Below are 112,155 nucleotides of genomic sequence, written 5' to 3' on the forward strand. Positions count from 1 at the left end.
CACGGGCGCATGGCCGCGCTTTTTCTCTTCGGGCAGCAGGGCGATGAAGGCCTCTTCCAGCGAGCGGCTGTCCGTGCGCTGCAGCAGCTCGGCCGGCGTGCCCGTGGCCAGCACGCGGCCCTCGTCCATGGCCACCAGCCAGTCGAAGCGCTGGGCCTCGTCCATGTAGGCCGTGGCCACCAGCACGCTCATGCCGGGGCGCTGGCGGCGGATGCGCGCGATCAGGTCCCAGAACTGGGCGCGCGCCAGCGGGTCCACGCCCGTGGTGGGCTCGTCAAGAATGAGCAGGTCGGGGTCGTGGATCAGCGCGCAGCACAGGCCCAGCTTCTGCTTCATGCCGCCCGACAGCTTGCCGGCCGGCCGCTCCAGGAATTTGCGCAGGCCCGTGGCCTGGGTGAGGTCGTCGATGCGCCGGCGCCGCTCGGCCGCGTCATGGCCGAACAGGCGCGCGAAGAACTGCAGGTTCTCCTCCACCGACAGCGTGGGATAGAGGTTGCGCCCCAGGCCCTGCGGCATGTAGGCCACGCGCGGGCAGACGGCCTCGCGGTGCCGGCGCTGGGCCATGTCGCCGCCCAGCACCTCGACGCTGCCTTCCTGGATCTTGCGCGCCCCGGAGATCAGCGCCATGAGGCTGGACTTGCCCACGCCGTCCGGCCCGATCAGGCCGACCATGCGGCCTTCGGGAATGTCCAGGTCGATGCCCGCCAGCGCCTCGACCTGGCCATAGCGCTGGTGCACGCCCTTCAGGCGCACGACCCAGCCGCTGGCGTGGGGCGTCGTGCTCTGGCTCATTGCGCGGGCTGGGCTGGCAGCTTGATGGCCAGGTTGGCGGGCCACTCATGGCTGGCATCGGTGCGCAGCCAGGCCATGCCGGGCACGCCGGTCTTGACCTGTTCCAGATGGCGGCGCAGCAGCTCCGGCGGGATCTGGGCGCGCACGCGGAACATCAGCTTCTGGCGCTCGCTGGCGGTCTCCACGGTCTTGGGCGTGAACTGGGCCTGGCTGGCGACGAAGGAGACACGGGCCGGGATCACGTACTCGGGCGCGGCGTCCAGCACCAGGCGCACCTCGCTGCCCAGGGCGATGCGGCCGGCGGCGGTCTCGGGCACGAAGAAGGTCATGTAGACATCGGACAGGTCCAGCAGGTTGAGCACGCGCCCGCCTGCGCCCAGCACCTCGCCGGGCTGGGCCACGCGCAGCTGCACGCGGCCATCGCGCGGGGCCTTGAGCACGCCGTCGTCGATGTCGGCCTGCACGCGCGCCACCGTGGCCGTGGCGGCCTGCACCTGGGAGCGCACGCCGACCACCTGGGCCTCGGCCGCCTTCACGGCGGCCTGGGCGGCGGCGGCCTGGGCGCGCGTGGCGGCCAGCGCCGCCTCGCTGCCGCGCACGCGGGCGCGGTCGTCATCGAGCTCCTGCACCGAAGAGGCGCCCTCGCGCGCCAGCGTTTCCGAGCGCTTGAAGCGGCGCTGCGCGGCGTCCACCTCGGTCTCGCGCTGCACGATCAGGGCCTGGGCGGCGGCCAGGTCGCTGCGGCGCAGGGTGACCTGGGCCTCGGCCGCGGCCACGCTGTGCTCGGCCTGCTGGCGCATGGCGTCGGCTTCCTGGCGCTGGGCGCGCAGGGTGTCGATCTGCATGCGCGCCACGGGCTGGCCGGCCTGCACGAAGTCGCCCTCGCGCACCAGGATTTCCTCCACGCGGCCGGGCAGCTTGGTGGAGATGTCGATCTCGGTGGCCTCGACCCGGCCATTGCTGCCGACGAAGCCCTCGCCCGGGCCCTTGGGCGTGAAGGTCTTCCAGGCCCACCAGGCCACGAGGGCCAGGACCGCCACGGCGGCGATCGGCACGATCTTGTTCTTCAGAGAGGTGTTCTTGTCCATGGGCGGGTCCGGATGCTTCAGGAATTCGGGGGATCGGCAGGCGTGGCCGGCACGGTGGCGGGCAGCGCGGCAGGTTCCGCGCCGCTGCCGCCGCCCAGGGCGGCATACAGGCCCACCTGGCTGGACAGCAGGGCGCGCCGCGCCTGCACCAGTTGCTGGCGTGCGGCCAGCAGGTCGCGCTGGGCGTCCAGCACCTCCAGGTAGGCGGCCGAGCCGTTGTCGTAGCGCAGCTGCGCCAGCCGCGCGCGCTCGGCCTGGGCCTGCACGGCGGTGCGCTGCACGGTGATCTGTTCGGACAGCCAGCGGCGCGCGGCCAGGCCGTCGGCCACCTCGCGGAAGGCGGTCTGTATGGCTTTCTCGTACTGGGCCACGGCCATGTCGCTGCGGATCTCGCCCAGCTCCAGGTTGGCGCGGCGCCGGCCGCCGTCGAAGATGGGCAGGGACACCGTGGGCACGAAGGCCCAGGCGCGGCTGCCGCCGTCGAACAGGCCGTCGAGTTCGGCGCTGGCCGTGCCCCAGCGGGCGGTGAGCGCAATGCGCGGGAAGAAGGCGGCGCGCGCCGCGCCGATCTGGGCCCGGGCCGCGCGCAACTGGTGCTCGGCCGCGGCAATGTCGGGCCGCGCCGTGAGCAGTTCCGAGGGCAGGCCCGGCCGCAGCTCGGCCAGCACCAGGGCGTCGTCAAAGGGTGCGGCGGCGGGCAGCGGGCCCGGGTGGGCGCCGACCAGCTGGGCCAGGGCATGCAGCTGCTGCGCGCGTGCCAGCTCCAGCTGGGCCAGCAGGGCCTGCGCCTGGGTCAGCAGGGTCTGGACCTGGGCCAGCTGCAGGCGCGAGCTGGCGCCCACGGCCTCGCGGCGCGTGAAGATGCGAAAGGATTCCTGGCGCGTGGCCAGCGTCTCGCGCGCAATGGCCACGCGCTCGTCCAGCTCGCGCAGGCCCAGGTAGCCGTCGGCCACCTGGGCGATCAGCGCGGTCTGCACGGCGTGGCGGCCCGCATCGCTGGCCAGCCAGGTCTGCAGGGCCGCGTCCTTGAGGCTGCGCACGCGGCCCCACAGGTCCAGCTCCCAGCTGCTGAAGCCGACCTCGGCGCGGTACTCGCCGCTGACCACGGAGCGGCCCGAGAGGTTGAGGTCGCCCGGCACGCGCGCCCGTGCGGCCTGGCCGCCCACGCCAATGGCCGGGAACAGCTCGGAGCGCTGGATCTGGAAGGCCGCGCGCGCCTCTTCGGCGCGCAGCGCGGCCACGCGCAGGTCGCGGTTGTGCTCCAGCGCGGTGGCGATCAGCTGGCGCAGCACGGGGTCGGTGAAGTACTCGCGCCAGGGCAGGCCGGCGGCGGCGACACCCTGGGCGCCCGCCTGCAGATGGGCAGGCCAGGCCTCGGGCGTGGGCAGGGGCGGCGGCTCGTGCGGCGGCGCCAGGGAGGCACATCCCGCCAGGGCGGCGGCCAGTGCGGCTGCCAGCGCGGCGGCGGCGGTTCGGGGGAATGGGAGGGTCATCTGCAGTGCTGCGGGGTGCCGGTGCGGCAGCCGCTAGTTGAGGATGTGGTGGCCGCCATCGACATACAGCGTGCAGCCCGTGATGGCGCGCGCCCCGTCCGAGGCCAGGAAGGCGCACAGCGGCCCCACGTCGTCGGGCTGCAATTCGCCGGCAATGGGCGAGCGGCGCACGCTGTCGGCCACGAGTTCATCGAACGCGGCAATGCCCGAGGCCGCGCGCGTGGCGATGGGCCCGGGCGAGACGGCATTGACGCGGATGCGCGAGGGGCCGAGCTCGGCCGCCAGGTAGCGCGTGGTGGACTCCAGCGCGGCCTTGACCGGGCCCATGATTCCGTAGTGCGGCATGACCTCGCTGGCGCCCAGGTAGCTCAGCGTCATGAGGCTGCCGCCGCTGGCCGCCATCAGCGGCTCGGCCAGGTGGGCCATGCGGATGAAGGAGTGGCAGGAGATGTCCATGGCCAGCGCAAAGCCCTCGCGGGAGCTGTCTACCACGCGGCCCTGCAGGTCCTTGCGCGGGGCGTAGGCCACGGCGTGCAGCACGAAGTCCAGCCGGCCCCAGCGCACGGCGGCGGCATCGAACAGCGCGCGCATCTGCTCGTCGTCGCCCACGTCCAGCGGCATGCGCAGCTCGGCACCGATCTCGTCGAGCAGGGGCTCCACATGCGCCCGGGCCTTGTCGTTCTGCCAGGTCGCGCCGATCTCGGCGCCCGCCGCATGCATGGCCCGGGCACAGGCCCAGGCAATGCTGTCGCGGTTGGCGATGCCGACGATCAGGCCTTTTTTGCCAGCCAATAGCGTCATCTCGAATGCTCCAGATCAGAAGGTCTGCCGGGAAACAGGCCGCCTTGGGGCGGCTTCGTCAGGAATCACGGGGCATGGCGCGGCATTGCCGACATATGCGCCACGGCGAATGTTTGTATTTCCTGTGACTACGAAGCTTTTGATAGCTTGTTTTGATGCATGCAAATCAAAGGTTTGCATGCCAATATCGTCTCCTGGTCTTTTTCATTCTATCTATGTTGCACTGCAGCGACCGATTTTGGCGATGCCGTTTCGTTATATCGATGCAGTTCACTCCATAGTCTTGACTCAGGTCAAAGAGGGCTGCCTCACGGGGAGAATGCCGCTTGCCGCCGGTTGCTGTGCCCAGTAGAGCAATGGTGTCTTTTTGCGCCAACAGCCGAGCATTCTCTGTATTGGCCGGATTTCAATGAATACAAGGTATTCACACCATATTGGTGCATGGGAGGTAAAGAAAACCGGAAATCTGCCGATGGTCCGTGGACAGAGAAAATCCCCGGCCTGCAAAGGCCTGGGCCGCCATTCAGTCGGGACAAGACCGAAGGAAGACGATCAATCCATGACCAGCATTTCATCCACCGGCGCCAGCTTTGCCGCCAGCGCAGCGGGCATGCGGCCCACGGTGTCCGTGAGGTCGTCAGCGACCACGGCAGCTGCTGCACCCGCCGACCCGGGCACGCAGGTCACGCTGGGCCAGTCCGCAGGGTCCAGCGTCATCTATGCCAAACCGCAGCCCGTGGAACTGGGCCAGTTCAGGCTGACCCGGGCCTGGGCCTCGCAAGACAGGGACGACATCAGCACCCTGATGGCGCGCAACCTGGGCCTGGGCCCGTCGGCCAGCCTGGCCGACCGCTGGCGCGGCCTGGGCGGCGCCCTGCTGTCGCGCTTTGCGGCCACGCCGTCGGACTACCAGCAGACGGTGGCGGAGTACCAGGCGCCCACGGCGGCCGACTCCGTCGCAGGCAGCGCGGATGCGCAGGCCCTGGACAAGTCCGCACTGAGCGATGTGTCCGTGGGCGCTGCCACCGTGAGCCTGAAGATCCGCACGCAATCGGGCCAGACCGTGGAGCTGCGGATTGCCACGAACGACGGCAGCGAAGCGGGCAGCAGCAGCGGGCTGCGGGTCGAGGTCAAGAGTTCCGGCACCTTGAGCCAGGCCGAGAGCGCGGCCATCGCCCAGCTGGCCGACGGGCTGGACGAAGCGCTGGAAGGCCTGGGAAAGCCGGGCAAGCCCCAGCTGGAACTGGGCAAGCTGATGGACTTCGATCGCAGCGTGCTGTCCGGCCTGGACCTGGACATCAAGAACCCCAAGCCTTCGCAGCCCCTGTCCTCGTTCAGCCTGCATGTGGGCGCCGATGGCCGATCGGTGGCCATGAAGGGCGCGGCGGGCGAGCTGGCCGTCAACCTGGAGTCCGACGCGCCCGCAGGCGCCAGCGCGTCGCAGCGCCAGTCCGCGCTGGACCAGCATCTGAAGCGCTTTGATGCCGCCGCGCAGCGCGGCCGTGCGGATGCGGCGCTGGTGGACATGTTCAAGAGTGCCTTCAGTCAGCTGCACAACGCGCAGGCGCCGGCCGCGCCGGGCGCCATCGTCGCGCTCTCCGGGCTGGAGCGTTCCGTGCAGTCCCTGCAAAGCGGCCTGGCCGATTTCCAGGCCAGCTTCAGCGGTGACTTCGAGAACACCAACGAATTCGGCGCCGTGACCGAAATCGGCCGCGCCGAGTACCAGGTGGGCCAGAAGACCACCCGGCAGTCCCGCGGCAGGGAGGGCGAGTCGATCGCCCAGGTGGTGACCGAGTCCCTGAACGCCGAGTCCAAAAAGGCGCGCAACCGCAGCATGCTGGATTTGCAGTCGGGCAACTATGACCTGACCAAGGTGCAGGACAGCCGCACCATCACCACGCTGATCGAGACAGCCGGCAAGCAGGTCACCGGCGCGCTGCGCAAGACGCAGGAGCGCCAGATGCAGACGTGGGACCAGCTGGTGGAGCACCGCACCCAGCAGCACCGCGAAACGCCCGGTGGGCGCAGCTTCACTGAGCAACTCGCGTTGAGGTAGTCGCGCTGAGATAGTCGCGTTGAGGTAGTCGTGGCGCGGGCCGGGCCGCGTGTCGTCGTTGTGTCACAAAACTTCCGTATAAGAAGTTTTTTTGAACAAGACATGACAACGGCCCGCGCGTTCATGACCGAATTTCATCTTGCCGTCATCCAGGGCGGAGCCTCTCAATGAACGCCCGCCGTGCTTTGGCGGCGGGGCTGGCGGCGCTGCTGCTGGCGGCCGTGGGCGGCGGCGTCTGGTACTCGCGCACGGCCCTGGTGCAGGACCGCCAGGCGCAGCGGGCGCAGCAGCAGTCCGTGACGGCACGCGGCCTGATCGGCTCCGAGAAGGAAGCCTTCTTCCAGGACGAGCGCGTGCGCGACGTGCTGGCGCGCCACGGCGTGACGGTGACGGTGCAAAAGGCCGGCTCGCGCAGCATTGCCAACAGCTACGACCCCAAGCAGTACGACTTCGGCTTTCCCTCGGGGGCGCCGGCTGCGGCCCAGCTCAAGGCGGCGGCCAGGGCCGGCACGGTCTACACGCCGTTCTACACGCCCATCGTGTTCGCCAGCTGGCGGCCCATTGCCGAGATCCTGATCGCCAACGGCGTTGCGCAAAAGCAGGGCGACTTCTTTTACGTGACCGATCTTCCCGCCCTGCTGGCCATGGCCGGCAAGGGCACGCGCTGGCGTGACCTGAAGGCCTCCGGCGCCTTTGCCACCGGCAAGGCCGTGCTGCCCGCCAGCACCGATGTGCGCAGCTCCAACAGCGCGGCCATGTACCTGGCGCTGGCCAGCTATGTGCTCAACGGCCAGCAGGTGGTGCAAAGCCCGGCCGACCTGGAGCGCGTGATGCCGCAGGTGGCGCCGCTGTTCCTGCGCCAGGGCTTCCAGGAAAGCTCGTCGGCCGGGCCGTTCGAGGACTACCTGGCCCTGGGCATGGGCAAGGCGCCGCTGCTGGTGGCCTATGAGTCGCAGCTGGTGGAGTTCCTGCTGCGTCACCCGCAGCGCAGGAGCGGCGAGATGGTGATGCTCTACCCGCAGCCCACGCTGTATTCCAAGCATGTGCTCGTGCCCTACACGCCGGCAGGCGAGCGCGTGGGCCAGTTGCTCGAATCCGACCCGCAGCTGCGCGCATTGGCGCAGGAATACGGCTTTCGCACCGGCGGCGACACGCACGGCCCCGAGCGCTGGGCCGGGCAGGGCGTGCAGGCGCCCGCGCAGCTGGTGGAGGTGATCGATCCGCCCAGCCAGGAATGGCTGGAGCGAATGATCGTGGACATGGAGCAGCGCTTCAAATGACCGAACGTTCCAGGAGCAACCGATGAGCAACACCCCCCAGACCACCACGGCCAGCGCCGCCGTGGCCGTGCCTGCACAGGAGCAGGATTTCGTGCTGGAGCCGCCTGCGCCCGCCCTGCCCGTGCCCATCGAGTCGGCCAGCGGCAAGGTCCGCCTCAAGGCCGAGGAAGTGCAGCAGCTGGACGCGCAGGTGGCGCAGTTCATCGACGACATCACCGCCAACGACAGCCAGTCGCCCGCCTTCAAGGGCGCGGTCGAGCGCATCCACGGCATGGGCAACAAGGAGGTGCAGGCCGCTGCGGCCGTCTCCAACCGCATGCTGGAGCGCCCCGTCAAGACGCTGAACAACGGCCTGTTCGACCAGGGCAGCCAGATCGGCCAGGGCCTGATCGACCTGCGCCGCCAGGTGGAGGCGCTGGACCCCTCGCGCCAGGATGACCTGTTCAAGCCGCGCAAGCTGCTGGGCCTGATCCCCATGGGCAACAGGCTGGTGGACTACTTCGACAAGTTCCAGTCCAGCCAGAGCCACCTGAACGCCATCATCGACAGCCTCAAGCGCGGCAAGGACGAGCTGCTGCGCGACAACGCCGCCATCGAGCAGGAAAAGGCCAACCTGTGGGGCCTGATGGAGCGGCTGGAAAAATACATCCACATCGGCAAGAAGCTGGACGCGGCGCTGGAGGCCAAGGCGGCGCAGCTGGACGCCAGCGACCCTGAAAAGGCGCGCGTGGTGCGCGAGGACATGCTGTTCTACGCACGCCAGAAGGTCACCGACCTGCTCACCCAGATGGCGGTGAACGTGCAGGGCTACCTGGCGCTGGACCTGGTGCGCAAGAACAACCTCGAACTGGCCAAGGGCGTGGACCGCGCGACCACCACCACGGTCTCTGCCCTGCGCACGGCCGTCATCGTGGCGCAGGCGCTGGCCAACCAGAAGCTGGTGCTGGACCAGATCACGGCGCTGAACACCACCACGGGCAACCTGATCGCCGGCACCAGCGAGCTGCTGCGCGAGCAAAGCGGGAAGATCCACGAGCAGGCGGCCGGCAGCACCATCGACATCGCCAGGCTGCAGCAGGCCTTCGGCAACATCTACCAGACCATGGACGCCATGGCCGACTTCAAGGTCAAGGCCCTGGCCTCCATGCAGACCACGGTGGACACGCTGTCGCAGGAGGTGGACAAGTCCCGCGCCTATCTGGAAAAGAGCCGCCGCGAGGACGTGCGCGAGGCGCTGCAGGCGCCCGCCGGCGAGGTGGTGCTGTGAGCATGTTCCAGCGCCTGGCGGCCTGGTGGCTGCTGGGCCTTGCGCTGGCCCTGGCCGGCTGCGGCAAGTCGCCCGAAACCGCGCCGCAGGCCGCCGCCAGGTCCGATCCGTCCGCCGGTCCCCAGGGTGCATTCACCGTGCTGGCCGGCTCCGAGCTCAAGGACGTGGTGCCCGCGCTGGAGCAGGCCGCCACGGCGGCGGGCGTGCCGCTCAAGCTCAGCTATGCGGGCACGCTGGAGATGGTCGAGCGCATCAATGCGGGCGAGCAGTACGACGCCATCCTGCCGCCCAATGGCGCCTATCCCGCGCTGGCGCTGGCGAACAAGCCGCTGGCGCGTGAAAAGCTTTTCTACTCGCGCGTGGCCCTGGGCGTGAAGGCTCCCGTGCTGCAAAAGCTGGGCTGGGACAAGGCCCCGCCCACCTGGGCCGACATCGCACGCGCTGCCGCCCAGGGCCGGCTGCGCTACGGCATGACCAATCCGGCCAGTTCCAACACCGGCATGAGCGCGCTGTTCGCCGTGGCCTCGGCCGTGGCCGGCAAGACCGAGGACCTGGACGCCAGGGAGGTCAACGCCAAGGTGCTCAAGGACTTCCTGTCGGGCCACAAGCTCACGGCAGGCAGCTCCGGCTGGCTGGCCGAGGCCTTCGAGCGCGAGCCCGGCGCCGTCGATGCGCTGGTCAACTACGAGGCCGTGATCCTGCGCCTGAACGAGAAGCTGCCCGCCGCCGACCGCCTGACCCTGGTCTACCCGCGCGACGGCGTGATCTCGGCCGACTATCCGCTGATGCTGCTCAACGCTGCGCGGCGCGCAGACTATGACCGGCTGGTCGCCCAGTTCAAGGCCCCCGCCTTCCAGGGCCAGCCGCTGCGCCAGGCCCAGCTGCGCCCCGCCAGCCCCGAGGCGCAGGCCAGCCCGGCCCTACCCACGGCGCCCGTGGTGGAGCTGAGCTTTCCGAACCGGCTGGAGGTGATCGATGCCGTGCTCTCGGCCTACCAGAGCGATCTGCGCCGTCCGGCCACCAGCATCTTCGTGCTGGACGTGAGCGGCTCCATGAAGGGTGCGCGGCTGGCGCAGATGAAGGAGGCGCTCAAGCTGCTGTCCGGCGCCGAGGCCTCGGCCGCCAGCCAGCGCTATGCCGCCTTCCAGGCGCGCGAACGCGTGCTGCTGATTCCGTTCTCGGGCCTGGTCGGCCAGCCCGCGCGCGTGCAGTTCGCGGCGGGCGACCTGCAGGCCGCAAGCGCCCAGGTGCTGGCCTATGCCGACAGCCTGGTGGCCGACGGCGGCACGGCCATCTACGACGCGCTCACGCTGGCCCAGCAGCAGGCACGCCAGGAACTGCGGGCCGATCCCGAGCGCTTCGTCAGCATCGTGCTGCTGACCGATGGCGCCAACACGGCCGGCCGCGACTGGGCCGCGTTCGAGCGCGAGCAGCGCATGGCGCGCGACGGCGGCGCGCCGCTGGTGCGCGTCTTTCCCATCATCTTTGGCGAGGCGCAGTCCGGCGAAATGCAGGCCCTGGCCGCGCTGACGGGCGGGCGCGCCTTCGATGCGCGCAACACCGGCAAGAGCGGGCTGCCGCTGGTGTTCAAGGAAATCCGGGGCTACCAGTGACAACTCCGCCAGCGATCGGACCTGCCTGATGCGCCGCCTGAAGCTTTTCTTCTACGGCAACGGCAACCTCGCCGGCCTGGCGCTGGCCCTGCTGGGGCCGGTGCTGCTGTTTGCCGGCGTGATCGGCGCCGGCTGGGGCTGGATCACGCTGGGGCTGTACGTCGCGGGCCTGCTGCTGGGCTGGGCCCTGCAGCCCGTGGGTGCCAGCTTCGAGCGGGCGCTGCAGCAGCACTGGAGCGCCGAGGACATCCGCGAACGCATCGACGAGCTGGTGCAAAAGGCCCGTCCGATGCTCACGCCCGAGATGCAAAAGCATCTGGACAGCGTGCGCGGCTCGGTGCACGAGGTGCTGCCCTCGCTGGCCGAGGCCGGCCCGGTCTTCAACGACGGCCTGTTCACCGTGCGCGAGACGGTGCTGCAGTACCTGCCCGCCACGCTGTCGCACTATGCGGCGCTGCCGCCGCTGTTCCGTGTCACCCAGCCCGTGCAGGACGGCAAGACGGCCAGGCAGCTGCTGACCGAGCAGCTGGCGCTGCTGGCCGGGCAGATGCAGCAGGTGGTGGCCCATGTGGCGGCCAGCGACGCGCAGGCGCTGCTGGCCAATGGCCGCTTCTTGAAGCAGAAGTTCGACCAGCCGGATTTCCTGAAGTGAGGCGCCTGCAGGGTCGTCCCGCCACGCTGCGCGGACCCTGTGTTAGCATGCTCCGCCATGCAGCCTGCTGCATTCCCGTCTTCCAGACACCTGAACTCTCGATCCAAGACAGCCATGAACGGTACGCCCGTTTCGATCATCGTTGCACAGTGGTGGCGCTTCCAATAAGGAAGCGGCACGTCGTCGCGGTTGCGTACCGCACCTTGCCGCCGTGACGGCAGCAAGGCTCACTCAGCAGATGGCTCCCCGGCACGGCGGCTCCCAGAACCCAGGAGATTGCCCAGATGCCCTCAGATTCCCCCTTCCAGACCCAGGCAGCATTGCGCGCATTCCCGCGCCAGCCTTCGCTGCGGCATGCCCGCGCCACCCGTTTTTCCCTTTGAGACCCAGGAGCCGGTATGACCAGACTGCTGATGATCGACAACTACGACAGCTTCACCTACAACATCGTCCAGTACTTCGGCGAGCTGGGTGCCGATGTCACCGTGGTGCGCAATGACGAGGCCACGCTGGACGAGGTGATCGCCCTGGTCGAGCGCGAGAAGATCGACCGCCTGGTGATCTCGCCCGGCCCCTGCTCGCCGGCCGAGGCCGGCATTTCCGTGGCGGCCATCCAGCACTTTGCAGGCCGCCTGCCCATCCTGGGCGTGTGTCTGGGCCACCAGAGCATTGGCGCGGCCTTCGGCGGCGACATCGTGCGCGCGGGCCAGCAGATGCATGGCAAGACCAGCGTCATCACCACCGACCGCAAGGGCGTGTTCGCCGACCTGCCCGAGCAGTTCACGGTCAACCGCTACCACTCGCTGGCCATTGCGCGCTCCAGCCTGCCCGAATGCCTGGAGATCACGGCCACCAGCGAGGACGGCGAGATCCAGGGCGTGCGCCACACCAGCCTGGCCATCGAGGGCGTGCAATTCCACCCCGAGAGCATCCTCACCGAGCATGGCCACGCCATGCTCAAGAATTTCCTGGAACAGAAGGCCTGAGCAGGCCGGCACCCAACCGAGACACCGCAATGACCCAGATCACCCCCCAGGAAGCGCTGCAGCGCACCATCGAGCACCGCGAAATCTTCCACGACGAGATGCTGCACCTGATGCGCCTGATCATGCGCGGCGAGCTGTCGCCCGTGATGACGGCCGCCATCGTCACCGGCCTGCGCGTGAAGAAGGAGACCATCGGCGAGATCACGGCCGCGGCCGAGGTCATGCGCGAGTTCTCCAACAAGGTCCATGTGGAGGACAAGCGCCACCTGGTGGACATCGTGGGCACGGGCGGCGACGGCGCCAACACCTTCAACATCTCCACCTGCTCCATCTTCGTGATCGCGGCGGCGGGCGGCAAGGTCAGCAAGCACGGCGGGCGCAGCGTCAGCAGCAAGAGCGGCAGCGCCGACGCCATGGAGGCGCTGGGCGTCAACATCCAGCTCAGCCCCGAGCAGATCGCGCGCAGCATCGCCGACGTGGGCATCGGCTTCATGTTCGCGCCCAACCACCACCCGGCCATGAAGAACGTGGCGCCCGTGCGCAAGGAGCTGGGCGTGCGCACCATCTTCAACATCCTGGGCCCGCTGACCAATCCGGCCAGCGCGCCCAACATCCTCATGGGCGTGTTCCACGAGGACCTGGTCGGCATCCAGGTGCGCGCGCTGCAGCGCCTGGGCGCCGAGCACGCCATCGTGGTCTATGGCCGCGACGGCCTGGACGAGATCAGCCTGGGCGCGGGCACCCTGGTGGGCGAGCTCAAGGACGGCGTGGTGCGCGAGTACGAGATCCATCCCGAGGACTTCGGCCTGCGCATGGTGGGCACGCGCGCCTTCAAGGTGGACAATCCCGAGGAATCCAAGGCCATGCTGCTGGGCGTGCTCCATGGCGAAAAGAGTGCCGCGCGCGACATCGTCTGCCTGAACGCGGGTGCTGCCCTGTATGCGGCCAACGTGGCCTCCAGCATCGAGGACGGCATGGCCCGCGCCCAGGCGGCGCTGGACAGCGGCGCGGCCCTGGCCAAGCTCAACGAACTCGTGGCCTACACGGCCCGGCTGACGGCCTGAGCCGCGCAGCCCCCATCGACCACCGAATACAAGAAACCAAGGAAAGCAACGTGTCCGACATCCTCAAGCAAATCTGCGACGTGAAAGTGCAGGAAGTGGCCGCCGCCCAGAAGCGCATGCCCTTCGCGGACATGCGCCGCGACGCCGAAAGCCGCGTGCTCACGCGCGACTTCGTGGGCGCGCTGCGCGCCAAGATCGCCGCCGGCCAGGCCGGCGTGATCGCCGAGATCAAGAAGGCCAGCCCCAGCAAGGGCGTGATCCGCGAGGACTTCATCCCCGCCGACATCGCGCAAAGCTATGCCGATGGCGACGGCAAGGGCGTCAGCGCCGCCTGCCTCTCGGTGCTGACCGACAAGCAGTTCTTCCAGGGCAGCGTGGACTATCTCAAGCAGGCGCGCGCCAGCTGCCACCTGCCCGTGCTGCGCAAGGACTTCATGGTCGATCCCTACCAGATCTACGAATCGCGCGCCATGGGCGCCGACTGCGTGCTGCTGATCGCCGCCTGTCTGGACGACGCGCAGATGGCCGAGATGGAACAGATCGCCCACAGCCTGGACATGGCCGTGCTGGTCGAGGTGCACGACGGCGCCGAGCTGGACCGCGCCCTGCGCCTCAAGACCCCGCTGGTGGGCATCAACAACCGCAACCTGCGCAGCTTCGAGGTCAGCATCCAGACCACGCTGGACCTGCAAAAGAACGTGCCCGCCGACCGCCTGCTGGTCACCGAGTCGGGCATCGGCAGCCGCGAGGACGTCAAGGCCATGCGCGATGCCGGTATCCACGGCTTCCTGGTGGGCGAGGCCTTCATGCGCGCCAAGGAGCCGGGGGAGGCGCTGGCCAAGCTGTTTGCCTAAGACGCGTCGTTGTGCGGGCCGGCCGGTGAATCCGGGGTCCGCACGATGCGCACCACCCCGAGCTTGAGCCCCAGCATGGCCAAGATGCGGTTCATGGTCTGCACGCTGCCTTCGCTGCGCTCCTGCTCGATGTCCTGCAGCGTTCTATAGGAAACGCCGCAAAGCTTGGCCATCTCGGCCGTGGTCAGCCGCATGGTCTTCTTCAGATGCCGCACGGCCTGCGGCAAAGACCATTCGGGGTGGGCCAGCACATCGTCAATGGCCTGCCTGCGCAGCTCCAGCTGCTGGGCAATGGGAATGGGGGTGAAACGCTTGTCCATGGTCTTCAGCGCAGCGCAGCGAGCTCCTGCGCACGTGCCAGGAGGGCGGGACGCAGGTGGCCGAGAACCTCGGGCTCCAGCCCTAGCGCCAGACCGTCTGCGGCGATGCGCTCCAGCGAGGGAATCATGGCCTTGAGGCCTTTCACCAGTGGATCGCGCTGCAACGGATCCGACTGCGTGCCCCGGCGTTTTCGAGGGAGCTGCGCGGCCAGCGCACAGACGCTATCCAGCACACGGCCCCAATCGGGCCGGCCGCCCTGTTCATCCCGCCAGCGGATGCGTCGGGCAATGCCGTCCGGGTGGAGATACATGGGCGCAAAGTCGTACAGGGGCGTGAGCGCGATGCGGCCATCGAAACCGCGCTGCACGGCGGTGTTGCGCGCGTGGTTGTCCTTGTTGCCCAGGGCCAGGTTGGCAATGTCGCGTTTGATGTATTCGAGCACTTCCTGCTGCGGGTGGCTGCAGTGCCGCATCAGCTCCAGGCAGACCGTGTCATGGTCGGGCACGGCTTCGAAGCCTGGCATGCCGGTCAGCGTGGCAATGCTTTCCTGCGCCAGTCGCGTGACCGCGCCCCGGTGCACCTGCCGGTCAAACCGTCGTATGAACAGCGCACGCTGGTGCAACTCCAGCGGTGCATGCACCCGCAGTCCCAGATCGGCGGCCAGACGCATATAGGTGGCCTCATGCCTGAGGATGCAGGCCAGCTGCGGGTCGGTGCCGCGTCCGAACTTGACGATGTAGTGCTGCACCGCCTGCTCGTCCGCAAGGGTGTGGTCCAGGTACAGCAGACCATCCTGGGCGCGTGTCAGCAGCACCTTGGGCCACTCGCCTTGTATCCCGGAGGACCCGGCAACAAACAGGCCATGCGAGGCAAGGTACTCGGAGAACTCGTCGCCGCGTTGCGCAACCTCCTCGTCGGTGAACCCGCGCATGCCTCCCCCATGGTTGCCCAGCCATTGCGCCGCTTCCTTGACGCGCAGGTTTCCTATGGGGTTACCTGCCCCGGCCAGCAGCAACTGCCAGTCGGCAACCGCACCTGCCAGGGGAGATTGGCCCAGGCGTTGCAGCAGCTCGCGCCGACCAAAGCCTTGAGGCAGCATGTCGATCAGAAAGACTGGCCAATGCACCTGCTGCAGGGGCTCCAGCCCCACAGGCCAACGGGCACAAAGGGCGCGGGCATCGGTGGCGCCCGCATGCTGGACCGCCCAGTCCACGGTATAGCCCGAGTAGGTGCTGGCCTTCCAGCCTTCTCCTTGCTGCCCGCGCAGGTCCACGCTCGCGACGTCGTGCCAGGCGCTGCAGTGGTGCAGTTGTAGAGTGCAGTTTGCGGTCATTTACACGAAATTCTAGGTAAAGCATTGGGCTGACTCAAGGTTTTTCGTATGTTTTTCCGTGTAACCATTGTCTGTCTTTAGGACGCCGTTGGAGGCGGACGTACCTCCCCGCCGCAGGGAAAGGTATGCTTGCCGTGATCCAACAGGCATGGCGCTTGCGCCCATGCATTTCAGCTGTACTTTTTTGAGGGAGGCTGCTGCCTCGGCATGTGGCGGCGGTGCCCCCATCCGCCATGGCCCTTCAAGACGACGCAATCGCCCCGGCGCAAGCCGACCAACTCCAATCCGCCGATCCCGCCGACTGGCCCGTTGCGCCCGACTGGCAGCCCCTGGTCGAGGACTTCTTCGCGGGTGCCACGGGCCAGCAGCTGCTGACCTTTCTGCACCAGCGCCTGGAAGCCGGCGCCGTGATCTTTCCGCCCCAGCCGCTGCGCGCGCTGGAGCTGACACCGCCCGATGAGGTGCGCGTGGTCATCCTGGGGCAGGACCCCTACCACGGCCGGGGGCAGGCCGAAGGCCTGTCGTTCTCGGTGGCGCCGGGCGTGCGCATGCCGCCCTCGCTGCAGAACATCTTCAAGGAGATGCAGCGTGACCTGGGCGTGCCCTTCCCGCCGTTCCCCAACCCGGGCGGCAGCCTGGTCAAGTGGGCCAGGAACGGCGTGCTGCTGCTCAACACCTGTCTCACGGTGGAGGAAGGCCAGGCGGCCAGCCACTCGGGCAAGGGCTGGGAGCTGCTGACCGATGCGGTGATCCGACACATCGCCCAGGGCACGCGCCCCGTGGTCTTCATGCTCTGGGGCAGCCATGCGCAGTCCAAGCGCGCCTTCATTCCGGCCGACCGGGGCCATCTGGTGCTGACCAGCAACCATCCCTCGCCTCTGTCGGCGCTGCGCCCGCCCGTGCCCTTCATCGGCAACGGGCACTTCGGCAAGGCGCGCGACTTCCGCGCCCAGCACGGCTACTGAGCGGCCCGCTCGGGGCGTGGCTCCACGATGGGGAACACGCTGTCGAAGCGGTCCAGCATGGACATGAGCGCCATCACCTTGGAGGCGTCGCCCTCGATGCGCAGCTGGCCGCTCTTGATGGCCTCGGCCATCGTGGTCTCCTGGCCTGCAATGGCGTCCAGCGTGGCGCGCGTCAGGCGCAGGCTGGCATGGGCGGCGGGCGCAAGGCCCGGGCTCTGGGTGAGGGCGCTGTTCTCCAGGTTCAGGCTGCGCTGCTCGCCGGTGTCGGTGAAGGTCCAGTTGAGCACGATGCGCTGGCCTGCGGCCTTGCCGGCGTCCAGCCGCACGCCCAGGTAGTCGAAGAACATCTCCAGCGGCAGGCTGCGCACCAGGTCGCGCGCGGCGCTGCCGGGCCTGGGTAGCTGGGGCACGCCCTGGCGCAGCTCCGCCGCGCCCTGCAGGAAGGCATTGCGGGCCGTGGCCGATTCCATCTGGTAGCCCAGCTGCTCATAGGCATTGGCGGCCAGGCGGCGCGCGGCCTGGTTGGCCGGGTCGGCAAAGACCAGCTGCGAGGCGATCTGCGCCACCCAGCGGTATTCGCCGCGCTCGTAGTCGGCCTGCGCACGGCGCAGCACGGCGTCGGCGCCACCCATGTATTCCACGGTCTTGCGTGCCGCGGGCACGGGCGGCAGCGCCTCCAGCTGGGCCGGGTTGCCTTCGTAGTAGCCCAGGTAGTGCTGGTAGATGGCGCGTATGTTGTGGCGCAGGTGGCCGTAGAAGGCATGTGTGGCGCCGTCGCGGGCCAGGGATTCGGGCATCTTCAGCATCTCGGCGATCTCCGAGCCCACGTAGCCGTGGTTCATGAGGCGCACGGTCTGGTCGTGCAGGTATTTGTAGGTGTCGCGCTGGCTGGCCAGCATGCGCTGCAGCCGGGGCTGGCCCCAGACCGGCCAGTGGTGCTGGGCGATCAGGATCTGTGCCTGGCCGCCATAGGCGTGCAGGGCGTCGTTCAGGTGGCGGGACCAGCCCAGCGCGTCGCGCACCTGGGCGCCGCGCAGCGGCAGCAGGTTGTGCTGGGTGTGCACGGCGATCTCGGCCATGTTCAGCACCTTGAGCTGGGGGTAGTACATGATCATCTCGGCCGGCGCCTCGGCCCCGGGCGTGAGCGTGAATTCGATGTCCACGCCGTCGATGCGCAGGGTCTCGCGCGGCTTGTCGATCACGCGCGTGGGCGCGATCAGCCCCATGGTGCCGGGCGCACCCGCCTTGCCCAGCCCTGCGTCCACCTGTCCCCTGGCATCGCGCGGCAGCAGCATGCCGAACTGGTAGAGCGCGCGCCGGCCCATGGCATGGCCGGCGATCACGTTCTCGCCCACGGCCTCGGCCATGAAGCCCGCCGGGGCGATGACCTGCACGCGGCCAGCATCCACCTCTTCCTGGCGCACCACGCCGCGCACGCCGCCGAAATGGTCCACATGGCTGTGCGAGTAGATGACGGCCACCACGGGCTTGCGCGGTCGGTGCTGGTAGTACAGGTCCATGGCGGCCTGGGCGGTCTCGGTGTACATCAGCGGATCGACCACGATCAGGCCGGTCTCGCCCTCGATGATGCTCATGTTCGACAGGTCCAGGCCGCGCACCTGGTAGAGCCTGTCCGTCACATGGAACAGGCCGCTGACGCGGTTGCGCTGGGCCTGGCGCCACAGCGCGGGGTGCACGGTGTCGGGCGCCTGGTCCTGCTGCAGGAATGCATAGGCCTGCATGCCCCAGATGGGCCGGCCCTGGGCATTGCGCACCACCAGCGCATCCGCCGAGGCGATCAGGCCGCGTTGCGCGTCCTCCATGGCCTGGGCGTCATCCTGAGGCTGCTGCGCCAGCGCAGCCTGCTGGGCCGCGCGCGTGGCCGCGCTGGCTGCCTGTGGCCGGGCCATGTCGGAGACCGGCAGGCTGCTGCCTGCGCAGGCGCTCAGCAGGGCGGCGGCGGCCAGGCAGGCCAGCAGGCGGCAAGGGCGCGCCAGCGCGCGGGGCAGGGGGTGTGAGGCTTGCATGGGAAGGTCTCCTGGCATGTGTTCGATGTCAGCGGCGAAAATACGCAGGCCCGCCGGCTGTGTCTGTCAGCCACCCGACATCCCTTTCCATGCAAGCTTCCCTCGCCTCTTCCTACCTGCCCACGCTGCGCGCCGGCCGCTGGTTCAGCGCACTGGCGCCGCAGTTTGCCGATTTGCTGCTGGCCCTGGCACAGCCGCGCCGCCTGGAGGCGGGCGAAGCCCTGTTCCTGCGCGGCGATGCGCTGGAGGGCGGTTTGTTCGCCGTGGTCCGCGGCAGCATCGGTTTCTCCGGTGTGGGCGGCCAGAGCGAGCAGGCGCGCGAGGCCCTGCTCACGCGCATGGGCCCGGCCACCTGGTTTGGCGAGATCGCGCTGTTCGACGGTTCGCCGCGCACCCATGATGCCCACGCCATGGAGCCCAGCGAGGTGCTGCAGGTGCCGCGCCAGCCGCTGCTGGACTGGCTGCAGCAGCATCCCGCGCACTGGCATGACCTGGGCGTGCTGATGTCGGGGCGCATGCGCGCGGCCTTCGCGGCGCTGGAGGACCTGGCCCTGATGCCCGCACCACAGCGCCTGGCGCGCCGCCTGGTGGCCATGGCGCGTGGCTACGGCGAGCGGCTGGACGATGTGCCGGCCCGGCCGCGCCTGGATATCACGCAGGAGCAGCTGGCGCGCATGCTGTCGATCTCGCGCCAGACCACCAACGTGCTGCTGCAGGGCCTGCAGGCGCGGGGCCTCATCCGGGTGCAGCGCGGCGAGATCGAGATCCTGCAATGGCAGGCGCTGTGCGCCGAGCGGTTCTGAGCGGCGCAGCCAGTCAAGGGCTGTTGTTCAGACCACCAGCGCATTCTCCACGTCCTGCACCTTGCGGCGCGCCAGCGCGAGATTGGCCTTGGCCTTGTCGAGCACCAGGTACAGGAACAGGCCCTCGTGGTGGGTGCGCGCCTTCAGGGCGGGGTCATTCTGCATGGGGGCTGTCCTGCGACAGGGCTTCGATCTGCAGCAGCAGCAACTCGATCAGTGCCGCCACCTGCGCGCGCTCGCGCACATCGGCCGGCACCACCGGGCACAGCAGGCCACGCGACTGCAGGTGCAGGGCAAATCCTTCGAGGTCGGGCCGGCCATGCCGGTCCATGCGGCACACGGCCACCACGCAGGCCGTGGTGCGCAGCGTGGCGGACAGGGCATTGATGTAGGTATCCAGGTCGCCCAGTGGGTCGGGCCGACTGTTGTCGATCAGCAGGATCACCTCCAGCGCGCCGTGCGAGAGGATGTTCCACATGAAGTCGAAGCGCTCCTGGCCCGGCGTGCCGTACAGGTGCAGTTTTTCGCCGTTGTCCAGGGTGAGTTCTCCGTAGTCCATGCCGGCGGTGGTCAGGGCCTTGTCCACTGCCGCATCGGTGTTGCGCACGTCGGTGCTTACCGGAGCGATCTCGCTGATGGCGCGTATGGCGGTGGTCTTGCCCGCGCCCGCGGTTCCGCAAATCAGGATCTTCAGCTCACTCATGCACGGAGGCTCTCGTCAATTGGGCCAGCCGCTGGCGGATGCGGTCGAGAATGCCCTGGGCAGGACCCGGGGCAGCGCTGCTGCGGGGTGCCGCTGCGGTCCAGCGCAGCAGGCCGATGGCATCGAGGCGGTTCAGGAAGGCCGCGCAGATCTCTGGCGCAAGGCCCGAGCGCCGGCACAGCGCCTGCAAGGTGGTCGGCCGGCCCGTCATCAACGTGGCCAGGCGCATGTGGTGCGCGCTTGTCAGCAGCCGCTGGGGGGGCCAGCGCAGCAGCTGCACCAGCATGTCGGTCGCCGCTGCGGGGTGGGGTGCCGCCACCATGCGTTGCCCGGATGCCGTCTGGCGCACGGCCAGGGCGCGCAGGCCCATGGCATTGAGGCAGTCCTCCACCACGTCGGCGCGCAGGGGCAGGGTCAGGTAGTCCCCCGTGGGGCGGGTGCTCTGGGGCTGGCGGCCCACGCGCAGCGTCACCCGGCTGGACGGCTGCTCGTGCACGCCGTCATGTAGTACCACCAGGTCGGCCGAGGATTCCGTCCATTCCCAGCGGTGCTGCGTGCGGTGGTCCACCAGCCGCACGAAGGAGCGGAACAGCCTGGCGTCGCGGTCATCGAGGCCGCGCAGCGTGAAGGTGAGAGTGGCACGCTCATCCATGCCGCATTGCCTTCAGCAATTGCAGCCGCAACCGCAACCGCAACCGCAATTGCAGTTGCCTTGCCCGCAGGCTCCGGCCTGCCTGTTTCCTTGTGCCCATCACGTTGCCGTTTCCTGTCCTGAATGCGCCGCACGGCAAAGCAAGCCGCGCATGCCAATGATTTCAAAGGAGATGCGGGCGCATCATAGGAAGCGCTTGGAGCGGGAGCGGGCAGTTCGCCAGCGTGATTCGGAATCGTCCGATATGTATCCGGATCAGTCCTAGCGCATTGCGTTCCTGCAGCGAGACTTCAGACGCTTTGAGCGTTTTTTTTGTCGCTTCCGGATTTTCGGAGCCATGGCGGCGCTGAAAAACAGGAGTTATCTGGTTGTTGTAACCAAGACCTTGGAATGCATTGCAAATTCAGCAGGCTTGCCGTGTTTTGTGTCTGGGCGTTCCATGCCAGGGCGCCAGGCGGATTACCAGGAGGTTGGCAGCCTGAGCTGCAGCATCTCCAGGAAGGACTGCGCCGCATGCGGCAGCGTGCGGCCGGCCAGGGTCTGCACCTCGATGTCGCGCAGGTCCATGCCCCGGTCGCTGAGCGCCACGGCCACCAGCGCGCCCGTGGCCACCATGTGGCGCGCGGCGATCTCGCTGGCCACGGCCACGGCGGCGCCCTGGGCTGCAAAGTTCAGCAGGGTCTTGCCGTGGTTGCTCTCCATCACCGGCATCAGCATCAGGCCCTGGCGGCTGCAGGCGGCGTCCAGCAGCTGGCGCACGGCCGTGTCGGCCGGCGTGAGCGCCAGCGGATGGCGCACCAATTGGGCCAGCGACAGGCGCCGCGCCTGCGCCAGCGCATGGCCGGGGGCGACCAGGGCCACCAGCGGCGCGGCCACGCGGCAGGCCACGGCAATGCCTTTTTCAGGCGCGCGGCTGAAGCACAGGCCGATGTCTGCCGTGCCGCTGCGCACGGCCTCGGGCACGGCGGGCGTGGGCAGCACCATGACCTCGAAGACGATACCGGCGTGCTCGCGCTGGAAGGCCGCGCACAGGCGCGGCAGGAACTCGTTGGCAAAGGCGTCGGAGCTTGCGATGCGCACGCGGCCGCTGCGCAGCCCCTGCAGGGCCTCGATCTCGCTCAGCGCGCGCTCGGCATCCAGGCCGGCGCGGCGCACATGGTCGGCCAGGATCTCGCCGGCCGCATTGAGCACCATGCCGCGCGGGTGGCGTTCGAACAGCGGCGTGCCCAGCAGCCCCTCCAGCGCCGCGATCTGGCGGCTGATGGCCGAGGCCGCCACATGCAGCCGCGCCGATGCCTCGGTCAGCGATCCGCATTGCGCCACTTCATGGAAGTAGCGCAGCGCGGTGTCCTGCAGGAGAAGGTGGCGGGCGTCGGGCATGTCGCCCCGATTGTCATCAATTTGCCGCAGAGGCAACGCAGGTTTGCAAATTTGCTGATGGCGGCAAAGGGGCGAGGGTTCTACGATGGCCTGTTGCGGCGTTGCAGGGAGCAGCGGCTGCAGCTGTCCAACCCTCTGACCAGGAGTGTGCCCATGAAGGCATTGCCCAGCGTTTTACTTCCACGCCGCACCCTCGTGGCTGCGGCCTGTGCCCTGGCTGGCGCCATGGCCCTGCCCGCCGTGGCCCAGGGCCAGGCGTCCTGGCCCTCGCACCCGGTGCGGCTGGTCGTGCCCTTTCCGGCCAGCGGCGCCACCGACCTCGTGGCGCGCGTGGTGGCGCAGCGCATGTCGCAGGACCTGGGCCAGCAGCTGGTCATCGACAACCGCCCCGGCGCGGGCGGCACCATCGGCACGGGCGAGGCGGCCAAGGCCTCGCCGGACGGCTACACGCTGCTGTTCACCACCAGCAGCACGCATGCCATCTCGCCACACCTGATGACCCGTCTGGCCTACAAGGCCGACAAGGATTTCACGCCGATTGCCGAGATCGGCGGGGCGGCCAGTATCCTGCTGGTCACGCCTTCTCTGCCCGCGCGCAGCGTCAAGGAACTGGTCGCCTACGCCAAGGCCCATCCGGGCGCCCTCAACTACGCCAGCAGCGGCAACGGGACCATCGTCCACCTGAACGCGGCGGCCTTCGCGGCGCGCGCGGGCCTGCAGCTGACCCATGTGCCCTACAAGGGCACGGCGCAGTCCATCACCGACCTGTCCGCAGGCCAGGTGCACCTGCTGTTCGACTCCATTCCCACCGGCATGCCCCATGTGGCCAGCGGCCGCCTGCGTGCCCTGGCCGTGACCGGCGACAAGCGCAGCGCGCTGGCGCCCGACCTGCCCACGGTGGCCGAGTCCGGCCTGCCCGGCTATTCTTCGGTCACCTGGTTCGGCGTCTATGGCCCGGCCGGCATGAAGCCCGAACTTGTCGCGCGGATCAATCAGGCCTTCAACAAGGCCATCCAGAGTCCCGAGGTGGTGGCCAGCCTGGCCAGGCAGGGCGTGGAAGCCGCATCGCCGCGCACGCCCGAGCAGTTCGCCGCCATGGTGCAGGCCGACAGCGCGCGCTGGGCGCAGGTCATCAAAGACAACAAAATCACATTGGATTGAGTGAAGCACCCCCTGAGCGGCTTTGCCGCTTCCCCCTCTCCTGCGGGAGGGGGACGACGCCCTTGCTGCGGGGTGGCGCGGCCGGCGTAGGCCCTTGCTTGGCGTCCCTGAGCTGGGCCGTGCCTGCGGTTCCTCAAGCTATCGGTGGCGCGTTGGCGCTATGGAAATTGATATGACAAGCACTGTTACGGACTGGACACTTCCCTACGCCTCGCACCGCTCTTCGGTGCTGGGCCGCAACATGGTCTCCACCTCGCAGCCGCTGGCCGCGCAGGCCGGCCTGTCCATGCTGCTGGCCGGCGGCAATGCGGTGGATGCGGCCATTGCCACGGCCATGGCGCTGACCGTGGTCGAGCCCACGGGCTGCGGCCTGGGCAGCGATGCCTTCTGCATCCTGTGGGACGGCAAGGAATTGCACGGCCTCAATGCCTCGGGCCGCTCGCCCGAAGCCTGGACGCCCGAGTACTTCGCCGCGCTGGGCGGCATTCCCGAGAAGGGCTGGAACGCTGTCACCGTGCCCGGTGCCGTCTCGGCCTGGGTGGAGCTGTCGCGCCGCTTCGGCAAGCTGCCGTTCGAGCAACTGGCCCAGCCCGCCATCCGCTATGCGCGCGACGGCTTTGCGGTCTCGCCCACCATCGCCACGCTGTGGGCGCTGGGCGGCGCCAAGCTCGGCGACCAGCCCGGTTTTGCCGAGTGCTTCCTGCCCGATGGCAAGGCCCCCAAGGCGGGCGAGGTGTTCCGCAGCGAAGCCCATGCGCGCACGCTGGAGGAGATCGCCGCCACCAAGGGCGAGTCCTTCTACCGCGGCGCACTGGCGCGCTCGATGGCCGCGCACGCCAAGGCCTGCGGCGGCGCCATGACCGAGGCCGACCTGGCCGCCCACCAGGCCGACTGGGTCGGCACGGTGTCGCAGACCTTTGGCGATTCGGTGATCCACGAGATCCCGCCCAACGGCCAGGGCATTGCCGCGCTGATGGCGCTGGGCATGCTGGATGCACTGGGCGTGGGCGCCGAGCCGCTGGACGGCGTGGAGTCCGTGCACCTGCAGGTCGAGGCCATGAAGCTGGCCCTGGCCGACCTGCACGAATACAACGCCGACGGCGACCACATGCGCGTCGAATCCGCCCATCTGCTGGACGCCCGCTACCTGCGCGAACGCGCGGCGCTCATTGACCGCGAGCGCGCCAGCGCGCCCACCTACGGCGCACCGCGCCCCGGCGGCACGGTCTACCTGGCGGCGGCCGATGCCAGCGGCATGATGGTCTCGTTCATCCAGTCCAACTACATGGGCTTCGGCTCGGGCGTGGTCGTGCCGGGCACCGGCATCAGCCTGCAAAACCGCGGCCACGGCTTCACCACGCAAGCCGGCCATGCCAACGAGGTCGCGCCACGCAAGCGCCCCTCGCACACCATCATCCCGGCCTTTGCGATGAACGCCGACGGCACGCCCCAGATGGCCTTCGGCGTGATGGGCGGCCCCATGCAGAGCCAGGGCCACCTGCAGATGGCCCTGCGCGTGCTGCGCTACGGCCAGAACCCCCAGGCCGCCGCCGACGCACCGCGCTGGCGCGTGACGGGCGGCAAGGGCGTGGCCGTGGAACCCGCCTTCGACGCCGAGGTCGTCGCCGCCCTGCGCGCACGCGGCCACGAAGTCACGGTGGAGGAAGGCCATGGCGTCTTCGCCTTCGGCGGCGCGCAGCTGGTGCTGCGCGACGGCGACCACTACATCGGCGGATCGGACCCGCGCAAGGATGGGGGCGTGGTGGCGTTCTGAGCGGGGCTGTGTCCGGCAGCCTCACCCCCAGCGCAACACCCAATCCGCTCGCCCCCGCGTTGCCGCAATGCGGCGCGCATTGGGCTCGTCCACCTGCGCCACCCAGTCGCGTGCGGCCTGGGGGCTGCGGCCGTGGAGTTCGTGGCGGCGGGTCAGGCGTTCGATGCGAAGGCGGTCGTCCATGTCCACGTACCAGACCTCGTCCAGCAGCGCGCGCACGGCATGCCAGTGTGTGCCTGGCGCATCCTGTTCCTCCATCAGCAGGTAGTTGCCTTCGGTGATGACCAGGGGCACGCCGGGCGCGATGGCGATGGCGCCTGCAATGGGCTCCTCGATGGCGCGCCGGAATTCGGGGGCGTAGACCGTTTCATCGGCCACGGGCGCGCGCAGGCGGCGCAGCAGGGCCATGTAGCCGGCCGAGTCGAAGGTGTCGGGAGCGCCCTTGCGCTGCGCGCGGCCCAGGCGCTGCAGCGCGGACTGCGCCAGGTGGAAGCCGTCCATGGGCACGGCCGCCGCCAGCGGGCCCAGCGCCTGCAGCAGGGCCGCGCAGGCCGTGCTCTTGCCTGCGCCGGGCGGGCCTGCCAGGCCCAGCAGGCGTCGGGGGCCGGAGCGTGCCAGCGCAAATGCACGCGCCAGGGCTTCGGGCGGCAGGATGGCCGTCATGCGCGTGCCTGCTGCGCGCGGGCCAGCCCGTCTGCCATGAAGCCGCGTGCGTGCAGGGCCAGGTCCATGCCGTCTTCCCACATCGGGCGCCAGATGGCCAGCGCGTTCGACAGCTGCTCGTTGACGATGGCCGACGAGAAGCTCTCGAAGGTGACGGTGCCCTGGTAGCCGATCTGCGCGAGGGCACCGAAGAACTGCGCGAAGTCGATGTGGCCCGCGCCCAGGTAGCCGCGGTGGTTCTCGCCGATGTGCACATAGCCCAGCCGCTGTCCGCAGGCCAGCACGGGCGCGGCGAGGTCGGCTTCCTCGATGTTCATGTGGTAGGTGTCCAGGTGCACGCAGACATGGGGTTGGCCGACTTCGTCGATGAACTCCAGCGCCTGCGTGGCCGTGTTCAGCAGATTGCTTTCGTAGCGGTTGACCACCTCCAGGCCCAGCGTGACGCCGCGCTCGCCCGCGAAGTCGGCAATGCGCCGCACGGCCTCGATCGCGTTGCGCCGGCCCTGCAGCGTGCAGGGATGGCCGTATTTCGCCATGGCGCCGTAGAGGATGCCGCCGAAATAGCGTCCGCCCAGGCGCGCCGTGATGTCCACGCCCTCTTGCAGCAGCGCCAGGCCGCGCGCGACCACGGCGAGGTCTTCGCTGGAGACATCGGCCTCGAAGGTCAGCCCGCGCGAACAGCCCACGCCCAGGCCGTGCTCCTGCAGCAGATCACGCGTGAGCGCCAGGTCCATGAGCCGGGGGCCGTGCAGGGACAGCTCGACCAGGTCGTAACCGGCCTGGCGCGTCTGCTCGATCACATGGCGGGTGGAGGCCGGCGACAGGTCGCCGGCCCAGACAAGGGCGTGGATGCCGAGGGGGTTCATAGGGGCTCCGGTTGGACGCTGCGAGAGCGTGAAGGGGAGGGTTCGGCGGGTGCCCGGGCACGGCCCCGCCAGCGCGCCAGCAGGTGGCGCGCGGCCACGGCGGCGATCATGGTGGCGCCCCACAGGGCCTGCGTGAGCTGGGCATTGGCGCCCAGCAGGTTCACCCCGCTGGACAGCACCTGCAGGATGAGCAGGGCGACGAACAGCCCCGACACCCGGCCAAAGCCGCCCATGGGATCGGTGCCGCCCAGGATGGCCGCAAGCACCGTGACCAGCAGGTAGGACTGGGCGTAGCCCGCACTGGCCGAGTTGAAGCGCGCCATCATCAGCACGGCCGCGATCCAGCACAGCAGCGTGGACAGGGTGTAGACGCCGATCAGCACGCGGCGCGTGTCGATGCCCGCATGGCGCGTGGCCTCGGCATTGGAGCCGACCATGCGGATGGCCAGCCCGTGGCGTGTGCTGCCCAGGTACAGGCCCACCAGCAGGCACACGGCCGCGAAGATCCAGAACGGCAGCGGCAGGCCCAGCCACTGGGCCGAGCCCAGGGCCTGGAAGGCCTCGGGAAAGCCTGCAATGGGCTTGCCGCGCGTGAGCCAGACGCACAGGCCGTTGATCAGCGACATGGTGCCCAGCGTGACGAGGATGGGATGGGCGTTGACGCGCGCCACCAGCCAGCCGCTGGCCAGCCCCACCAGCAGGCTGGCGAGGGCGCCCACGGTCAGTGCTGCGGCGATGAGCAGGCCCTCATGGCCCGACAGGTCCAGGCCCAGCGCCGACAGGCCTCCCACCAGCACCCAGGCCATGGCCAGGCCCGCCATGTTGGCGCTGGCGACCACGGCCAGGTTGATGCCGCCACTGACCAGCGGCAGCATCTGCGCCAGTGCCAGCAGGCCCAGCTCGGGGATCTGCAGCAGTACCGATTGCAGCGTGCCCAGGGTGGCGAAGCTGCCGGGCAGCAGCAGCGTGAACACGGCGCACAGCAGCGCCAGCAGCGCGATCAGGCCCAGCGGCGCGCCAGTGCTGCGGTTCATGGCGCGGCCCCCGCCAAAGGCGCTGCAGGAGTGGCGTCAGTGCTGCACTGCCGGGTTCTTCGCTGCGTGCGCCGCAGTCCCGTTGCGGCGGCGCAGGCCAGCACCACGGCGCCCAGCAGCACCTGGAAGAAATACGGCGACACGCCCATCAGGTTCAGCCCGTTGCGCAGCACGGCCAGCAGCAGCACGCCCATCAGCACGCCGCCCACGCTGCCCGTGCCGCCGAACAGGCTGGCGCCGCCCAGCACGGCGGCCGCGAGCACGAACAGCTCCGTGCCGACCAGGGCGTTGGGCACCGACTCGCCCACGCGGTGCGCCTGCACCAGGCCTGCGATGGCCGCCATCATGCCGAGCCAGCCATAGGCCACGCCCTGGATGGCGCCCAGCCCGATGCCCATGCGGTGGGCGGCCTCGGGGTTGCCGCCGAAGGCGTACAGGCGCCGCCCCAGCGCGCTGCGGCCCAGCAGCAGCGCGGTCAGCACGGCGGCCGCAGCGGCCACGGCGATGGGCAGGGTCAGGCGCACGGGGTCTGCGCTGTCGGTGCCCGCGAAGCGGGCCAGCACCACGGAATCGCTCCACCACGACGGCAGGTCGTAGATGGACCGGCCGCCCGTGCCATGCATCAGCAGCGCGAAGTACAGGTTCAGCGTGGAGATGGTGATGATGATGGAGGTGGCGCGCAGGCGGTGGATGAGCAGGGCGTTGAATGCGCCCAGCGCCAGTCCCGTGGCCAGGCCCAGCGCGATGCTGGCCGCCGGTGGCCAGCCCAGGCGTGTGGCCGCGAGGGCCGCAAGGTACTGCGCCACCGTGGCCGTGGCGGCAAACGAGATGTCGATGCCGCCCGCGACCAGCACCACCAGCAGGCCCACGGCCATGATGGCGGTGACCGATGCGCCCTCGGCCACGTCCATCCAGTTGCCCAGCGTCCAGAAGCCCGGCGCCAGGGTGCCGAACAGCAGGGCCATGGCGGCAATGGCCAGGCCCAGCCGGGCCACGGGGTGGTGCAGCAGCGCGTGTGCGTGTTCAGGCATGGACGGCCTCCTCGATCTGGCTTTCGGAATGCACCCCCGGCACGAACTCGCCGGCCATGCGCCCGCCGCGCATGTGCAGCACGCGGTCGCAGTGGGCATGGACCTCGGCCACCTCGTCCGAGATGACGATCACCGCCATGCCCTGTGCGGCGAGCCCGTGCACGATCTCGAAGATGCCCTGCCGGTTGCCGATGTCCACGCCCACGGTGGGCGAGTCGAGGATCAGCAGGCGTGGCGCGGTCGCCAGCCAGCGGGCCAGCACCACGCGCTGGGCATTGCCGCCGGACAGCTGGTGCACGGGTGCGTCCAGCGCGGGCAGGCGCATGTGCAGGCGGTCGCGCCACTGGGCTGCGGTGGCGGCACGGCGACTGGCGGGCAGCCAGCCCAGCGGGCCGGACAGGCGCGGCAGCATGGCCAGCACCAGGTTGTCCTGCACGGACTGGCGCAGGTTCAGGCCGATGGACTGGCGGTCCTCCGGCACATAGGCAATGCCCGCCGCCATGGCGTCGCGGTTGCTGCGCAGCACCAACGTGCGGCCGCCCAGGCGGATGCTGCCGCGATCGGGCCGGCGCATGCCGAACAGGCCCAGGGCCAGCTCGGTGCGGCCCGCGCCCAGCAGCCCGGTCAGGCCCAGGATCTCGCCCTCGCGCACGTCGAAGCTCACGTCCTCGTAGTCGCCGTCGCGGCCCAGGCCGCGCACTTCCAGCAGCGCGGGCGCGGCGTACATGTCGCGCGCATGCAGGCGCTCATCCACTTCCTGCCCGGTCATCAGCGCGGCCAGTTGCCGGCCCGACAACTGCTCGGCGGGCCAGGTGCCGAGCTTGCGCCCGTCGCGCAGCACGGTGACGCGGTCGGCGATCTCCATGACCTCGTCCAGCTTGTGGCTCACGAAGACGATGGCCATGCCATCGGCCTGGAGCCGGCGCACCACGGCCAGCAGCGCATCGACCTCGGCACGCGTGAGCGAGGCCGTGGGCTCGTCCATGAACAGCAGCCTGGCCCGGGCCGCCATGCCCCGGCAGATGGCCACAAGCTGGCGGCCCGCAATGGGCAGGTCGCCCACCCGCGCATCCAGCGGCAGCGCAATGCCCAGGCGCCGCAACACGGCCTGGGCGGCTTCGCGCTGGCGCCTGCGGCGCACGGGCGCCCACCAGCGGCCCATGGCCTGGTCGAAGGCGATGTTCTCGGCCACGCTCAGGTTGGGAAACAGCGACAGGTCCTGGTAGATCACCTGAATGCCCAGGGACTTGGCCAGCGCCGGGTCCAGCCGCTGCACGGGCTGTCCGCCGATGTCGATGCGCGCGCCCGGCTGCGGCGCGTGCACGCCGCTGAGCACCTTGATCGCCGTGCTCTTGCCGCTGCCGTTGCTGCCCATCAGGCAGTGCACCTCGCCGGGCATCACGTCCCAGTCCAGCGCATGCAGCGCGGTGGCGTCGCCAAAGCGCACGGTGACCGCCTGCATGCGGACCAGTGCCGTTGTGGTGGCATCCATGGCAGGGCCCGGCTCACAGGCCCAGGCCGACCAGCCGGTCTATGGTCTGCCGGTTGATCGGCTCCAGCTTCTGGCCCTGGATGTTGCGGCGCTCGCGGTCCACCTGCACCTTGCCCAGGCCCGGTATCTCCATGCCGTCCGTGGGCTCGCGGCCGTCGATCAGCATCTTGCCCACATGCACGATCACCTCGCCGGCCAGCGCGGGGTTCCAGATGAAGCCCCCGCGGATCACGCCGTCGCGCACCAGCTTCGCCCCCTGGCCCGGCGAGAACGAGCCCACCACGGCAATGCGCTCGGCTTTGCGCGCATCGGCCACCGCGCGGCCCGCGCCAATGGGGCCCTGGCTGCCGAAGGCCAGAAAGCCCTTGAGGTCGGGGTGGGCGCGCATCAGGTCCTGGGCGCTGCGGTAGGAGTCGTCCAGGCTCTCGGCCACGCCGAAGCGCTCGGACACCAGCTGCATCTTCGGCCACTGTTTTTTCTGGTGGGCGATGGCCGCATCGGCCCAGGCGTTGTGCAGCGGCACGGTCAGCGAGCCCACGAAGACCACGTACTTGCCTTCGCCACCCATGGCCTTGGCCAGGCTGTCCATGTGGCGCTCGCCAAAGCCCGCGACGCTGCTCAGCTCGATGTTCCAGTCGGCGCCCTTCTGCTCGGGCGACTCGTGCGTGAGCACCTTGATGCCCGCGCTGCGCGCACGCCGGAACACGGGCTCCAGCGCCCTGGCGTCATTGGGCACCACGGCGATGACCTTGCTGCGGCGCGCGATCAGGTCCTCGACCGCGCGCACCTGCTGGGCCGCATCGGCCTCGGTGGGGCCGACCATGCCGCTGGAGATGCCCAGCTCGCGGCCTGCCTTGCGGATGCCGGTCTCCATGGCGTTGAACCACGGAATGCCCCCGACCTTGGCCACCACCGACACATCCTCGGCACCGGCCGCGCCTGCCAGCACCGCCAGGGTGCAGGCCAACAGTGCCCTCGAGAACCGGCTGAATCCATGGAACATGGCGCTCCTCCCTCTGTTTTGCACAATCGATTGTGCAAACTATAGACAGATGGACTTCCATTGCCGATGCGGGATTTCCCGGGCCGCTGCTGCGTGCCGGCTCCGGCCCGCCCGAATCGCTGCCGCAGCGGCTACGATGGCCGCCGAGCGCTCCCGTCCCAACCCCTGCAGAGCACCGTGAACCGCCCCCGAACCTCCACCATCTACGACCTGGCCGAACTGGCCGGCACCTCGGCCTCGACGGTCAGCGCCATCCTCAACGGCAGCTGGCAGTCGCGGCGCATCAGCGAGGAGACCGCGCGCCGCGTGCAGCAGCTCGCCCAGGAACACAGCTTTGCCGTGAACCGCCAGGCCAGCGGCCTGCGCCGCCAGCGCTCGGGGCTGATCGGCATGGTGATTCCCACGCATGAGGACCGCTTCTTCGGCGCGCTGTCCCAGGCCTTCGAGCGCCTGGCCCACGCGCGCGGCCTGTGCCCGCTGGTGGTCAGCACGCTGCGCGACGGCGCGCTGGAGGTGGAGACCGTGCGCTCGCTGATCGCCTTTCGCGTGGAGCACCTCATCGTCACGGGCGCCACCCGGCCCGACGCCATCAGCGCCGAATGCCGCCAGGCCGGCGTGCGCCATGTCAACGTGGATCTGCCCGGGAAAAAGGCGCCCTCCGTCACCAGCGACAACCGCTGGGGTGCGGCCGAACTCACGCGCCTGCTGCTGGCGCGCTCCAGGCCCCCGGCAGGTGCGCCGCAGGACGCCGTCTGCTTTCTGGGCGGCGTCCGCAAGGAGTACGCCACCGAGCAGCGCCTGGCCGGCTTTCGCGAAGCCCTGGCGCCCCACACGCCGGTGGCGGACGAGCACATCGTCTGCTGCGGCTACGACCCCGAAGCGGCCCGCCTTGCCATGGCCGCGCTCTACCAGCGCCTGGGCGGCCTGCCGCGCGCGCTGCTGTTCTCATCGGGCATCACGCTGCAAGGCGCCATCCGCTTCCTGCGCGCACTGCCCGATGCGGAACTGGCGCAATGCAGCTTTGGCAGCTACGACTGGGACCCCTATGCCGAATGCCTGCGCTTTCCGGTGCACATGGTGCGCCAGAACGTCGAAGGCCTGATGGCCGAGGCCTTCCGCGCCATCGACGGCGAAGGTCTGCGCGCGGGGCAGGTGGTGCAGGTGCGGCCGCAGTTGGTGGAGTGGGGGATTTTGAGTCCCCTGCCATAGGCTCAGGGCTTGTGCCTGCTCAGTGCACGATCGCAGCGCTTGCAGAGTCTGCAGGGACAAGCTTGCTGAAGTGGATCACGTCGCTGACGATGCTTCTGAAGACTTGCTGGGTGTTTTTGGCGGCCTGTTTGTCGAATCTGTCATCGATCACGACCACGATGTTTTCGCCGTCATTGGTTTGCCGGTTGGTGATGTCCACCAGCTTGTAGAGGGCGGGAGCCGCAGACTGCTGCGTTGGCTTGACGGCCAGATACCCAGAGCCTTCCATCTTGAAGTCCAACTCATGCCGCTTGCCCGAGCTTCCAAGGTATTCGGGCCTAAGTTGCAGCTCCTTGCCGGGGTACCTTTGGAGCAGGGCTTGTGCTACCTCCGTGGCAAATGCCGATCCATCGGCGTCCACGCCCTGGTGCTCCATCTCCCAATGGGTGATGGCTACAAGGCAGGAGATGTACCGTGCAAAGGCGTCGGCGGATGACGAGTCCGTTGACAGGATCTCTATGACGCCCTTGGCATTGAGTGAGGCCCCGTGTTTGCTCGCCAGGTTGCTGAGGAACCTCAGCTTGTGCCCTGACGAGAAATTCATCCCTCTGCCAATGAAGTGCAGGACGGTCTGGCCATCGTCGAAAAACCGATGTACGTCGTTGTCGAAACTCTGCACATACACAGGCACGGGGTCGCCATCGGCAAAACAGAAGGGCGTGTTGATCCTTGCAAGCGTGCCTTGCTCGTTGATGGGCTGGTACGCAAACCCGGTCAGGTTGAGAAGGTTCTGGCAGATCATGGTTGGAGCCTCAGCTGTTCTGGATCCTCAAGTGCGGGCCTGAATTCGATGTTGGTGCGTTGACAGAAAAATGCGAAAACATCATGGAAAGTCCGCCATGACTTCCACTCCGGAACAGGGTTTCGTGCATCTCCCAGATGCTCATGCGCCTGATCGTGCCAATTGTCGGGGTTGTAGCTTTTCGTCGTGATCTGCAATTGGTAAACCCTTGCCTTGGGCTGCTTCTTCATGTGACGGAACACACTCATCTTCAGGGTGATGAGCCCAGTATCCGAAGAGCGATAGAAGTTCAACTGGACCACAAGGCCTGTCCCCTTGCCGCTGTCCGTTACCAAGCCCTGTTCAAAGTTGAACGCTCCCTGTGGCTTATCCAGTAACTTCCAATCGTCGGCCTCGGCGTCGTCGCAATAGTGACGTTCTGACAGTATCTGGCGAGCCTCCGCCTCGTCAAGACTATCCACCCTCTCCTCCTTTCATGTTGTTTGTGCAGGAGTTGCCGACAGCCAGCGCAGTGGCGCTGCTCACCTCCTGCCCTTGGTCACAACCGCGCTCGCCCTTTGATTCTGGAGTGCGCCGACCTTGACGCATGTTGTATCGCATCAACGCGATCAAGGGTATTGCGTCTGGATCCATTGGCCTTCATCGCCCTGCACCCACCAACCCCGGCATCACCGTGAAATCCACCTGCGCCTGCGCCAGTTGCTGCATGGCCGGGATCAGGGCGCGGGCGTCGCCGCGCCGCCATTGGAAGGCGTAGTGCAGGGGAGCGAGGGCGGCCTTGGGATGGGCGCCCCCGACGGCGCGCAGGCCCAGGGCGGCGATCCAGCCGGTGGGCAGGAAGCCCACGCCCAGGCCGGCGCGCAGCATGCCGGCCACGGCGCCCCAGCTGTTGCACAGGATGCGCTCGCGCACGCTGGCGCCCTGGGCGAGCAGCCAGTCGTCCAGCAGGCGCGTGGTGCCGGCCTGCGGGGGCAGGGTGACCAGTGCATGGCGCTGCAGCAGGGCCGTGGCGCCCAGGCGGCCCGCGCCTGCCAGGCCGGGGGCCACGGCCCAGGCAAAGCGCGCGGCGCCCACGGGGCGGGACAGCAGGCTGCTGCGCGAGGAGCGGCCCGCGATGACGGCAAAGTCCAGCTCGCCGTCGTCCAGCCGCTGCTCCAGCACGCCGCCCACGTCCACATGGGGCTCCAGCACCAGTTGCGGATGGGCCTGGCGCGCGGCGGCCACGAAGGCCGGCAGCCAGGTCAGCGCCGACAGGTCGCCCACACCGAAGCGGCAATGCCCGGCCAGTGCCTCGCGCGTGTCCAGGGCCTGGCCCAGCGCGGCCATGGCGTTGAGCACCTCCAGCGCGGCGGGCAGCAGGCGCTGGCCGGCATCGGTGAGCACGGCGCGGTGGCCGCTGCGGTCGAACAGCGGCTGGCCCAGCGCGGACTCCAGTTCCGTGATGCGCTTGGACAGCGAGGACACGGACAGGTGCACGCGCTGCGCTGCCGTGGCGAAGTTGCTGCAGGTGGCGGCCCACCAGAAGGCTTCGAGCTGCTTGACCGAGGGTGTGGACATGAGTTTGTCATTGGCAAAAAGCGAACAAGTGCATTCTAAATAATCCACTTTCATTCAATGGATGCGCGGCCTACAGTGGCGCCGGTTCCTGAACATTCCGAGGTCCGCACTATGGCCGCCATCGCTTCCTCCTCTGCCTCTGCCTCCACGCCTTCGGCACCCGCCCTGCCGGCGCCGCGTGCCCCGGCCGTGCTGCGCCGCATGCTGTCGCTGCATGATTTCGAGGAGGCCGCGCGCCGCAGGCTGCCCCGGCCCATCTTCGGCTACATCGCCGGGGCGGCAGAGGACAACGCCTCGCTGCGCGACAACCGCGAGGTGTTCGGCGAATGGGGCCTGACCACGCGCGTGCTGGCCGATGTGTCGCAGCGCTCGCAGGCCGTGGAGCTGTTCGGCGAGCGCTATGCCAGCCCCTTCGGCATTGCGCCCATGGGCATCAATGCGCTGTCCACCTACCGGGGCGACTTGGTGCTGGCCCGCGCGGCCCAGCGCGCGGGCATTGTGTCGGTGATGAGCGGCACTTCGCTGATCCCCATGGAGGAGGTGGCGCGCGAGAGCCCGGCCACCTGGTTCCAGGCCTATATCCCCGGTGACCAGGCCCGCATCGACGCGCTGATCGACCGCGTGGAGCGCGCAGGCTTTCGCACCCTGGTGGTGACGGTGGACATACCGATCTCCGCCAACCGAGAGAACAACATCCGCACCGGCTTTTCCACGCCGCTCAAGCCCAGCCTGCGCCTGGCCTGGGACGGCATGGTGCGCCCGGGCTGGGTGGCCGGCACCTTCCTGCGCACGCTGCTGCGCCACGGCATGCCGCATTTCGAGAACTCGTTTGCCACGCGCGGCGCGCCCATCATGTCGTCCAGCGTGATGCGCGATTTTTCGGCACGCGACCACCTGAGCTGGCACCACATCGAGGCCATCCGCCGCCGCTGGAAGGGGCCGCTGGTCATCAAGGGCGTGCTCAGCGTGGAGGACGCGCTGCAGGCCCGGCGCGTGGGGGCCGACGGCATCGTGCTGTCCAACCATGGCGGGCGCCAGCTCGACGGCGCGGTGTCGGCCATGCGCATTCTTGAGGACGTGGTGGCGGCTGTGGGGCCGGACTATCCGGTGCTGATCGACGGGGGCTTTCGGCGCGGCTCCGATGTGCTCAAGGCCGTGGCGCTGGGCGCGCGCATGGTGCTGGTGGGCCGGCCCTTCAACTATGCCGCCGCCGTGGGCGGCGAGGCCGGCGTGCTGCACGCCATCGGCCTGCTGCGCGACGAGGTGGACCGCAACCTGGCCATGCTGGGCGCCTCCTCCTGCGGCGCGCTGGACCGCTCGCACATCGTGCGCCGCGCATCGGCCTGACAGAAACCTCCACCGTCCGTTCAAAACACAGCCATTCCCAGGAGACATCCCATGAACCACTTCATTTCACGCCGCAGCCTGTGCGCCCTGCTGCTGGCCGCAGGCGCCGCACCGGGCGCCATGGCGGCCGATGCCGGCGCCTATCCCACGCGCCCGGTGCGCCTGATCGTGCCGTTTGCGGCCGGCGGCACCACCGACATCGTGGCGCGCGCGATCGCGCCGCGCATGGCCGAGGCCCTGGGCCAGCCGCTGGTGGTGGACAACAAGGGCGGCGGCGGAGGCGCCATCGGCGCGCACGAGGCCGCGCGCGCCCAGCCCGATGGCTACACGCTGGGCGTGGCCACCGTGTCCACCACGGCCACCAATGCGGCCATCAACCCGCGCCTGCCCTACAACCCGCTCACCGATTTCACGCCCATCACCAACATTGCGGCCACGCCCAATGTGCTGGCCGTGCATCCGGGCTTCAAGGCGCAGAGCTTTGCGGCCTTCGTGGAGGAGGTGAAGAAGAACCCCGGCAAGCATGCCTACGGCACGGCGGGCACGGGCTCCATAGGCCACATGCTGATGGAGCTGATGTCCAGCCGCTCCGGGCTGTCGCTCACGCATGTGCCCTACCGGGGATCGGGCCCCGCGCTCAACGATGCGGTAGCGGGCCAGGTGCCCATCGTCTTCGACAACCTGCCCTCGGCCCTGCCCTTCATCAAGGCGGGCCGGCTCACCGCGCTGGCGGTGGCCGCGCCCGAGCGCCTGGCCCAGCTGCCCCAGGTGCCCACCTTCAAGGAGCTGGGGCTGGAGCCTGTCAACCGCAGCGCCTTCTATGGCATCTACGGCCCCAAGGGGCTGCCGCCCGAGATCGTGGCGCGCCTGCATGCGGCCGCCCAGCGCGCGCTGGCCAGCCCCGAGGTGCGCCGCCAGATCGAGGACACGGGCTCGCGCGTGATCGGCAACCGTCCCGAGGAGTTCGCGCGCGAGATCGCGGCCGAGAACGCCCTGTACCGCAAGATCGCCACGGAGCGGCGCATCGTGGCGGATTGAGCGCCAGCCGGGGCGGGAATGGGGGATGGGGGCCGGAGCTGCGAAAGAATTTTCGCCAACGCTGTCACAACGCGCACGCCCCGTGCGTCTTGAAGGTATGGGCCAGCCATTCCGGCCGGCTGCTACATCCCTCAAGGAGTGTTTTCCATGACCGCTTCGTCTTCCGCTGCCACCGGCGCCCGTCCTCTTGCCGCCCCCACGCCGCGCCTGAACTTCCAGGCCGTGGCCCCCGAGCTGTACAAGGCCCAGGCCGGCATCAACGCGCTGCTGCACGAGTCCAGCCTGGGCATCCAGCTGCTGGAGCTGGTGTTCCTGCGCGTCTCGCAGATCAACGGCTGCGCCTTCTGCGTGGACATGCACACGCGCGAACTGCTGTCCCGGGGCGAGGACCTGCAGCGCATCAACAGCATCGTCACCTGGCCCGAGGTGGATTTCTACGACGGGCGCGAGCGCGCCGCCCTGAACTGGGCCGAGCGCTGCACGCGCCTGAGCCAGGCCCATCCCGAGCAGCAGGACTTCGAGGCGCTGCGCCCGCATTTCAGCGAGCGCGAGATGGTGGAGCTGACCTATGCCATCGGCAGCATCAATGTCTGGAACCGCCTGTGCGCGGGCTTTGCAGCCCCCGTGGCACGCAAGCCGATCAAGCTCTGAACGTGCGCAAGCCGCTCACTCCGCCGTGAGCTTTCGCTCCTTGACCAGCCTGCCCCACTGCTCGTATTCCTTCTTCATGAAAGCCGCGAACTCGGCGCGCGTGGTGGGCTGGGGGGTGAGGCCGTGCTTGTTCAGCGCGTCCTTGACGCCGGGGTCATTGAGTACCTTGACGATCTCGGTGTTCCAGCGGTCCAGCATCGGCTTGGGCGTCTTGCCCGGTGCCACGAAGGCATACCAGTTCAGTGCCTCGAAGCCGGGATAGCCGGCTTCGGCCACCGTGGGGATGTCGGGCATGTACGCCGGGCGCGTGAGGCCCGTGGTGGCCAGCGGGATCAGCTTGCCGGCCTCGATGTGGGGCAGGGCCGTGGGCGGCGCTGCGAAGTAGCTGGTCACGCGCTCGCCCAGCAGGTCCTGCAGCGCGGGCGCGCCGCCCTTGTAGGGCACGTGCACCATGTCGATGCCCGCGCGCTGGTTGAACAGCTCGCCTGCCAGGTGGGAGGCCGAGCCCGCGCCCGTCGAGGCGTAGTCCACCGTGCCCGGGTTCTTCCTGGCCTTGGCCACGAACTCGGCCAGGGTCTTCACGCCCGCGCCCTTGTGCACCACCAGCACGTTGGGAAAGTTCACGCCGCCCGAGATGGGCGCCAGGTCCTTGAAGGGGTCGTAGGGCAGCTTCATCAGGTGCGGCGCAATGGTCAGCGGCCCCACCGAGCCGAACAGCAGCACCGAGCCGTCGGCCGCCGCATTGGCCACCTGCTGGTGGGCGATGTTGCCGCCCGCGCCGCCCTTGTTCTCCACCACCACGCTCTGGCTGATGTTCTCGCCCAGCTTCTTGGCGATCAGGCGCGCGGCCGCATCTGCGGCGCCGCCGGCGGCGAAGCCCACGACCAGGGACACGGGCTTTTTGGGAGGAAAGTCCTGGGCCTGCGCGCTGGCGGCCGGTGCGAGCAGGGAGGCGGCCAGGGCGCTGGCGTGCAGGAAGTTGCGCTTGTTCATCATGGGGTTGTCTCCGTCATTGGCTGGGAATCGGGGCGGATGCGGCTAGTCGGCGCCCAGCCCGATGGGGCTGGGCTGGCGCTTTTCGGTGTTGTGGCGCAGCAGGGACGCCGTGCGGAACACGCCGTGCGCGAACTTGCCGTAGGGCAGGGTGGCGAACAGGGCGATCACCGCGCCCAGGTGCAGGCACAGCAGCAGGGCCAGGGCCGGCGTGCCGCGGCCCAGCCACAGCGCCATGCCGCTGGCCGCGACCAGGAACAGCAGGGCGATGAAGCCCAGGTCCATGGGTTTCTGGCGCGCGTCGCCATGCAGCGGGTGGCGCCTGCGGTTCAGGTGCCACAGGCCTGCGGTGCCCAGCATGAGGCTGGTGCCGCCCACGGCGCCCAGCAGCTTGGGCAGGCTGGGGAATTCGTAGGGCGCGGCCCAGCCGAACACGTAGTGGTAGACCGTGGCCAGCGCCGTGGCCGCAAAGCACAGCATGAATCCGTAGAAGGTCAGGTGGTGAAAGCGCCTGCGGCTCAGGGTGTAGGCATCGTCCTCGTTGTGGCAGCCCTCGCCGTGGCCGCCGTCCAGGTATTTGAGGCGCAGCACGTCCTGCGCGGCCTCGGCCGCCGCCGGCGTGCCCACGTCCACGCCGCCGGTGGCGGGCTTGACGTCCTTCCAGAAGCGGCGCACGCCCATGGCCAGCGCCAGCACCACGAACAGGAACACGGGCGCGAAGATGCCCACCAGCAGGTTGTGCGGGAACAGGTTGTAGAAGTTGGCGCCCAGGTCGGCGCCCCACAGCCGGCCCGGGCCGCCCTGCAGGGCCACGGCCAGCACCAGGAACAGCGACAGGCCTGCGGCCAGGGCCAGCGACAGCGTGAGCCCGTTCCTCTGGTACAGGCGCCCCAGGGCGGGCGGCCAGGCGTAGTCGGCATAGGTCTGGCCGCGCACCTCGGCCATGGCCTTGGGGATGTTGATGGCGAACTCGTGCGGCGGCGCGTACTGGCAGGCATGCAGGCAGGCGCCGCAGTTGTGGCACAGGTTGGCCAGGTAGTGCACATCGGCCTTGCCGAACTCCAGGCGCCGCGTCATGGCCGGGAAGACCGCGCAAAAGCCTTCGCAGTAGCGGCAGGCGTTGCAGATCTGCAGGGCACGCGCCACCTCGCCTTCGGCGGCCGTTTCGGTGGAGACCGGCAGGATGGGGATGATCCGGCCTGCGGCCAGGTCCTGGGCTTCTTGGGCCAGGGCGCTAATTGTGTTTTGCATATGTGTCGTCCATGGGGTTGGCTTGCCGCCCGCAGCGCTTGAAGTAGGCCTGCTCCTGACCAGGGACAGCGAGCAAGGGCCGCCCCGCAGCGAGGCTGTCGTCCCCCTTGGGGGATGGCGCGCAGCGACTCAGGGGGGTCTTCATCTCACTGCGCCGCGCACGGCGGGTTGTCCGGCGGCGGCAAGGGCCGCGTTGCGGCCCGCGATGCGGCCGAAGGCCGTGCCGATGGACATGCCCACGCCGGCCGTATAGCCCTTGCCCAGCACGTTGCCGGCCATCATTTCGCCGGCCACGAACAGGTTGGTGCTGGGCTGGCCGGCAAAGCGCACGGCCGCCGTGTCGTCGGTCTCCAGGCCCAGGTAGGTGAAGGTCACGCCGGGGCGCAGCTGGTAGCCGTAGAAGGGCGCCGTGTCGATGGGGCGGGCCCAGTGGGTCTTGGCGGGGGCCAGGCCCTCGGTATGGCAGTCGTCCAGCGCCGTGTGGTCGAAGTGGCCGACGCGGCAGGCGCCGTTGTAGGCATCCAGGGTCTGCATGAAGCGGTTTTCGTCCAGGCCCAGCTTGCGTGCCAGCTCGGGCAGGGAGTCGGCGCGCACGCCCGGGAAGACCGGCGGCATGAAGCGGCCTATGGCCTTGGCGTCGATGACGGACCAGGCGGTCTGGCCCGGCTGCTGGGCCACCAGGCGGCCCCAGATGGCATAGCGCTTGGGCCAGAAGTCCTCGCCCTCGTCATAGAAGCGCTCGGCCTCGCGGTTGACCACCACGCCCAGCGAGACGCAGTCGATGCGCGTGCAGATGCCGCCGTCGTACAGCGGCGCGCGCGCATCGATGGCCACCATGTGGGCCTGGGTGGGGTCGCCGATGCGGTCGGCGCCATGGTCTTCGAGCAGGTGGCGCAGCAGCACGCCGCGGTTGAAGGCCGTGCCGCGGATCAGGAAGTTGTCGGACGGCCATTCGCCGCGCGCGTTCTGCCCCCATGCCTCGCGCAGCCACTCGCGGTTGGACTCGAAGCCGCCCGCCGCCAGCACGCAGGTCTTTGCGGTGATGCGCTGCGCGCCCACCCAGGCGGCCTTGAACTCGCCGTCCTCGATCTCCAGCCGCTCCACGGGCGACGCGTAGCGCACCTGCACGCCCAGCCGTTCGGCGCTGCGGTAGTAGGCATTGACCAGGGCCTTGCCGCCGCCCATGAAGAAGGCATTGGTGCGCGCCACGTGCAAAGCGCCCGACAGCGGCGGCTGGAAATGCACGCCGTGGCGGCGCATCCAGTCGCGGCAGGTGGAGGAGGCGCGGATCACCATGCGCGCCAGATGCTCGTTGGTGATGCCGCCCGTGACCTTGAGCAGGTCCTGCCAGAACTCCTCTTCGGGGTAGGCCTCGACCAGCACGTCCTGGGGCGCGTCGTGCATGCAGCGCAGGTTGCGCGTGTGGCCGGAATTGCCGCCGCGCCAGTCGCGCGGCGCCGCCTCCAGCAGCAGCACGCTGCGGCCTGCCTCGCGCGCCATCAGGGCCGCGCACAGGGCGGCATTGCCGCCGCCTATGACCAGGACATCGGGGTCCATGGAGTTCTCCTTGCATTCGCCATCGTGGGGATTGCGAATGTAGGGAGAACGCAGCGCGGCGGGCAGGGGCCCGCCGGCATGGGGGTATCAGTCTTCGTGATGGATGAGGGCCGTGCCGGCCCAGGCGCCGCCGCGCAGCAGCTGGCGCACGCAGTCGATCAGCACCACGCGCGCGGCCAGGGCGGCGGGCGACAGCTCATCCTCGGACAGGCTGCACAGCAAGTTGGTGCGCAGGGCATCTTTGTCCGTGATACGCGACCACTCGAAGCGCTGCGCGGCATCGGCATAGCGGCCCATGGAGGCCCAGGGCTGCACCGTGCTGCCCAGGCCCGCATCCACGGCCGCCATGACCATGGACAGCGAGTCCACCTCCAGCACCAGATGCGGCGTGAAGCGCGCCTGCGAGAAGGCCGTGTCCAGCGTGCTGCGCAGGCCGTGCAGGCCCGTGGGCAGGATCAGCGATTCGCCGGCCAGGTCGGCCAGCGCCATCTGCGGCGGCAGCGGCTCGGGGTGGTGGCCGCGCGCGCGGATCAGGAACAGCTCCTCCTCGATCAGCGGGTGCACCTGCCAGCGCCGCCCGCCTGCGCGGGCCTGACCGCCGTGCAGGCGGGCGTCGAACAGCACGGCCATGTCCAGCGCGCGCGCATTGAGCATGTCGGTCAGGTGGCCGGACATGCCCTCCACCATGTGCAGGCGCACATCGGGGTAGCGCGCGCGCATGGCCTGCATCATGGGCAGGCCCAGCATGGCCGAGGTGGTGGGCGCCAGGCCCACGCTGACCGAGCCCGACAGCCGCGCCTGCTGCGCGCTGCGCACGGCCTGCTCGGCATGGCGCAGCGTGAGCTGGGCCTCGCGGAAGAAGGCCACGCCCGCCTCGGTGGGCACCACGCCGCGCGGCGTGCGCTGCAGCAGCCGGGTGGACAGCTCGCTTTCCAGGCGGCTGACCTGCTGGCTCAGCGCGGACTGGACCATGTCCAGGTCCAGGGCGGCGCGGCTCATGGAGCCCAGTTCGACGATGCGGACGAAGTAGCGGAGTTGTCTCAGTTCCATGGGGGCGGCGCTTGTGGTGTGCAGCGCCGATTGTCGGTGCAGACCGGGGCTTGGCCTCAGATGCCGCGCGGCAGCAGGGCCGCCAGGGCCTCGCCTATCGAGCGCGCAATCAGCTTCTGGCGCTCGCCGGGCATGCGCTCCAGCGTGGAGGCCACGCTGACGGCGGCCACGGGCTCGCCTTCGGCATTGCGCACCGCCATGCCCACGGCCAGCACGCCGCGCGTGGCATGGTTGCCGATGACGGACCAGCCGCGCTGGCGCGTGGCCTTCACCAGCAGGGCCATGCGCTCGGGCGTCATGCCGCCGTACTGCTCCAGCACGGGCGCGTTGGCCGCCATCGCGGCCTGCACCTCGGCATCGGGCAGGGCGGCCAGCAGGGCCAGGCCCGCCGCTCCCACGCCCAGCGGCTGGCGCGTGCCCACCTGGATCACCAGGATCTGCACCGGATGCGTGCCCACATGGCGGGCGATGCAGTGCGATGCCGCGCCTTCGCGCACGATGGCAAAGGCCGCGTCCGCGCAGCCCGCGCTCACGCGCTCCAGCACGGGCTGCAGCCGCACGGCCATGTTGGGCTGGCCCGCGCTGGCGGCCGTGGCCGCCAGCCGGTGGCCGGCCGCATAGCCGAAGCGCCCCCTGTGCGCCACATAGCCGCTGTCCACCAGGGTGGACAGCAGGCGGTACACCGTGGCGCGCTCCAGCCCCGTGGCGCGGCACAGGTCAGCGACGCGCAGGCCTTCGCGGCCTGCGGCCAGCACGGCGTCCAGCACCTGCAGGCCACGGCGCAGCGTGCGGCTGCCGGCATCGTCGGCGGAGAGTGGAATGTCCGCTGGCCGGACGTTTGGATTGGTGCTGCGCGAAGGCATGGAAAAGAATTTCCCGGTGATTGCAGGCAGGGCAGAAAAGGGCCTGCGTGCAGCGCGCAGTGTGCCGCAGGCCGTCGAAAGCCCACACAGGCAGACATAAGCGGACATCAGCGGACATCAGAACGATCACCTGGAGACAAGACATGACAACCCCTGCCGGTTTCAATCCGTGGGCGCGCCGGCGCCTGCTGGCCTGTTCCTTCACCTGCGCACTGGCCGGCATGGCCGCTGCGACCGTCGCGACCGTGGCGTTGGCGCCCGCGCCCGTGCTGGCGCAGCCGGCGGCCTGGCCGGCCCGGCCCGTGCGGCTCGTGGTGGGCTATGCGGCCGGTGGCGCCACCGACGTGATCGCACGCCTGGTGGCCGCCCGGATGGGCGAGCAGCTGGGCCAGAGCGTGGTGGTGGACAACCGCACGGGCGCCAACAGCAATGTGGGCGCCGAGGCCGTGGCGCGGGCGCCTGCGGACGGCTACACGCTGTATGTCTACACCATTGCCAACACCATCAATGCCTCGCTCTACCCCCGGCTCGGCTATGACCCGGTCAAGGACTTCGAGCCCATCGGCCTGATCGCCAAGATTCCCAACATCCTCGTGGTCAACCCGCGCCTGCCCATACAGAACGTGGCCGACTATGTGCGCCATGCCCGGCAGAGTGCGCAGGGCATCAGCTTCGCCTCGTCGGGCAGCGGCTCGTCGATCCACCTGTCGGGCGAGATGTTCCGTCAGCTGTCGGGCCTGCGCATGCTGCACGTGCCCTACCGGGGCAGCGCACCGGCCATCACCGACCTGCTGGGCGGGCAGGTGGATTCCATGTTCGACAACGCGCCCTCGGCCCTGCCCCACGTGCAGGCCGGCAAGCTGCGCGCGATCGCCATCACCAGCGCCCGGCGCTCGGCGCTGCTGCCCGATGTGCCCACGCTGGCGGAGTCGGGCTATGCGGGCTTCGACGTGCAGTCCTGGTTCGGCCTGGCCGCCCCTGCGGGCACGCCGCCCGCCGTGATCGAGCGCCTGAACCATGCCCTGAATACCGCCCTGGCCGCACCCGAGCTGCGCCAGCGCCTGGGCGAGATGGCCGCCACGCCCGAGCCCGGCACCCCGGCGCAGATGCGCAGCTTTGCGGCGTCGGAGATCAAGCGCTGGCGCGAGGTGGTCAAGGCCTCGGGCGCCACCGCCCAGTAGTTCGACACACGTTCGGCACAAGCTCGACACAACCGCACCACGAGGAGACGACCCCCATGCAACCCATTGATTTTTTCTGGCGCGCGGCCGAGCGCTGGCCGCAGCGCATCGCCATCGACGCGCCGGGCGGCTGTATCCGCTATGACGCGCTGGCCCGCAAGGTGGCCGCGCTGGCGGCCGGCCTGCAGGCGCTGGAGCCCGCCGTGCAAAGCCGCGTGGGCATCTGCGCGGGCAACAGCGCAGACCATATCGCCGCCCTGCTGGCGGTGATGGCCAGCGGCAAGGTCTGGGTGCCGCTCAATCCCAAGAGCACGCAGTCCGAGGTGCGCCGCATCATCGATGCCACCGAGCCTTCCATTGTGCTGTGCGATGCCGGCGGCGCTGCACTGGTGCAAGGGGCGCCGGGCATCCACCTGGTGCTGGGCGAGGGCACGGCGGCCCTGGAGCAGGCGCAGACCGGCGCTTTGCCTGTGATGCCTGACCTGCCCGCCGATGCCATCCAGGCCATCAAGTTCACGGGTGGCACCACGGGCCTGCCCAAGGGCGTGATGCAGCCCTGCCGCGCCTGGATGGCCGGCATTGCCAACCAGATCCAGGCCTGGGGGTTCGATGAGCATGACCGCTACGTCATGGCCGCGCCCATCACGCATGGCACGTCCACCTACCTGCTGCCCATCCTGGCGCAGGGCGGCTGCCATGTGCTGCTCGACGGTGCGGGTGCCGAGGCCGTGCGCAGCGCCTTTGCCCTGCGCGGCGGCACCGTGTGCTTCATGCCGCCCACCCTGATCTACATGCTGATGGCGCTGCCGGGCGCCAGCCGTGCGGACTTCCCCGCCCTGCGCCGCCTCATCTACGGCGGCGCCGCCATGCCGCCGGAGAAAATCCGCCAGGTGCGCGCCTTCTTCGGCCCCGTGCTGGCCACCACCTATGGCCAGACCGAGGCGCCGCAGATCCTCACGGCCATGCGGCCCGAGGACTTCGAGGACGAAGGCCTGTGGACCTCCGTGGGCCGGACCACCTGGTTCAGCGACCTGGCCATCATGGCGCCCGACGGCCGCCTGCTGCCCCGGGGCGAGGTGGGCGAGGTCGTGGCGCGCGGCGATCTGCTGATGAGCGGCTACTGGCGCCTGCCAGACAAGACGGCCGAGACCCTGGTGAACGGCTGGCTGCACACGGGGGACCGGGGCCTGATCGATGCGCAGGGCTACCTGCACCTGAAGGACCGCCTGAAGGACCTGGTCATCACGGGCGGCTTCAACGTCTATCCCGTGGATGTGGAAAACGCCCTGGGCCAGCATCCGGCCGTGCACGAGTGCGTGGTCTTCGGGATCCCCGACGACCACTGGGGCGAGGCCGTGCAGGCCGCCGTGCAATTGCGCGCCGAACTGCGCCCCGACCAGCGCCCGGACGAGGCCGAGCTGATCGCCTTCGTGCGCCAGCGCCTGGGCCCCGTGCAGACACCCAAGCGCATCCACTTTCACGCCAGCCTGCCGCGCTCGCCCGTGGGCAAGCTGCTCAAGACGGCCGTGCGCGAGCTTGCGCTGGCGCCCCGTTGATCCCGAACACCATCACAAGGAGACCCTGGCCATGGCCACGCACCAACCCCCCGTCACCCGCCTGTGCACCCACACCCTCACCAGCCTGCATTACCGCGATGCCGACCTGGTCGAGGACCTGATGGGCAAGAAGACCTTCACCGAGGTGATGCTGATGCAGATCCTGGGCCGCACGCCGCGCCCCGTGGACCTGCGCATCGCCGATGTGGTGCTCATCGTGCTCATGGAGCATGGCCTCACGCCCAGCGCCATCGCCACGCGCCTCATCTACATGAGCGCGCCCGAGAACCTGCAGGGCGCCGTCTCGGCCGGCCTGCTGGCCGTGGGCAGCTCCTTCGTGGGCACCATGGAGAACTGCGCCGCGCTGCTCGACCGCATTGCCGCCGCCGCCGACCCCGAGGCCGAGGCCCGCGCCATCGCCCAGCACCACAAGGCGTTGAAAAGCCCCGTGCCCGGCTTCGGCCACCACCTGCACAAGCCCGTGGACCCGCGCGCCTACAAGCTGCTGGACATGGGCCGCGCCGAACCCGAACTGGCGGGCAGCAGAATCCGCGCGCTCGAAACCCTGTCCGCCGCCGTGGACGCCGCAGCGGGCCGGCCCATCACCATCAATGCCACGGGGGCCGTGGCCGCGCTGCTGGGCGAGATCGGCGTGCCCACGGCCGTGATGCGCGGCTTTGCCGTCATCTCGCGGGCGGCCGGGCTGGTGGCGCATGTGGTGGAGGAGCAGCAAAGCCCGTCGGGCCGGTTCATCTGGGAAACGGTGGAGGAAGCCATCCCCTTCGCGGGGCATGCAGTTTCCGCGAACGCTGCGTGAAGCAATGACCGATGGACCACCGCGCGCCATGCCGCGAGCATGGAGTCCATGCAACAAACCCATGGATTGTCCGGCGCCCTCGACGGCCTGCGCGTGGTGGACCTGTCCCGCATCCTGGCGGGACCCTGGTGCACCCAGAACCTTGCCGACCTGGGCGCATCGGTACTCAAGATCGAGCGTCCCGGCACGGGCGACGACACGCGCGCCTGGGGCCCGCCCTTCGTGCAGGCGCCCGGTGGCGAGGCCGTGTCGGCCTACTTCCTGTCCTGCAACCGCGGCAAGCAGTCGGTGGCGCTGGACTTCACCGAGCCGGCCTCGCATGCCTGGCTGCTGCGCCAGATCCGCGATGCCGACGTGCTGGTGGAAAACTACAAGGCCGGCGCGCTGGCGCGCCACGGGCTGGACTACGCGGCGCTGGCCGCCATCAACCCCGGGCTGATCTACCTGTCGATCACGGGCTTCGGCCAGAGCGGCCCGTTTGCGCACAAGCCCGGCTACGACTATGTGTTCCAGGGGCTGGGCGGCCTCATGGGCTACACGGGCGTGGCCGATGGCGAGGAGGGCGCGGGCCCGCTGCGCACGGGCGTGGCCGTGGTGGACCTGATGACGGGCATGTATGCCACCAGCGCCGTGCTGGCGGCCGTGGTGCAGCGCCAGCGCACGGGGCGCGGCCAGCACATCGACCTGGCCCTGCTGGACGTGGCCGTGGCCATGAATGCCAACCAGGCGGCCAACTACCTCGTCAGCGGCGAGAACCCGCGCCGCACGGGCAACGCCCATCCCAATTGCGCGCCCTACGAGGTGTTTGCCTGCGAAGACGGCCATTTCATCCTGGCCATCGGCAATGACGGGCAGTTCGCCGCCCTGTGCTCCGTGCTGGGCACGGACTGGCACCTGGACGCGCGCTTTGCCACCAATGCCGCGCGCCTGACCGGCATGCCGCAGCTGCGCCCGCTGCTGCGCGCGGCGCTGGGCCGCTGGCCGCTGCAGGCCCTGACCGATGCGCTGGACACCGCCCAGGTGCCCTGGGGCTGCATCAACACCATGGAGCAGGTCTTCGCCCATCCGCAGGTCCGGCACCGCCAGATGCTGCAGACGGTGGAGCACCCGCAGCTGGGCACGCTGAGGCTGGTGCGCAACCCCATGGTGCCGGCCGGCGGCGACGCCCAGGTGCCGCCGCCGCCCGTGCTCGGTGCGGCGCCGCAGGACCTCTGAATCCCTAGACATCGACAAGCCAAGAAGGAGACAAGGATGACGAAACGCATGAAAGCACTGAAGGCCGCCGTGGCAGCCGCCGCGCTGGCGGGGATGCCGCTGGCATATGCGGCAGGGGCAGCCGGGGCAGCCGGGGCGGCGGGGGCAGGAAGCTATCCCGAGCGGCCCGTACGCCTGGTCGTGCCCTATGCGGTGGGCGGCGCCACCGATGTGATCGCGCGCGTGGCGGCCCGCTACCTGGGCGAGACGCTGGGCCAGGCCGTGGTGGTGGAAAACCGCCCCGGCGCGGGCGGCAGCACGGGTTCGGCCTATGCGGCCAAGCAGCCGGCCGACGGCTACACCCTGGTGATGATGGTGGAGAGCTCGCATGCCGTGAACCCCAACGTCTACGCCAAGCCCGCCTATGACCCGGTGAAGGACTTCACCCCCATCACCAACATCGCCAACGTGCCGGGCGTGATGGTGGTCAGCGCAGGCTCGGCCTACAAGAGCGCCAAGGATGTGAGCGACGCGGCGCGCGCCGCGCCGGGCAAACTCAACTACGGCTCCTCGGGCAATGGGGGGCTCAGCCACCTGAGCGGTGCGCTGTTCGGCAGCACCACGGGCACCACCCTCACCCATGTGCCCTACAAGGGCCTGGGGCCGGCGCTCAACGACCTGATGGCGGGGCAGCTCGATGTGGTGTTCGACAACATGCCGTCCTCGGGCGCGCTGATCGCGGGCGGCCAGCTGCGTGCGCTGGCCGTGTCCAGCCCCGTGCGGCTGCCGGCCCTGCCGGGCGTGCCCACCTATGCCGAGGCCGGGCTCAAGCCCATGAACGACATGTCCTGGTACGGCCTGGGCGCGCCTGCCAGGCTCGATCCCGCCATTCTTGCCAGGCTCAGCGAAGCCATGCGCAAGACCTTGCAAAAGCCCGAGCTGATCAAGACCATAGAGCAGCAGGGCGCCGTCGTGGACTTCCAGGAGCCTGCGCAGTTCAGGCAGACGGTGGAGCGCTCCAACCGGGCCTGGTCCCAGCTGATCCGCGACATCGGATTCGAGAAACTTTGAGGAGATCTGCCGTGCATGCACAAGTGACCTTTCCCACCCCGCAGACCGCCGTGCTCACCATCACCGGCGGCGGGCCGCTGAACATCCTGGGCACGCCCGTGATCCGCGCGCTGACCGCGCAATTGGCCGAGCTGGCCGAGCGCCCCGATCTGCACTGCCTGGTGCTGCGCGGATCGGGCACGCGCGCCTTCGTGGCGGGGGCCGACATCCGCGAGATGGCGTCGCTCAACGCCGCCTCGGCACGCGCCTTCATCAGCGGGCTGCGCGACCTGTGCAACGCGGTGCGGCATTTCCCCGTGCCCGTGATCGCCAGGCTGCAGGGCCATACGCTGGGCGGCGGGCTGGAGCTGGCCATGGCGGCCGACCTGCGCATTGCGGCCGATGATGCCGTGGTGGGCATGCCCGAGGTCAAGGTCGGCATTCCCTCGGTGATCCACGCGGCCATGATGCCGGCGCAGATCGGCGGCACGCGTGCCAGCTGGCTGCTGCTCACGGGCGAGAACATCGGCGCCCTGCAGGCCGAGCGCTGGGGCCTGCTCAACGAATGCGTGCCCGGCGACCAGCTTGATGCGCGCATCGCGCAGATTGCCGAGGGGCTGGGCGGGATCGGCATCGAGGCGCTGCGCCAGCAAAAGCGCCTGCTGCGCCGCTGGGAGGGCATGGGCGTGGACTCGGCCATCACCGACAGCGTGGCCGAGTTCGGCGCGGCCTTCAACACGGGCGAGCCGCAGCACCACATGAATGCCTTCCTGGAGCGCAAGCAGGCCAAGGCCCAGGCCCAGCACTGAACCCAGGCCGGGCCGGGCTAGGCCTTGTCGGCCAGCCCTTTCAGAAAGCTGCGCAGCCGCTGCGCGGTGGGCGTCAGCGGCCGTTCGCTGGAGCGCACCAGCTGCAGCGGGCGCCGTGCCCAGGTTTCCTCCAGCGGCAGGCAGGCCACCGCATGCGCGGTGCCGAGCCTGCGGTAGATGCTGTGCGGAATGATGGCCAGGCCCACGCCCTGCGAGACCAGCCGCACGATGGAGGTGAAATCGTCCACGTGGATGCGGCAGCGCAGCGGCCGGCCATGGCGCTTGGCCAGCTCGCGCAGAAAGGCGTAGTTGCTGCTGGTCAGCGCCATGCCCACGAAGGCATGGGACAGGGTGTCGAAGAACCGGCAGGAAGGGCCTTCGCCGTCGTCTTGCCTCTCGCCCGGCTGGGGCACCAGCGGATGGCCGGGCGGGGCGATCACCACCAGGCGGTCCAGCGCAAAGGTCTCGCAGGCCACGGCGCCCGCCATGGGCTCGCCCGCGTAGACGCCCAGGTCGGCCTCGCCCTCGGCCACGCTGGCGGCAATCGTCTCGCTCGTCTGCTCGACCAGGGTCAGGTTCACCTCGGGAAAGGCGGTCAGGAACTCGCCGATGTGCGGGCCGATGAAGCCGTGCAGCGAGGAGCTGTTGGCCGCCAGCGTTGCCTTGCCCTGCAGGCTGCTGCCCAGCAGGGCGGCCTCGGCCTCCATGCCGTCGATGGCGGCGAACACGCCGCGCGCATGCTCGAGCATGGCGTGGCCTTCCTCGGTCAGCCGCATGCCCTTGTGCTCGCGCGTGAACAGCTGGCAGCCCAGGGCCTGCTCCAGGTTGCGCAGACGCTGGCTGGCGGCCGAGGGCGTCAGGTGCCGCGCCTGGCTGGCACGCGAGAGATTGCCGGCCTGGGCGATGGCCATGAACAGCTTCAGATCGGTCAGGTCGTAGCGCATGCGGGCGTTTCCTAGGGGGCAGGAGGGCCATTATTCCTGCTGGCGCAGGGCTGCAAAGCCCGTGGCGCGCAGCCTTTGAAGGGCGCTGGGATAATCGATGCCATGACTAAACACCGCGTCGTGGTGGGCCTGTCGGGCGGTGTGGACTCCGCTGTCACGGCCCATCTCCTCAAGCAACAGGGCCATGAAGTGGTCGGCATCTTCATGAAGAACTGGGAAGATGACGACGACAGCGAATACTGCTCGTCCAATGTCGATTTCGTCGATGCCGCCGCCGTGGCCGACGTGGTCGGCATCGAGATCGAGCATGTGAACTTCGCCTCCGAGTACAAGGACCGCGTCTTCGCCGAGTTCCTGCGCGAGTACCAGGCCGGCCGCACGCCCAACCCTGATGTGCTGTGCAATGCCGAGATCAAGTTCAAGGCCTTCCTGGACCACGCCATGCGCCTGGGCGCCGAGAAGATCGCCACGGGCCACTACGCCCGCGTGCGCCAGAACCCCGACACGCAGCTGTTCGAACTGCTCAAGGGGCTGGACCCGGCCAAGGACCAGAGCTACTTTCTGCACCGCCTCAACCAGGCCCAGCTGTCCAAGGCCATGTTCCCCGTGGGCGAGCTGAAGAAGACCGAGGTGCGCCGCATTGCCGAGGAGATCGGCCTGCCCAACGCGAAGAAGAAGGACTCCACGGGCATCTGCTTCATCGGAGAGCGGCCGTTCCGCGACTTCCTGAACCGCTACATCAGCAAGGAGCCCGGCAACATCCTCGACGACCGCAACCGCAAGCTGGGCAAGCATGTGGGCCTGTCGTTCTACACGCTGGGCCAGCGCTCGGGCCTGGGCATCGGCGGCGTCAAGGAAAAGGGCGCGCCGCGCGGCGGCGGCGACCATGAGCCCTGGTTCGTGGCGCGCAAGGAGCTGGACACCAACACGCTGCGCGTGGTGCAGGGCCATGACCACCCCTGGCTGCTGTCGCAGTCGCTGCTGGCCGACCAGGTCAGCTGGGTGGCCGGCCACGCGCCCGCCGAGGGCAAGGCCTACGGCTCCAAGACGCGCTACCGCCAGCCCGACTCGCCGGCCCTGATCTCGGGCGCCACGCCCGAGGGCTTCCGGCTGGATTTTCCCGAGCCGCAATGGGCCGTCACGCCCGGCCAGTCGGCCGTGCTCTACGACGGCGACGTGTGCCTGGGCGGCGGCATCATCGCGGCGGTGGATCCGCACCTGATGCAGCACTGATGCAGCACTGACGCGGCATTGATGCCGGGCAGGATGCGGCCCGGCGCGTTTTGCTATCGTCACGGGGGGCGGCACAACCGCCCCTTTTTCTTTTTCCTTTTGTTCTTCACGACAGCACCACAGGAGACCCCATGGCTTCATCGATTCTTGCGCGCCGGCATTTTCTGGGAGCGGCCCTGGGCGCCGTGGCCACGGCCGGATGCAACGGCGAGGTGTCCTGGGGCGATCCCATCGATCCGCCCGTGACGGACCGCGTCAAGCGTGCGCTCGATCAACTCGACGGCCAGGTGCGCGCGCAGATGCGGCGCACGGGCGTGCCCGGCGTGGCCGTGGCGGTCGTGCATGAAGGGCGCCTGGTCTATGCCCAGGGCATGGGCGTGCGCCGTCTGGGCTCGTCGCTGGCCGTGGATGCGGACACGGTGTTCCAGCTCGCCTCCGTCTCCAAGTCCGTGGGCGCCACCGTGGTGGCGCAGCAGGTGGGCCAGCGCCGCGTGTCCTGGGACACGCGCGTGCAGCAGGGTCTGCCCTGGTGGACGCTGGAGGATGCCGACGCGGCCCAGCGCATCACCGTGGGCGACATGTATGCCCACCGCTCGGGCCTGCCCGGCCAGGCCGGCGATGCGCTGGAGGAGCTGGGCTACAGCCAGCGCCAGATCCTGGAGCGCCTGCACTACCTGCCGCTGCGGCCCGTGGGCACCCAGTACGCCTACAGCAACTTCGGCCTGACCACGGGTGCCGAGGCGGTGGCCGCCATCGCGGGCCAGTCCTGGGCCGCGCTGTCGCAGCAGGCCGTCTACGGCCCGCTGGGCATGACGCAGACCAGCTCGCTGTTTGCAGATTTCGAGGCGCGCGCCAACCGCGCGGCCGGCCACCTGCGCGTCAATGGCGTGTGGCAGACGGGGCCGGTGCGCCGGCCCGATGCGCAGTCGGCCGCCGGCGGCGTCAGCTCCACGGTGCGCGACATGGCGCGCTGGATGACCATGCTGCTGGACGAGGGCCGCTTCGAGGGCCGCCAGGTGGTCGATGCGCAGGCGCTGCGCACGGCGCTGTCGCCGCAGATGCTGCAGTCGCCGGCCGGCAACGGCGAGCCTGCGCGCTACTACGGCTTCGGCTTCAACGTGGGCGTGTCCGAGGCGGGGCGCACCACCTACAGCCACTCGGGTGCCTTCGGCACGGGCAGCGCGACCAGCTTCACCGTCATGCCCGAGCTCAAGCTGGGCATCGTGGTGCTGACCAACGGCATGCCCATCGGCGTGCCCGAGATCGTGGTCTCGCAGTTCCTGGACCAGGTCGAATGGGGCCGCCAGCGCCAGGACTGGGAGAGCATCTGGACCAAGCGGCTGGCACCCATCATGCAGCCGCACGGCGAGCTGGCAGGCAAGACCCGGCCCCCTTTCCCCCGACCGCCCCGGCCGCTGGGCGCCTATGTGGGCAGCTACGCCAACCGCTTCTACGGGCCGGCCCAGGTCAGCCTGCAGACGGGTGGCGGTGGACTGCAGGTCAGCCTGGGTTCGCAGCGCATGCTGCTCAGCCACTGGGATGGCGAGGTCTTCAGCTTCGTGCCCGAGGGCGATTCGCCGGGCAGCCTGTCCAAGGCCACGTTCGACGGCAACCAGCTCACGCTGGAGTATTTCGACGATGTGCTGACCCCGGCCGGCGTCAGTGCGGGGATAGGGCGCTTTTCGCGCTGAGGGTGGCCTGCTCCGTGCCGTCGTGCAGGTGATCGCCGGGCACGGGCAGCCAGGCGGCCAGCACGGTGGCACCGGGCTCCGAATCCATGTCCAGATGGCCGCCCAGGCGCTGCAGGCGCGCCTGCATGCTGCGCAGGCCCACGCCCATGCCGGCCTGCTGCACGGCGGACACGTCAAAGCCTGCGCCGTCGTCGGTGATGCGCAGCATCAGCCAATGCGGCTCGGGCCACTGCAGCTGCACCTGCACGCACTGGGCGCGGCTGTGCTTGATCACATTGACCAGCGCTTCCTCCAGCACGCGCGTCAGCGCCAGGCACTGCAGCGCACCGGGCGGCTGCGGCCAGGCGGCCGGCACCTGCCAGTCGGACTGCATGTCCAGCGCGTCGAACAGGCTGGCAAAGCGGTGGCGCAGCGGCGCGATCCAGGCCTGGGGCGTGTCCGGCACGGTGACGGAGACGCTGGTGCCGCTGTCGATCATCTGGCGCAGGTCGTCGCGCAGCAGCTTGAGCACGGACAGGAACTGGCGGTTGTGCATGGGGGTGCCCGCCTGCTCCACCATGGCGATGGAGCGCACCAGGGAGCCGCCCAGGCTGTCGTGCAGGTCGTGCGCCAGCTGCATCCGTTCCTGCAGCCGCGAGTGGCTGAGCGCCAGCGCATGCTCGCGCGCCAGCGTGCCGCCGAGCTCGTCGCAGGCACGCGCCACGCTGTCGGTCAGCTCCTGGTTGAACTGTTCGATGCGGCGCATGCTGAGCACGAACTGCCGGCCCAGCACCATGGACAGGGCCAGCATGGTCAGCGGCGCGGTATAGGGCATCCAGGGCGTGGCGGGGCCAATCACCTTCTTGAGCGCCAGCATGTCGTGCAGGCCCGCACACAGGAAGACCAGCAGGCAGGCCGCGTAGACCAGGTGGCCCGGCTCGCGCGTGCGCCAGGCGTGCAGCGGAAAGTGCAGCGACACGGCCACGCAGATGCCGAAGTACACCAGGCCGATGTGCAGCACGCCGTCCACCAGCGACCAGGGCGCGAAGATGGCGGCGGCCATGCCGGCCAGCGTCAGCACCCACAGCAGCTTTTCCAGCCGGGGCAGGTGCAGTTTTCCGAAGCGCCAGGTGAACAGGCAAAAGCTCTGGCCGAACAGCAAAAAGACCAGCAAATTGCCGCGTGCCACGGCCAGGGTGTCGGGGAAGGGCCAGGCCTCGGTGGCCAGGATATTGGCCAGGAACAGCGCCCAGCAGAAGGCATTGAGCGCGTACCAGCCAAAGGCCTTGCTGGCGCGCCGCTGCAGCCAGGCAAATGCGAACAGCACGCCCAGCACCAGCGAGACCACGATGTTCATGGCAAACAGCGTGCGCTGGTTCCACCAGGTCTGCGCGTGCCACTGGCGCAGCGCCTCGGGCTCGCCCAGGCGCACCTCGCCCAGGCCCGGCGTCTGCTCGGCCAGGCCATGGACGCGTATCCACACGCTGTTGGTGCCCGCATGCAGGGCGGATTCGGGCAGCAGCCAAAAGCGCGGCATGTTCCAGCTGCGCGACAGGGGCTCGACCAGGTGCCGGTCGCGCCACAGCAGGTCGCCGTTCACGAAGACCTCGCCGGCCATGACCATGGAGTGCAGGGCCAGCGCCACGGGATCGGCGGCGACGGGAGTTGTGGCAAAAGCGGCAGCGGGGTGAGGGCAGCCGCGCTGCCAGTCGATGCGGTACCAGACGGCGCCGCTGTAGCCGGGCCAGCGGTCCAGCCAGTGGTCGGGCAGGGTCACGTTGTGCCAGTCGCGTACCGTGCTGACGATGGGCGGCGGTCCCAGGCCTGCGGCCTTGGCGGACTGGATGGACAGGATCTGCAGCAGGCAGGCCTGGGCCAGGGCGCAGGGACTGCACAGGAGGACCGCCAGGCCCAGTGCCTGGCACCGCACCGGGCCGAACCACCGGCGCCACCCGCCCATGGCCGTCAGCCCAGCAGTCCGCGCACGCGTGCCGTGTTGACGGCGCGCGTGCGCGAGGACACGGCCAGCTTGCGGTAGATGTGCTTGATGTGGCATTCCACCGTGTAGCGCGACAGGTGCAGCTGCTCGGCGATCTCGCGGTTGGTCAGGCCATCGGCCACCAGGCGCAGGATCTGGCTTTCGCGCGCGCTCAGCGTGGACTCGGTGCCGCTGCTCTCCGGCGTGGCCGGTGCCGCGCCCTGCAGCTCGGCGATCACGCGGCGCGCGATGAAGGGGTCGATGGGGGCGCCGCCGCGCAGCACGCTGCGGATGGACAGCGACACTTCCAGGTCGTCGCGCTCCTTGAGCACATAGCCGGTGGCGCCTGCGCGCAGCGCCGCGAGGATGGCGTCCTCCGTGCTCCAGGCCGAGATCACCAGGATGCCCACGGCCGGGTCTGCGCTGCGCATCTCGGCGATCAGGTCGATGCCGCTGCCGTCGGGCAGGCCCAGGTCCACCAGGGCCAGGGCCACGGGCTCGGCCAGGCAGGCGCGGGCCTGGGCCAGGGAGCCGGCGAACAGCAGGGCATCGGGCGTGTAGCCCAGCTGGCCCAGCACGGACTGCAGCCGCTGGCGGATCAGCGGCTCGTCCTCCACCACCAGCACCGGGGCCGGAAGCGTGGACTCTGGGACAAGCAGGTGGGCGGGCATGGAAAGGGCGTGCGCAGCGGCGGGCGTAAAAAGGGGCAGGATGGCCGCCCGACTGTGGGCGAAGCCCGCATCTTTGCATATCCCTGAAAACTGGTAATCGCGGGGGCGCGCGCCGCTGCGCCGTCCATAATTCCGGCCCGGGCCGCACGGGCGGACCCTGGCAACGACATCTACCGAAAGGACGCCGCCGCATGGCACGCGTACGTGACCCTGCTGGCTACGATGGCCAGCGTGAAATGATCCTCTCCCACGCCGCCCAGCTGTTCGCGCAGCGCGGCTATGCGGGCACCTCCATGAACGAGGTGGCTGCGGCCTGCGGCGTCTCCAAGGCCACGCTCTACCACTATGTGCTCGACAAGCACGACCTGGCCGTGCGCATTGCCGAAGAGCATGTGCTGCGCCTCGAAGCCCTGGTCAACGACACCCTGCAGGCCCATGCCGATCCCGAGCAGCGCCTGCATGCGCTGATCCGCGGCTTCGGCCAGGAGTACGCCCAGGCCCAGAATGCCCACCGCGTGCTGACCGAGGACGTGCGCTTCCTGCGCGAGCAAGACCAGCAGCGCATCCTGGACGTGGAGCGCCGCGTGGTCGCGGCCTTTGCACAGACCATTGCCCAGGTGCGCGGCGAGCCCGCCGACAGCGCCCTGGGCAAGCCCCTGGCCATGCTGCTGTTCGGCATGATCAACTGGACCTTCACCTGGCTCAAGCCGGGCGGCACGCTGGACCATGACGCCATTGGCACCATGGTGTCCCAGCTGTTCTTCGGCGGCGTGCGCGCGGTCAGCGTGCCGGACGGCAAGAAGCCGCGCAAGGCCCGCCAGGCCTAGGCTCGGCCCGGTCCCTTACCACCGGCGCTGCACGACCACGAAGCGGTCGGCCACGAAGGCCAGCGTGGTGTAGCTGGCATTAGCCGCGGGATTGCCGCCCGTGGCGTGGAAGTCGGAAAAACCGGCCGACTGGTTGACCATCACGCCCTGCGTGAGGTTGATGGACAGGGCCACGCGCGAGCGCAGCGCCGAGGCCGCCACGGCATCGACGAAGGCCGCATCCGTGGAGTACAGGCCCAGCGTCATCGCGCCATGCGCGCGCACGCTGCGCTCGGCCAGCTCGCGCGCGGCCTGGGCCGAGGGCATGGCCACCAGGTAGGAGACCGGGCCGAAGCATTCGCGCTCGTAGATGGCGGCGTCCGCCACGTCCAGCGCGCGCAGCGCGGGCGTGCGCACCTCGGCCTGCGGGTATTCGGGATGGGTGAGCTTTTGCGAGGCGCGCACGGCGCGGCCCACGGTGGCAGCCTGTTCCACGCGCTCCACGGTCTGCGCAGAGCCTATGGCGCCCAGCACGGTGAAGGCCACCTTGGGATCGGCCAGCAGCTGGTCGATGGCGGCGGCCAGATCGGCGCCGACCTGCTCGAAGCTCTTGTGGCCCTGGTCAGTCTCTATGCCGCCGGCCGGAACCAGCAGGTTCTGCGTGGTGGTGCACATCTGGCCGCTGTACAGCGACAGTGACAGGGCCAGATTGCGCAGCATGCCTGCGTAGGCATCGGTGGACTCGATCACCACCAGGTTCACGCCGGCCATCTCGGCATACAGGCGTGCCTGCGGCGCATGCGCCTGCAGCCACTGGCCGAAGGCATTGCCGCCCGTGAAGTCGATGGAGGCCACGGCCGCATGCGTGGCCAGGGCCTGGGTCAATTCGGGCTTGTCGCTCACGGCCAGGGTCACGAGGTTGGGGTCCAGGCCCTGCTCGGTCAGCACATCGCGCAGCACGCTCACGGTGAGCGCGGCCGGCAGCACGGCGTTGGGGTGGGGCTTGACGATCACGGGGTTGCCCGTGGCCAGCGCGGCGAACAGGCCCGGGTAGGTGTTCCAGGTCGGGAAGGTGGCGCAGCCGATGACCAGGGCCACGCCACGCCCCACGATCTCGAAGCGCTTGTGCAGCACGGCGGGCGCATGCTTGCCCTGGGGCTTTTCCCAGACGGCCTCGGCAGGCACGTCGGCCATGGCCTTCCAGGCCACGGCAATGGCTTCCAGGGCGCGGTCCTGGGCATGGGGGCCGCCGGCCTGGAAGGCCATCATCGCGCCCTGGCCCGTGGTCAGCATCACGGCATGCGCGATCTCGAAGCTGCGCTGGTGGATGCGCGTCAGCGCCTCCAGCAGCACGCCGGTGCGGCCCTGGGGTCCGAGCGCCTGCCATGCGGGCTCGGCCGCCTGGGCGGCATCCACCAGCGCCTGGGCATCGCACTCGGGGTAGCGGATGTCCAGGGCCACGCCATAGGGCGATTGCTCGGTGGCCACGCGGGCGCGTTCACCGGGCTGGCGCAGCGGATAGTCCTTGCCGAACAGCGCCTGCACGGCGGCGTGGCCCTGGGCCTGGGCGGTCTCGCCATACACCTTGGGCGAAGGCGCTTCGGGAAAGGGCGACCAGTGGCCCCGGCGGGACAGGGCCTGCAGCGCGTCGTCGAGCAGGGGGCGGTGGCGTTCGTAGAGGGCGTGGGCGGGCATGGGATGTCTCCTGGGTTGGAATGTGGTGTCGCTATCAGGGTTAGTACCGGACAACAAGCCTTGTTGCTCAAGAAAGCTGCATCTTATAATCCTACCGTCCGGTCGGTCAATTATTCCGAACCCCTTGCCTCACGACGCCAGAACCCCGATGAACAAAGACCTGCGCCCCGCCCCCGGCGAACTCGACCCCATCGAAACCGCCAGCCGCGACGAGATCGCCTCGTTGCAGCTGCAGCGCCTGCGCTGGTCGCTGCAGCATGCCTACGACCATGTGCCGTATTACCGCCGCGCGTTCGACGAGAAGGGCGTGCACCCCTCCGATCTGCGCACGCTGTCCGACCTGGCCCGCTTTCCCTTCACCACCAAGAAGGACCTGCGCGAGAACTATCCGTTCGGCATGTTCGCCGTGCCGCGCCAGAAGGTGGCGCGCGTGCATGCCTCCTCGGGGACCACGGGCAAGCCCACCGTGGTGGGCTACACGTTGAATGACATCGACAACTGGGCGAACCTGGTGGCGCGCTCCATCCGCGCGGCGGGCGGGCGGCCCGGCGACATGGTGCATGTGGCCTACGGCTACGGCCTGTTCACGGGCGGGCTGGGCGCGCACTACGGTGCCGAGCGCGCGGGCTGCACGGTGGTGCCCATGTCGGGCGGGCAGACCGAAAAGCAGGTGCAGCTGATCCAGGATTTCCGGCCCGACATCATCATGGTCACGCCCAGCTACATGCAGGTGATCGTGGAGGAGATGCAGCGCCAGGGGATGGACCCGCGCGAGAGCTCTTTGCGGATCGGCATCTTCGGCGCCGAGCCCTGGACCGAGGCCATGCGCCGCGAGATCGAGGGCAAGGCGGGGCTGGACGCCGTGGACATCTACGGCCTGTCCGAAGTCATGGGCCCGGGCGTGGCCAGCGAATGCGTGGAGAGCAAGGACGGGCCGGTGATCTGGGAAGACCATTTCTATCCCGAGATCATCGACCCGGACACGGGCGAGGTGCTGCCCGACGGCAGCGAGGGGGAGCTGGTCTTCACGTCGCTGTCCAAGGAAGCCATGCCCATCATTCGTTACCGCACGCGGGACCTGACGCGGCTGCTGGCGCCGACTTCGCGCAGCTTCCGGCGCATGGGCAAGATCGTGGGGCGCAGCGACGACATGATGATCATCCGCGGCGTCAACGTCTTTCCGACCCAGATCGAGGAAATCGTGCTGGCCAATGCCAGCCTCACGGGCCTGTACCAGATGCACATCAGCCGTGAAGGCCTGCTGGACACCGTCGAGGTGCACTGCGAGCTGCAGCCGCAGCGGCGCGGCCTGGGCGATGCCGAGCGCGGCGAGATCGCGCAGTGGGTGCAGCAGCGCATCAAGACCCTGGTGGGCATTTCCACGGCGGTGCGCGTCTTCGATCCCGACACCATCGAGCGCACGCAGACCGGCAAGGCCCGGCGCGTGTACGACAAGCGGCCGCGTTGAGGCACCGCCGGCCGTCGTCAACCATTTCATTCAAGGAGATCGCACATGTACACCCAGGCCATGGACACCATGGGCAAGGAAGCGGGCGATGGCGGCAAGGCCGTGCGCTCGGCCGACGAAATGCGCCTGCAGCAGCGCTTTGACGAGCGCATCGATGCCGGCGAATTCATCGAGGCCAAGGACTGGATGCCCGACAACTACCGCAAGACGCTGCTGCGCCAGATCAGCCAGCATGCGCACAGCGAGATCGTCGGCATGCTGCCCGAGGGCAACTGGATCAGCCGCGCGCCCACGCTCAAGCGCAAGGCCATCCTGCTGGCCAAGGTGCAGGACGAGGGCGGCCATGGCCTGTACCTCTACGCGGCCGCCGAGACGCTGGGCAGCAGCCGCGACCAGATGCTGCACGCGCTGCACACGGGCAAGGCCAAGTACAGCTCCATCTTCAACTACCCCACGCTGACCTGGGCCGACATGGGCACCATCGGCTGGCTGGTGGATGGCGCGGCCATCATGAACCAGGTGCCCATCTGCCGCTGCTCCTATGCGCCCTACGCGCGCGCCATGGTGCGCATCTGCCGCGAGGAGAGCTTTCACCAGCGCCAGGGCTACGAGGCGCTGCTGACCATGATGCAGCAGGGCACCGAGGCGCAGAAGGCCATGGTGCAGGACGCCGTCAACCGCTGGTGGTGGCCGTCCATCATGATGTTCGGCCCGCCCGACGACCAGTCGCCCAACAGCGCGCAGTCCATGCGCTGGGGCATCAAGCGCATCTCCAACGACGCGCTGCGCCAGAAGTTCATCGACGCCACGGTGGACCAGGCCAAGGTGCTGGGCGTGACCCTGCCCGACCCCGACCTGAAATGGAACGAGGCCCGCCAGGCCCATGACCATGGCCCCATCGACTGGGACGAGTTCTGGCGCGTGATCGCCGGAGACGGCCCCTGCAACCGCGAGCGCTTGGGCGCACGCGTCAAGGCCTGGGACGAAGGCGCCTGGGTGCGCGAGGCCGCCCTGGCCCATGCCCGCAAGCAGACACAGAGAAACCAGACCCGCAAGGAGGCCGCATGACCGCCGCCGAACAGAACATCACCAACGAATGGCCGCTGTGGGAAGTCTTCGTCCGCAGCAAGGCCGGCCTGGACCACAAGCACTGCGGCAGCCTGCATGCGGCCGACCCGCAGATGGCGCTGCAGATGGCGCGCGATGTCTACACGCGGCGCCAGGAGGGCGTGAGCGTCTGGGTGGTGCGCTCGGACCAGATCGTGGCCAGCGACCCCGGCGACAAGGACATGTTCTTCGACCCGGCCCAGGACAAGGTCTACCGCCATCCGACCTTCTACCAGCTGCCGCCCTCGGTGGACCACATGTGAGCGGGGAGCTGCCATGACCGCCTCCGCCTCCTCCATCGCCATCGACGCCCGCCCCGAGGTGCAGTACCTGCTGCGCCTGGGCGATACCTGCCTGATCCTGGCCCAGCGCCTGGGCCAGTGGTGCGGCCACGCGCCCATCCTCGAAGAGGACATCGCCATGACCAACATGGCGCTGGACCTGGTCGGCCAGGCGCGCGCGCTGCTCACGCGCGCCGGCCAGCTCGAAGGCCGCGCGCACGACGAGGACCAGCTCGCCTTTCTGCGCGACGAGCGCGACTACTTCAACGCCACGCTGGCCGAGCTGCCGCGCGGCGACTTCGCCTTCACCGTGCTGCGCAACGCCATGGCTGCCACCTGGCTGCGCCTGATGTGGGAGCGTCTGGTGCACTCCAGCGACGCCGAGCTGGCCGCCATCGCCGCCAAGGCGCTCAAGGAGGCGCGCTACCACGAGCAGCACGCGGGCGACTGGGTGGTGCGCCTGGGCGACGGCACCGAGGAATCGCGCCAGCGCATGGAGGCGGCGCTGGCCCAGCTGTGGCGCTATGCGGCTGAGCTGTTCACCGACGACGCCACGGACGCCGCCGCACGCGCCAGCGGCCTGGGCCCGGCCTGGTCCGAGCTGCGCGAGCCCTGGCAGGCCGAAATGGCCGCCCTGCTGCAGGAGGCCACGCTGGACATGCCGGCCGAATCCGCCTTCCGCAGCACGGGCCGCAACGGCGTTCACAGCGAGCACATGGGCTTCATCCTGGCCGAGATGCAGCACCTGCAGCGCGCCTATCCGGGCGGGGTGTGGTGATGGCTGCCGCACGGCTGGTGGCCGTCACATCCGCCTCGGCCGAGCGCGAGCGTCTGGCCTGGGCCGCGCTGCAGGACGTGCCCGACCCCGAGGTGCCCGTGATCTCGGTCTGCGAGCTGGGCATCGTGCGCGAGGTCCATGCCCTGCCCGAAGGCCAGGGCATGGAGATCGTGCTCACGCCCACCTACTCGGGCTGCCCGGCCACCGAGGTCATCGAGCGCAGCGTGCTCGATGCCATCGAGGCCGCAGGCCTGGGCCCCGCGCGCGCCGTGCTGCGCCGCGCCCCGGCCTGGACCACGGACTGGATCAGCGACGACGGCCGGCGCAAGCTGCGCGAGTACGGCATCGCGCCGCCCGGGCGCTGTGGCGACTCCGGCCTGCCGGAAGGCACCTCGCCCATCCGCCTGGTGCGCCGCCGCCAGGGCATTGCCGTGCCCGAGCCCGTTGCCTGCCCGCACTGCGGCAGCGTGCACACCGAGCGGCTGTCGGCCTTCGGCTCCACGGCCTGCAAGGCCCTGCACCGCTGCCTGGACTGCCGCGAACCCTTCGAACACTTCAAGCCGATATGACCACGACCACGATGTTCCACCCGCTGCGCGTGCGCAGCATTGCGCCCGACACGGCCGAGGCCGTGGTCGTCTCCTTCGACGTGCCGCCCGCGCTGCGCGAGGTCTTCGGCTTCACCCAGGGCCAGTACCTGACGCTGCGCCACCAGATCGACGGCCAGGACCTGCGCCGAAGCTACTCCATCTGCGCAGGCGTGGATGACGGCGAGCTGCGCGTGGGCGTGCGCAAGGTGCGCGGCGGCCAGTTCTCCAACTGGATCAACGAGCATCTGCGCCCCGGCGACACGCTGCAGGTCATGGCGCCCCAGGGCCGCTTCTTCGTGCCCATCGAGCCCGGGGCCGCGCGCCACCATGTGGGCATCGCCGGCGGCAGCGGCATCACGCCCATCCTGTCCATCATGAAGACCGTGCTGGCGCGCGAGCCCGCCAGCCGCTTCACGCTGATCTACGGCAACCGCCAGCTGCAGTCCACCATGTTCAAGGAGGAGATCGAGGACCTCAAGAACCGCTACATGTCGCGGCTGTCGCTGCAGCATGTGTTCTCGGACGAGCACACCGACCTGCCGCTGAACATGGGTGTGATGGACCGAGCCAAGATCGCCGAATTCCTGCAGGGCGTGGTGCCGGCCGCGCACATCGACCATGTCTACATCTGCGGACCCTTCCAGATGAACGACGAGGCCGAGGCCGCCCTGCTGGCCGCCGGCGTGCCCGAGGAGCGCATCCACATCGAGCGCTTCGGCGTGGCCCTGCCGGCCGCAGGCCAGGGCACGGTGGGCGCCGTGGTGCACGAGGCCCAGCCCGGCGACGCCGCCACCGCCCGCATCACCCTGGTGCGCGACGGCCTCTCGCGCGAGATCCCCTTCACGCGCGGCCAGGCCAGCATCCTGGACGCGGCCTCCTCGGCCGGGCTGGAAGTGCCCTATTCCTGCACCTCGGGCGTCTGCGGCACCTGCCGCGCCAAGGTGGTCGAGGGCGAGGTGCGCATGGAGCGCAACTTCGCCCTCGACAAGAACGAGGTCGCCTGCGGCTTTGTCCTGACCTGCCAGGCGCATCCGCTGACCGAGCGCGTGGTGCTGTCGTTCGATGAGCGGTGAGGGCGCCTGCGTTCTGGCGCAGGGCAGGAAGACTCAGGGAAACAGTGTCGAAAGCATGTGCTTTGGCACTGGCAGCCCATCAGATGCTTCGATGAAATGCAGACCCTTGGATGCGGGCTGTATGGACTGAAACGCGGAAGGAAAGCGCGGCAGCTGCACATGGTGCTTGCTCTTGCATTCCTCGCAGGCGTGGAACTGCGGCTGGAAGACTTTGTTTTTATGGCTTCCCACGGGACCGTTGGCGTCCCAGACGGCCAGCGATGCCTCGGTGGAAACCGGCTTGCACAGATTCTTCCAGTCCAGTGCCCCGTGCACGACCATGTAGAAGCCAATCAGGTTGGAAACCAGGTCTTCCTGGCTGAATCCACTGTCTGTGAGGAGCGACATGGATGCCTGCAGGCTCTCGAAGCCCATGGAAACCTCCATGAATATGGCCAGGGCCACGGAGCGCTTCGCTGAAAGAGACAGGCCTTTCTTGACGAGATAGAACTTGGCAAATTCCTGGGTCAGGCCAAAGCGGCCCATGGATTGCTTGTATTGAATCAGATGGCTGTCGGAGTGACCGGGAATCCCGATGCCGCGCTCATGCAGTATGTCTTTCCAGAGATAGGCCGCACTGGCGTAGCGATTGCGATGGCTCTCGACCGATTGGAGGTGGCCCAGGTCAATCCATCCGCAGTTGCAGGTATAGATGAGTCTTCGGGGTATGTGGGATCTGCTGGACATGTTCAGTCGTAATGGGTGAGCGTGACCTTGCACAGGCCTGTTGCGATTGCCTGGGTGACCGCCAGTACGGCAACTTCGCCGGCCGATGACGCGTATTGCGCGTATTGGACAAGGCGCTCTCCCTCGGGGACAAACGATGCGGCGGCATTTCCGGCTTCGATGGATCTCTGGTGGAAATCCTTCTGGCGCAGGTAGCTGGTGAGGGCCGCAGTGGCCTCGGTGATGTCCTTGGCGCTGGTCTCGAAGGTCATCTCGGACTGCGGGGGCTTGTTGCCATCACCGACGGAGCCGAAGTAGGTGGGCTGCGCCATCGTCCCTGTCGCTGGCGCATTGCGTATCAGGGAAGAGATGCCTACGTAATATCTGAGCGATCCCCGCTCAGGCGAGTAGTCCTCCTGGGAGATGAGAAACCCATACACGGCCAACCAGGATGCGGATGCGGCAAAGACCAGGAGGACAAGGCCCAAGATAACGGATCTGAGTCGCATGGAAGAGATGGAACGGGTTCGGGGAGGTGACAGCGGTCCAGATCCTAAATGAGCGGGCTGGAATCTTTATTTCAAAAGAGTAACTCTTTGAAATAGAGAATTTTCTGAATGACCCATTCGATATTTGACGGATTTCTCTTTGCGAAAGAGCAGACCGCGTCTGCCCCAGGAAAGCAAGCGGTCTGCCAGCGCAGGGAAACCATGCCCGGGGCAGGTTTCCTACTCGATGCCGATATCCAGCCGCGACACCAGTGCCCGGCCGTGTTCGTTCAGGCCCGTCACCTCGACCGTGCTGCCGTGCTTGCGCAGGCGCTGGCAGACCTTATCCAGCGCATTGACGGCCGTGATGTCCCAGAAATGGGCGTTGGTCAGTTCGATGCGCACGGGCCGGCCTTCGATGTCCCGCACGTCGAAGGCATCGACCAGCTGATCGGCCGAGGCAAAGAAGACCTGGCCCGAGACGCGGTAGGTCAGGCCTGCGCCGTCCTGCGTCTTCTCGACGGACAGCAGCCTTGAGACCTTGAAGGTGAAGAACACCCCGCTGAGCAGCACGCCGACGCCCACGCCGGCGGCCAGGTTGTCCGTGGCCACGGTGACCACCACGGTGGCCAGCATCACGGCGCTGGACAGCTTGGGGTGCCTGAGCAGGGCGCGGGCCGATCCCCAGTCCAGCGTGGAGGCCGACACCATCACCATGATGGCCACCAGCGCCGCCACCGGCACCTGCGACACCCAGGGCTTGAGCAGCACCATCAGGATGAGCAGGAAGGCGCCCGCGAACAGCGTGGACAGCCGGCCCCGGCCGCCGTAGCGCACATTGCCCACGGTCTGGCCGATCATGGCGCAGCCGGCAATGCCGCCGAACAGGCTGGCCGCGATGTTGGCCACGCCGATGCCGCTGCACTCGCGGTTCTTGGAGCTGGGCGTGTCCGTGAGTTCATCGACCACGCTGGCCGTCATCATGGACTCCAGCAATCCCACCATGGCGATCGCCAGCGCGGGCAGGGCGATCAGGCGCAGCGTCTCCAGCGACCACGGCACCTGCGGCAGCCCGAAGCTGGGCAGGCCGTCCGGCAGCAGGCCCAGGTCGGCCACCGTCTTCAGGGGCAGGTCCAGCCAATGCGCCGCCACCGTCAGCACCACGATGCAGACCAGGGGCGAGGGCACGGCCGTGGTCAGCCGGGGCAGGCCGTAGATGATCAGCAGGCCGGCGCCCACCATGGCCCAGGTGGCGGCATTGGCGCCGATCAGGTGCGGCATCTGGGCCGAGAAGATCAGGATGGCCAGCGCATTGACGAACCCCGTGCGCACCGAGCCCGACACATAGCCCATCAGCACGCCCAGGCGCAGCAGGCCGAACAGGATCTGCACGGCTCCCGCAAGAATGCCGGCCGCAAAAAGGTATTGCACGCCATGCGCATGCACCAGCGGAGCGGCCACCAGGGCGACCGAGCCCGCTGCCGCCGACACCATGGCCGGGCGCGCGCCGGTGAAGGCGATGACGATGCTGATGATGAAGGAGGCGAACAGGCCGACGGCAGGATCGACGCCAGCCACGAAGGAGAAGGCGATGACCTCGGGGATCAGCGCAAAGGTGGCCACGGCGCCGGCCATGAGCTCGCGCGGAATGCTGGGCGCCCACTCGGCGCGAAAGGGATGCGGGTGTTTCGACATGGAAATGGCCAGCCCCGCCGCGCTGGATGTGACAGGGCGGGGCAGGATTTTGTAGACGGGAATGAACATGCCGGGCGTCGGGCGATGCCCGAAACAACCTGGCGGCTTGTACGGTTCGGCCGTGCTACGGCGGCGCCAGGCGGGTGCAGCCCGAGCGCCGGCTCTGCGAGCCGCGCGCGATGCGGGCCAGCGTGAAGCTGTGAAGGCGTGCGGCATCGCGGCTGCGCGCTTGGCGAGCCTCGGGTTGACGGTGCCGGTGGACTGAAATCACGGGCGCGATTGTACGAGGGGGTGCTGCCTGCCGCGGGATGGACCCCTGGCCGCAATCAGTCGTAGTGCGCCATGGTGGCGCGGTAGCGCACAGGGCCTTGCTCGGCCGACGAGGCCTGCACCACTTCCACGTAGACGACTTGGCCCGAAGCCGCCGTGTACCTGGCATGGCGAACGCGCCGCCCCATGCCGTAGGAGGGGCCGGGCGTTTCGTCGTCCGCACTCCGGGAATAGCCTTTGCCGAGCAGGTAGGCATCGAAGGCGTGCGTGGCGGGGCCAATGCTTGCGAACTCCACGTCATAGGACACCAGGCCGTGTGGCGGCTTGTTGCCGTCGCCCACGGTGCCGAAGTACTCCGCCTTGCCCAGCGCGCCCACCAGCGGCGCATGGCGCACCAGGGACGAGATGCCGATGTAGTAGGTGAAGCTGCCGGGCTCGGGCGTGTAGTCCTCCTGCGAGATCAGGCACAGGGCTGCAGCCAGCCAGCCGAACACGGCCAGCGGCAGGCACAGGACAAGACTCCACAACAGGGTTCTGGCACGCGGCAGGAGCATGGGATTTGTCGTCGGGCGCCTGGAAAAACAAAACCCGCTTTCCGGGGAAAGCGGGTCTGGATGCTCAAGAACCTTGATGGTCCGAATCAAAACGGAATGTCGTCATCCATGTCGTCAAAGCCCGAGGCTGCGCGCTGCGGCGGGGGAGCCATGGGTGCGGGAGCGGGGCGCTGGGCAGGGGCCTGGCGCGGTGCGGGCGCTGCCATGGGGGCAGGGGCCGGGCGGCGCTGTTGCTGCTGGGGAGGGGCGTCGTAGCCGCTGTCGCCATAGCCTTCATCGCCATAGCCGCCGCCTTGCTGGCCACCGCCGCCGCCTTGGCGGCTGCCCAGCATCTGCATGGTGTCGGCGCGGATTTCGGTGGCGTAGCGTTCCTGGCCGGAGGCCTGATCGGTCCACTTGCGCGTGCGCAGGCTGCCTTCGACATAGACCTGGCTGCCCTTGCGCAGGTACTGGCCCACGATTTCGGCCAGGCGGCCGTTGAAGACCACGCGGTGCCACTCGGTGGCTTCCTTGTTCTCGCCCGTGTTCTTGTCGCGCCAGCGGTCGGTGGTGGCGATGGTCACGTTGGCCACCTGATCGCCACTCGGGAAGGTGCGCATTTCGGGGTCGCGCCCGAGGTTGCCGACGATGATGACCTTGTTGACGGATGCCATGAGTGAAATACCTTTACAGAGAGAAGTGGCCCGGGCATAGAAGGATGGATCCCGGGCCAGACGCGCCATTGTGCCGCAAGCCGTCCGCCGTTGGCAGGGGGCGGATATGCCGGTGCAGCGGCTGGCTGCAGCAGTTTGTAACCGTCGGAAAACTGCCGTTCAGCCGTGGCGGCCCACGGGGCGCAGCGGCCAGGTGACGACCAGCCACAGCACGGCCAGGACGCTCGTCAGGGTGAACAGGCCCGGCATGCCGGCCCATTTGGCGACGGCGCCGCCCAGCGCGCCGCCTGCGAACAGGCCCAGCGATTGCAGCGTGTTGTAGGCGCCCAGCGCCGCGCCGCGCAGCGGAGCCGGCGCCATGCGCGAGACCAAGCTGGGCTGGGTGGCCTCCAGCGCGTTGAAGCCGCAGAAGAACACGAACATCAGCACGGCCATGGCCCACAGCGGCGGCTGCGTGCCGCCGGCCGCCAGCAGGCCCAGGCCGATCTGCACGAGGGTGATCAGGGCGATGGCGCCCAGCAGGGCCGCGCGCAGGCGCCCGCGCCGCTCCATGGCGAACAGGCCGCCCATGGCGGCGAAGGACAGCACCACGGCCGGCAGGTAGACATGCCAGTGCGCCTGCTTGTCCAGGCCTGCCTGCACCAGCATGGCGGGCACGGCCACCCACATGGACATCTGCACGGTGTGCAGCACGAAGACGCCCAGGTTCAGGCGCACCAGGTCGCCATGGCGCCACAGCTCGGCCATGCGGCCGCGCGGCTGGTCGGCGTGGCGCGCGGGCTCGGGCGGGACGACCCAGAGCACGACGGCAATGCCCGCCAGCGCCAGGGCGCAGGTCAGGCCGAAGATGCCGGGCAGCCCGCCCCATGCCGCCAGCAGGGGACTGAGCACCAGGGCCAGCGCGAACATGAGGCCGATGCTGCCGCCCACCATGGCCATGGCCTTGGTGCGCACGCTGTCGCGCGTGAGGTCGGCCAGCAGCGCGGTCACGGCGGCGGAGACGGCGCCCGCGCCCTGCAGGCCCCGGCCCCACATCAGGCCCAGCAGCGAGTCGGCCGTGGCCGCCAGCAGGCTGCCCGCAGCAAAGACCAGCAGCCCGGCGACGATGACGCGCTTGCGCCCGAAGCGGTCCGAAGCCAGGCCCAGCGGCAGCTGGAACACGGCCTGGGTGAGCCCGTACAGGCCCATGGCCAGGCCGATCATGGCCGGATCATCCCCGCCCGGGTATTTGCGGGCCTCCAGCGCGAACACCGGCAGCACCAGGAACAGGCCCAGCATGCGCAGCGCAAAGATCAGCGCCAGGCTGGCGCTGGATCGGCGTTCCTGCGAGGTCATGCGGCCCGATGCGGCCGAGGAGGGGGCTGGCGCCTGGGCGCCGTGGACGGGTGTGGGGGAATCGAGCACGGGGTGCACTGTTGTGGGGGCAAGCAATCCGCCATTCTCGCCCATAGGCCGGCGCTGCGGGGTGGCTGGGTTATGCAAGGCAGTGCAAGACAGTTTTGTGAAGGGGCGCCGCAGAAGGCCCAGCCGCCCCGCAGACCGAGCCGCCATGCGGTGGCACGGGTTCTGACCTATCATGGCGGGTTCGCCTTCGCAGGGGTTTTCCCGATGCCTGGTTCCCACACGATTTCCGAAGACGGCGGCCTGGACCGGGCCGCCGACTCCCGCTCCCAGCCCGACGGCCGCTACCTCGGCCAGGCGCTGGCGCAGTCACGCATCGCCATCCGCGGTGCGCGCACGCACAACCTCAAGAACATCGACCTGGACATTCCGCGCAACCGGCTGGTGGTGATCACCGGGCTGTCGGGCTCGGGCAAGTCCAGCCTGGCCTTCGACACCCTGTACGCCGAGGGCCAGCGCCGCTATGTGGAGAGCCTGTCGGCCTATGCGCGCCAGTTCCTGGGGCGGCTGGACAAGCCCGATGTGGACCTGATCGAGGGCCTGTCGCCCGCCATCAGCATCGAGCAGAAGGCCACCAGCCACAACCCGCGCTCCACCGTGGGCACGGTGACCGAGATCAACGACTACCTGCGCCTGCTGTTCGCACGCGCCGGCACGCCCTACTGCCCCGACCACAACCTGCCGCTGCAGTCCCAGACCATCAGCCAGATGGTGGATGCGGCCCTGGCCCTGCCCGAGGACACGCGCCTCATGGTGCTGGGGCCGCTGGCGCGCAACAAGAAGGGCGAGTTCGCCGAGCTGTTCGCGCAGATGCAGGCCCAGGGCTATGTGCGCTTTCGCATCGACGGCAAGATCCACGAGTCCCATTCCCTGCCCGCGCTGGAGAAGAACGAGCGCCACGACATCGACGTGGTGATCGACCGCCTCAAGGTGCGCGCCGACGCCCAGCAGCGCCTGGCCGAGAGCTTCGAGGCCGCCCTGCGCGCGGGCGGCGCCGACGCCGGCGGCCGCGTGATCGCCCTGGAGATGGACAGCGGCAAGGAACACCTCTTCAGCGCCAAGTTCGCCTGCCCGCTGTGCAGCTATTCGCTGCCCGAGCTGGAGCCGCGCCTGTTCTCGTTCAACTCGCCCATGGGCGCCTGCCCGGGCTGCGACGGCCTGGGCTGCACGGAGTCCTTCGATCCCGAGCGCGTGGTGGCCTTTCCCACGCTGAGCCTGGCCAGCGGCGCCGTCAAGGGCTGGGACCGGCGCAACGGCTACTACTTCTCCATGCTGGAGAGCGTGGCGCGCCACTATGGCGCCGATGTGGAGCTGCCCTTCGAGGAGCTGCCCGAGAAGGTGCGCAACGTGATGCTGTGGGGCTCGGGCGAGGAGGAAATGCCCTTCACCTATGTCTTCGACAGCGGCGCGCGCAAGGGCGAGACCCTGGTCAAGAGCCATCCCTTCGAGGGCATCATCCCCAACATCACGCGGCGCTGGCGCGAGACCGAGTCCAGCGTGGTGCGCGACGACCTGGCGCGGCTGCGCAGCGTCGCCGTCTGCCCCGACTGCGGCGGCACGCGGCTGCGCCGCGAGGCGCGCTTCGTGCGCATCGGCGAGGGCGAGCAGGCCCGCGCCATCTACGAGGTGGGCCATGCCACGCTGGCCGAGGCCCATGCCTGGTGCGCGTCCCTGCAGCTGTCGGGCGCCAAGGCGGAGATCGCGGGCAAGGTGGTGCGCGAGATCGCCTCGCGCCTGCTGTTCCTCAACGACGTGGGCCTGAGCTACCTGAGCCTGGAGCGCGGGGCCGACACGCTGTCCGGCGGCGAGGCCCAGCGCATCCGCCTGGCCAGCCAGATCGGCAGCGGCCTGACGGGCGTGATGTATGTGCTGGACGAGCCCAGCATCGGATTGCACCAGCGCGACAACGACAAGCTCATCGGCACGCTGCAGCACCTGCGCGACATCGGCAACAGCGTCATCGTGGTCGAGCACGACGAGGACATGATGCGCGCGGCCGACCAGATCATCGACCTGGGGCCGGGCGCGGGCGTGCATGGCGGCCGCGTCATGGCCCAGGGCAGCTACGAAGAGGTGCGCGCCAACCCCGATTCGCCCACGGGCCGCTACCTGGCGGGCACCCAGCGCATCGAAGTGCCTGCGCGGCGCACGCCCTGGCAGCCCGTGGTCGAGGCGCCGGCCGAGGGCGAGGTCCGGTCTCCTGCCAAGGGCTTCCCCGCACGCACGGGCCAGCATCCGGCCGAGGCCGGCGCGGCTGCGCCGCAACTGCAGGCCCTGCGCGTGGTGGGGGCACGCGGCCACAACCTCAAGGGCGTGACGGCGGACTTTCCCGTGGGCCTGCTGACCTGCGTGACCGGCGTCTCGGGCTCGGGCAAGAGCACCCTGGTCAACGACACGCTCTATACCGAGGCCGCGCGCCAGATCCACCGTGCCGGCGGCGAGGCCGCGCCGCACGACGACATCATCGGCATGGGCTATTTCGACAAGGTCATCAATGTGGACCAGTCGCCCATAGGCCGCACGCCGCGCAGCAACCCGGCCACCTACACGGGCCTGTTCACGCCCATCCGCGACCTGATGGCCGAGACCAACACCGCCAAGGAGCGCGGCTACGGCCCCGGGCGCTTCTCCTTCAACGTGGCCGGCGGCCGCTGCGAGGCCTGCCAGGGCGACGGCGTGGTCAAGGTGGAGATGCACTTCCTGCCCGATGTCTACGTGCCCTGCGACATCTGCAACGGCCAGCGCTACAACCGCGAGACGCTGGAGGTGCAGTGGAAGGGCCGCAACATCTCCCAGATCCTGGAGATGACGGTGGAGGACGCCCATGCCTTCTTCAAGGACGTGCCCACCATCGCCCGCAAGCTGCAGACCCTGCTGGACGTGGGCCTGTCCTATATCCGGCTGGGCCAGAGCGCGACCACGCTGTCGGGCGGCGAGGCGCAGCGCGTCAAGCTGGCCCAGGAGCTGTCCAAGCGCGACACGGGGCGCACGCTCTACATCCTGGACGAGCCCACGACGGGCCTGCACTTCGCCGACATCGCCCTGCTGCTCAAGGTGCTGCAGCAGCTGCGCGATGCGGGCAACACCATCGTGGTCATCGAACACAACCTGGACGTGATCAAGACGGCCGACTGGATCATCGACATGGGCCCCGAAGGCGGCTCGGGCGGCGGCCAGGTGGTGGCCACGGGCACGCCCGAGGACGTGGCGGCCAACCCGGCCAGCCATACGGGGCGCTACCTGCGGCCCTATCTGGAGGCAGCGTCGGTGTCGGCTCCTGCAGCGGCCAAGGCTGGTCGCCGGAAAGCACAGTGAGGCCGGCCATGGACAGCAGCATCCTTGATTTCGTGGTGGTGGGCGCGGGCATGGCCGGTGCCTCGGTGGCCTGGCAGCTGGCGCGCGATGGCGGCGCCTCGGTGCTGGTGCTGGAGCGCGAATCCCAGCCCGGCTACCACAGCACGGGCCGCTCGGCCGCGCTGTATGAGGAGCACTATGGCCCGCTGCAAGTCCAGGCGCTGACGCGCGCCAGCCGCGCCTTCTACGAGCAGCCGCCGCAAGGCTTTGTGCAGGCGCCCATCCTGGCGCCGCGCGGCGTGCTCTATGTGGGCACGGCCGCGCAGAAGGACCTGCTCGATGCCGCCCATGCCGAGGCGCTCCTGCACTCGCCCCAGGCGCGGCGCCTGGGCCCCGATGAACTCAAGGCCCTGGTGCCCTGCCTGAACACCACGCTGCTGGTCGATGGCTTTGCGGACGACGGCGCGCGCGACATCGACGTGCATGGCCTGCACCAGGGATTCCTGCGCGGCCTGCGCCAGTGCGGCGGCGAGCTGCGCTGCAGCGCCGAGGTCCGTGCGCTGGCGCATGCCGCAGGTGTCTGGACCGTGGACCTGGCCGACGGCAGCCAGGTGCGCGCGCGCTGCGTGGTCAACGCGGCCGGCGCCTGGGCCGATGCGCTGGGCGCACTGGCGGGCGCAGCGCCCATCGGCCTGGTGCCCAAGCGGCGCAGTGCCTTCACCTTTGCCGTGCCCGACGGCATGGACGCCGCGCACTGGCCCGCCGTGATCAGCGCCGACGAGGGCTTTTACTTCAAGCCCGATGCAGGCCAGCTGCTGGGCTCGCCCGCCAACGCCGACCCCGTGGCGCCGCAGGACGTGGCGCCCGAGGAGCTGGACGTGGCCACGGGCATCTGGCGCATCGAGGAAGTGACCACGCTGCAGATCCGCCGCCCCTCCCACACCTGGGCCGGGCTGCGCAGCTTTGTGGCCGATGGCGAGATGGCCGTGGGCTGGGATGCCTCGCCTGCGCCGCTGCCGGGCTTTTTCTGGGTGGCCGCCCAGGGCGGCTACGGCATACAGAGCGCCTTCGGCTACAGCCTGCTGGCGCGCAACCTGCTGCGCGGCGAGCCGCTGGATGCGCGCCTGGCCGCGCAGGGCGTGCAGCCTGAACGGCTGTCGCCTGCGCGCTGCCAGCGCGGCTGAGGTTCGGTTGAAGCGTGCCGCTCAGAGCGGCGAGCGCCGCGCAAAGCGCACCACGGTCACGCCCGCACGCGCCTGGCGCACCGAGGGCATGACCAGCACGCAGTCGCCATAGGGCGTGATCACCGGCTCGCCATCGTTGTCGCCGATCACCGTGCCGGCCTTCTCGAAACGCTCCAGCCCCGTGAACGGCGCCGTGAAGCGAAAGCCGCTGCTCTTGGCCACCACGGGCGCCGTGACTTCCAGCGCCCACTGGGCCGGTGCGTCGGCCTGCTTCCAGCCGGGCAGGGCGGCGTGCAACGCGCCGTTGTCGAAGATGGCGGCCACTTCGAGGAAACGCAGGCATTGGTCGTGCGCCACGTCGCGGCTGGCCAGATCGCCGTGGAAGCCGCATTCGATCAGCAGCGAGCGCGAGTCGCCGGCCTCGGCGTCGGGCAGGCCGAAGCGCCCGTAGTCGCGCAGCCGCGTGCCGTCCTTGTGGCCGGCATCCACGACGATGTTCGCCGGCGCACCCATCTGGCGTGCCAGATCGCGGTTGCGCGGCTGCATGCCGGTCAGCAGCAGCGGGGCCGAGGGCTCGTGCATGGAATGCAGGTCCAGCAGCCAGTCGGCCTGCTGCACGAAGGGGCGCAGCGCGGCGGCGCGGCGGCGTTCGCGGGTGCTGCCCTCGTCGATGCGTGCGTCTATCCACTGGCGGTTCATGTCCTCGTCCACGAAGCGCGAGGCATCGTGGCTGGCCGCGTCGAAGCGGTCGAAGGCATCGAGGTTGGCCAGCACCAGGGTCAGGCGGCCGTTGTCCAGCGCCAGGCCGTTGTGCAGGGCCTGAAGCAGCCCGGACACGGCCCAGGCGCCGCAGATCTCGTTGCCGTGCACCAGCGCGGAAATCATCACGTGGCGGCCCGGGCGTCCCGAGTCGAATTGCCACACGCCCTCGGTACCGGTATTGCCTGCGCGCCAGGCGCTCAGGTCGGGCAGGGGAAGGTCAAATCGCAAAGCGTCCATGGCTGGCTCAGTTCTCGATGTGGGCAAATTGGACGATCTTTGTGTACTTGGCGATCTCGGCGTTGATGTACTTACCGGCATCGGTCTTGGGATCGGCCACGACCGAGCCCGACTCTTCCATCTTCTTGCGGAACTCGGGCGAGGCCATGGTCTCGTCCAGCGCCTTCTTGACCTTGGCGGCCACGGGTGCGGGCAGGCCCTTGGGCGCCATCAGCGCGAACCAGACGTTGATGTCCACGTTCTTGTACTGGGGCAGCTCGGACAGGGCCGGGATGTCGGGCGTGATGGCCGAGCGCTTGGCCTCCGTCGTGCCCAGGGCGATGACCTTGCCCGCGCGGATCTGGGGCAGTCCCGAGGACAGCACGAACATGCCGAACTCGATGTTGTTGCCCACCAGGTCCGTGGTCAGGGGCGCCACGCCACGGTAGGGGATGTGGGTCATGTGCAGCTTGCCCTGCTCCTTGACCATCTCGCCGGCCAGGTGCAGTGCCGTGCCCACGCCCGAGCTGCCGTAGCTGAACTTGCCCGGGTTCTTGGCCACCAGGGCGCTGAACTCTGCGGCTGTCTTCACGCCGGCCTTCTGCGAGGCCACCAGCACCATGGGCTGGGAGCCGATCATGCCGATGGGCGTGAAGTCGCCGATGGAGTACTTGATGCTCTTGTTGATCAGCCGGGCGATGGCCAGCTCGTTGTTGGCACCCACGAACAGCGTGTAGCCGTCGGGCGTGGCCTTGACGGCCTTTTGCGCGCCGATGGCGCCGCCGGCTCCTCCCAGGTTCTCCACCACCACGGGCTGGCCCAGGCGCGAGGCCAGGCCATCGGCCACGAAGCGGCCCACCAGGTCGGTGCTGCCGCCGGCGGGGTAGCCCACGATCATGGTGATGGCGCGGTTGGGGTAGCTGGCGGCGTCGTCGGCCAAGGCGCTGCCGGTGGCGGCGATCAGCAGGCCGCAGGCCAGGGCGGTGCGGCGCAGGAGGGAGTTGCTGGGCATGGAGTTATTCCTGAAATGTATGAGATTGATTGTGCGAAGGACTACCAAGGCATTTGGTGCTGATTCGGCACGAGGCGGAGCCATTGCAGCACCAAAACCCGCTTGTTCCACAGCGCGGTGCGGGTTTGCACCAGGAGGGCGCATGCATGCACCCGTCAGGCGCCCGTGATGTCGCTCCAGAACTGCTCGGCCGCGGGGCCCAGGTGGCGCTTGGGACGGTACAGGCGCACGTCGAAGTGCACTTCCAGGCCCGGGTCGCCGGCCACGGCCAGGCGGCCGGCCTGGCAGTCGCCGCGCACCATGGACCACGGCATCCAGGCCAGGCCCAGGCCGCGCAGCACGTATTCGTAGTGGGCGTCGGCCGAGTCGCAGTCCACGCAGCGGCGCAGGCGCGGCGCCAGCGGATGCCGGGCCAGGTGGTCTTCCACCAGCCGGCCCAGGGCCATGCTGTGCGAGAAGGCCAGGTAGGGCACGGGAGCGACGGGCTGGTGGCTGGCCGACAGCTCGTACAGCGGGCGGCCCTGGGCATCGGCGCGGGCCACGGGCACCAGCCTGTCCTGCATCACCGTCAGGTAGCTGAACTGGCGGCCGTCCAGGCGCACGCCAATGGCGGCGTGGTGGTAGACCAGCGTGAAGCTGACTTCGCCGCGCTGCAGCATGGCCACGGTCTCGTCCAGCGTGCGCGTGACCACGCGCAGCTCGGCCGTCTGCAGCACGCTGCCGTGGCGCGTCAGCCAGTCGGCCACGATGGTGCGCGCCAGCGTGCGCCCCGTGGCCAGGGTGATCACGCGGGCCTGGCGCCCGGCCACGGCCTGCAGTTCATCGTGCGACTGGGCCAGTGTGCGCACCAGTTGCTCGGCCGTATCGCGGAAGGCTTCGCCGGCCGGCGTCAGCCGCACGGGGCCGCCGCCGGGCTCGACCAGGGGTGTGCCGGCCCAGGCCTCCAGCGCGCGGATGCGCCGCCCGAAGGCCGGATGGGTGACATGGCGCAGCTCGGCCGCGCGCGTGAAGCTGCGCTCCTGGGCCAGCAGCAGGAAGTCTTCCAGCCATTTGCCTTGCATGGCCGGGCTTCCCTGCCGTCTCAGGCAGCGGCTGCGTCTTGCAGCGTCTGGCGCGTGGCCTGGGCGGCGGTGCGCGCGGCGGCAGCGAAGTCGTCGCCCTGCGATGCATAGAGCACCGCACGCGAGGAATTGATGATGATGGGGCCGCCGCCGATGCGCGCCGCCTTGACCGTGGCCACGGCATCGCCCCCCTGGGCACCCACGCCGGGAATCAGCAGCGGCAGCGAGGGCGCGAATTCACGCACGCGTTCGATCTCCTGCGGGCGCGTGGCGCCCACCACCAGGCCGAGCTGGCCGTTGGTGTTCCAGGGGCCTTGCGCCAGGCGCGCCACATGCTCGAACAGGTGGGGCTGGCCCGGCAGGTCGGCCAGGCGCTGCGCCTGCAGGTCGTCACCGCCGGGGTTGGAGGTGCGGCACAGCAGGAAGGCGCCCTTGCCCTCGTACTGCAGGTAGGGCGTGATGGAGTCGAAGCCCATGAAGGGCGACAGGGTCACGGCGTCGGCGCCATAGCGCTCGAAGGCTTCCTTGGCGTACTGCTCGGCGGTGGAGCCGATGTCGCCGCGCTTGGCGTCCAGGATGATGGGCACATGGGGCGCGACGGCGCGCATGTGGGCCATGAGCTTTTCCAGCTGGTCTTCGGCGCGGTGGGCCGCGAAGTAGGCGATCTGGGGCTTGAAGGAGTTCACCAGGTCGGCCGTGGCCTCGACGATGGCGGCGCAGAATTCGTAGATTTTGCTTGCATCGCCGCGCATGGCCGCAGGAAAGCGGCTGGGTTCGGGGTCCAGGCCCACGCACAGCATGGATTGGTTCTGGGCGGTGGCATTGCGCAGCATGTCGAGAAAGGTCATGGGGCGCGATTTTAGCGATCGGCCCTTCCCGGGGCCTGTCGCCGGGCATCCAGCGGGTTTGGCGGCCCATGGGCACAATCGGCGGCCTATGCCTGCCTTCACCGCCCGACAAATCCTTTTGCTGATCGCGCTGACCCTGATCTGGGGCATCAATTGGCCGGTGATGAAGCTGGGCGTGCAGCATTTCCCGCCGCTGAGTTTCCGCATGGCCTCGATGTGGGTGGGGCTGCCCATCCTGGCGGCCTTCGTGGTCTGGCGCCGCCTGCCGCTGGCCGTGCCGCGCGCCTGTTGGCCCCGGCTGGCGCAGCTGACGCTGTTCAACATGGTGCTGTGGAACAGCCTGATCATCATTGCCATCCCCATGCTGTCCAGCGGGCGGGCGGCCATCCTGGGCTACACCATGCCCATCTTCTCGGCCGTGCTGGGCAGCCTGTTCTTCCATGACCGGCTGGCGCCGCGTGCCTGGGCGGGTGTGGCGGCGGCCTTGGCGGGCGTGCTCCTGCTGCTGTGGCACGAGGTCGGCGCCCTGGGCAGCCGCCCCATCGGCGTGGGCCTGATGCTGGCCGCCGCGCTGAGCTGGGCCTTCGGCACGCAGAAGCTGCGCCGCGCCGAGGTGCCCGTGCCCCTGCTGACGATGACGCTGTGGATGGTGGCGCTGACCGCGCTGACGCTCACGGTGCTGGCCTTCGTCTTCGAGCGCCACCTGTGGCACTGGCCCGATGCCCAGGCCACGGGCGCCATCGTCTTCAACGGTGTGCTGGTGCTGGGCTTTGGCCAGACGGTCTGGTTCTTCCTGGCGCGCAGCCTGCCGCCCGTGGCGTCCACGCTGAGCGTGATGATGATCCCCGTGCTGGGCGTGTTCAGCGGCGCCTGGTGGCTGGGCGAGGTGCTGCACTGGCAGGACTGGACGGCCGTGGCGCTGATGGTGGTGGCCATCGCCTCGGTGCTGTGGCCGGCGCGCGGCCGCTGAGGGCAAGCAGGGGAAGGTCGGGAGAAGAAGACGCAGCCTGACTGCGCACACGGGCGCAGTCAGGCTGCAGGGCCTCAGCGTTGCGCCGTGGCCGGGGCGCCCAGCAGGCGCTGGATGTCGATGTTGTTGGGCAGCGCGTAGTCGTGGCTGCGCACGATGCGGCTGTCGTCAGTGCGAACCAGCTTCAGGCTCACATAGGTGTACTTGGCAGCCGCCGAGTACGTGCCCACCAGGACCAGGGCCGCATTGTGGTTGCGGGCGATGTCCTTGATCTCGCGCGACAGCAGCAGCTCGCCCGTGCCTTCCTTGACGTACACATCGCCGCGCAGCTTCAGCTCCTTGACGTTGTAGCCCTTGGCGGACAGCTGGGAGGCGTACAGCTCGCTGAGCGTGCGGCCCAGCGGGGCCGAGCGCGTCAGGTCGTTGACGTTGACCACGGTGGCCACGAGCACGGGCGCCTCGCCCAGTTCCTCGGTGTTCAGGCCCTTGACCAGCTCGTCCACGGCAGCGCGGCTGCTGGCGATGAAGGGGTTGGCTGCGGCCGACTGGTAGGTGGGCTCGCCACGGCGTGCGGCCGAGAACTCGGGCGAAGGCGCGGGGGCGGGCACGGCGCAGGCGGACAGCAGGGCCGCCGCAGCCAGCACGGCCGGCAGGAGGGGCGTGCGCAGCGTCATTGGCCCACCACCTTCAGGTTCTTGGCGGGGAATTCGGGGCGCTCATCCTCGGCCGTGAACAGCACGGCGTCGCTCTTTTCGAGGTAGTAGACGTCGGTCTTGCGCGCCAGGTACTGGTTGTTGCGCACCACCGTCGTCGTCAGCACGAGTTCGGGGTTGGGCAGGCGCTTGCCGTGGCGCACGACCTGGGCGCCGTAGCTCACCTGCAGCTGGGCCTGGGCCGGCTGCAGCATGACGGTCACGCCGCTTTGCACGAGCTTGGTGATGATCAGCTCACGAAAACCCTTGTCGAACGGGCTGGGCTCGGCCGGCAGGGCCACGTGGACCGGCGTGGTGCGCTCGATGCCGGTCTTTTGCAGTGTCTCCAGCGTCTTGGCGACGACATCGTTGGCCACGGAGTCCCAGTGGCCGGCAGCGCCGATCTTGGGCTGGGCCGTGGCTTCGAAGTAGCTGGTCATCGGTGCATTGACGCAGCCCGCCAGGGCCAGGCAGAGGCCCGCCAGGGCCAGGCCGCCGGCGGATTTGAACGATCGCATGGATTTCTCCTCGGTGCGGGGGCGCGCTGCGGCGGATTGCTGCAGCTGCGTAAAGTGTCGATTGTGGCTTCGCCGCGAGGCACTGACAAGAAAGTGCCCCGTATCCGGATGTTGCCGTGCTCAGCCGTTGGCGCGCTTTTGCAGGATCTCGAAGGCAGGCAGGGTCTTGCCTTCCAGCACTTCCAGGAAGGCGCCGCCGCCCGTGGAGATGTAGCCGACCTGGTCCTCGATGCCGTACTTGGCGATGGCGGCCAGGGTATCGCCGCCACCGGCGATGCTGAAGGCGTCGGACTCGGCAATCGCCTGGGCCACGACCTTGGTGCCGTTGGCGAACTGGTCGAACTCGAACACGCCCATGGGGCCGTTCCAGACGATGGTGCCGGCCTTGCGCAGTTGCTCGGCCAGGCGGGCGGCAGTCTCGGGGCCGATGTCCAGGATCATGTCGTCGTCAGCCACTTCGGTGGCCTTCTTGACGGTGGCGGGCGCGTCGGCCGCAAAGGTCTTGGAGACCACCACGTCGGTGGGAATCGGCACCTCGGCGCCGCGTGCGGCCATGGCGTCGATCACGGCGCGGGCCTCGCCGACCAGGTCGGCCTCGGCCAGGCTCTTGCCGATCTTCAGGCCCGCCGCCAGCATGAAGGTGTTGGCAATGCCGCCGCCCACGATGAGCTGGTCCACGTTCTTGGCCAGCGACTGCAGGATGGTCAGCTTGGTTGACACCTTGGAGCCGGCCACGATGGCGGCCAGCGGGCGGCGCGGGTTGGCCAGGGCCTTGGTGATGGCGTCGATCTCGGCCGACAGCAGCGGTCCCGCGCAGGCAATGGGCGCGAACTGGGCGATGCCGTAGGTGGTTCCCTCGGCACGGTGGGCAGTGCCGAAGGCGTCGTGCACGAAGATGTCGCACAGCGCGGCCAGCTTGCGGGCCAGTTCTTCCTTGTTCTTCTTCTCGCCCACGTTCACGCGGCAGTTCTCCAGCAGCACGACCTGGCCGGGCGCCACCTGCACGCCGTCCACCCAGTCGGCGACCAGGGGCACTTCGCGGCCCAGCAGCTCGCCCAGGCGGCGGGCCACGGGCGCCAGCGAATCGGCGGGCTTGAACTCGCCTTCGGTGGGACGGCCCAGGTGGCTGGTCACCATCACGGCGGCGCCGGCCTTCAGTGCCATCTCGATGGCGGGCACGGAGGCGCGCACGCGCGTGTCCTCGGTGATCTCGCCGGCATCGTTCAGGGGCACGTTGAGGTCGGCGCGGATGAAGACGCGCTGGCCCTGGGCCTTGCCCTGGGCGCACAGATCGGAGAAACGGAGAATGTTCATGACGGCGGCGTTGCGATCGGTGGCGATCGCCATGGAATTGAAACGAAAAAGAGGTAAAGCGCGGCCATTGTAGGCGGCGTGCCCGCCCCGGCAGCGGGCGGGCGCACCGGCGATCCGGGGCATCGGGAGCCGCCTGTAATCCGGTTTCAGCCGGGCAGCCGGGCGCTCTCGGCCGCTCTCGGCCGCGCTGCGCCTACCAGCCCAGGCCGATATGCAGTGGCAGATAGACCGCCATGCCAAGCGCGATCGTTCCCATGATGCTGCGCTTGTAAAAAAAATACATGACCGCGCAAGCCAGGGCCGGCAGGCGCGCATCGACCACGGTGGAGATCAGCCGGCCGTTGGTCATCACGATCTCGGGCGCAATCACGGCCGCCAGGGCCGCCAGCGGCGCGTACTTGAGGCCGCGCTTGAGCCATTGCGGCAAGGGCACCTCGCGCTCGGGAATCAGGAAGAAGGCGCGTGTGAACAGCGTGATGGCCGCCAGGCCCACGCAGGCCAGCCAGGGCCACAGCCAGGACAGATCCATCAGAGCGTTTCCTTTTCCTTGGTTGTTTCCACGGGTCGGACGTCTTCGTCCAGCGGCAGCCGGGCATGGCGCTCGCCATGGGCTGTATCGGGCGGGAGAATCACCGGGCCTGGCTCCCCTTTTTCAGGCGCCTGCAGTGCGCGCAGGCGCTGCTGCAGCGATTCCGCCAGCAGGCCTGCGGCCACGGCTGCCGCGATGGCCACGAGGATATTGAGCTTGAGCGGCAGCGCAAAGGCCGCCACGGCCGCGCTGGCCGCAACCACGCCTGCCACCCAGGTGGCACGGTCGTTGAGCATGGACAGCAGCACGCCCATCAGTGCCAGCACGCCCGCAAAGCCCAGGCCCCAGGACAGGGGCACCTGGTCGGCCAGCAGGATGCCCAGCGTGGACGGGATCTGCCAGGCCAGCCAGTTGGTCGAGGCAGCACCCCAGAAATAGGGCAGCTGCTCGGGCTGGGGCCGGGCATCGGGGTAGCGCTTCATGAAGCCCACGAAGATCACGTCGCCGCTGAAATAGGCGATGGCCAGGCGGTGGCGCAGGCGCAGGTGGGCAAAGTAGCTGCGCCACATGCTGCTGAGGATGACGAAGCGCAGGTTCACGCAGATGGCCGTGAACCAGACCACCCACATGGGCGCGCCCACGGCCATCAGCGGCAGCACGGCCAGCTGGGCACTGCCGGCATAGACCAGCAGGCCCATGAACAGCGCCAGGGGCAGGGACATGCCGCTCTTGATCATGGCCACGCCCGTGACCAGGCCCCAGGCGCCGATGCCCAGCGCCGTGCCCGACATGTCGCGCACGCCGGTCATGAAGGCGGGATCGCGCGCAATGCCGCGTGCGCGCTCCACCAGGGGCTGCAGGTTCATGGCGTGCCGCCGCTGGCAGCACCGTCCAGGATGGCTCCTTCAGGCAGATCGAAGCCGCGCAGGAAATCGCCCGCCGCCAGCCGCTTGCCGCCCGCGCGCTGCAGCAGCGTCATGCACAGCACGCCCTGGCCGCAGGCCACGCGCACGCCGTCGGCGCCTGCGGACAGCACGGTGCCGGGCACTGCCGCCGCCACGGCGGCGGCGGGGTCGGCGTGAGCCTCCCAGACCTTGATGGCTTCATCGCCGTACTGCGTGGCGCCACCTGGGAAGGGGTTGAAGGCGCGCAGGCGCCGGGCAATGGCCTCGGCATCCTGGCGCCAGTCGATCTGGCTTTCGGCCTTTTCGATCTTGTGCGCGTAGTTCACGCCTTCGGCAGGCTGGGGCGTGCGCGGCAGGCCGCCGCAGGCGCTCATCTCCAGCGCCTCGACGATGAGGCGCCCGCCCAGGTCGGCCAGCTTGTCGTGCAGGCTGGCCGTGGTGTCGTCGGCGGTGATGGGCAGGCGCTCGACCAGGCACATGTCGCCCGTGTCCAGGCCCGCATCCATCTGCATGATGGTGACGCCGGTCTCGGCATCACCGGCCTCGATGGCGCGGTGGATGGGGGCGGCGCCGCGCCAGCGCGGCAGCAGGCTGGCGTGGATGTTCAGGCAGCCGCGCGGAGGCGTATCGAGCACCCACTGCGGCAGGATCAGCCCGTAGGCGGCCACGACCATGACATCGGCCTGGGCCGCTTCGATGGCGGCGCGGGCGGCGGCGGCCTCTTCGGGGTATTTGCCGTCCAGGCGCAGGCTGCGCGGCTGGGCCACGGCAATGCCATGCTCCAGAGCGCACTGCTTGACGGGAGAGGCCTGCAGCTTCATGCCGCGCCCGGCGGGACGGTCGGGCTGGGTCAGCACCAGGGGGACGGTGAAGCCCGCGGCGAGCAGGCGTTCAAGGGCAACGCGCGCGAACTCGGGCGTGCCGGCAAAAATGACTCTCATGCAATCCAGTAGGGACGGTGGGGACGGTGTGCAGGCTCAACGCCGATCGTCGTCATTGAACACTTCGTCGGTGAACATCACGCGGCGCACCACGCCGGCGGGGTCGATATGCACATGGGCCTGGCGGCGAATGCCATTTTCCAGGATACGGTAGGTCCAGATGTCGCCGTTGAAACTGTAGACCCTCTCGATCAGCGCAGGCGGGCCGAAGAGCTGGCGTACGCTTTCCCGGGTGTCCTCGCCATTGCGCAGGGCGTGGAAGCGTTCGATGGTGAGCGCCTGCTCCACGCGCACCAGGCGCTGGCTGGCGTCGAAATCCATGTGATAGACCTGCTGGCCTGCAGGCTGCCAGCTGTAGACCAGGCGCGTGCCGCCGCCGTCCAGCGGCAGGCTCAGGGACGGGCGGCCCATGGATCGCTCGATGTCGGCCCGTGGCGTGCCGGGCTTTTGCCACTCGGGTACGGTGCAGCCGGCCAGCAGCAGGGACAGGGCCAGCAGCGCCCAGGCAACGAGGCCCGCGCCGTCCATCTTCCAGCGCGGCATGAAGCGAGGCGCTGGCAGGCGGGTCATGCGCGTTCTGCCTGTTTCTGCTGCTTGAGCAGCTTGGTCTTGATGCGGTTGCGCTTGAGCGGCGACAGGTATTCGACGAAGACCTTGCCCATCAGGTGGTCCATCTCGTGCTGGATGCAGATGGCCTTGAAGCCTTCGGCCTCGATGATGCGTTCGTTGCCGTTCTCGTCCAGCGCCTTGACCTTGATGGCCGTGGAGCGTTCGACACCGTCGTAGATGCCGGGCACGGACAGACAGCCTTCCTCGCCCAATTGCTTCTCGTCGCTGGCCCAGAGCAGCTCGGGGTTGATCAGCGCAAAGGGCTCGTTGCGGCCTTCGGAGACATCGACCACGACCACGCGTTCATGCACATTCACCTGGGTGGCGGCCAGTCCCACGCCCTGGGCGTCATACATGGTGGCGTACATGTCCTGGACCAGTTGGCGAATGCGGTCATCGACCTTGGCGACCGGCTTGGCGACGGTGTGCAGGCGGGGGTCGGGATAGCAAAGAATGGGCAGAATGGACATGGCGTGGTCGGTGAATGTCGTTATTTTCGCCACTTTTCTGCCTGGGCGCAGCGGGACGACGCAATAAGCGTTGCCCTCTCATGGCCTTGCACGCAGAATCTTTGCTGATTTGTAAGACCTGTATGGCCGTTCATGACAAGATCGGCCGTGCCGCAGTGCCTAGGAGGGACGCTGTGTCAGACACAAGAAGAGGAATTCCATGACTGCATTCGCCACAGCTCGTACCTGGACTGTTGCCTCGGCCCTGATCGCCGCGTGTGCGGCGGCCCACGCGCAGCAGTATCCGGTGACGCCATCGCAGCGCTCGGCAGCCCAGCAGGTGGCGCAGCAGGGCGTTCCCGTGGGTGAGCTGGCGCCCGATGCGCCCGACAGCTACACCGTCAAGCGCGGCGACACGCTGTGGGGCATCTCCGGCATGTTCCTGCGCCGTCCCTGGCGCTGGCCCGAGCTGTGGGGCATGAACATGCAGGCCATCGCCAACCCCCATCTCATCTATCCGGGCCAGGTGCTGTACCTGGACAAGCGTGACGGCTACGCCCGCCTGAGCACGGCCCGCCCCATGGGCGATGGCGGCGAGCCCGGCGTGGTCCGCATCACTCCGAGCACGCGCAGCGAATCCCTGGCCCAGGCGGCCCTGCCCACGCTGCAGCCCCATCTGATCGAGCCCTTCCTGGCCGAGCCCCTGGTCGTCGATGCCGAAACGCTGCTGCGCGCGCCACGCCTGATCGCCACCACGGACGAGCGCGTGCTCATGGCCAGCGGCGACCGCGCCTATGCACGCGGCACCGCCGAGGCGCCGCTGCGCAAGGGCGACGGCCTGCCGCGCCAGTACCGCGTCTTCCGCGATGCCGTGGCGCTCAAGGATCCCATCTCCGGCGAGGTGCTGGGCTATGAGGCCAAGTACCTGGGCCTGGCCGATCTCATCGAGGGCGAGACCACGCTGGAGATCGTCGACAGCAAGGGCGAAAAGCACCAGCAGAACTCTCCCGCCACGGTGGACCTGTCGCGTTCCAAGACCGAAATGCGCGCCGGCGACCGCCTGCTGCCCGCGCCCGAGCGCACCTACATGAACTACGCGCCCCACGCGCCGCAACAGGCAGTGAAGGCCCATGTGGTTTCCCTGTACGGTGATCAGGCCGTGCGCTGGGCGGCCAACAACCAGGTCATTGCCATCAACAAGGGCACGCAGGACGGCATGGACGTGGGCACGGTGCTGGAGCTGATACGCCGCGGCGCACGCATCGTGGACAAGACGGGCGAGAAAAAGGAAGAGGTGCAACTGCCCGACGAACACAACGGCCATGCCATGGTGTTCCGGACCTTCGATCGCGTCTCCTACGCGCTGATCCTGGAGGCGCGGCGCGGTGTCGAGGTCGGCGACAGCCTGACCTCGCCGGCTCCTTGAGCCACCACGGCCTGCCGGCAGCGCCATGGCGGCCGCCCTGCAGTCCACGGACCGGTTGGCTCCTGACGAACTCTCTGCCTGGCTCCGGCTGCTGCTGACGCCCGGCGTGGGCCGCACCACGGCCCGGCGTCTGTTGGCGGCCTGCGGTGGTGCGCAGGACATCTGGAGCGGCCCGCCGTCCGCTTGGCACGGACTGGTGACCGCCGCTCAGGCCCATGCCCTGCAGACCGTGCCCCAGCGCCTGGACCAGCTTGTAGCGGCCACGGCGCAATGGCTGGACAAGCCCGCTTCCGGTCAATTGCACGCCGTGCTCGTGCTGGGCCACCCCCAATATCCGCAGGCGCTGCTGCAGACGGAAGATCCGCCACTGCTGCTGCATGTGCAGGGCAGCGAGCGCTGCATGGCAGGGCCGGGGCCCTGGTTCCCCTATCCCCAATCCCTGGCCATGGTGGGCAGCCGCGGGCCGACGGTCCAGGGCGCGGCCAACGCGCGTGCCATGGCGCAGGCGCTGGCCGAGGCCGGCCTGTGCATCGTCTCCGGACTGGCGCAGGGCGTGGATGGCGCGGCCCATGAAGGCGCGCTGCGCGCGGCGCCACGCCTGGGCGGGCTGGGTGCTCCCGTCACCATTGCCGTCGTCGGCACGGGCCTGGACCAGGTCTACCCGCGGCGCCATGCCGCCCTGGCCCGCGAAGTGGCCAGCCACGGGCTGATCGTCAGCGAATATCCGCTGGGCACCGGCCCCATGGCCGCGCACTTTCCACAGCGCAATCGCATCATCGCGGGCCTGTCCCAGGGCACGTTGGTGGTTGAGGCGGCCCTGCAGTCGGGCTCGCTGATCACGGCCAGGCTGGCCAGCGAACAGGGCCGCGAAGTCTTTGCCATTCCTGGCTCCATCCACGCGCCCCAGTCGCGCGGCTGCCATGCGCTGTTGCGCCAGGGCGCCAAGCTCGTGGAAACGGCGCAGGACGTGCTCGATGAGCTGCAGGGCACGGCCACGCGCCTGCCGCTTCCCAAGCCTGTATCGGCAGCGGCAGCTGTCCAGTCCGCCCAGGACCCTGAGAGCGACGCCACCCTGCGCGCCCTGGCCCACGACCCGCTGTCGCTGGACGAGCTCATGGACCGCACAGGCATGGACGCCGCAGCCCTGCAGGCCCACCTGCTGGAGCTGGAACTGGAAGGCCGCGTGGAACGCCTGCCCGGCGGCCTGTTCCAGCGCCTGGCCCAGGCCTGATCTCAAAAACTGGCGCGTCCCCAAGCGGGATATGCCGAGCAAGAGCCGCCTCGCGGTGGGGGCGCCTAGCCGATGGCATCCCCCTCCCCCGCGAAGCGGGTAGAGAGGCGCCGTGCCCCGGGGGGAAGGCGCGTAGCGCCTCAGGGGGAGCTTAGCCTTTCAGGGTTCGCCTGAATCTTCTGCAGCGCATCCCGCGTCGCGCGCACGGTGAGCGCCTCCTCGTCATGCACGGCCAGCAGGCCGGACTGCAGGTAGGAGGCCATGCGCCGCAGCTGCAGCAGGTGGCAGGTGCCATCGAGCGCGGCGAACAGGTGCAGTTGCTTGCGGCGGCTGCGCCAGGTGTATTGCACCTGGATGCGCGCGCCGTTGTGGTCCAGGGTGAACCAGCGGCCCGTCTCCAGAGAGGCCGCCCATTCCAGCATCACCGGCTCCACGGCCGTGTTCGTGCTCGGGATGACGTTGAGGCCGGCCGTGTCCACGCCCAGGATCATCTCGATGTTCTCGGGCGACAGCGGCATGTCCTCGTCGAGCATGCCGTCTTCATTGATGTACTGCTCCAGATGGGCCAGCCGCTGCGCCATGGCCTCGATGCGGGCCGGGGCGATGGTCGCGGTCTTGGAGACAAAGGCCTCGGCCAGCGTGTCGGTGACCAGCTTGATGCGCGTGGACTGGGCGTCGCCCGTGACACCGATCAGGGCCAGTCCTTCGCGCAGGGTCTGCAAAAGCGTCGGCAGCGTCTGGATCACGCGCGAGCGTTCCTGGCGCGTGGGCTTGGCGCTGGCGGCCCAGACCAGTTCGCTGGCGGCCTGCTTGAAGCGCATGGTGCGCGCGTCCTTGGCACCGTGGCGCACGGCGGCCAGGGCCAGCACCTCGGTCCAGGTCTTGAACAGGAACTCGCGGATCTCCTTGCGCACCGGCATGTCGGTGAGCAGGTGGCGCAGCTCGATCGTGTATTGGATGGCCAGGGTTTCCTTTTGCTCCACCTGCTGGGCCACGGTGACGATCTTGGCCTTGTCCTGCGACTGGGTCAGGTAGCGCGCCAGGAAATCCTCGAACTCGCGCAGCACCAGCACGAACACTTTCTGGCCCGTTTCGGGGTATTGCTCGATGACCTGGACGATGCGCCGGATCTCGGACTCCAGCGCGCTGCCGCTGATGCTGGAGGCGTCGAATCCCATCACGCAGGAGCCCAGGCGGTCGATCAGCAGCCGGGCCGGATGGCGCAGGTTGCTGAAGAATTCCGGCTCGGCCAGTGCCACGCGCAGCACGGGCACCTGCAGCCGGGCAAACCAGACCCGCACCGAGGGCGGGATGCGGTCCTCGGTCAGGATGGCCTGGAACATCAGGGCCACGATCTCGATGGTGGCCTTTTCGCCCGAGGTGGTGGCCTTGCGCTTGAGGTCGGCCGAACGTTCGCGCACCTGCCCGACCAGCTGGCCGATGGCAGCCGGGCTGACATCGATGTGCAGCGTGGTCAGGCCCTGGGCCAGCATCTGCTGGTACTGCGTCTGGGCCACCACGCGCTGCTCCAGCAAGGCCTGGGTCAGCGCGGCCGATGCGGGCGCCTGGGGCATGCCTGCGCCCACACCGGGCACTAGGCCCTGCACGCCCACGCCCGGCTGCATGAGCAGGCGGCGCAACTGGCCCACGACTTCCTGGGCGCGGTGGCGTGCGCGCGAAAGGGTTGTCAGGCCTACGGGCATGGCGGGCATCGCCGGCATCTGGCCATGGGGCGCGGCGGCGTCAGGCGGGTAGGCGGCAGCGCCGGGCACGCCGCCCATCTGCGTGGGCGCATAGGCCGAGGAATGCTGTGATGCAGTGGCATGCTGCGAGGCCGCAGCAGGTGGCGCGGCGGTCTGGCCCAGGCCCATGGCGCGCGTGGAGTTGCCTGCCTCGGTGCGCCGCACGCGCATGGCCACGTCCTGCGAGCGGGTGACGCCCTGGCCGTCCAGCAGCACATGGGCGGCCTGGTACTCGGTCACCAGCACGGGCGCCAGGGCCGTCTGCAGCAGGTCCAGCACGCGCTGCAGATCACCGCGCTGCAGGCCCGTGGCCAGCCATTGCTCGACCAGGTGCCGGCACACGGTTTCGGTGCGCAGGATGTCGTCCGAGGGCAGCTCGCGGCCCTCGATGAACTGCATGCGCAGACGCAGCGTGTCGAAGGCCGGCGCTGCGGTCTCTCCCATGGCCAGGGCCATGCGGGAGGCCAGGATCTTGTTCTCCACCACATCGTCGCTGAGCAACTCGAACTGCAGCGCGCCGCGCTGCGGCACGGCGGCAGGCGCGGCTTTGGCCGGCTGCAGCGCGCCTTGCAGGGCCTGCATGCTGGCGTTCAGCCAGGCGCTCTGGTGCTGGCGGTAGTTGCCCCAGGCTTCACGCCGCTCCTGCATTTCGCGCTGCGTGCCCACGGCCTGGGCCTGTTGCTCCATCTGCGCCAGCAGCTGCTGGGCCACGCCGGGCAGGCCCTTGCACAGTCCTCGCACCCAATGCAAACGCGCCTGCTGGCCCAGGGAGGACTGGGGGCCAGCAGGCGCGTTGGAAGGGTGGGGCAGGGAGGGCATGCCCGGGAGTGTAAGCCGGTCCAGGGCTAAAACATCCGCTTACACGGTGGCGCCGGCGTTGGGGTCGTTGGGGTCCGTGGAAGCCTTGGGCGCCTTGATCAGATCCTCGCGCTTGACGCCCAGCCACATGGCGATGGCGGCGGCCACGAAGACCGAGGAATAGATGCCGAACAGGATGCCGATGGTCAGCGCCAGCGCGAAGTAGTGCAGGCTGGGACCGCCGAAGAAGAACATGGACAGCACCATGGCCTCGGTGGAGGCGTGGGTGATGATGGTGCGGCTCATGGTGCTGGTGATGGCGTGGTCGATCACCTCGGTGGTGCTGAGCTTGCGGAACTTGCGGAAGGCTTCGCGGATACGGTCGAAGATCACGACCGACTCGTTGACCGAGTAGCCCAGCACGGCCAGCACGCCGGCCAGCACCGACAGCGAGAACTCCCATTGGAAGAACGCGAAGAAGCCCAGGATGATGATCACGTCGTGCAGGTTGGCGATCACGGCGGCCACGCCGAACTTCCACTCGAAGCGCATGGCCAGGTAGATCACGATGCCCAGCACCACGAAGCCCAGGGCCATCAGGCCGTTGTGCATGAGCTCGTCACCCACCTGCGGGCCCACGAACTCGGTGCGGCGCAGCGTGACTTCGGCGTCTTCCTTCTTGAGTGCCGTGAGTACTTGCTCGCTTTGCTGGGCCGAGGTCACGTCCTTTTGCACGGGCAGGCGGATCATCACGTCGCGCGATGTGCCGAAGTTCTGGACCGTGACATCGGCGTAGCCGAGGCCGGCGACCGTGTCGCGCACCTTGGCGATGTTGGCGGGCTGGGTATAGGCCACCTCCATCACGGTGCCGCCCGTGAATTCCACGGACAGGTGCAGGCCGCGGGTGAGCAGGAAGAACACGGCCAGCGCGAAGGTGATGAAGGACACCGCGTTGAGGATCAACGCGTACTTCATGAAGGGGATGTCTTTGCGGATGCGGAAGAACTCCATGGTCTTCCCCCTTTCAGTTGTTGGCGCCGGAATCGGCGACGCTGGATCCCTTGGCCGTCACCGAGCGCAGCTGGCTGGTGTCTTCAGGCTTCCAGACCTGGCCGATGGAAATGCTCTTGAGCTTCTTGCGGCGGCCGTACCAGAGGTTGACCAGGCCGCGCGAGAAGAACACGGCCGAGAACATGCTGGTCAGGATGCCGATGCAGTGCACCACGGCGAAGCCGCGCACCGGGCCGGAGCCGAAGGCCAGCAGCGCCAGGCCCGCGATCAGCGTGGTCACGTTCGAGTCCAGGATGGTGTGCCATGCGTTCTCGTAGCCCGCATGGATGGCCGCCTGCGGCGACGCGCCGCCGCGCAGTTCCTCGCGGATGCGCTCGTTGATCAGCACGTTGGAGTCGATGGCCACGCCCAGCGCCAGCGCCATGGCGGCGATGCCGGGCAGGGTCAGCGTGGCCTGCAGCATGGACAGGATGGCCAGCAGCAGCAGCACGTTGACCGACAGGGCCACCGTGGAGATCACGCCGAACAGCAGGTAGTACACGCACATGAAGGCCGCGATGGCCACCAGGCCCCAGACCACGGAGTGGATGCCGCGGTTGATGTTGTCGGCGCCCAGGCTGGGGCCGATGGTGTATTCCTCGATGATCTCCATGGGCGCGGCCAGCGAGCCGGCGCGCAGCAGCAGGGCCGTGTCGTTGGCTTCCGCCGTGGTCATGCGGCCCGAGATCTGCACGCGTCCGCCGCCGATCTCGGTGCGGATCACGGGAGCCGTCACGACCTCGCCCTTGCCCTTTTCGAACAGGATGATGGCCATGCGCTTGCCCACGTTCTCGCGCGTGATGTCCTTGAAGATGCGTGCGCCCTTGGCATCCAGCACCAGGTTGACCGTGGGCTCCTGGGTCTGGCTGTCGAAGCCGGGCTGTGCGTCGGTGAGGTTCTCGCCGGTCAGCACGACCTGCTTTTGCACGATCACGGCCTGGGCGTTGCGGTCCAGGTAGCGCTCGGAGCCGAAGGGCACGGGGCCCGAACCCAGTTCGGCGCCGCGCGCCTCGGAGGATTCGTCGACCAGGCGCACTTCCAGCGTGGCCGTGCGACCCAGGATGTCCTTGGCCTTGGCCGTGTCCTGCACGCCGGGCAGTTGCACGATGATGCGGTCCAGGCCCTGCTGCTGGATCACGGGCTCGGCCACGCCCAGCTCGTTGATACGGTTGTGCAGGGTGACGATGTTCTGCTTGAGCGCCTGCTCCTGCACCTTGCGCAGGGCTTCGGGCTTGATGGAGGCCAGCAGCTTGAAGCCTGCGCCATCCGGCTCGGAGGTGGCCGCCAGATCGGGGAACTGGTCGGAGACCAGGTTGCGCGCGGCCGTGAGCATGGCTTCGTCGCGCACGCGGATCTCGACGGTGTTGCCGTTGCGCGAGACGCCGCCGTGGCGGATGTTCTTGTCGCGCAGCGAGCTGCGCAGGTCGCCGGCAAAGGAGTCGGCCTTCTTGGTCAGGGCGGCAGCCATGTCCACCTGCAGCATGAAGTGCACGCCACCGCGCAGGTCCAGCCCCAGGTACATGGGCTTGGCGCCGACGGCCGTGAGCCATTGCGGCGAGCGCGACACCAGGTTCAGGGCCACGATGTAGGCCGGGTCGTTGGCATCGGGGATCAGGGCCTTCTGGATCACGTCCTTGGCCTTGAGCTGCTCGTCGGGCGTGTTGAAGCGCGCGCGCACCGAGGTGCCTTCGATGGACAGGACGTCGGGCTTGACATCGGCAGCCTTCAAGGCCTCTTCGACTTTCTGCAGCACGGCGTTGTCCACCTTGATGGTGGCCTTGGCCGAGGAGACCTGCACCGCAGGCGCCTCACCGAAAAAATTGGGCAGGGTGTAGAGCACCCCTACCAGCAGCGCGATCACGATGATCGCGTACTTCCAGACCGGATATCGGTTCATGATCGCGCTCTTCGCTCTTTGTAGACAGCAACGCACAAAAGGGTGTGCTGCCGCCTGCGCGGTCCGCACACCCGCAAGACAGGGACAGCGCTTACTTCAGCGTGTCCTTGGGCAGCACCTGGACGACGGCGCTGCGCTGGATCTGGACTTCCACACCCGAGGCGATCTCGATGTGCAGGAATTGCTCGGACATGCGCGTCACGCGGCCGATGATGCCGCCGGCCGTTGCCACTTCGTCACCCTTGGCCAGTGCCTCGATCATGGAGCGATGCTCCTTCTGGCGCTTCATCTGCGGACGGATCATCACGAAGTACAGCACCACGAACATCAGCGCCAGAGGCGCCATGCCCATCAACTGCGACATGAAGTCGCCACCGGAGGCTGCTGCTGCGGGTGCGGTCTGGGCAAAAGCGGAAGAAATAAACACGGGCAAGACTCCAGGATTGGAAGGTCGAAAAAGGGTCGCTGCGCACGCCGATATGCACGGGCCCGCGCAGGAGAACGGAGCATTGTATGCGTCAGCCCTGACCCACATGGGCTGCCAGGATCTGGCTGCTGCGGGTTTTTCGGCGACGATGGCTGCAACTGGCGGCCATCTGCCGTTTTTAAAGGGGCGGAGCGCGGTTTTTCGTGGTTTTTGCGCCCGGCGTGACGGCACTTGAAGCGGCCCCGGAGGCAGCCGCGCCGCCCGCACCTCACGGTACGGGCGGCGGCCGCGATCTTACAGGACGCCCCTGTGGCGGGGCTGTCCGTGTGGTTTCAGGCCACGCCGACTGCGGGCTGTCCCGTGCTGCCTGCGCCCCGTGACGGGGCGTTCCAGCGTGCCATCAGCGCCTTCCACTTGGTGCGGGCCGCAGCCAGGTTGCGCTCCTTGACGTGGCCGTAGCCGCGGATGTCCTCGGGAATGCTGGCGATCTCCACGGCCAGCGCCAGGCGCTCGGGCGTGAGCTCGGACAGCAGTCCTTCTATGCACTGGCGGTATTCCTGGATCAGTGCGCGCTCGGTGCGGCGCTCCTGCGTGCGGCCGAAGGGGTCCAGCGCCGTGCCGCGCAGGCCCTTCATCTTCGCCAGCACCTGCATGGCCTTGCGCATCCAGGGACCGTAGGACTTCTTGACCAGATGGCCCTGCTCATCCTTGGCGGCCGACGACGGCGGCGCCAGGTGGTGGACCACGCGGTAGTCGCCCTCGAACATGCTGGCGATGCGCTGGCTGAAGGCCGCATCGGTGTGCAGGCGCGCGACCTCGTACTCATCCTTGTAGGCCATGAGTTTGAACAGATAGCGGGCCACGGCTTGCGACAGGCGCGTGCCCGAGCCCGCCACGGCGCGCTCGGCGGCATGGACCTTGTCCACGAAGGCCTGGTACTCGGCCGCATAGGCGGCGTTCTGGTAGGCCGTGAGGAAGTCCACGCGCTTGGCCACCATCTCGGTCAGCGAAGGCTTCTTGACGAACTGGATCACCTGGGCCGTCTGGAACAGGGCGCGCACGGCAGCCAGGTCATGGGCGCAGCGGCGGCCCCACTCGAAGGCGGCCTTGTTGTTGTCGGCCTGCACGCCGTTGAGTTCGATGGCACGCATCAGCGCGGCATGCGACAGCGGCACGCGGCCCTTTTGCCAGGCGTAGCCCAGGATCAGCGGGTTGGTGTAGATGCTGTCGCCCAGCAGCTGCACGGCCACCTGCTCGGCGTCGAAGCTGCCCAGCAGCTCGGGGCCCACGGCCTGGGCCAGGGCGCTGGCGCAGCGGTCGTCCGGTGCCTGCCAGTCAGGGTTGGTGACGAAGGCTGCCGTGGGCGAGCCATGGCTGTTGAGCGCCACGAAGGTGCGGCCCGGCTGCATCACCGACATGGTGGTCGGCGTGGCCGTGACGATGGGGTCGCAGCCGATCACCAGGTCGGCCTTGGCCATGTCCACCTTGGTGGTGTAGATGGCCTCGGGGCGATTGGCGATCTGGATGTGGCTCCAGGTGGAGCCGCCCTTTTGCGCCAGGCCGGCCGCATCCTGGGTGATCACGCCCTTGCCCTCCAGGTGGGCGGCCATGCCCAGCAGCGAGCCGATGGTGATCACGCCCGTGCCGCCGACACCGGCCACGACGATGCCCCAGGCCTGCTCGGCCACCGGCAGCACGGGCTCCGGGATGGCGGGCAGCATGGACAGATCGCCCTTTTTCTCCTTCTTGGGCTTCTTGAGCTGGCCGCCTTCGATGGTGACGAAGCTGGGGCAAAAGCCCTTCACGCAGGAGTAGTCCTTGTTGCAGGTGTTCTGGTTGATGCGGCGCTTGCGGCCGAACTCGGTCTCCACCGGCTCGACCGACAGGCAGTTGGACTGCACCGAGCAGTCGCCGCAGCCCTCGCAGACCAGCTCGTTGATGACCACGGTCTTGTCGGGCGTGGCCAGCGTGCCGCGTTTGCGGCGGCGGCGCTTTTCGGTGGCGCAGGTCTGGTCGTAGATGATGGCCGTGCAGCCCTTGAGGGCGCGGAACTCGCGCTGGATGCGGTCCAGCTCGTCGCGGTGGTGCACGGTCACGCCCTCGGCCAGCGCCACGCCGTCGTACTTGGCGGGCTCGTCGGTGACGATGACCAGTTTGGCCACGCCTTCGGACTTGAGGCTGTTCATGATCTGCAGCACCGAATGGCCCTCGGGCCGCTCGCCCACACGCTGGCCGCCCGTCATGGCCACGGCGTCGTTGTACAGCAGCTTGTAGGTGATGTTCACGCCGGCCGCGATGCTCTGGCGTATCGCCAGCAGGCCGCTGTGGAAGTAGGTGCCGTCGCCCAGGTTGGCGAAGACATGGGCGTCCTTGGTGAAGGGCGCCTGGCCCACCCAGGTCACGCCCTCGCCGCCCATCTGCGTGAAGGTGCTGGTGGAGCGGTCCATCCACACCGTCATGTAGTGGCAGCCGATGCCGGCCACGGCGCGGCTGCCCTCGGGCACGCGGGTGCTGGTGTTGTGCGGGCAGCCGCTGCAAAACCATGGCACGCGGTCGCCCGTGGGCTGGCTCTGGGCCACCTTGAGCGCGGCCTCGCGGGCGTCCAGCACGGCAATGCGCTCGTGCATGCGCTGGGCGATGTGTTCGGGCACGCCGATCTTGGTCAGGCGCTGGACGATGGCGCGCGCGATGAGGGCCGGCGTCAGGTCCGCATTGGGGCGCAGCAGCCAGTCCTGGCTGGGATTGGGCACCGACCATTCGCCGCCGTGCTCATCGCTGAACTTGCCGACCACGTTGGGCCGCACGTCGGAGCGCCAGTTGTACAGCTCTTCCTTGATCTGGTATTCGATGACCTGGCGCTTTTCCTCCACCACCAGGATTTCCTGCAGGCCGCGCGCGAAGTCGCGCGTGATGGTGGCCTCCAGCGGCCAGACCACGTTGACCTTGTGCACGCGTATGCCCAGCTGGCGGCAGGTGTCGTCGTCCAGGCCCAGGTCGGCCAGGGCCTGGCGCATGTCGTTGTAGGCCTTTCCGCTGGCGATCAGGCCGAAGCGGTCGTTGGGGCCCTCGATCACGTTGTGGTTGAGCCGGTTGGCGCGCACATAGGCCAGGGCCGCATACCACTTGTAGTTCATCAGCCGCTGCTCCTGCTCCAGCGGCGCATCGGGCCAGCGGATGTGCAGGCCGCCGGGCGGCATCTGGAAGTCCTCGGGCAGGATGATGTTCACGCGGTCCGGCTCCACCGACACGCTGGCTGAGGACTCGACCACCTCCTGGATGGTCTTCATGCCCGACCACAGGCCCGAGAAGCGGCTCATGGCAAAGGCATGCAGCCCCATGTCCAGGATGTCCTGCACATTGCTGGGAAAGAACACCGGCGTGCCGCAGGCCTTGAAGATGTGGTCGCTCTGGTGGGCGGCCGTGCTGCTCTTGCTGATGTGGTCGTCGCCGGCCAGCGCGATCACGCCGCCGTGCCGGGCCGTGCCCGCCATGTTGGCGTGCTTGAACACGTCGGAGCAGCGGTCCACGCCCGGGCCCTTGCCGTACCACAGGCCGAAGACGCCGTCGAACTTCTTGGTCTCGGGATAGAGATCCAGCTGCTGCGTGCCCCAGACGGCCGTGGCGCCCAGCTCTTCATTGACGCCGGGCTGGAAGACGATGTTGTTGGATTCGAGGTGCTTTTTCGCGGCCCATAGCGCCTGGTCATAGCCGCCCAGCGGGGAGCCCCGGTAGCCGCTGATGAAGCCTGCGGTGTTCAGGCCCGCTGCAGCGTCGCGCTGGCGCTGCAGCATGGGCAGGCGCACAAGGGCCTGTACTCCGCTCATGAACGCACGGCCGTGCTGCAGAGCGTATTTGTCGTCGAGGGTGACCGTCTCCAGGGCGCGGCGCACGTCTTCGGGCAGTGGGGCATTCATGGCTTGTCTCCATCGATGGTCGGCGCCCTGTCATGTCCTGCCCGGAACGGGAAAGAGGCATGCACGGCACTCGTTGTCTGAACCAAATCGCCTTTTTTCAGTGTATTCGTGCTCGTCTGATAGGTCTTTGCTTTCTTTGCGCTGTTTCAAGTATCCTGAGCAAGGATCTTTCTTGAAAATGGTGTTTTGTGCAAACTTTGGACAAATTCGACATTGCCATCCTCGGCCACCTGCAGGCCGACGCGCGCCTGACCAATGCCGAGCTGGCCCAGCGCGTGGGCCTGTCGGCCGCGCCGTGCTGGCGCCGCGTGCGGGCGCTGGAAGAAGCGGGCTTCATCCGCGGCTACCACGCCGACATCGACCGCCACAAGATCGGCCTGGGCGTGCTGGCCTTCGTGCGGCTCGATGCCGTGCGCACGGCCGGCACGCTGACGCTGGAGATGGAGGACGCCATCCGCAAGCTGCCCGAGGTGGTCACCTGCCACTACATCAGCGGCACCGGCACCTTCGAGCTGCAGGTGGTGGCGCGCGACCTGGACAGCTTTGCGCAGTTCGCGCGCAACACGCTGCTGAACCTGCCCAACGTGAAGGACATGCAGACCAGTTTCTCGCTGGGCGAGATCAAGTCCAGCCATGCGCTGCCGCTGTCCCAGCTGGGACCCATGGCGGGCCAGGGACTGCCTGGCCAGTAGCCGCAGGCCGGCGGACTGGCCTATGAAGGTCGCGCCGAAGCGACAGTGTGCTCCTGTAACAGGAGCGAAAAACGGTTGTCGTACAAGGTGGTGATCGTGGTTATTAGTAAGGCAACCATTTCTGGCGCCACCCTGCGTTTGGCCCGAGAATCGGGACACATGGCCGCAGAACAATCAACACCAGACCCCGCCCAGCCACCCGCCTCAGAAACCGAGCCTTCCACCCAGCCCCCGGCCGAGCCCTCGGGCGCGGGGGCGCCGGGCACCCTGCTCGAGGACCCGTCCGGCATGGCCGCTGCCGACAGGGCGGCCGCCGAGGCCGAAGGCCAGAAGACGGCCCAGGCCCAGCAGGGCGTCTGGGCGCCGCTGTCCGGCCCCACCTTCCGCATGCTCTGGCTGATCTGGATGGCGGCCAATACCTGCATGTGGATGAACGATGTGGCGGCGGCATGGCTCATGACCTCGCTGACCACCTCGCCCGTGCTCGTGGCCCTGGTGCAATCGGCCTCCACGCTGCCCGTCTTCCTGCTGGGCCTGCCCAGCGGTGCGCTGGCCGACATCCTGGACCGGCGCCGCTACTTCATCGTTACCCAGTTCTGGGTGGCGGCCGTGGCCCTGGTGCTGTGCCTGTTCGTGCTCTCGGGCCGGATGACGGCGCACTGGCTGCTGGTGCTGACCTTTGCCAACGGCATCGGCCTGGCCATGCGCTGGCCCGTGTTCTCGGCATTGATTCCCGAACTCGTGCCCAAGCACCACCTGCCCTCGGCCATGGCGCTGAACGCGGTGGCCATGAACGCCTCGCGCATCATCGGACCCCTGGTGGCGGGCGCCATCATCGCCAGCCTGGGCAGTGCCTGGGTGTTCGTGCTGAACGCCGTGCTGTCCGTCATCTCGGGCATCGTGCTGATCCGCTGGAAGCGCCGCCACGTGGCCAACCCGCTGGGCCGCGAGCGCCTGCCCTCGGCCATGCGCGTGGGCCTGCAGTTCGTGCGCGAGTCGCCGCGCATGCATGCGGTGCTGGCGCGCACGGTGTGTTTCTTCCTGCAGTGCACGGCGGTGATGGCCCTGCTGCCCCTGGTGGCACAGCGCCTGCACGGCCCGACCGAAGGCGGGGGCGGCGCCGAGACCTTCACGCTGCTGCTGGCCTCCATGGGGGCGGGCGCCATCGTGGGCGCCATGTTCCTGCCGCGCCTGCGCCAGGCCATGTCCAAGGAAAGGCTGATCCGGTCGGGCTCTGCCGTGCATGCGCTGGCCACGCTGGCCGTGGCCCTGTCGCCCAATGTCTACATGGCGGTGCCGGCCATGATGCTGGCCGGCATGGCGCTGATCTCCACGGCCAACGTGCTGGGCGTTTCGGCCCAGATGGCCCTGCCCAACTGGGTGCGGGCGCGCGGCATGTCCATCTACCAGATGTCCATCATGGGCGGCACGGCGGCAGGCGCCGCGCTCTGGGGACAGGTGGCCAGCATGGTGGGCGTGCGCGGCAGCCTCATGGTGGCGGCCGCCAGCGGCGTGGCCTGCATGCTGCTGGTGCAGCGCCTGGTGCGCGACCGCCAGATCGAGGAGGACCTGAGCCCCTCCAAGGCCTTCCAGCGCCCCGAGGTCAACATCCCCGAAGCCGGCCGCGTGGTCGTCACCATCGAGTACCAGATCGACCCCACCCAGGCCGAGGCCTTCCGCGCCCTCATGCAGGAAAGCCGCCGCAGCCGCATGCGCCAGGGCGCGCTGGGCTGGAGCCTGCTGCACAGCATGAGCCACCCGGAGCGCTACGTGGAGCAGATCATCGACGAGTCATGGACCGAGCACCTTCGCCGCTTCGACCGCGTCACCGCCGCCGACGTGGCGCTGCGCGACCGCAAGCTGGCGTATCACAAGGGCAAGGAACCGCCGCGCGTCACGAGGTACTTCGATACCCCCTGAGGCGCTGCGCGCCTTCCCCCTCCCTCGCGAAGCGAGTAGAGAGGGGGAAGCGGCGTAGCCGCTCAGGGAATCACCTCAAGTGGGGTGCCTGGCTCGCCAGGGCGCGCGGCCAGAAGGCCCACAGGCGCAGGTTCTGCTTGATGCGGCCTGCCAGGTCGCCGGCTTCGGGGCCCCAGCCCATGAAGTAGTCGGCGCGCACGGCGCCGACGATGGCGCTGCCCGTGTCCTGGGCGAAGACCAGGCGGTTCAGCGCCACGGTGGGCCCGGATGTGGACAGCCAGACCGGTGTGCCGTAGGGGATGCTCTGCTTGTCCACGGCGATGGAGCGGCCTGGCGTCAGGGCCACGCCCTGGGCGCCCTTGGGGCCGAACTGCAGGTCCAGGCCTTCCAGCGGCTCCTCACGGAAGAAGACGTAGCGCGGGTTGCTCCACAGCATTTCATTGACGCGGCCGGGGTTGGCGGCCACCCAGGCGCTGATGCCGGGCCAGGTGGCGTCGCGCACCAGTCCCTGGTCCAGCAGCCAGCGGCCCACGCTCTTGTAGGGCTGGTCATTGGTGCCCGCAAAGGCGACGCGGATCGTGCGTTGCGCGCCCGTGGGCTCGGTGATGTTCAGGCGCCCCGATCCCTGGATGTGCAGCACCATCGCATCGACGGGGTCGCGCAGCCAGGCGATGGCGCGGCCTGCCAGGGCCGCCTGGGCCTCGGGCAGGGTCTCGATCTGCTGGCGCGAGAACCAGGGCTTGCGGCTGCCGAAGCCGGCGCCGGCCGGCGTCTTGTACAGCGGCACGTTGAATCCGTCGCCGGGCAGGCGCCGCGCCTCGAACAGCGGCTCGTAGTAGGCCGTCAGCATGCCGTCCGGGCCGCCGCCCAGCGCCTCGATGCGGTAGGGTTGCAGATTGGCCATGAGCCAGGCGCGCTGCTCGTCGCTCGTGGCGATGCTCAGCTGGCGCACATCGCGGCACAGACCTGCGAAGACCGAACTGGGTCGTTCGCAGTTCTTTAGCCAGGCATTCCAGGCTTCGTGCAGCGCGTCCTCCTGCAGGCCTGGCAATTCGCTCCAGTCGGCCGCGATCCAGCGGCTCTTGGTGGGCGTGTTGGTGACCAGCGGGGGCCTGGGCGTGACGGCGGGAGAGCCGCCCGGCTGCAGATCGGGTACGGGCGAGGGGTCGTAGACCGGCTTGGTGGTGGTCGTGCAGGCGACCAGCGTCCCTACAATCAGCGCCATCGCGGCATGGCGCAGGAGGTGGAAATTCATGGGGTTGATTTTGCTCGAAGCACTGCTGGCCTTGGTGATTCTGGTCGCTATTGTGTGGTGGACCATGTTCTCCGGACGCCGCAAGGGCGAGTTGCCCGTGGACACGCCACGGGATTCGCATCCGTCTCCAGACAAACCCTCTCCCGGGCAGGATCGCAGCGGCCCGTGACGGCCGTGGAGGCAGCCTCGCGGAGCGGGCGCCGTCCTACGGGTATGCCCTGCCCGCACTGATAGGCTGTGCGCAGCCTGCTTTCCACAATGGGGACCCTGGCGCTACCGCACGGTGCGTTCCCAAGATTCAAAAGGAGTTTCCAATGCGCAAGCACATCGTTCTGGCCGCCGCAACGGCGGCCGCACTGTTCATCTCCGGCTGCGCGAACATGAGCGACACCCAGCGCCGCACGGCCACGGGCGCTGGCGTGGGCGCTGCAGCCGGCGCCGTGCTGGGCGCCGTCACCGGCGGCAGGGCCGGCACGGGTGCCGTGATCGGCGCTGGCGTGGGTGCACTGGGTACCTACATCTGGTCGCAGAACATGGAAAAGCAAAAGCGCGAGATGGAGCAGGCCACCCAGGGTACGGGCGTGAACGTGAGCCAGACGGCTGACAACCAGCTCAAGCTCGACATTCCCAGCGACATCTCGTTCGATACCAACCGTTCCGACATCAAGGGCAACTTCGCTCCCATCCTGGACCGCTTCGCCGAGGGCCTGCGCAACAACCCCAATGCCGAGGTGCGCATCATCGGCCACACGGACAGCACCGGCTCTGACGCCATCAACAATCCGCTGTCGCTGGACCGCGCCAACAGCACGCGCAACTACCTGACCATGCGCGGCGTCTCGGGCGCCCGCATCGCCACCGAAGGCCGTGGCTCGCACCAGCCCGTGGCTTCCAACGACTCGGCCAGCGGCCGTGCCATGAACCGCCGCGTGGAGATCTTCGTGGGCGAGATCCCGCAGCAGCACCAGCAGCCTCAGTATCAACAGCAGCCGCAGTACCAGCAGCCCCGCTGACCCGGGCTCTGTGCCAGATGCAACGCCCCGCAACGCGGGGCGTTTTTGCGTGGGCGGGCACCGGCATTGCCCTATGCTGGCTCCCATCCATCAATGGGGAGTCGTATGAGTGAAGCAAGCACAGCGGGCGCGGCCGACGTGGTCAGCCCGCTCGACAAGGGCCTGGGCGCGCTGTCCGCCCCCTGCGCGCCGCAGGACGCTGCCGCGCAGGGGTGGAATCTGCTGCGGGAAGACTTGAGTTTGCCGGTGGCCGTGCTGTCGCAGTCGCGCCTGTCGCACAACCTGGCCTGGATGCAGCGCTTTGTGGATGCCTACGGCGCCCAGCTCGCGCCCCACGGAAAGACGACCATGGCGCCCCGCCTGTTCCGCCAGCAGATCGACGCGGGCGCCTGGGGCATCACGCTGGCCACCGCTCAGCAGACGTGCGTGGCCCATGCCCATGGCGTGCGCCGCGTGCTCATGGCCAACCAGTTGATCGGCCGGCGCAACATGGCGGCCGTGGCCGAGCTGCTGGCCGATCCCGGCTTCGAGTTCTTCTGCCTGGTCGATTGTGCCGAGCAGGTCGAGCAGCTGGCCGCCTTTTTTGGCGCAGCGGGCCGGTCCGTGCAGGTGCTGATTGAACTGGGCCCGCCCGGCGGGCGCACGGGCGTTCGCTCCGATGCGCAGATGCAGCCGCTGCTGGACGCGCTGGCCCGGGCCGGTGCCGGCGTGCGACTGGCCGGGATCGAGGTCTACGAGGGCGTGCTCAAGGAAGAAGAACCCATCCGCACCCTGCTGCGGCGCGCCGTGGACTGGCTCCAGCGGCTGGCGGGTGAGGGCCGGCTGCAGCGCAGCCCGGCCGTGCTCACCGGCGCCGGCTCGGCCTGGTATGACGTGGTGGCCCAGGAGTTCGGCAAGGCCGACATCGGCGGTCCGCTGGATCTGGTGCTGCGCCCGGGCTGCTATCTCACGCATGACGCGGGCATCTACCAGGCAGCGCAGCGGCGCATCGACCAGACCAATCCCGTGGCGCAGCAGATGCGTGCCAGCCTGCAGCCTGCGCTGCAGGTCTGGGCCTATGTGCAGTCGCTGCCCGAGCCCGGCCGCGCCATCGTGGCGCTGGGCAAGCGCGATACCGCCTTCGAGGCCGTGCCGCCCCGGCCCGCGCTGCGCTACCGCCCCGGTGATGCCGCGCCCGTGGCGGCGCCACCGCATTGGGAGGTCACGGCCATGATGGACCAGCATGCTTTCCTGAAGGTGGCCGAGGACGATGGCCTGCGCATAGGCGACATGCTGGCCTTCGACATCTCCCACCCCTGCCTGACCTTTGACAAATGGCGGCAGTTGGCCGTCGTCAATGACCGCTATGACGTGGTGGACGTGATTGCCACGTATTTCTGAAGGGGTCAGCCGTGTGTGCGCAGCAGGTTGGCCAGTTCAACGGCCGACTTGACCTGCATCTTGTCGAAGACGCGCGCGCGGTGGACCTCGACGGTGCGCACGCTGATGTCCAGCTGGTCGGCGATGAGCTTGTTGGGAATGCCCTCGACCACCAGGCGCATCACGTCACGCTCGCGCTCCGTCAGCTCGTTGAAGCGTGCACGCACGGCTTCGCGCGCACGGGTTTCGGCCTGGTGCTGGGCCGACAGTTCCAGCGCCTGTTCGATGCGGTCCACGAGGGCATTGTCCGAGAAAGGCTTCTCGCAGAAGTCGAAGGCGCCGCGCTTGACGGTGTCCACGGCCGTGGGCACGTCGGCATGGCCGGTCAGGAAGATCACGGGCATGCCTGCGATCTGGTTGCGTTCCAGCATGAGGTTGAACAGCGCCAGCCCGCTCATGCCGCCCATGCGCATGTCCAGCAGCAGGCAGCAGGGATTGCGTGGCGGTGGGCGCGACTGCAGCATGGCGTCGAAGGCCTCTGCGCTGTCATAGCATTCGCTGAGCAGGCGGCGCGAGCGCAGCAGCCAGGCCAGCGCTTCGCGGACATCGGTGTCGTCGTCGACGATGTAGACGGTGGCGTCGGGTACAGGTTCCATGGGCCTATTGTTCCATTTGTTCCATTGGTGCCATCTATGCCTGCACCTGCGCAGGGCTGTGCGCCGGCAGCGTGAAGGCGAAGACGGTCCCGCGCGGGCTGTGGGGGCTGTGCTGCAGGTGGCCGCCATGCTGCTCGACCACGGTACGGCACAGGCTCAGGCCCAGGCCCATGCCCTCGTTGCGCGTGGTGAAAAAGGGCGTGAACAGTTGCTCCGCCACATGCTGGGGAATGCCGGTGCCGCAGTCGATGACGGCGAACTCCACCCAGCTGCGGCGCGTGCTGGCGGCCGCACGGCGCACGCGCAGCTGCAGCTCGCGCTCCATGGTCTCGGGCGAGTCCATGGCCTGCATGCCGTTGCGCGCCAGGTTGAGCAGCACCTGCTCGATCATGGTCGGATCGCACAGCACGGGCGGGAGGCCGGGCTCGATGTCGGTGGTCACGCGCACGCCCAGGTTGCGTGCCTGCAGGCTGATCAGCGGCAGCACGGCGTCTATGAGTTCGGCGGCGCCTATGACTTCGCGGGACTGGTCGCGCCGCCGCACGAAATCGCGCACGCTCTTGATCACGCGGCCTGCGCGGTCGGCCTGGAAGCTGATGCGCTCCATGGCCATGCGCAGGTCCTGCAGTTGCTGGCGCAGCCGGGCTTCATGGTCCGAGATGGCGCTGCCCGCACCTGCACCTGTGCCCGTGCCATCGTCGCTCCCCAGCATGTTCAGCGATCCCGTGGCGTAGCTGGAGATGGCCACCAGCGGCTGGGTGAGTTCATGGCTCAGCAGCGAGGCCATCTCGCCCACCGTGGCCAGGCGGGCCGTGGCCTGCAGGCGCTCCTGCGAGGCGCGTGAGATCTCTTCCATGCGCTTTTGCTCGCTGATGTCGATGAAGGCACTCATCCAGCCGGTGTGCTGGCCCTGGGCATTGATCAGCGGCGCCTCGAAGATCAACACCGGAAAGCGCGTTCCGTCCTTGCGCATGAAGATGCTTTCATGGCCCTCGCGCGGCGGCGGGGCGTTGCCGGACAGGCGGCTGTCGCGCCGGCGCGCGTAGATCTCGGCGCGCTCGGGCGGCCAGTAGGGCGCAATGCTCAGTCCCAGCAGTTCCTCGGCCGTGAAGCCCACCATGCTGCAGAAGGCCGGGTTCACATAGCTGATGCGGCCCTGCAGATCGCGCGCGCGCAGGCCCGTGACCAGCGAGTCCTCCATGGCCTTGCGAAAGGCCAGCGCATCGCCCAGATCGCGCTCGGCGCGCAGGCGTCGGCGGTTGTCGCGCACCAGCACGGCGACCACGGACACCAGGGCGATGGACATCAGCGTCACCAGGGCCGTGAGCACGTTGGGGAATACGCTGGGCGCGCGGTGCCAGCTGTCCATGCGCAGCACCAGGGTGCTGCCCGGCAGGTCCAGCAGCTGCTGCGCCGTGAACATGCGCGTGCCGCGCCAGGAGGCGCCCAGCAGGGCCAGGCGCGTGCCGTCCGGCTCGGTGAAGGACACTTCCTGGGTGCGCGGCAGGTTCTTGCTGACCTGGGTGATCAGCAGGCTTTGCAGGCTGTAGGTGCCGATGACAAAGCCGATGATGTGGCCGCTTTGCGTCAATGGCAGGCAGACCTCCATCATCTCCGTGCCCAGGCCTTCGGCCAGCAGCTGGAAGTAGCTGGGCGAGTAGGCCGGGCCGTTGAGGCGGCGCGCGTGGGTGCAGGTCAGCACGGCCTCCGGATGGGTGTTTTGCGTGCGCAGCTGGTCTTCCCACTGCACGTTGCGGTAGGGCGTCTCGGCATGGGAGCGGATCTGCAGGCCCGCATCGCGCCATTCGATGCGCATCAGCTCGCGGCGCACCTGCAGCAGCTCGGCGGCGCGGGTCTTCCACTCGGCAGGGTCGTTGTCGGGCGCGTTCAGCGCCTGCAGGTCCTGCAGGTTGCGGTTGAGGGCGGCGCGTATGTCGGCCACGGCATTGGCGGTGTCGCGCTCCAGCTTGTCCTGGACCTGGGAGGCCTCATAGCGTCCGGCCAGCCAGACCATGGTGATGAGCATGCTGGCCACCAAAGCGACCAGCAGGCTCCACAGCGACCAGCGCCGCCAGGCAGTGCGCCAGCGGCGCCAGGGCCAGCGGCCTTCGGCAGGGGCGGGCGTGGACAGGTGCAGCGGATTCACAGGACGCGGTGCTCCAGGGCCGGCAACTGGCGGCGCACATGCGCCAGGCGCTCGCGCTTGATCTCGCCCAGCACCACGCCTGCACCCTCGGCCTGCTGCGCCAGCACCATGCCCCAGGGGTCGGCCAGCAGGCTGTGGCCCCAGGTGCGGCGGCCGTTCTCATGGTGGCCGCCCTGGGCGGGCGCCAGCAGGTAGGCCTGGTTTTCGATGGCGCGGGCGCGCAGCAGCACCTCCCAGTGGGCCAGGCCCGTGATGTGGGTGAAGGCGGCGGGCACCAGCAGCAGGTCGGCACCCTGCTCGGCCAGTCGGCGGTACAGCTCGGGAAAGCGCAGGTCGTAGCACACGCTCAGGCCCAGGCGCCAGGACTCGCCCTCGCGCGAGGTGATGTCGCAGGTCACGGGCGTGTGGCCGGCCTGGACCACGGCGGCCTCCGTGTAGCGCTCGCGGCCGTTGTCGTAGTGGAACAGGTGGATCTTGTCGTAGCGCGCCACGCATTCGCCCTGGGGCGAGAACACCAGCGAGCTGTTGAGCACGTGGGCATCGTCATCGGCCACCAGAGGCAGGGTGCCGCCGACGATCCACAGCTGCAGCTCGCGCGCGGCGCGGCCCAGGAAGTCCTGGATGGGGCCTTGGCCGAAACTCTCGCGGTAGGCCAGCTTGTCGGTATCGCGCAGGCCCATGGCACAGAAGTATTCGGGCAGGGCCGCGAGTTCGGCGCCCTGCTCGCGCGCCTGGCGCAGCAGGGCCATGGCCTGGTCGAGGTTGGCGCGCACATCGGGTTCCGACACCATTTGCAGGGCTGCGATTTTCATGGGTTCTCTCCTGAAGGGGCTGACTCGGTGGCGGTGGAGGGCGTGCGCGACGGTGTGTCAGAGGGCGTTGCGGCCCGGCGGCGCGGCAAGGCAGTGACCTGGGGATCATCCCAGCTGCCGTCGATGCGGAATTCCTTGGTGGCTGCCGCAATCAGCGGGCCCCGCAGCAGCACCTGCGCCAGAAAGCTGCCCAGGCCGATCACGGGGTTGATGGCCGTGGCCACCAGGGAGGCGGTCATCGCGTTGATCTCGGGCACCACCACCACGTGCAGATTCTGCGTCTCCTGGACCAGGTCTGCCGTGCCTTCCATCAGCACGGCGGCGTTGACGCCCTTCATCTGCATGTTGTTGGTGCGCGCCACGCCATCGGTGATCTGCACATCACCGCGCATGAAGTCGAAGGCAAAGCCGTTGCTGAAGACATCGCGGAAATCCAGCGTCAGCCGGCGTGGCAGCGCCTGCAGGCTGAGCACGCTCAGCAGCTTGGCCAGGCCCGGTTCGGCCTTGAGGAACTGGCCGGTCTGCACATCCAGGTGCATGGAGCCCGAGAGGCTGCGGAAATCGGGCGTGATGGGCGAGCCCGTCCATCCCGCCGAGCCCTGCAGGCTCCCCTTGCCATTGCCCACCACGCCGGGCATGTCAAAGCGCGTGAGCAGCTTGCCCACGTCGCGCAGGTCCAGCTGGAACTGCAGCTGGCTGCGCCCCGGATGCTCGGACTGCCCCTGGGGCAGGCGCCACTGGCCGTTGGCCGTCAGCGTGGCCTCGGGCGTGGAAATGTTGAAGCGCGACAGCTGCCATTCGCGCGCCGCCGCGTTGCCGGGCACGGGGCGGTTGCGGGCCTCGACCTCCAGGCGGCCCAGCGCGTGGCCCGACAGGTGCATGTCGTCCACCACGATCTGCAGCGCCGGCAGCTGGCGCGGCCCTTCGTTGAACAGGGCGTCCACGCGTTCGGACTTGGCCTCCGGCACCGTCAGGCGGGACAGCCGGGCGACCAGTTGCCCTTCGGGCTGGGCGTCCGTGCCTTCGCGAAAGCCCACATAGCCATCCAGCTCCTGGGAGGTGAGGTTGCTGTGCCACGAGCCGCCATCGCGCGAAATGCCCGCCACCACATCGTGCAGCTGCCGCCCCTTGGCCTGCAGTTGCTTGACGCGCAGGCTCAGCCGATCGGGAAGGTATTCGCGCGCAGGGTCCGTGGCGGCGTCGGCGGGCTCTGGCCTGGCGCCGTTGGACTGCGGCGCCAGCGCCAGCCAGTCGTCGATATTGAAGAGCGGCAAATGCACATGGGCCTGCACGCCCTGGCCCGAAGTGGGGGCGGTGCCCGCTTCCTGGCCGATGAGGATGCTGCCGTGCAGCACGCGGCTGTGCTTGCCACTGATGTCGCGCTCATAGAAGACCGAGCCCGTGTCGCCCAGTTGCACGCTGATCTGGTCGCGCAGCGGGGCATCGGGCGCGGCGAAGCTGGCGGGCGCGAGCTGGTGGCTCACGGCCAACGGCTGGATGGACTCGGCGGCCTTGCCCAGCGGAGCCGGCAGGTTGATGCGCATGCCCTGCAGGCTGGACTGGACCTGGATTTCGGGCGTGCCACGGCGCACCTTCAGCAGCAGGGAATAGGGCGACTGGCCCTCGGCATGGCGGGCCAGGTCGGCCACCCAGTCCAGTTCCCTGGCATCGCGCAGCCCCTGTGCCGTGGCCGTGCCCTGCACCCGCACCTTGACGGACGATTCGGTGGCTGGCGCATTGCGCGCCAGCGCCTGCATGCCGCCATCGGCACGCAGCTCACCGCCCAGGGCCCGCGCCTGCAAGCCGACCAGCGAGAAGCCGGTGTCGGAGAATTTGACGGCGCCACGCAGCTGGCTCAGGTGCGGTGTCTCGTCATCGAGCTGCAGCGAGTTGCCCGCCAGCGTGACCTGCCCGGACACCTTGCTGCGGTCCAGATGGTCGATGGGCAATTGCAGTTGCAGGGCCAGTTGCGCGGCGCCCGTGGCCTCGCTGCCGTCCAGCACGTGCCCGGTCAGCGCCGACAGGGCCGAGGTCTTGACCACCCCCAGCATGTCGGCCAGCGGGCCCTGGCCCTTGGCGGTGACGGCCACCTCGGTGTGGGCCAGGTTGGGAATGCTGGCCTGGATGTCGCGCATCTGCAGCTGCGGATATCCGGCGAACTGGCCGCGCGCATTGCGCACGGCCATGGAGGAGCGGTCAAACACCAGCTCGCCGGACAGATCGACCAGGGCCGGCCAGGGCGCCTCGCCATGCGTGAGCAGATGGGGCGGCACATATTCATAGTGCACGTCATGCAGCTTGGCCGCGATGTGGAACTCGCCCTGGCTGGGCTTGTCGGCGGGTACGTGGTCCAGGTTGCCGCGCACCTTGAAGTTCACCGTGCTCGCGCGCCCGGCGTGTATGGCCTCGCGCACATAGTGGCGCGCGTCGGCGGGAATCTCCAGCGGCAGGTAGCGGTGCACGCGCGTGCCATCGGCGTTGCGCAGCTGGCCCTGCAGGTCCAGCACGCCGGGAAAGCGCGGCTGCCTGTCGCTGCCGTCGCCGGTATGCCATTGCGCGCGGGCCTCGCCTTCGGTGTCGTCATTGGCAAAGCGCAGGCTGGGCACCTGCACGCTGATGGCCTGGCCGCGCAGTTGCCAGCGCAGGCTGGCCTGCAGGCGGTGCAGCGGGATCTCGGGCTCCTCGAACACGCCGGGGAACGACAGCGACGCCGGCCGCTGCTCTGTGCCCTCCATCTCCAGCTGGGCCTGGCCGCCGTCCTGGTCCAGCGAGAAGCGCGCGTTCAGGCCCTTGAGGCCGGGCATGCCCGGCGCCGCGGGGCCTTCGGACGACGCCACGCCGTTGATCGACAGTTGCTGCAGTTCGCCACTGGCCTTGTACTGCTGCAAGGACTCCAGCGGGCCGCGCCAGCTTCCCTGGAACTGGTGCAGGCGGCCGGCCGGTGCCAGATCGGCCAGGTGCTGCTGCACCTGCTCTGGAAGCGGCAGGCGCTGGCCCAGCTGGGCGAGGATGGCCAGGTCAATGCCATCGGCCTGGAACTCGCCGTGCTCACCCAGCGCCCCCTGCGTGCTGGCGCCGGCGGGGTTGTAGCGCGCGCGCAGATTGCCAGCCGGCCAGTGCAGGCCGTCGCCCGTGGAAAATTCCAGGTTCTGCGCAGCGAAGCGCCAGCCGTCCTGGTGTTGCACGCTCAGCCTGCCCGTCAGGGCCTGCAGCTTCAGCGGCTGCAGGTCTTCGCGCCACTGCAGCTGCAGCGCGTTCACGGCCACGTCGGCCATGGCGCCCACGGGCTGGCCCTGGCGCAGGTCTATCCAGGCGCGCAGCGCGCCCCGGCCCTGCTGCAGGCGCAAGCCAGAGGTGTCTATGTACTGGCCGAGCTGGGACAGGTCGATCCGCGTGAACATCGCATGGGCCTGGCCGCTCCAGCGGCGCCAGTTGCCCTCGTGCGTGGACAGCAGCGGCTCGCGGAACAGGCCGGTCAGCATGAAGCGCTCGCCCCAGCCTTCGGGCGGCGTGGCATCCAGGCGCAGTCCGTGGCCCCAGCCCTTGTTGCGCAGCACCAGGTCCACATCGCGCAAGGCCAGCGGCGGAGCCTGGCGCAGTTCGTCCAACCACAGCAGGCTGCCGCCGCGCAGCGCCAGTTCGGTCTGCGAAAACAGCCAGTCGGCGGCGGCATTGTCCCCGCCGGCCGAAGGGCTGATCTCGATACCGGCCACGAAGACTCGGCCATCGGCCGCGCGGCGCACCACGAGTTCAGGACGGTCTATGTAGATCTGTTCCACGCCCAGGCGCATCAGCGAGCGTGCCGAAACGGCGACCACCACGCTGGGCAGGCGCAGGGCGTCTGCCGAATGTTCGGGGTCTTGCACCACCACGTCGCCCAGCTCGAAGCGGGGGACCAATCCCTCGCTGCGGGCCGTGATGCTGCCTATGCGAACCGGTAGGCCCAGCGTGCGTGAGGCCAGGGATTCCAGCTGAGGACGCCATTCGCCGATTCGCGGCACAATCCAGCCATGGAGCACCCCCCACACGGAGGCGAGGACCAGCCAGAAGGCCAGGACCAGCCCCAGTGACCACCGCGCAAGGCCGGCCATCCAACGGGTCAGGCGTGTGGGGTGCGGTTTCGGTTCGATCATCGGCGGCATCAGCTATGACGGGAATTATGACCGGCGCCCTCAGGGCCTGGGCGGTAACCAAGGGTTGCTGCAATCCCTCTGCGCGTGAGTGGCCGCTTCTTTCGCGTTCCGTATGCAATCCTCAGTTCACGCAATGGCAGGTACGGCCTTGAATGTCCCCGCACAGGCCGCCTATTCCCGTTTTCACCAACGGCTGCACCGTCGCTATGGCGACGAGCTGAGCCTTTTGCCGCCGGGTCCGCCCGAGCGCGCGTCCATGGAG

The 112,155-nt window shown here is 68.9% G+C and carries 100 protein-coding genes (2 of these 100 cut by a window edge); 42 read left to right on the forward strand and 58 right to left on the reverse strand.

All coding sequences use genetic code 11. The annotated features are described in order from the left end of the window. The 5 genes in view from rbbA to ACN20X_RS03640 are tightly spaced (at most 33 nt apart) and all read right to left on the reverse strand, a layout consistent with a single transcriptional unit that may run on beyond the window. Positions 1–792, reverse strand: the 5' end (the start) of a protein-coding gene (gene rbbA / locus ACN20X_RS03620; protein ID WP_464183597.1) for a ribosome-associated ATPase/putative transporter RbbA. It extends 1,965 nt beyond the left edge of the window; the window shows 792 of its 2,757 coding nt (coding positions 1–792); the start codon lies at positions 790–792; its stop codon lies off the left edge, out of view. Then, positions 789–1,880, reverse strand: a complete 1,092-nt coding sequence (locus ACN20X_RS03625; RefSeq protein ID WP_012202692.1) for an HlyD family secretion protein — start codon at positions 1,878–1,880, stop codon at positions 789–791. The genes rbbA and ACN20X_RS03625 overlap by 4 nt, the downstream gene beginning before the upstream one ends. A gap of 17 nt (positions 1,881–1,897) precedes the next feature. After that, a complete protein-coding gene (locus ACN20X_RS03630; protein WP_074923575.1) occupies positions 1,898–3,373 on the reverse strand; it encodes an efflux transporter outer membrane subunit in 1,476 nt (491 codons plus the stop codon). 33 nt (positions 3,374–3,406) lie between these two features. Next, the gene (fabI, locus tag ACN20X_RS03635) at positions 3,407–4,174 is read right to left on the reverse strand and encodes an enoyl-ACP reductase FabI (protein WP_016449534.1); all 768 of its coding nucleotides are present in this window, start codon (positions 4,172–4,174) and stop codon (positions 3,407–3,409) included. A 15-nt stretch (positions 4,175–4,189) separates the two neighbouring features. Next, entirely contained in the window at positions 4,190–4,354 is a 165-nt protein-coding gene (locus ACN20X_RS03640; RefSeq protein WP_155294163.1) for a hypothetical protein, read from the reverse strand. Between the two features lie 379 nt (positions 4,355–4,733). On the opposite strand from ACN20X_RS03640, the gene ACN20X_RS03645 reads away from it, so the two are divergent. From ACN20X_RS03645 to trpC, 8 genes are all read left to right on the forward strand, one after another. Continuing rightward, positions 4,734–6,230 (forward strand): hypothetical protein, encoded by a 1,497-nt coding sequence (locus tag ACN20X_RS03645; protein WP_473210291.1) that lies wholly within the window; start codon positions 4,734–4,736, stop codon positions 6,228–6,230. Between the two features lie 167 nt (positions 6,231–6,397). Continuing rightward, complete coding sequence (locus tag ACN20X_RS03650; RefSeq protein ID WP_473210292.1) at positions 6,398–7,510, forward strand: hypothetical protein; 1,113 nt, start codon at positions 6,398–6,400, stop codon at positions 7,508–7,510. A gap of 22 nt (positions 7,511–7,532) precedes the next feature. Then, the gene (locus tag ACN20X_RS03655) at positions 7,533–8,777 is read left to right on the forward strand and encodes a toxic anion resistance protein (RefSeq protein ID WP_047328002.1); all 1,245 of its coding nucleotides are present in this window, start codon (positions 7,533–7,535) and stop codon (positions 8,775–8,777) included. Between the two features lie 2 nt (positions 8,778–8,779). Next, complete coding sequence (locus ACN20X_RS03660; protein ID WP_016453984.1) at positions 8,780–10,390, forward strand: vWA domain-containing protein; 1,611 nt, start codon at positions 8,780–8,782, stop codon at positions 10,388–10,390. Between the two features lie 28 nt (positions 10,391–10,418). Then, positions 10,419–11,042 (forward strand): hypothetical protein, encoded by a 624-nt coding sequence (locus ACN20X_RS03665; RefSeq protein WP_016453985.1) that lies wholly within the window; start codon positions 10,419–10,421, stop codon positions 11,040–11,042. 398 nt (positions 11,043–11,440) lie between these two features. Next, positions 11,441–12,028 (forward strand): anthranilate synthase component II, encoded by a 588-nt coding sequence (locus tag ACN20X_RS03670; protein WP_012202700.1) that lies wholly within the window; start codon positions 11,441–11,443, stop codon positions 12,026–12,028. A 29-nt stretch (positions 12,029–12,057) separates the two neighbouring features. Next, positions 12,058–13,092: an anthranilate phosphoribosyltransferase gene (trpD, locus tag ACN20X_RS03675; RefSeq protein WP_013804671.1), complete on the forward strand. Its 1,035-nt coding sequence runs from the start codon at positions 12,058–12,060 to the stop codon at positions 13,090–13,092. Positions 13,093–13,142: 50 nt separating this feature from the next. Further along, complete coding sequence (gene trpC / locus ACN20X_RS03680; protein ID WP_016449540.1) at positions 13,143–13,946, forward strand: indole-3-glycerol phosphate synthase TrpC; 804 nt, start codon at positions 13,143–13,145, stop codon at positions 13,944–13,946. Here trpC and ACN20X_RS03685 read toward each other — a convergent pair. Continuing rightward, the gene (locus ACN20X_RS03685; RefSeq protein WP_016449541.1) at positions 13,943–14,266 is read right to left on the reverse strand and encodes a helix-turn-helix domain-containing protein; all 324 of its coding nucleotides are present in this window, start codon (positions 14,264–14,266) and stop codon (positions 13,943–13,945) included. The two genes, trpC and ACN20X_RS03685, sit on opposite strands and share 4 nt — an antisense overlap. Positions 14,267–14,271: 5 nt before the next feature. Further along, positions 14,272–15,600: a type II toxin-antitoxin system HipA family toxin gene (locus ACN20X_RS03690; RefSeq protein WP_016453986.1), complete on the reverse strand. Its 1,329-nt coding sequence runs from the start codon at positions 15,598–15,600 to the stop codon at positions 14,272–14,274. A 233-nt stretch (positions 15,601–15,833) separates the two neighbouring features. On the opposite strand from ACN20X_RS03690, the gene ACN20X_RS03695 reads away from it, so the two are divergent. Next, complete coding sequence (locus ACN20X_RS03695) at positions 15,834–16,565, forward strand: uracil-DNA glycosylase (RefSeq protein ID WP_017405881.1); 732 nt, start codon at positions 15,834–15,836, stop codon at positions 16,563–16,565. On the opposite strand, the gene ACN20X_RS03700 is transcribed toward ACN20X_RS03695, so the two are convergent. Further along, positions 16,559–18,592, reverse strand: coding sequence for an alkyl/aryl-sulfatase (locus ACN20X_RS03700; RefSeq protein WP_473210293.1), 2,034 nt, complete (start codon positions 18,590–18,592; stop codon positions 16,559–16,561). The genes ACN20X_RS03695 and ACN20X_RS03700 overlap by 7 nt on opposite strands. 89 nt (positions 18,593–18,681) lie before the next feature. On the opposite strand from ACN20X_RS03700, the gene ACN20X_RS03705 reads away from it, so the two are divergent. Beyond that, complete coding sequence (locus ACN20X_RS03705; protein ID WP_016453989.1) at positions 18,682–19,395, forward strand: Crp/Fnr family transcriptional regulator; 714 nt, start codon at positions 18,682–18,684, stop codon at positions 19,393–19,395. 27 nt (positions 19,396–19,422) lie between these two features. Here the strand turns inward: ACN20X_RS03705 and ACN20X_RS03710 are convergent, their stop codons facing one another. The 4 genes from ACN20X_RS03710 to ACN20X_RS03725 form a co-directional block, all read right to left on the reverse strand. Continuing rightward, positions 19,423–19,560 carry a hypothetical protein gene (locus tag ACN20X_RS03710; RefSeq protein ID WP_016453990.1) on the reverse strand — a complete coding sequence of 46 codons (138 nt, stop codon included), beginning with the start codon at positions 19,558–19,560 and terminating at the stop codon, positions 19,423–19,425. Then, a complete protein-coding gene (locus ACN20X_RS03715; RefSeq protein WP_016453991.1) occupies positions 19,550–20,098 on the reverse strand; it encodes a GTP-binding protein in 549 nt (182 codons plus the stop codon). Before ACN20X_RS03715 ends, ACN20X_RS03710 begins: the two co-directional genes overlap by 11 nt. After that, positions 20,091–20,750, reverse strand: a complete 660-nt coding sequence (locus ACN20X_RS03720; RefSeq protein WP_473210294.1) for a hypothetical protein — start codon at positions 20,748–20,750, stop codon at positions 20,091–20,093. Before ACN20X_RS03720 ends, ACN20X_RS03715 begins: the two co-directional genes overlap by 8 nt. Before the next feature lie 459 nt (positions 20,751–21,209). Further along, complete coding sequence (locus ACN20X_RS03725) at positions 21,210–22,130, reverse strand: LysR family transcriptional regulator (RefSeq protein WP_016453993.1); 921 nt, start codon at positions 22,128–22,130, stop codon at positions 21,210–21,212. Positions 22,131–22,283: 153 nt separating this feature from the next. Here ACN20X_RS03725 and ACN20X_RS03730 point away from each other — a divergent pair, with 153 nt between their 5' ends. Then, positions 22,284–23,291: a Bug family tripartite tricarboxylate transporter substrate binding protein gene (locus ACN20X_RS03730; protein WP_016453994.1), complete on the forward strand. Its 1,008-nt coding sequence runs from the start codon at positions 22,284–22,286 to the stop codon at positions 23,289–23,291. A 172-nt stretch (positions 23,292–23,463) separates the two neighbouring features. Continuing rightward, entirely contained in the window at positions 23,464–25,065 is a 1,602-nt protein-coding gene (locus tag ACN20X_RS03735; RefSeq protein ID WP_016453995.1) for a gamma-glutamyltransferase family protein, read from the forward strand. A 21-nt stretch (positions 25,066–25,086) separates the two neighbouring features. On the opposite strand, the gene ACN20X_RS03740 is transcribed toward ACN20X_RS03735, so the two are convergent. The 6 genes from ACN20X_RS03740 to ACN20X_RS03765 are packed head-to-tail and all read right to left on the reverse strand — an operon-like array spanning position 25,087 to position 31,154. Next, positions 25,087–25,728 (reverse strand): nucleoside/nucleotide kinase family protein, encoded by a 642-nt coding sequence (locus tag ACN20X_RS03740; RefSeq protein ID WP_016453996.1) that lies wholly within the window; start codon positions 25,726–25,728, stop codon positions 25,087–25,089. Beyond that, positions 25,725–26,594: a sugar phosphate isomerase/epimerase family protein gene (locus ACN20X_RS03745; RefSeq protein WP_473210295.1), complete on the reverse strand. Its 870-nt coding sequence runs from the start codon at positions 26,592–26,594 to the stop codon at positions 25,725–25,727. The genes ACN20X_RS03740 and ACN20X_RS03745 overlap by 4 nt, the downstream gene beginning before the upstream one ends. Further along, entirely contained in the window at positions 26,591–27,628 is a 1,038-nt protein-coding gene (locus ACN20X_RS03750; RefSeq protein ID WP_016453998.1) for an ABC transporter permease, read from the reverse strand. Before ACN20X_RS03750 ends, ACN20X_RS03745 begins: the two co-directional genes overlap by 4 nt. Then, on the reverse strand, positions 27,625–28,659 hold the full coding sequence (locus tag ACN20X_RS03755) for an ABC transporter permease (protein WP_016453999.1): 1,035 nt from the start codon (positions 28,657–28,659) through the stop codon (positions 27,625–27,627). The genes ACN20X_RS03750 and ACN20X_RS03755 overlap by 4 nt, the downstream gene beginning before the upstream one ends. After that, positions 28,652–30,151, reverse strand: coding sequence for a sugar ABC transporter ATP-binding protein (locus ACN20X_RS03760; RefSeq protein ID WP_016454000.1), 1,500 nt, complete (start codon positions 30,149–30,151; stop codon positions 28,652–28,654). Before ACN20X_RS03760 ends, ACN20X_RS03755 begins: the two co-directional genes overlap by 8 nt. A gap of 13 nt (positions 30,152–30,164) precedes the next feature. Continuing rightward, on the reverse strand, positions 30,165–31,154 hold the full coding sequence (locus tag ACN20X_RS03765; RefSeq protein ID WP_016454001.1) for a substrate-binding domain-containing protein: 990 nt from the start codon (positions 31,152–31,154) through the stop codon (positions 30,165–30,167). Between the two features lie 177 nt (positions 31,155–31,331). Here ACN20X_RS03765 and ACN20X_RS03770 point away from each other — a divergent pair, with 177 nt between their 5' ends. Next, positions 31,332–32,363: a LacI family DNA-binding transcriptional regulator gene (locus tag ACN20X_RS03770; RefSeq protein WP_034348079.1), complete on the forward strand. Its 1,032-nt coding sequence runs from the start codon at positions 31,332–31,334 to the stop codon at positions 32,361–32,363. Between the two features lie 19 nt (positions 32,364–32,382). Here the strand turns inward: ACN20X_RS03770 and ACN20X_RS03775 are convergent, their stop codons facing one another. From ACN20X_RS03775 to ACN20X_RS03785, 3 genes are all read right to left on the reverse strand, one after another. Continuing rightward, positions 32,383–33,144: a DUF1828 domain-containing protein gene (locus tag ACN20X_RS03775; protein WP_016454003.1), complete on the reverse strand. Its 762-nt coding sequence runs from the start codon at positions 33,142–33,144 to the stop codon at positions 32,383–32,385. Beyond that, positions 33,141–33,605, reverse strand: coding sequence for a hypothetical protein (locus ACN20X_RS03780; protein WP_016454004.1), 465 nt, complete (start codon positions 33,603–33,605; stop codon positions 33,141–33,143). The genes ACN20X_RS03775 and ACN20X_RS03780 overlap by 4 nt, the downstream gene beginning before the upstream one ends. Positions 33,606–33,783: 178 nt before the next feature. Continuing rightward, positions 33,784–34,701 (reverse strand): LysR family transcriptional regulator, encoded by a 918-nt coding sequence (locus ACN20X_RS03785; RefSeq protein WP_013804650.1) that lies wholly within the window; start codon positions 34,699–34,701, stop codon positions 33,784–33,786. Between the two features lie 111 nt (positions 34,702–34,812). Here ACN20X_RS03785 and ACN20X_RS03790 point away from each other — a divergent pair, with 111 nt between their 5' ends. From ACN20X_RS03790 to ACN20X_RS03800, 3 genes are all read left to right on the forward strand, one after another. Beyond that, positions 34,813–36,048: an alpha-hydroxy acid oxidase gene (locus ACN20X_RS03790; RefSeq protein WP_392459055.1), complete on the forward strand. Its 1,236-nt coding sequence runs from the start codon at positions 34,813–34,815 to the stop codon at positions 36,046–36,048. Positions 36,049–36,099: 51 nt separating this feature from the next. Further along, on the forward strand, positions 36,100–37,086 hold the full coding sequence (locus ACN20X_RS03795) for a tripartite tricarboxylate transporter substrate binding protein BugE (protein ID WP_473210296.1): 987 nt from the start codon (positions 36,100–36,102) through the stop codon (positions 37,084–37,086). 147 nt (positions 37,087–37,233) lie between these two features. Beyond that, a complete protein-coding gene (locus tag ACN20X_RS03800; protein WP_034398063.1) occupies positions 37,234–37,737 on the forward strand; it encodes a carboxymuconolactone decarboxylase family protein in 504 nt (167 codons plus the stop codon). A gap of 15 nt (positions 37,738–37,752) precedes the next feature. Here ACN20X_RS03800 and ACN20X_RS03805 read toward each other — a convergent pair whose 3' ends face one another. From ACN20X_RS03805 to ACN20X_RS03825, 5 genes are all read right to left on the reverse strand, one after another. After that, the gene (locus ACN20X_RS03805) at positions 37,753–38,733 is read right to left on the reverse strand and encodes a Bug family tripartite tricarboxylate transporter substrate binding protein (RefSeq protein ID WP_473210297.1); all 981 of its coding nucleotides are present in this window, start codon (positions 38,731–38,733) and stop codon (positions 37,753–37,755) included. A gap of 42 nt (positions 38,734–38,775) precedes the next feature. After that, positions 38,776–39,981 carry a tricarballylate utilization 4Fe-4S protein TcuB gene (tcuB, locus tag ACN20X_RS03810; RefSeq protein ID WP_473210298.1) on the reverse strand — a complete coding sequence of 402 codons (1,206 nt, stop codon included), beginning with the start codon at positions 39,979–39,981 and terminating at the stop codon, positions 38,776–38,778. 141 nt (positions 39,982–40,122) lie between these two features. Continuing rightward, the gene (tcuA, locus tag ACN20X_RS03815; protein WP_473210299.1) at positions 40,123–41,538 is read right to left on the reverse strand and encodes an FAD-dependent tricarballylate dehydrogenase TcuA; all 1,416 of its coding nucleotides are present in this window, start codon (positions 41,536–41,538) and stop codon (positions 40,123–40,125) included. A gap of 87 nt (positions 41,539–41,625) precedes the next feature. Then, on the reverse strand, positions 41,626–42,588 hold the full coding sequence (locus ACN20X_RS03820) for a LysR substrate-binding domain-containing protein (protein ID WP_012202727.1): 963 nt from the start codon (positions 42,586–42,588) through the stop codon (positions 41,626–41,628). A gap of 56 nt (positions 42,589–42,644) precedes the next feature. Next, positions 42,645–43,451, reverse strand: coding sequence for an IclR family transcriptional regulator (locus ACN20X_RS03825; RefSeq protein WP_097204221.1), 807 nt, complete (start codon positions 43,449–43,451; stop codon positions 42,645–42,647). A 143-nt stretch (positions 43,452–43,594) separates the two neighbouring features. On the opposite strand from ACN20X_RS03825, the gene ACN20X_RS03830 reads away from it, so the two are divergent. The 6 genes from ACN20X_RS03830 to ACN20X_RS03855 are packed head-to-tail and all read left to right on the forward strand — an operon-like array spanning position 43,595 to position 50,058. Continuing rightward, positions 43,595–44,632, forward strand: a complete 1,038-nt coding sequence (locus tag ACN20X_RS03830) for a tripartite tricarboxylate transporter substrate binding protein (RefSeq protein ID WP_267179018.1) — start codon at positions 43,595–43,597, stop codon at positions 44,630–44,632. A gap of 56 nt (positions 44,633–44,688) precedes the next feature. After that, positions 44,689–46,188 (forward strand): class I adenylate-forming enzyme family protein, encoded by a 1,500-nt coding sequence (locus ACN20X_RS03835; protein ID WP_473210300.1) that lies wholly within the window; start codon positions 44,689–44,691, stop codon positions 46,186–46,188. 31 nt (positions 46,189–46,219) lie between these two features. Continuing rightward, entirely contained in the window at positions 46,220–47,005 is a 786-nt protein-coding gene (locus ACN20X_RS03840) for a citryl-CoA lyase (protein ID WP_043791355.1), read from the forward strand. Between the two features lie 48 nt (positions 47,006–47,053). After that, on the forward strand, positions 47,054–48,220 hold the full coding sequence (locus ACN20X_RS03845; protein WP_473042258.1) for a CaiB/BaiF CoA transferase family protein: 1,167 nt from the start codon (positions 47,054–47,056) through the stop codon (positions 48,218–48,220). A 36-nt stretch (positions 48,221–48,256) separates the two neighbouring features. After that, a complete protein-coding gene (locus ACN20X_RS03850) occupies positions 48,257–49,270 on the forward strand; it encodes a Bug family tripartite tricarboxylate transporter substrate binding protein (protein WP_473210301.1) in 1,014 nt (337 codons plus the stop codon). Positions 49,271–49,281: 11 nt separating this feature from the next. After that, the gene (locus ACN20X_RS03855) at positions 49,282–50,058 is read left to right on the forward strand and encodes an enoyl-CoA hydratase (protein WP_034366441.1); all 777 of its coding nucleotides are present in this window, start codon (positions 49,282–49,284) and stop codon (positions 50,056–50,058) included. 17 nt (positions 50,059–50,075) lie between these two features. Here the strand turns inward: ACN20X_RS03855 and ACN20X_RS03860 are convergent, their stop codons facing one another. Then, positions 50,076–51,002 (reverse strand): LysR substrate-binding domain-containing protein, encoded by a 927-nt coding sequence (locus tag ACN20X_RS03860; protein WP_071954083.1) that lies wholly within the window; start codon positions 51,000–51,002, stop codon positions 50,076–50,078. Positions 51,003–51,104: 102 nt separating this feature from the next. On the opposite strand from ACN20X_RS03860, the gene mnmA reads away from it, so the two are divergent. Together mnmA and ACN20X_RS03870 are read left to right on the forward strand one after the other, a co-directional pair. After that, positions 51,105–52,235, forward strand: coding sequence for a tRNA 2-thiouridine(34) synthase MnmA (gene mnmA / locus ACN20X_RS03865; RefSeq protein WP_473210302.1), 1,131 nt, complete (start codon positions 51,105–51,107; stop codon positions 52,233–52,235). Between the two features lie 131 nt (positions 52,236–52,366). After that, positions 52,367–53,926 (forward strand): serine hydrolase, encoded by a 1,560-nt coding sequence (locus ACN20X_RS03870; protein ID WP_209799389.1) that lies wholly within the window; start codon positions 52,367–52,369, stop codon positions 53,924–53,926. Here ACN20X_RS03870 and ACN20X_RS03875 read toward each other — a convergent pair. Then, positions 53,895–55,865 (reverse strand): sensor histidine kinase, encoded by a 1,971-nt coding sequence (locus ACN20X_RS03875; protein WP_473210303.1) that lies wholly within the window; start codon positions 55,863–55,865, stop codon positions 53,895–53,897. The genes ACN20X_RS03870 and ACN20X_RS03875 overlap by 32 nt on opposite strands. 5 nt (positions 55,866–55,870) lie before the next feature. After that, on the reverse strand, positions 55,871–56,554 hold the full coding sequence (locus ACN20X_RS03880; protein WP_013804635.1) for a LuxR C-terminal-related transcriptional regulator: 684 nt from the start codon (positions 56,552–56,554) through the stop codon (positions 55,871–55,873). A gap of 191 nt (positions 56,555–56,745) precedes the next feature. Here ACN20X_RS03880 and ACN20X_RS03885 point away from each other — a divergent pair, with 191 nt between their 5' ends. Further along, positions 56,746–57,381, forward strand: a complete 636-nt coding sequence (locus tag ACN20X_RS03885; protein ID WP_209799385.1) for a TetR/AcrR family transcriptional regulator — start codon at positions 56,746–56,748, stop codon at positions 57,379–57,381. A 15-nt stretch (positions 57,382–57,396) separates the two neighbouring features. On the opposite strand, the gene paaN is transcribed toward ACN20X_RS03885, so the two are convergent. Further along, positions 57,397–59,055 carry a phenylacetic acid degradation protein PaaN gene (paaN, locus tag ACN20X_RS03890; RefSeq protein ID WP_473210304.1) on the reverse strand — a complete coding sequence of 553 codons (1,659 nt, stop codon included), beginning with the start codon at positions 59,053–59,055 and terminating at the stop codon, positions 57,397–57,399. 148 nt (positions 59,056–59,203) lie between these two features. Between paaN and paaK the strand changes: the two genes are divergently transcribed. From paaK to paaE, 6 genes are read left to right on the forward strand one after another with little or no spacing between them, the layout of a single operon-like run. Then, positions 59,204–60,523, forward strand: coding sequence for a phenylacetate--CoA ligase PaaK (paaK, locus tag ACN20X_RS03895; RefSeq protein ID WP_473210305.1), 1,320 nt, complete (start codon positions 59,204–59,206; stop codon positions 60,521–60,523). Positions 60,524–60,568: 45 nt separating this feature from the next. Further along, positions 60,569–61,591 (forward strand): 1,2-phenylacetyl-CoA epoxidase subunit PaaA, encoded by a 1,023-nt coding sequence (paaA, locus tag ACN20X_RS03900; RefSeq protein WP_012202742.1) that lies wholly within the window; start codon positions 60,569–60,571, stop codon positions 61,589–61,591. Beyond that, a complete protein-coding gene (paaB, locus tag ACN20X_RS03905; RefSeq protein WP_461608784.1) occupies positions 61,588–61,893 on the forward strand; it encodes a 1,2-phenylacetyl-CoA epoxidase subunit PaaB in 306 nt (101 codons plus the stop codon). Before paaA ends, paaB begins: the two co-directional genes overlap by 4 nt. Before the next feature lie 13 nt (positions 61,894–61,906). Further along, complete coding sequence (gene paaC, locus ACN20X_RS03910) at positions 61,907–62,689, forward strand: 1,2-phenylacetyl-CoA epoxidase subunit PaaC (protein WP_016454265.1); 783 nt, start codon at positions 61,907–61,909, stop codon at positions 62,687–62,689. Beyond that, positions 62,689–63,258: a 1,2-phenylacetyl-CoA epoxidase subunit PaaD gene (gene paaD / locus ACN20X_RS03915; RefSeq protein WP_473210306.1), complete on the forward strand. Its 570-nt coding sequence runs from the start codon at positions 62,689–62,691 to the stop codon at positions 63,256–63,258. The genes paaC and paaD overlap by 1 nt, the downstream gene beginning before the upstream one ends. Beyond that, positions 63,255–64,352, forward strand: coding sequence for a 1,2-phenylacetyl-CoA epoxidase subunit PaaE (gene paaE, locus ACN20X_RS03920; RefSeq protein WP_016449341.1), 1,098 nt, complete (start codon positions 63,255–63,257; stop codon positions 64,350–64,352). Before paaD ends, paaE begins: the two co-directional genes overlap by 4 nt. A 33-nt stretch (positions 64,353–64,385) precedes the next feature. Here the strand turns inward: paaE and ACN20X_RS03925 are convergent, their stop codons facing one another. The 6 genes from ACN20X_RS03925 to ACN20X_RS03950 all read right to left on the reverse strand — a co-directional run bounded on the left by ACN20X_RS03925 (position 64,386) and on the right by ACN20X_RS03950 (position 70,052). After that, entirely contained in the window at positions 64,386–65,078 is a 693-nt protein-coding gene (locus tag ACN20X_RS03925) for a hypothetical protein (RefSeq protein WP_016449342.1), read from the reverse strand. A 2-nt stretch (positions 65,079–65,080) separates the two neighbouring features. Continuing rightward, entirely contained in the window at positions 65,081–65,389 is a 309-nt protein-coding gene (locus ACN20X_RS03930) for a hypothetical protein (protein WP_227469571.1), read from the reverse strand. A gap of 396 nt (positions 65,390–65,785) precedes the next feature. Next, a complete protein-coding gene (locus tag ACN20X_RS03935) occupies positions 65,786–67,240 on the reverse strand; it encodes a SulP family inorganic anion transporter (RefSeq protein WP_413540522.1) in 1,455 nt (484 codons plus the stop codon). A 326-nt stretch (positions 67,241–67,566) separates the two neighbouring features. Beyond that, a complete protein-coding gene (locus tag ACN20X_RS03940) occupies positions 67,567–68,064 on the reverse strand; it encodes a hypothetical protein (protein WP_016449345.1) in 498 nt (165 codons plus the stop codon). Between the two features lie 86 nt (positions 68,065–68,150). Further along, positions 68,151–68,717, reverse strand: a complete 567-nt coding sequence (gene ssb / locus ACN20X_RS03945; protein WP_016449346.1) for a single-stranded DNA-binding protein — start codon at positions 68,715–68,717, stop codon at positions 68,151–68,153. A gap of 159 nt (positions 68,718–68,876) precedes the next feature. Then, positions 68,877–70,052 carry an MFS transporter gene (locus ACN20X_RS03950; protein WP_034348262.1) on the reverse strand — a complete coding sequence of 392 codons (1,176 nt, stop codon included), beginning with the start codon at positions 70,050–70,052 and terminating at the stop codon, positions 68,877–68,879. A 273-nt stretch (positions 70,053–70,325) separates the two neighbouring features. On the opposite strand from ACN20X_RS03950, the gene uvrA reads away from it, so the two are divergent. After that, positions 70,326–73,433, forward strand: a complete 3,108-nt coding sequence (uvrA, locus tag ACN20X_RS03955; RefSeq protein ID WP_016449348.1) for an excinuclease ABC subunit UvrA — start codon at positions 70,326–70,328, stop codon at positions 73,431–73,433. An 8-nt stretch (positions 73,434–73,441) separates the two neighbouring features. After that, positions 73,442–74,596 (forward strand): NAD(P)/FAD-dependent oxidoreductase, encoded by a 1,155-nt coding sequence (locus tag ACN20X_RS03960; protein ID WP_473210307.1) that lies wholly within the window; start codon positions 73,442–73,444, stop codon positions 74,594–74,596. 21 nt (positions 74,597–74,617) lie between these two features. Here ACN20X_RS03960 and ACN20X_RS03965 read toward each other — a convergent pair whose 3' ends face one another. From ACN20X_RS03965 to pyrF, 4 genes are all read right to left on the reverse strand, one after another. Further along, positions 74,618–75,595 carry a M14 family metallopeptidase gene (locus ACN20X_RS03965; RefSeq protein WP_016454260.1) on the reverse strand — a complete coding sequence of 326 codons (978 nt, stop codon included), beginning with the start codon at positions 75,593–75,595 and terminating at the stop codon, positions 74,618–74,620. 7 nt (positions 75,596–75,602) lie between these two features. Next, a complete protein-coding gene (locus tag ACN20X_RS03970; protein ID WP_034366202.1) occupies positions 75,603–76,586 on the reverse strand; it encodes a Bug family tripartite tricarboxylate transporter substrate binding protein in 984 nt (327 codons plus the stop codon). Positions 76,587–76,741: 155 nt separating this feature from the next. Continuing rightward, entirely contained in the window at positions 76,742–77,647 is a 906-nt protein-coding gene (locus ACN20X_RS03975) for a LysR family transcriptional regulator (protein ID WP_012202755.1), read from the reverse strand. A 20-nt stretch (positions 77,648–77,667) separates the two neighbouring features. Further along, positions 77,668–78,495, reverse strand: a complete 828-nt coding sequence (gene pyrF, locus ACN20X_RS03980; protein WP_016449352.1) for an orotidine-5'-phosphate decarboxylase — start codon at positions 78,493–78,495, stop codon at positions 77,668–77,670. An 88-nt stretch (positions 78,496–78,583) separates the two neighbouring features. On the opposite strand from pyrF, the gene ACN20X_RS03985 reads away from it, so the two are divergent. Then, entirely contained in the window at positions 78,584–79,465 is an 882-nt protein-coding gene (locus ACN20X_RS03985) for a DMT family transporter (protein ID WP_026062986.1), read from the forward strand. 74 nt (positions 79,466–79,539) lie between these two features. On the opposite strand, the gene ACN20X_RS03990 is transcribed toward ACN20X_RS03985, so the two are convergent. The 8 genes from ACN20X_RS03990 to def form a co-directional block, all read right to left on the reverse strand. Next, entirely contained in the window at positions 79,540–80,139 is a 600-nt protein-coding gene (locus ACN20X_RS03990) for a FlgO family outer membrane protein (protein WP_016449354.1), read from the reverse strand. After that, positions 80,136–80,675, reverse strand: coding sequence for a hypothetical protein (locus tag ACN20X_RS03995; protein WP_016454259.1), 540 nt, complete (start codon positions 80,673–80,675; stop codon positions 80,136–80,138). The genes ACN20X_RS03990 and ACN20X_RS03995 overlap by 4 nt, the downstream gene beginning before the upstream one ends. 120 nt (positions 80,676–80,795) lie before the next feature. Further along, positions 80,796–81,989 carry a phosphoglycerate kinase gene (locus ACN20X_RS04000; RefSeq protein WP_034348266.1) on the reverse strand — a complete coding sequence of 398 codons (1,194 nt, stop codon included), beginning with the start codon at positions 81,987–81,989 and terminating at the stop codon, positions 80,796–80,798. 193 nt (positions 81,990–82,182) lie between these two features. Next, positions 82,183–82,518 (reverse strand): AzlD domain-containing protein, encoded by a 336-nt coding sequence (locus ACN20X_RS04005; protein WP_012202761.1) that lies wholly within the window; start codon positions 82,516–82,518, stop codon positions 82,183–82,185. After that, positions 82,518–83,384: an AzlC family ABC transporter permease gene (locus ACN20X_RS04010; RefSeq protein WP_016454258.1), complete on the reverse strand. Its 867-nt coding sequence runs from the start codon at positions 83,382–83,384 to the stop codon at positions 82,518–82,520. Before ACN20X_RS04010 ends, ACN20X_RS04005 begins: the two co-directional genes overlap by 1 nt. Further along, the gene (gene fmt, locus ACN20X_RS04015) at positions 83,381–84,364 is read right to left on the reverse strand and encodes a methionyl-tRNA formyltransferase (protein ID WP_016449358.1); all 984 of its coding nucleotides are present in this window, start codon (positions 84,362–84,364) and stop codon (positions 83,381–83,383) included. The genes ACN20X_RS04010 and fmt overlap by 4 nt, the downstream gene beginning before the upstream one ends. Before the next feature lie 36 nt (positions 84,365–84,400). Next, positions 84,401–84,934, reverse strand: coding sequence for a hypothetical protein (locus ACN20X_RS04020; RefSeq protein WP_016454257.1), 534 nt, complete (start codon positions 84,932–84,934; stop codon positions 84,401–84,403). Next, complete coding sequence (gene def, locus ACN20X_RS04025) at positions 84,931–85,443, reverse strand: peptide deformylase (RefSeq protein WP_016454256.1); 513 nt, start codon at positions 85,441–85,443, stop codon at positions 84,931–84,933. Before def ends, ACN20X_RS04020 begins: the two co-directional genes overlap by 4 nt. A 199-nt stretch (positions 85,444–85,642) precedes the next feature. Here def and ACN20X_RS04030 point away from each other — a divergent pair, with 199 nt between their 5' ends. Next, positions 85,643–86,848: a LysM peptidoglycan-binding domain-containing protein gene (locus ACN20X_RS04030; protein ID WP_047218912.1), complete on the forward strand. Its 1,206-nt coding sequence runs from the start codon at positions 85,643–85,645 to the stop codon at positions 86,846–86,848. A 25-nt stretch (positions 86,849–86,873) separates the two neighbouring features. Continuing rightward, entirely contained in the window at positions 86,874–88,079 is a 1,206-nt protein-coding gene (dprA, locus tag ACN20X_RS04035) for a DNA-processing protein DprA (RefSeq protein WP_016454254.1), read from the forward strand. 140 nt (positions 88,080–88,219) lie between these two features. On the opposite strand, the gene ACN20X_RS04040 is transcribed toward dprA, so the two are convergent. From ACN20X_RS04040 to ACN20X_RS04060, 5 genes are all read right to left on the reverse strand, one after another. Continuing rightward, positions 88,220–90,640, reverse strand: coding sequence for a DUF1631 family protein (locus ACN20X_RS04040; protein WP_016454253.1), 2,421 nt, complete (start codon positions 90,638–90,640; stop codon positions 88,220–88,222). 39 nt (positions 90,641–90,679) lie between these two features. Continuing rightward, positions 90,680–91,630: a protein translocase subunit SecF gene (gene secF, locus ACN20X_RS04045; RefSeq protein WP_016449364.1), complete on the reverse strand. Its 951-nt coding sequence runs from the start codon at positions 91,628–91,630 to the stop codon at positions 90,680–90,682. A 13-nt stretch (positions 91,631–91,643) separates the two neighbouring features. Next, complete coding sequence (gene secD, locus ACN20X_RS04050; protein WP_016454252.1) at positions 91,644–93,566, reverse strand: protein translocase subunit SecD; 1,923 nt, start codon at positions 93,564–93,566, stop codon at positions 91,644–91,646. Positions 93,567–93,657: 91 nt separating this feature from the next. Beyond that, positions 93,658–93,993 (reverse strand): preprotein translocase subunit YajC, encoded by a 336-nt coding sequence (gene yajC / locus ACN20X_RS04055; RefSeq protein WP_016449366.1) that lies wholly within the window; start codon positions 93,991–93,993, stop codon positions 93,658–93,660. Positions 93,994–94,325: 332 nt separating this feature from the next. Further along, entirely contained in the window at positions 94,326–97,907 is a 3,582-nt protein-coding gene (locus ACN20X_RS04060; RefSeq protein WP_016454251.1) for an indolepyruvate ferredoxin oxidoreductase family protein, read from the reverse strand. Positions 97,908–98,095: 188 nt separating this feature from the next. On the opposite strand from ACN20X_RS04060, the gene ACN20X_RS04065 reads away from it, so the two are divergent. Together ACN20X_RS04065 and ACN20X_RS04070 are read left to right on the forward strand one after the other, a co-directional pair. Then, positions 98,096–98,599, forward strand: coding sequence for an Lrp/AsnC family transcriptional regulator (locus ACN20X_RS04065; protein WP_016449368.1), 504 nt, complete (start codon positions 98,096–98,098; stop codon positions 98,597–98,599). 159 nt (positions 98,600–98,758) lie between these two features. After that, positions 98,759–100,519, forward strand: a complete 1,761-nt coding sequence (locus ACN20X_RS04070) for an MFS transporter (RefSeq protein ID WP_374006324.1) — start codon at positions 98,759–98,761, stop codon at positions 100,517–100,519. 70 nt (positions 100,520–100,589) lie between these two features. On the opposite strand, the gene mltA is transcribed toward ACN20X_RS04070, so the two are convergent. Then, on the reverse strand, positions 100,590–101,774 hold the full coding sequence (gene mltA / locus ACN20X_RS04075) for a murein transglycosylase A (protein WP_473210308.1): 1,185 nt from the start codon (positions 101,772–101,774) through the stop codon (positions 100,590–100,592). On the opposite strand from mltA, the gene ACN20X_RS04080 reads away from it, so the two are divergent. The 3 genes from ACN20X_RS04080 (at position 101,773) to ACN20X_RS04090 (ending at position 104,167) form a co-directional block, all read left to right on the forward strand. Further along, positions 101,773–101,943, forward strand: a complete 171-nt coding sequence (locus ACN20X_RS04080) for a hypothetical protein (RefSeq protein ID WP_016449371.1) — start codon at positions 101,773–101,775, stop codon at positions 101,941–101,943. The two genes, mltA and ACN20X_RS04080, sit on opposite strands and share 2 nt — an antisense overlap. Positions 101,944–102,088: 145 nt before the next feature. Beyond that, positions 102,089–102,787, forward strand: a complete 699-nt coding sequence (locus ACN20X_RS04085) for a YiaD family glycine zipper/OmpA-like lipoprotein (protein WP_016454249.1) — start codon at positions 102,089–102,091, stop codon at positions 102,785–102,787. Between the two features lie 105 nt (positions 102,788–102,892). Beyond that, entirely contained in the window at positions 102,893–104,167 is a 1,275-nt protein-coding gene (locus ACN20X_RS04090; RefSeq protein WP_047328051.1) for an amino acid deaminase, read from the forward strand. A 5-nt stretch (positions 104,168–104,172) separates the two neighbouring features. Here ACN20X_RS04090 and ACN20X_RS04095 read toward each other — a convergent pair whose 3' ends face one another. From ACN20X_RS04095 to ACN20X_RS04110, 4 genes are read right to left on the reverse strand one after another with little or no spacing between them, the layout of a single operon-like run. Next, a complete protein-coding gene (locus ACN20X_RS04095; protein ID WP_012202778.1) occupies positions 104,173–104,802 on the reverse strand; it encodes a response regulator transcription factor in 630 nt (209 codons plus the stop codon). A 34-nt stretch (positions 104,803–104,836) separates the two neighbouring features. Continuing rightward, complete coding sequence (locus ACN20X_RS04100) at positions 104,837–106,948, reverse strand: two-component system sensor histidine kinase NtrB (RefSeq protein WP_016454247.1); 2,112 nt, start codon at positions 106,946–106,948, stop codon at positions 104,837–104,839. Further along, the gene (locus ACN20X_RS04105; protein WP_016454246.1) at positions 106,945–107,760 is read right to left on the reverse strand and encodes a carbon-nitrogen hydrolase family protein; all 816 of its coding nucleotides are present in this window, start codon (positions 107,758–107,760) and stop codon (positions 106,945–106,947) included. Before ACN20X_RS04105 ends, ACN20X_RS04100 begins: the two co-directional genes overlap by 4 nt. Then, positions 107,757–111,893 (reverse strand): YhdP family protein, encoded by a 4,137-nt coding sequence (locus tag ACN20X_RS04110; protein ID WP_473210309.1) that lies wholly within the window; start codon positions 111,891–111,893, stop codon positions 107,757–107,759. The genes ACN20X_RS04105 and ACN20X_RS04110 overlap by 4 nt, the downstream gene beginning before the upstream one ends. Before the next feature lie 133 nt (positions 111,894–112,026). Here ACN20X_RS04110 and glnE point away from each other — a divergent pair, with 133 nt between their 5' ends. Then, positions 112,027–112,155 carry the beginning of a bifunctional [glutamate--ammonia ligase]-adenylyl-L-tyrosine phosphorylase/[glutamate--ammonia-ligase] adenylyltransferase gene (gene glnE, locus ACN20X_RS04115; RefSeq protein ID WP_473210800.1) on the forward strand. 2,613 nt of this gene lie beyond the right edge of the window, so 129 of the gene's 2,742 nt are visible here — the first part of the coding sequence; the start codon lies at positions 112,027–112,029; its stop codon lies off the right edge, out of view.

Source organism: Delftia sp. PX-1 (assembly GCF_055797465.1).

What these genes read in the sequence shown, in the direction of transcription:
- ACN20X_RS03925 (WP_016449342.1), bottom strand. Translation starts at nt 65,078, where the DNA reads ATGTCCAGCAGATCCCACATACCCCGAAGACTCATCTATACCTGCAAC.
- ACN20X_RS04040 (WP_016454253.1), bottom strand. Translation starts at nt 90,640, where the DNA reads ATGCCCTCCCTGCCCCACCCTTCCAACGCGCCTGCTGGCCCCCAGTCC.
- paaC (WP_016454265.1), top strand. Translation starts at nt 61,907, where the DNA reads ATGACCGCCTCCGCCTCCTCCATCGCCATCGACGCCCGCCCCGAGGTG.
- mnmA (WP_473210302.1), top strand. Translation starts at nt 51,105, where the DNA reads ATGACTAAACACCGCGTCGTGGTGGGCCTGTCGGGCGGTGTGGACTCC.
- ACN20X_RS04000 (WP_034348266.1), bottom strand. Translation starts at nt 81,989, where the DNA reads ATGAACATTCTCCGTTTCTCCGATCTGTGCGCCCAGGGCAAGGCCCAG.
- ACN20X_RS03625 (WP_012202692.1), bottom strand. Translation starts at nt 1,880, where the DNA reads ATGGACAAGAACACCTCTCTGAAGAACAAGATCGTGCCGATCGCCGCC.
- ACN20X_RS03740 (WP_016453996.1), bottom strand. Translation starts at nt 25,728, where the DNA reads ATGACGGCCATCCTGCCGCCCGAAGCCCTGGCGCGTGCATTTGCGCTG.
- uvrA (WP_016449348.1), top strand. Translation starts at nt 70,326, where the DNA reads ATGCCTGGTTCCCACACGATTTCCGAAGACGGCGGCCTGGACCGGGCC.
- ACN20X_RS03850 (WP_473210301.1), top strand. Translation starts at nt 48,257, where the DNA reads ATGACGAAACGCATGAAAGCACTGAAGGCCGCCGTGGCAGCCGCCGCG.
- ACN20X_RS04090 (WP_047328051.1), top strand. Translation starts at nt 102,893, where the DNA reads ATGAGTGAAGCAAGCACAGCGGGCGCGGCCGACGTGGTCAGCCCGCTC.
- ACN20X_RS04030 (WP_047218912.1), top strand. Translation starts at nt 85,643, where the DNA reads ATGACTGCATTCGCCACAGCTCGTACCTGGACTGTTGCCTCGGCCCTG.
- paaN (WP_473210304.1), bottom strand. Translation starts at nt 59,055, where the DNA reads ATGCCCGCCCACGCCCTCTACGAACGCCACCGCCCCCTGCTCGACGAC.
- trpD (WP_013804671.1), top strand. Translation starts at nt 12,058, where the DNA reads ATGACCCAGATCACCCCCCAGGAAGCGCTGCAGCGCACCATCGAGCAC.
- ACN20X_RS03705 (WP_016453989.1), top strand. Translation starts at nt 18,682, where the DNA reads ATGCAAGCTTCCCTCGCCTCTTCCTACCTGCCCACGCTGCGCGCCGGC.
- ACN20X_RS04085 (WP_016454249.1), top strand. Translation starts at nt 102,089, where the DNA reads ATGCGCAAGCACATCGTTCTGGCCGCCGCAACGGCGGCCGCACTGTTC.
- ACN20X_RS03970 (WP_034366202.1), bottom strand. Translation starts at nt 76,586, where the DNA reads ATGCCCAGCAACTCCCTCCTGCGCCGCACCGCCCTGGCCTGCGGCCTG.
- ACN20X_RS04095 (WP_012202778.1), bottom strand. Translation starts at nt 104,802, where the DNA reads ATGGAACCTGTACCCGACGCCACCGTCTACATCGTCGACGACGACACC.
- ACN20X_RS03885 (WP_209799385.1), top strand. Translation starts at nt 56,746, where the DNA reads ATGGCACGCGTACGTGACCCTGCTGGCTACGATGGCCAGCGTGAAATG.
- ACN20X_RS03845 (WP_473042258.1), top strand. Translation starts at nt 47,054, where the DNA reads ATGCAACAAACCCATGGATTGTCCGGCGCCCTCGACGGCCTGCGCGTG.
- ACN20X_RS03820 (WP_012202727.1), bottom strand. Translation starts at nt 42,588, where the DNA reads ATGGAACTGAGACAACTCCGCTACTTCGTCCGCATCGTCGAACTGGGC.
- def (WP_016454256.1), bottom strand. Translation starts at nt 85,443, where the DNA reads ATGTCCATTCTGCCCATTCTTTGCTATCCCGACCCCCGCCTGCACACC.
- ACN20X_RS03830 (WP_267179018.1), top strand. Translation starts at nt 43,595, where the DNA reads ATGACAACCCCTGCCGGTTTCAATCCGTGGGCGCGCCGGCGCCTGCTG.
- ACN20X_RS04105 (WP_016454246.1), bottom strand. Translation starts at nt 107,760, where the DNA reads ATGAAAATCGCAGCCCTGCAAATGGTGTCGGAACCCGATGTGCGCGCC.
- ACN20X_RS03995 (WP_016454259.1), bottom strand. Translation starts at nt 80,675, where the DNA reads ATGCGATCGTTCAAATCCGCCGGCGGCCTGGCCCTGGCGGGCCTCTGC.
- ACN20X_RS03880 (WP_013804635.1), bottom strand. Translation starts at nt 56,554, where the DNA reads ATGCCCGCCCACCTGCTTGTCCCAGAGTCCACGCTTCCGGCCCCGGTG.
- ACN20X_RS03990 (WP_016449354.1), bottom strand. Translation starts at nt 80,139, where the DNA reads ATGACGCTGCGCACGCCCCTCCTGCCGGCCGTGCTGGCTGCGGCGGCC.
- ACN20X_RS03760 (WP_016454000.1), bottom strand. Translation starts at nt 30,151, where the DNA reads ATGGATGCCACCACAACGGCACTGGTCCGCATGCAGGCGGTCACCGTG.
- fmt (WP_016449358.1), bottom strand. Translation starts at nt 84,364, where the DNA reads ATGAGAGTCATTTTTGCCGGCACGCCCGAGTTCGCGCGCGTTGCCCTT.
- ACN20X_RS03775 (WP_016454003.1), bottom strand. Translation starts at nt 33,144, where the DNA reads ATGATCTGCCAGAACCTTCTCAACCTGACCGGGTTTGCGTACCAGCCC.
- ACN20X_RS03835 (WP_473210300.1), top strand. Translation starts at nt 44,689, where the DNA reads ATGCAACCCATTGATTTTTTCTGGCGCGCGGCCGAGCGCTGGCCGCAG.
- ACN20X_RS03725 (WP_016453993.1), bottom strand. Translation starts at nt 22,130, where the DNA reads ATGCCCGACGCCCGCCACCTTCTCCTGCAGGACACCGCGCTGCGCTAC.
- ACN20X_RS03735 (WP_016453995.1), top strand. Translation starts at nt 23,464, where the DNA reads ATGACAAGCACTGTTACGGACTGGACACTTCCCTACGCCTCGCACCGC.
- ACN20X_RS03730 (WP_016453994.1), top strand. Translation starts at nt 22,284, where the DNA reads ATGAAGGCATTGCCCAGCGTTTTACTTCCACGCCGCACCCTCGTGGCT.
- paaE (WP_016449341.1), top strand. Translation starts at nt 63,255, where the DNA reads ATGACCACGACCACGATGTTCCACCCGCTGCGCGTGCGCAGCATTGCG.
- pyrF (WP_016449352.1), bottom strand. Translation starts at nt 78,495, where the DNA reads ATGACCTTTCTCGACATGCTGCGCAATGCCACCGCCCAGAACCAATCC.
- ACN20X_RS03935 (WP_413540522.1), bottom strand. Translation starts at nt 67,240, where the DNA reads ATGTCGAAACACCCGCATCCCTTTCGCGCCGAGTGGGCGCCCAGCATT.
- ACN20X_RS04060 (WP_016454251.1), bottom strand. Translation starts at nt 97,907, where the DNA reads ATGAATGCCCCACTGCCCGAAGACGTGCGCCGCGCCCTGGAGACGGTC.
- ACN20X_RS03975 (WP_012202755.1), bottom strand. Translation starts at nt 77,647, where the DNA reads ATGCAAGGCAAATGGCTGGAAGACTTCCTGCTGCTGGCCCAGGAGCGC.
- ACN20X_RS03750 (WP_016453998.1), bottom strand. Translation starts at nt 27,628, where the DNA reads ATGAACCGCAGCACTGGCGCGCCGCTGGGCCTGATCGCGCTGCTGGCG.
- mltA (WP_473210308.1), bottom strand. Translation starts at nt 101,774, where the DNA reads ATGAATTTCCACCTCCTGCGCCATGCCGCGATGGCGCTGATTGTAGGG.
- ACN20X_RS03665 (WP_016453985.1), top strand. Translation starts at nt 10,419, where the DNA reads ATGCGCCGCCTGAAGCTTTTCTTCTACGGCAACGGCAACCTCGCCGGC.
- ACN20X_RS03660 (WP_016453984.1), top strand. Translation starts at nt 8,780, where the DNA reads ATGTTCCAGCGCCTGGCGGCCTGGTGGCTGCTGGGCCTTGCGCTGGCC.
- tcuB (WP_473210298.1), bottom strand. Translation starts at nt 39,981, where the DNA reads ATGCAAAACACAATTAGCGCCCTGGCCCAAGAAGCCCAGGACCTGGCC.
- ACN20X_RS03685 (WP_016449541.1), bottom strand. Translation starts at nt 14,266, where the DNA reads ATGGACAAGCGTTTCACCCCCATTCCCATTGCCCAGCAGCTGGAGCTG.
- ACN20X_RS03795 (WP_473210296.1), top strand. Translation starts at nt 36,100, where the DNA reads ATGAACCACTTCATTTCACGCCGCAGCCTGTGCGCCCTGCTGCTGGCC.
- secF (WP_016449364.1), bottom strand. Translation starts at nt 91,630, where the DNA reads ATGGAGTTCTTCCGCATCCGCAAAGACATCCCCTTCATGAAGTACGCG.
- ACN20X_RS04020 (WP_016454257.1), bottom strand. Translation starts at nt 84,934, where the DNA reads ATGACCCGCCTGCCAGCGCCTCGCTTCATGCCGCGCTGGAAGATGGAC.
- ACN20X_RS03650 (WP_473210292.1), top strand. Translation starts at nt 6,398, where the DNA reads ATGAACGCCCGCCGTGCTTTGGCGGCGGGGCTGGCGGCGCTGCTGCTG.
- ACN20X_RS03755 (WP_016453999.1), bottom strand. Translation starts at nt 28,659, where the DNA reads ATGCCTGAACACGCACACGCGCTGCTGCACCACCCCGTGGCCCGGCTG.
- ACN20X_RS03670 (WP_012202700.1), top strand. Translation starts at nt 11,441, where the DNA reads ATGACCAGACTGCTGATGATCGACAACTACGACAGCTTCACCTACAAC.
- paaD (WP_473210306.1), top strand. Translation starts at nt 62,689, where the DNA reads ATGGCTGCCGCACGGCTGGTGGCCGTCACATCCGCCTCGGCCGAGCGC.
- ACN20X_RS03640 (WP_155294163.1), bottom strand. Translation starts at nt 4,354, where the DNA reads ATGCAAACCTTTGATTTGCATGCATCAAAACAAGCTATCAAAAGCTTC.
- paaB (WP_461608784.1), top strand. Translation starts at nt 61,588, where the DNA reads ATGACCGCCGCCGAACAGAACATCACCAACGAATGGCCGCTGTGGGAA.
- ACN20X_RS03690 (WP_016453986.1), bottom strand. Translation starts at nt 15,600, where the DNA reads ATGACCGCAAACTGCACTCTACAACTGCACCACTGCAGCGCCTGGCAC.
- ACN20X_RS03825 (WP_097204221.1), bottom strand. Translation starts at nt 43,451, where the DNA reads ATGCCTTCGCGCAGCACCAATCCAAACGTCCGGCCAGCGGACATTCCA.
- ACN20X_RS04070 (WP_374006324.1), top strand. Translation starts at nt 98,759, where the DNA reads ATGGCCGCAGAACAATCAACACCAGACCCCGCCCAGCCACCCGCCTCA.
- ACN20X_RS03950 (WP_034348262.1), bottom strand. Translation starts at nt 70,052, where the DNA reads ATGACCTCGCAGGAACGCCGATCCAGCGCCAGCCTGGCGCTGATCTTT.
- ACN20X_RS03695 (WP_017405881.1), top strand. Translation starts at nt 15,834, where the DNA reads ATGGCCCTTCAAGACGACGCAATCGCCCCGGCGCAAGCCGACCAACTC.
- ACN20X_RS03645 (WP_473210291.1), top strand. Translation starts at nt 4,734, where the DNA reads ATGACCAGCATTTCATCCACCGGCGCCAGCTTTGCCGCCAGCGCAGCG.
- secD (WP_016454252.1), bottom strand. Translation starts at nt 93,566, where the DNA reads ATGAACCGATATCCGGTCTGGAAGTACGCGATCATCGTGATCGCGCTG.
- ssb (WP_016449346.1), bottom strand. Translation starts at nt 68,717, where the DNA reads ATGGCATCCGTCAACAAGGTCATCATCGTCGGCAACCTCGGGCGCGAC.
- ACN20X_RS03710 (WP_016453990.1), bottom strand. Translation starts at nt 19,560, where the DNA reads ATGCAGAATGACCCCGCCCTGAAGGCGCGCACCCACCACGAGGGCCTG.
- ACN20X_RS03790 (WP_392459055.1), top strand. Translation starts at nt 34,813, where the DNA reads ATGGCCGCCATCGCTTCCTCCTCTGCCTCTGCCTCCACGCCTTCGGCA.
- ACN20X_RS03840 (WP_043791355.1), top strand. Translation starts at nt 46,220, where the DNA reads ATGGCCACGCACCAACCCCCCGTCACCCGCCTGTGCACCCACACCCTC.
- ACN20X_RS03940 (WP_016449345.1), bottom strand. Translation starts at nt 68,064, where the DNA reads ATGCTCCTGCCGCGTGCCAGAACCCTGTTGTGGAGTCTTGTCCTGTGC.
- ACN20X_RS03805 (WP_473210297.1), bottom strand. Translation starts at nt 38,733, where the DNA reads ATGATGAACAAGCGCAACTTCCTGCACGCCAGCGCCCTGGCCGCCTCC.
- ACN20X_RS03655 (WP_047328002.1), top strand. Translation starts at nt 7,533, where the DNA reads ATGAGCAACACCCCCCAGACCACCACGGCCAGCGCCGCCGTGGCCGTG.
- paaK (WP_473210305.1), top strand. Translation starts at nt 59,204, where the DNA reads ATGAACAAAGACCTGCGCCCCGCCCCCGGCGAACTCGACCCCATCGAA.
- ACN20X_RS03960 (WP_473210307.1), top strand. Translation starts at nt 73,442, where the DNA reads ATGGACAGCAGCATCCTTGATTTCGTGGTGGTGGGCGCGGGCATGGCC.
- ACN20X_RS03765 (WP_016454001.1), bottom strand. Translation starts at nt 31,154, where the DNA reads ATGTTCCATGGATTCAGCCGGTTCTCGAGGGCACTGTTGGCCTGCACC.
- ACN20X_RS03870 (WP_209799389.1), top strand. Translation starts at nt 52,367, where the DNA reads ATGGCTTCATCGATTCTTGCGCGCCGGCATTTTCTGGGAGCGGCCCTG.
- paaA (WP_012202742.1), top strand. Translation starts at nt 60,569, where the DNA reads ATGTACACCCAGGCCATGGACACCATGGGCAAGGAAGCGGGCGATGGC.
- dprA (WP_016454254.1), top strand. Translation starts at nt 86,874, where the DNA reads ATGGCGGCCGCCCTGCAGTCCACGGACCGGTTGGCTCCTGACGAACTC.
- ACN20X_RS03985 (WP_026062986.1), top strand. Translation starts at nt 78,584, where the DNA reads ATGCCTGCCTTCACCGCCCGACAAATCCTTTTGCTGATCGCGCTGACC.
- ACN20X_RS03700 (WP_473210293.1), bottom strand. Translation starts at nt 18,592, where the DNA reads ATGCAAGCCTCACACCCCCTGCCCCGCGCGCTGGCGCGCCCTTGCCGC.
- ACN20X_RS03785 (WP_013804650.1), bottom strand. Translation starts at nt 34,701, where the DNA reads ATGTCCACACCCTCGGTCAAGCAGCTCGAAGCCTTCTGGTGGGCCGCC.
- ACN20X_RS03930 (WP_227469571.1), bottom strand. Translation starts at nt 65,389, where the DNA reads ATGGCGCAGCCCACCTACTTCGGCTCCGTCGGTGATGGCAACAAGCCC.
- ACN20X_RS03965 (WP_016454260.1), bottom strand. Translation starts at nt 75,595, where the DNA reads ATGGACGCTTTGCGATTTGACCTTCCCCTGCCCGACCTGAGCGCCTGG.
- tcuA (WP_473210299.1), bottom strand. Translation starts at nt 41,538, where the DNA reads ATGGACCCCGATGTCCTGGTCATAGGCGGCGGCAATGCCGCCCTGTGC.
- ACN20X_RS03720 (WP_473210294.1), bottom strand. Translation starts at nt 20,750, where the DNA reads ATGGATGAGCGTGCCACTCTCACCTTCACGCTGCGCGGCCTCGATGAC.
- ACN20X_RS03630 (WP_074923575.1), bottom strand. Translation starts at nt 3,373, where the DNA reads ATGACCCTCCCATTCCCCCGAACCGCCGCCGCCGCGCTGGCAGCCGCA.
- ACN20X_RS04110 (WP_473210309.1), bottom strand. Translation starts at nt 111,893, where the DNA reads ATGATCGAACCGAAACCGCACCCCACACGCCTGACCCGTTGGATGGCC.
- ACN20X_RS03715 (WP_016453991.1), bottom strand. Translation starts at nt 20,098, where the DNA reads ATGAGTGAGCTGAAGATCCTGATTTGCGGAACCGCGGGCGCGGGCAAG.
- ACN20X_RS04010 (WP_016454258.1), bottom strand. Translation starts at nt 83,384, where the DNA reads ATGAACCTGCAGCCCCTGGTGGAGCGCGCACGCGGCATTGCGCGCGAT.
- ACN20X_RS03745 (WP_473210295.1), bottom strand. Translation starts at nt 26,594, where the DNA reads ATGAACCCCCTCGGCATCCACGCCCTTGTCTGGGCCGGCGACCTGTCG.
- fabI (WP_016449534.1), bottom strand. Translation starts at nt 4,174, where the DNA reads ATGACGCTATTGGCTGGCAAAAAAGGCCTGATCGTCGGCATCGCCAAC.
- ACN20X_RS03800 (WP_034398063.1), top strand. Translation starts at nt 37,234, where the DNA reads ATGACCGCTTCGTCTTCCGCTGCCACCGGCGCCCGTCCTCTTGCCGCC.
- ACN20X_RS03875 (WP_473210303.1), bottom strand. Translation starts at nt 55,865, where the DNA reads ATGGGCGGGTGGCGCCGGTGGTTCGGCCCGGTGCGGTGCCAGGCACTG.
- ACN20X_RS03860 (WP_071954083.1), bottom strand. Translation starts at nt 51,002, where the DNA reads ATGCGCTACGACCTGACCGATCTGAAGCTGTTCATGGCCATCGCCCAG.
- ACN20X_RS04080 (WP_016449371.1), top strand. Translation starts at nt 101,773, where the DNA reads ATGGGGTTGATTTTGCTCGAAGCACTGCTGGCCTTGGTGATTCTGGTC.
- ACN20X_RS04005 (WP_012202761.1), bottom strand. Translation starts at nt 82,518, where the DNA reads ATGGATCTGTCCTGGCTGTGGCCCTGGCTGGCCTGCGTGGGCCTGGCG.